General features: G+C 70.3%; 109 protein-coding genes (2 of these 109 only partly in view). 62 read left to right on the top strand and 47 right to left on the bottom strand.

Annotation, left to right across the window (positions count from 1 at the left end):
• From clpS to glmM, 8 genes are all read left to right on the top strand, one after another.
• Nucleotides 1-196, top strand: the 3' portion of a protein-coding gene (gene clpS, locus DLJ49_RS06805; RefSeq protein ID WP_369932499.1) for an ATP-dependent Clp protease adapter ClpS. It extends 86 nt beyond the left edge of the window; 196 of the gene's 282 nt are visible here — the last part of the coding sequence; its start codon lies off the left edge, out of view; the stop codon is at nt 194-196.
• A 106-nt stretch (nt 197-302) separates the two neighbouring features.
• Nucleotides 303-1,304: a methyltransferase gene (locus DLJ49_RS06800; RefSeq protein ID WP_115392774.1), complete on the top strand. Its 1,002-nt coding sequence runs from the start codon at nt 303-305 to the stop codon at nt 1,302-1,304.
• 43 nt (nt 1,305-1,347) lie between these two features.
• On the top strand, nt 1,348-2,181 hold the full coding sequence (locus DLJ49_RS06795) for an SDR family NAD(P)-dependent oxidoreductase (RefSeq protein ID WP_115392773.1): 834 nt from the start codon (nt 1,348-1,350) through the stop codon (nt 2,179-2,181).
• A 97-nt stretch (nt 2,182-2,278) separates the two neighbouring features.
• Nucleotides 2,279-4,867, top strand: a complete 2,589-nt coding sequence (locus tag DLJ49_RS06790) for a putative PEP-binding protein (RefSeq protein ID WP_199533315.1) — start codon at nt 2,279-2,281, stop codon at nt 4,865-4,867.
• A 178-nt stretch (nt 4,868-5,045) separates the two neighbouring features.
• Nucleotides 5,046-5,762 carry a cell wall hydrolase gene (locus DLJ49_RS06785; RefSeq protein ID WP_115392771.1) on the top strand — a complete coding sequence of 239 codons (717 nt, stop codon included), beginning with the start codon at nt 5,046-5,048 and terminating at the stop codon, nt 5,760-5,762.
• Between the two features lie 172 nt (nt 5,763-5,934).
• Entirely contained in the window at nt 5,935-6,855 is a 921-nt protein-coding gene (locus tag DLJ49_RS06780; RefSeq protein ID WP_115392770.1) for a dihydroneopterin aldolase, read from the top strand.
• A complete protein-coding gene (gene folP, locus DLJ49_RS06775; protein ID WP_115392769.1) occupies nt 6,852-7,871 on the top strand; it encodes a dihydropteroate synthase in 1,020 nt (339 codons plus the stop codon). The genes DLJ49_RS06780 and folP overlap by 4 nt, the downstream gene beginning before the upstream one ends.
• Nucleotides 7,868-9,211 carry a phosphoglucosamine mutase gene (gene glmM, locus DLJ49_RS06770; protein ID WP_115392768.1) on the top strand — a complete coding sequence of 448 codons (1,344 nt, stop codon included), beginning with the start codon at nt 7,868-7,870 and terminating at the stop codon, nt 9,209-9,211. Before folP ends, glmM begins: the two co-directional genes overlap by 4 nt.
• Nucleotides 9,212-9,305: 94 nt before the next feature.
• On the opposite strand, the gene hslU is transcribed toward glmM, so the two are convergent.
• From hslU to hslV, 3 genes are read right to left on the bottom strand one after another with little or no spacing between them, the layout of a single operon-like run.
• Nucleotides 9,306-10,607: an ATP-dependent protease ATPase subunit HslU gene (gene hslU / locus DLJ49_RS06765; RefSeq protein WP_115392767.1), complete on the bottom strand. Its 1,302-nt coding sequence runs from the start codon at nt 10,605-10,607 to the stop codon at nt 9,306-9,308.
• Nucleotides 10,604-11,683 carry a hypothetical protein gene (locus tag DLJ49_RS06760; protein ID WP_233488797.1) on the bottom strand — a complete coding sequence of 360 codons (1,080 nt, stop codon included), beginning with the start codon at nt 11,681-11,683 and terminating at the stop codon, nt 10,604-10,606. The genes hslU and DLJ49_RS06760 overlap by 4 nt, the downstream gene beginning before the upstream one ends.
• Nucleotides 11,680-12,246, bottom strand: coding sequence for an ATP-dependent protease subunit HslV (gene hslV, locus DLJ49_RS06755; protein WP_115392766.1), 567 nt, complete (start codon nt 12,244-12,246; stop codon nt 11,680-11,682). The genes DLJ49_RS06760 and hslV overlap by 4 nt, the downstream gene beginning before the upstream one ends.
• A gap of 189 nt (nt 12,247-12,435) precedes the next feature.
• On the opposite strand from hslV, the gene DLJ49_RS22730 reads away from it, so the two are divergent.
• The gene (locus DLJ49_RS22730; protein WP_255566568.1) at nt 12,436-12,561 is read left to right on the top strand and encodes a hypothetical protein; all 126 of its coding nucleotides are present in this window, start codon (nt 12,436-12,438) and stop codon (nt 12,559-12,561) included.
• A gap of 56 nt (nt 12,562-12,617) precedes the next feature.
• Here the strand turns inward: DLJ49_RS22730 and DLJ49_RS06750 are convergent, their stop codons facing one another.
• Nucleotides 12,618-14,570, bottom strand: coding sequence for a lytic transglycosylase domain-containing protein (locus DLJ49_RS06750; protein ID WP_115392765.1), 1,953 nt, complete (start codon nt 14,568-14,570; stop codon nt 12,618-12,620).
• 146 nt (nt 14,571-14,716) lie between these two features.
• Here DLJ49_RS06750 and dapA point away from each other — a divergent pair, with 146 nt between their 5' ends.
• The gene (gene dapA, locus DLJ49_RS06745; protein ID WP_115392764.1) at nt 14,717-15,598 is read left to right on the top strand and encodes a 4-hydroxy-tetrahydrodipicolinate synthase; all 882 of its coding nucleotides are present in this window, start codon (nt 14,717-14,719) and stop codon (nt 15,596-15,598) included.
• A 1-nt stretch (nt 15,599) separates the two neighbouring features.
• Here dapA and DLJ49_RS06740 read toward each other — a convergent pair whose 3' ends face one another.
• Genes DLJ49_RS06740 through DLJ49_RS06730 form a run of 3 tightly spaced genes read right to left on the bottom strand, consistent with a single transcriptional unit; the run spans nt 15,600 to nt 17,285 of the window.
• Entirely contained in the window at nt 15,600-16,262 is a 663-nt protein-coding gene (locus DLJ49_RS06740; RefSeq protein WP_115392763.1) for a hypothetical protein, read from the bottom strand.
• On the bottom strand, nt 16,259-16,807 hold the full coding sequence (locus DLJ49_RS06735; protein WP_115392762.1) for an NADPH-dependent FMN reductase: 549 nt from the start codon (nt 16,805-16,807) through the stop codon (nt 16,259-16,261). Before DLJ49_RS06735 ends, DLJ49_RS06740 begins: the two co-directional genes overlap by 4 nt.
• Before the next feature lie 58 nt (nt 16,808-16,865).
• Complete coding sequence (locus DLJ49_RS06730) at nt 16,866-17,285, bottom strand: I78 family peptidase inhibitor (protein ID WP_199533314.1); 420 nt, start codon at nt 17,283-17,285, stop codon at nt 16,866-16,868.
• Nucleotides 17,286-17,363: 78 nt separating this feature from the next.
• Here DLJ49_RS06730 and DLJ49_RS06725 point away from each other — a divergent pair, with 78 nt between their 5' ends.
• The 4 genes from DLJ49_RS06725 to DLJ49_RS06710 all read left to right on the top strand — a co-directional run bounded on the left by DLJ49_RS06725 (nt 17,364) and on the right by DLJ49_RS06710 (nt 21,798).
• Nucleotides 17,364-18,476, top strand: coding sequence for an S-(hydroxymethyl)glutathione dehydrogenase/class III alcohol dehydrogenase (locus DLJ49_RS06725; RefSeq protein WP_115392760.1), 1,113 nt, complete (start codon nt 17,364-17,366; stop codon nt 18,474-18,476).
• A gap of 123 nt (nt 18,477-18,599) precedes the next feature.
• Nucleotides 18,600-20,393 (top strand): gamma-glutamyltransferase, encoded by a 1,794-nt coding sequence (ggt, locus tag DLJ49_RS06720; RefSeq protein ID WP_115392759.1) that lies wholly within the window; start codon nt 18,600-18,602, stop codon nt 20,391-20,393.
• A 143-nt stretch (nt 20,394-20,536) separates the two neighbouring features.
• Nucleotides 20,537-21,043 (top strand): GNAT family N-acetyltransferase, encoded by a 507-nt coding sequence (locus DLJ49_RS06715; protein WP_115392758.1) that lies wholly within the window; start codon nt 20,537-20,539, stop codon nt 21,041-21,043.
• Complete coding sequence (locus DLJ49_RS06710; protein ID WP_115392757.1) at nt 21,043-21,798, top strand: NYN domain-containing protein; 756 nt, start codon at nt 21,043-21,045, stop codon at nt 21,796-21,798. Before DLJ49_RS06715 ends, DLJ49_RS06710 begins: the two co-directional genes overlap by 1 nt.
• A gap of 61 nt (nt 21,799-21,859) precedes the next feature.
• On the opposite strand, the gene DLJ49_RS21695 is transcribed toward DLJ49_RS06710, so the two are convergent.
• Nucleotides 21,860-22,012: a hypothetical protein gene (locus DLJ49_RS21695; protein WP_158547412.1), complete on the bottom strand. Its 153-nt coding sequence runs from the start codon at nt 22,010-22,012 to the stop codon at nt 21,860-21,862.
• A 163-nt stretch (nt 22,013-22,175) separates the two neighbouring features.
• Between DLJ49_RS21695 and DLJ49_RS06700 the strand changes: the two genes are divergently transcribed.
• Entirely contained in the window at nt 22,176-23,414 is a 1,239-nt protein-coding gene (locus DLJ49_RS06700; RefSeq protein ID WP_233488795.1) for an MFS transporter, read from the top strand.
• On the opposite strand, the gene DLJ49_RS06695 is transcribed toward DLJ49_RS06700, so the two are convergent.
• Nucleotides 23,377-24,021: a Smr/MutS family protein gene (locus DLJ49_RS06695; protein WP_115392755.1), complete on the bottom strand. Its 645-nt coding sequence runs from the start codon at nt 24,019-24,021 to the stop codon at nt 23,377-23,379. The two genes, DLJ49_RS06700 and DLJ49_RS06695, sit on opposite strands and share 38 nt — an antisense overlap.
• A gap of 349 nt (nt 24,022-24,370) precedes the next feature.
• Nucleotides 24,371-25,039, bottom strand: a complete 669-nt coding sequence (locus DLJ49_RS06690) for a Tim44/TimA family putative adaptor protein (RefSeq protein WP_115392754.1) — start codon at nt 25,037-25,039, stop codon at nt 24,371-24,373.
• 197 nt (nt 25,040-25,236) lie between these two features.
• Here DLJ49_RS06690 and DLJ49_RS06685 point away from each other — a divergent pair, with 197 nt between their 5' ends.
• Together DLJ49_RS06685 and secB are read left to right on the top strand one after the other, a co-directional pair.
• Nucleotides 25,237-25,794, top strand: coding sequence for an FxsA family protein (locus DLJ49_RS06685; protein ID WP_115392753.1), 558 nt, complete (start codon nt 25,237-25,239; stop codon nt 25,792-25,794).
• Between the two features lie 113 nt (nt 25,795-25,907).
• Nucleotides 25,908-26,465: a protein-export chaperone SecB gene (secB, locus tag DLJ49_RS06680; protein WP_115392752.1), complete on the top strand. Its 558-nt coding sequence runs from the start codon at nt 25,908-25,910 to the stop codon at nt 26,463-26,465.
• Nucleotides 26,466-26,481: 16 nt separating this feature from the next.
• Here secB and dnaQ read toward each other — a convergent pair whose 3' ends face one another.
• The 4 genes from dnaQ to DLJ49_RS06660 are packed head-to-tail and all read right to left on the bottom strand — an operon-like array spanning nt 26,482 to nt 29,204.
• Nucleotides 26,482-27,183 carry a DNA polymerase III subunit epsilon gene (gene dnaQ, locus DLJ49_RS06675; RefSeq protein ID WP_115392751.1) on the bottom strand — a complete coding sequence of 234 codons (702 nt, stop codon included), beginning with the start codon at nt 27,181-27,183 and terminating at the stop codon, nt 26,482-26,484.
• Nucleotides 27,176-27,769 (bottom strand): dephospho-CoA kinase, encoded by a 594-nt coding sequence (coaE, locus tag DLJ49_RS06670; RefSeq protein WP_115392750.1) that lies wholly within the window; start codon nt 27,767-27,769, stop codon nt 27,176-27,178. The genes dnaQ and coaE overlap by 8 nt, the downstream gene beginning before the upstream one ends.
• The gene (locus DLJ49_RS06665) at nt 27,766-28,608 is read right to left on the bottom strand and encodes a shikimate dehydrogenase (RefSeq protein WP_115392749.1); all 843 of its coding nucleotides are present in this window, start codon (nt 28,606-28,608) and stop codon (nt 27,766-27,768) included. The genes coaE and DLJ49_RS06665 overlap by 4 nt, the downstream gene beginning before the upstream one ends.
• Nucleotides 28,605-29,204 (bottom strand): Maf family protein, encoded by a 600-nt coding sequence (locus DLJ49_RS06660; protein WP_115392748.1) that lies wholly within the window; start codon nt 29,202-29,204, stop codon nt 28,605-28,607. Before DLJ49_RS06660 ends, DLJ49_RS06665 begins: the two co-directional genes overlap by 4 nt.
• Nucleotides 29,205-29,594: 390 nt before the next feature.
• On the opposite strand from DLJ49_RS06660, the gene hemJ reads away from it, so the two are divergent.
• From hemJ to DLJ49_RS06625, 7 genes are all read left to right on the top strand, one after another.
• Nucleotides 29,595-30,050 (top strand): protoporphyrinogen oxidase HemJ, encoded by a 456-nt coding sequence (gene hemJ, locus DLJ49_RS06655; RefSeq protein WP_369932498.1) that lies wholly within the window; start codon nt 29,595-29,597, stop codon nt 30,048-30,050.
• A gap of 162 nt (nt 30,051-30,212) precedes the next feature.
• On the top strand, nt 30,213-31,484 hold the full coding sequence (rho, locus tag DLJ49_RS06650; protein WP_115392747.1) for a transcription termination factor Rho: 1,272 nt from the start codon (nt 30,213-30,215) through the stop codon (nt 31,482-31,484).
• Nucleotides 31,485-31,512: 28 nt separating this feature from the next.
• Nucleotides 31,513-32,799, top strand: coding sequence for a tRNA uridine-5-carboxymethylaminomethyl(34) synthesis GTPase MnmE (mnmE, locus tag DLJ49_RS06645; protein ID WP_115392746.1), 1,287 nt, complete (start codon nt 31,513-31,515; stop codon nt 32,797-32,799).
• 2 nt (nt 32,800-32,801) lie between these two features.
• On the top strand, nt 32,802-34,676 hold the full coding sequence (gene mnmG, locus DLJ49_RS06640) for a tRNA uridine-5-carboxymethylaminomethyl(34) synthesis enzyme MnmG (RefSeq protein ID WP_115392745.1): 1,875 nt from the start codon (nt 32,802-32,804) through the stop codon (nt 34,674-34,676).
• Nucleotides 34,673-35,314, top strand: coding sequence for a 16S rRNA (guanine(527)-N(7))-methyltransferase RsmG (rsmG, locus tag DLJ49_RS06635; protein WP_115392744.1), 642 nt, complete (start codon nt 34,673-34,675; stop codon nt 35,312-35,314). The genes mnmG and rsmG overlap by 4 nt, the downstream gene beginning before the upstream one ends.
• Nucleotides 35,290-36,114 (top strand): ParA family protein, encoded by an 825-nt coding sequence (locus DLJ49_RS06630; protein ID WP_115392743.1) that lies wholly within the window; start codon nt 35,290-35,292, stop codon nt 36,112-36,114. Before rsmG ends, DLJ49_RS06630 begins: the two co-directional genes overlap by 25 nt.
• Before the next feature lie 52 nt (nt 36,115-36,166).
• The gene (locus tag DLJ49_RS06625; protein ID WP_233488791.1) at nt 36,167-37,018 is read left to right on the top strand and encodes a ParB/RepB/Spo0J family partition protein; all 852 of its coding nucleotides are present in this window, start codon (nt 36,167-36,169) and stop codon (nt 37,016-37,018) included.
• Here the strand turns inward: DLJ49_RS06625 and DLJ49_RS06620 are convergent.
• The 4 genes from DLJ49_RS06620 to rph are packed head-to-tail and all read right to left on the bottom strand — an operon-like array spanning nt 36,993 to nt 39,847.
• Nucleotides 36,993-37,346, bottom strand: a complete 354-nt coding sequence (locus tag DLJ49_RS06620) for a YbaN family protein (protein ID WP_115392741.1) — start codon at nt 37,344-37,346, stop codon at nt 36,993-36,995. The two genes, DLJ49_RS06625 and DLJ49_RS06620, sit on opposite strands and share 26 nt — an antisense overlap.
• A gap of 8 nt (nt 37,347-37,354) precedes the next feature.
• Nucleotides 37,355-38,518, bottom strand: coding sequence for a radical SAM family heme chaperone HemW (hemW, locus tag DLJ49_RS06615; RefSeq protein WP_115392740.1), 1,164 nt, complete (start codon nt 38,516-38,518; stop codon nt 37,355-37,357).
• Between the two features lie 4 nt (nt 38,519-38,522).
• Complete coding sequence (locus tag DLJ49_RS06610) at nt 38,523-39,137, bottom strand: non-canonical purine NTP pyrophosphatase (protein ID WP_115392739.1); 615 nt, start codon at nt 39,135-39,137, stop codon at nt 38,523-38,525.
• Nucleotides 39,134-39,847, bottom strand: coding sequence for a ribonuclease PH (gene rph / locus DLJ49_RS06605; RefSeq protein WP_115392738.1), 714 nt, complete (start codon nt 39,845-39,847; stop codon nt 39,134-39,136). The genes DLJ49_RS06610 and rph overlap by 4 nt, the downstream gene beginning before the upstream one ends.
• 176 nt (nt 39,848-40,023) lie before the next feature.
• Here rph and hrcA point away from each other — a divergent pair, with 176 nt between their 5' ends.
• On the top strand, nt 40,024-41,088 hold the full coding sequence (gene hrcA, locus DLJ49_RS06600) for a heat-inducible transcriptional repressor HrcA (protein ID WP_115392737.1): 1,065 nt from the start codon (nt 40,024-40,026) through the stop codon (nt 41,086-41,088).
• Between the two features lie 13 nt (nt 41,089-41,101).
• Entirely contained in the window at nt 41,102-41,701 is a 600-nt protein-coding gene (locus tag DLJ49_RS06595; protein ID WP_115392736.1) for a nucleotide exchange factor GrpE, read from the top strand.
• A gap of 103 nt (nt 41,702-41,804) precedes the next feature.
• On the opposite strand, the gene mutS is transcribed toward DLJ49_RS06595, so the two are convergent.
• Entirely contained in the window at nt 41,805-44,462 is a 2,658-nt protein-coding gene (mutS, locus tag DLJ49_RS06590) for a DNA mismatch repair protein MutS (RefSeq protein ID WP_115392812.1), read from the bottom strand.
• A gap of 170 nt (nt 44,463-44,632) precedes the next feature.
• Here mutS and DLJ49_RS06585 point away from each other — a divergent pair, with 170 nt between their 5' ends.
• Nucleotides 44,633-45,283, top strand: a complete 651-nt coding sequence (locus DLJ49_RS06585; RefSeq protein ID WP_115392735.1) for a YrbL family protein — start codon at nt 44,633-44,635, stop codon at nt 45,281-45,283.
• A gap of 20 nt (nt 45,284-45,303) precedes the next feature.
• Here the strand turns inward: DLJ49_RS06585 and msrA are convergent, their stop codons facing one another.
• The 3 genes from msrA to DLJ49_RS06570 form a co-directional block, all read right to left on the bottom strand.
• The gene (gene msrA, locus DLJ49_RS06580) at nt 45,304-45,975 is read right to left on the bottom strand and encodes a peptide-methionine (S)-S-oxide reductase MsrA (RefSeq protein WP_369932497.1); all 672 of its coding nucleotides are present in this window, start codon (nt 45,973-45,975) and stop codon (nt 45,304-45,306) included.
• Between the two features lie 267 nt (nt 45,976-46,242).
• The gene (locus DLJ49_RS06575; protein WP_115392734.1) at nt 46,243-47,466 is read right to left on the bottom strand and encodes an argininosuccinate synthase; all 1,224 of its coding nucleotides are present in this window, start codon (nt 47,464-47,466) and stop codon (nt 46,243-46,245) included.
• Between the two features lie 31 nt (nt 47,467-47,497).
• Nucleotides 47,498-48,286 carry an FkbM family methyltransferase gene (locus tag DLJ49_RS06570; RefSeq protein WP_115392733.1) on the bottom strand — a complete coding sequence of 263 codons (789 nt, stop codon included), beginning with the start codon at nt 48,284-48,286 and terminating at the stop codon, nt 47,498-47,500.
• A 79-nt stretch (nt 48,287-48,365) separates the two neighbouring features.
• On the opposite strand from DLJ49_RS06570, the gene ilvA reads away from it, so the two are divergent.
• Nucleotides 48,366-49,625, top strand: a complete 1,260-nt coding sequence (ilvA, locus tag DLJ49_RS06565) for a threonine ammonia-lyase IlvA (protein ID WP_115392732.1) — start codon at nt 48,366-48,368, stop codon at nt 49,623-49,625.
• Between the two features lie 33 nt (nt 49,626-49,658).
• Here the strand turns inward: ilvA and DLJ49_RS06560 are convergent, their stop codons facing one another.
• Nucleotides 49,659-50,039: an Hpt domain-containing protein gene (locus DLJ49_RS06560; RefSeq protein ID WP_115392731.1), complete on the bottom strand. Its 381-nt coding sequence runs from the start codon at nt 50,037-50,039 to the stop codon at nt 49,659-49,661.
• 164 nt (nt 50,040-50,203) lie between these two features.
• Here DLJ49_RS06560 and DLJ49_RS06555 point away from each other — a divergent pair, with 164 nt between their 5' ends.
• Nucleotides 50,204-51,541: a PP2C family protein-serine/threonine phosphatase gene (locus tag DLJ49_RS06555; RefSeq protein WP_233488789.1), complete on the top strand. Its 1,338-nt coding sequence runs from the start codon at nt 50,204-50,206 to the stop codon at nt 51,539-51,541.
• A gap of 2 nt (nt 51,542-51,543) precedes the next feature.
• On the opposite strand, the gene DLJ49_RS06550 is transcribed toward DLJ49_RS06555, so the two are convergent.
• Complete coding sequence (locus DLJ49_RS06550) at nt 51,544-51,981, bottom strand: NUDIX domain-containing protein (RefSeq protein ID WP_115392730.1); 438 nt, start codon at nt 51,979-51,981, stop codon at nt 51,544-51,546.
• Nucleotides 51,982-52,057: 76 nt separating this feature from the next.
• Here DLJ49_RS06550 and DLJ49_RS06545 point away from each other — a divergent pair, with 76 nt between their 5' ends.
• From DLJ49_RS06545 to DLJ49_RS06510, 8 genes are all read left to right on the top strand, one after another.
• Nucleotides 52,058-53,122, top strand: coding sequence for an Hsp33 family molecular chaperone HslO (locus DLJ49_RS06545; RefSeq protein ID WP_115392729.1), 1,065 nt, complete (start codon nt 52,058-52,060; stop codon nt 53,120-53,122).
• The gene (locus DLJ49_RS06540) at nt 53,119-53,739 is read left to right on the top strand and encodes a CoA pyrophosphatase (protein WP_115392809.1); all 621 of its coding nucleotides are present in this window, start codon (nt 53,119-53,121) and stop codon (nt 53,737-53,739) included. The genes DLJ49_RS06545 and DLJ49_RS06540 overlap by 4 nt, the downstream gene beginning before the upstream one ends.
• 13 nt (nt 53,740-53,752) lie before the next feature.
• Nucleotides 53,753-54,934, top strand: coding sequence for a CCA tRNA nucleotidyltransferase (locus tag DLJ49_RS06535; RefSeq protein WP_115392728.1), 1,182 nt, complete (start codon nt 53,753-53,755; stop codon nt 54,932-54,934).
• 92 nt (nt 54,935-55,026) lie between these two features.
• Nucleotides 55,027-56,886 carry an ABC transporter ATP-binding protein gene (locus DLJ49_RS06530; protein ID WP_115392727.1) on the top strand — a complete coding sequence of 620 codons (1,860 nt, stop codon included), beginning with the start codon at nt 55,027-55,029 and terminating at the stop codon, nt 56,884-56,886.
• Nucleotides 56,887-56,965: 79 nt separating this feature from the next.
• On the top strand, nt 56,966-58,810 hold the full coding sequence (locus DLJ49_RS06525; protein ID WP_115392726.1) for an ABC transporter ATP-binding protein: 1,845 nt from the start codon (nt 56,966-56,968) through the stop codon (nt 58,808-58,810).
• Between the two features lie 77 nt (nt 58,811-58,887).
• Nucleotides 58,888-60,192, top strand: coding sequence for a class I SAM-dependent RNA methyltransferase (locus DLJ49_RS06520; protein ID WP_115392725.1), 1,305 nt, complete (start codon nt 58,888-58,890; stop codon nt 60,190-60,192).
• Entirely contained in the window at nt 60,189-61,031 is an 843-nt protein-coding gene (locus DLJ49_RS06515; protein WP_115392724.1) for an ion transporter, read from the top strand. The genes DLJ49_RS06520 and DLJ49_RS06515 overlap by 4 nt, the downstream gene beginning before the upstream one ends.
• Before the next feature lie 107 nt (nt 61,032-61,138).
• A complete protein-coding gene (locus DLJ49_RS06510) occupies nt 61,139-61,636 on the top strand; it encodes a L,D-transpeptidase family protein (protein WP_115392723.1) in 498 nt (165 codons plus the stop codon).
• Between the two features lie 42 nt (nt 61,637-61,678).
• On the opposite strand, the gene DLJ49_RS06505 is transcribed toward DLJ49_RS06510, so the two are convergent.
• Nucleotides 61,679-62,176, bottom strand: coding sequence for a divisome-associated lipoprotein DalA (locus DLJ49_RS06505; RefSeq protein ID WP_115392722.1), 498 nt, complete (start codon nt 62,174-62,176; stop codon nt 61,679-61,681).
• Nucleotides 62,177-62,368: 192 nt separating this feature from the next.
• Between DLJ49_RS06505 and DLJ49_RS06500 the strand changes: the two genes are divergently transcribed.
• Together DLJ49_RS06500 and DLJ49_RS06495 are read left to right on the top strand one after the other, a co-directional pair.
• Nucleotides 62,369-62,956, top strand: a complete 588-nt coding sequence (locus tag DLJ49_RS06500) for a L,D-transpeptidase (RefSeq protein ID WP_115392721.1) — start codon at nt 62,369-62,371, stop codon at nt 62,954-62,956.
• A 144-nt stretch (nt 62,957-63,100) separates the two neighbouring features.
• Nucleotides 63,101-63,283 (top strand): hypothetical protein, encoded by a 183-nt coding sequence (locus DLJ49_RS06495; RefSeq protein ID WP_115392720.1) that lies wholly within the window; start codon nt 63,101-63,103, stop codon nt 63,281-63,283.
• Between the two features lie 111 nt (nt 63,284-63,394).
• Here DLJ49_RS06495 and hemH read toward each other — a convergent pair whose 3' ends face one another.
• Both hemH and DLJ49_RS06485 read right to left on the bottom strand, forming a co-directional pair.
• A complete protein-coding gene (gene hemH / locus DLJ49_RS06490; protein ID WP_115392719.1) occupies nt 63,395-64,501 on the bottom strand; it encodes a ferrochelatase in 1,107 nt (368 codons plus the stop codon).
• Between the two features lie 70 nt (nt 64,502-64,571).
• Nucleotides 64,572-65,438, bottom strand: coding sequence for a methyltransferase domain-containing protein (locus DLJ49_RS06485; RefSeq protein ID WP_115392718.1), 867 nt, complete (start codon nt 65,436-65,438; stop codon nt 64,572-64,574).
• On the opposite strand from DLJ49_RS06485, the gene DLJ49_RS06480 reads away from it, so the two are divergent.
• From DLJ49_RS06480 to DLJ49_RS06465, 4 genes are read left to right on the top strand one after another with little or no spacing between them, the layout of a single operon-like run.
• A complete protein-coding gene (locus DLJ49_RS06480; RefSeq protein WP_369932495.1) occupies nt 65,437-66,183 on the top strand; it encodes a ComF family protein in 747 nt (248 codons plus the stop codon). The genes DLJ49_RS06485 and DLJ49_RS06480 overlap by 2 nt on opposite strands.
• Nucleotides 66,184-66,213: 30 nt before the next feature.
• The gene (grxC, locus tag DLJ49_RS06475) at nt 66,214-66,474 is read left to right on the top strand and encodes a glutaredoxin 3 (RefSeq protein WP_115392716.1); all 261 of its coding nucleotides are present in this window, start codon (nt 66,214-66,216) and stop codon (nt 66,472-66,474) included.
• Nucleotides 66,475-66,477: 3 nt separating this feature from the next.
• Complete coding sequence (locus tag DLJ49_RS06470) at nt 66,478-67,344, top strand: carbon-nitrogen hydrolase family protein (protein ID WP_115392715.1); 867 nt, start codon at nt 66,478-66,480, stop codon at nt 67,342-67,344.
• Entirely contained in the window at nt 67,341-67,781 is a 441-nt protein-coding gene (locus DLJ49_RS06465; RefSeq protein ID WP_115392714.1) for a MarR family winged helix-turn-helix transcriptional regulator, read from the top strand. Before DLJ49_RS06470 ends, DLJ49_RS06465 begins: the two co-directional genes overlap by 4 nt.
• 176 nt (nt 67,782-67,957) lie before the next feature.
• On the opposite strand, the gene ubiG is transcribed toward DLJ49_RS06465, so the two are convergent.
• Nucleotides 67,958-68,698, bottom strand: coding sequence for a bifunctional 2-polyprenyl-6-hydroxyphenol methylase/3-demethylubiquinol 3-O-methyltransferase UbiG (gene ubiG / locus DLJ49_RS06460; RefSeq protein WP_115392713.1), 741 nt, complete (start codon nt 68,696-68,698; stop codon nt 67,958-67,960).
• Nucleotides 68,699-68,759: 61 nt separating this feature from the next.
• On the opposite strand from ubiG, the gene pip reads away from it, so the two are divergent.
• The 8 genes from pip (at nt 68,760) to infB (ending at nt 78,114) form a co-directional block, all read left to right on the top strand.
• Entirely contained in the window at nt 68,760-69,749 is a 990-nt protein-coding gene (gene pip / locus DLJ49_RS06455) for a prolyl aminopeptidase (protein ID WP_115392808.1), read from the top strand.
• 43 nt (nt 69,750-69,792) lie between these two features.
• A complete protein-coding gene (locus tag DLJ49_RS06450; protein ID WP_255566564.1) occupies nt 69,793-70,767 on the top strand; it encodes a glycosyltransferase family 2 protein in 975 nt (324 codons plus the stop codon).
• Between the two features lie 12 nt (nt 70,768-70,779).
• Nucleotides 70,780-71,598 carry a sulfotransferase family protein gene (locus DLJ49_RS06445; RefSeq protein ID WP_115392712.1) on the top strand — a complete coding sequence of 273 codons (819 nt, stop codon included), beginning with the start codon at nt 70,780-70,782 and terminating at the stop codon, nt 71,596-71,598.
• Nucleotides 71,595-72,560 (top strand): glycosyltransferase family 2 protein, encoded by a 966-nt coding sequence (locus DLJ49_RS06440; RefSeq protein WP_115392711.1) that lies wholly within the window; start codon nt 71,595-71,597, stop codon nt 72,558-72,560. The genes DLJ49_RS06445 and DLJ49_RS06440 overlap by 4 nt, the downstream gene beginning before the upstream one ends.
• 137 nt (nt 72,561-72,697) lie before the next feature.
• Nucleotides 72,698-73,336 (top strand): ribosome maturation factor RimP, encoded by a 639-nt coding sequence (gene rimP, locus DLJ49_RS06435; RefSeq protein ID WP_115392710.1) that lies wholly within the window; start codon nt 72,698-72,700, stop codon nt 73,334-73,336.
• Nucleotides 73,337-73,338: 2 nt separating this feature from the next.
• The gene (gene nusA, locus DLJ49_RS06430) at nt 73,339-74,970 is read left to right on the top strand and encodes a transcription termination factor NusA (RefSeq protein ID WP_115392709.1); all 1,632 of its coding nucleotides are present in this window, start codon (nt 73,339-73,341) and stop codon (nt 74,968-74,970) included.
• 20 nt (nt 74,971-74,990) lie between these two features.
• A complete protein-coding gene (locus DLJ49_RS06425) occupies nt 74,991-75,635 on the top strand; it encodes an RNA-binding protein (RefSeq protein WP_115392708.1) in 645 nt (214 codons plus the stop codon).
• Entirely contained in the window at nt 75,622-78,114 is a 2,493-nt protein-coding gene (gene infB / locus DLJ49_RS06420; protein ID WP_115392707.1) for a translation initiation factor IF-2, read from the top strand. Before DLJ49_RS06425 ends, infB begins: the two co-directional genes overlap by 14 nt.
• Before the next feature lie 75 nt (nt 78,115-78,189).
• Here infB and DLJ49_RS22035 read toward each other — a convergent pair whose 3' ends face one another.
• The 4 genes from DLJ49_RS22035 to DLJ49_RS06405 all read right to left on the bottom strand — a co-directional run bounded on the left by DLJ49_RS22035 (nt 78,190) and on the right by DLJ49_RS06405 (nt 81,022).
• Nucleotides 78,190-78,327: a hypothetical protein gene (locus DLJ49_RS22035; protein ID WP_199533313.1), complete on the bottom strand. Its 138-nt coding sequence runs from the start codon at nt 78,325-78,327 to the stop codon at nt 78,190-78,192.
• A 126-nt stretch (nt 78,328-78,453) separates the two neighbouring features.
• Nucleotides 78,454-78,852, bottom strand: a complete 399-nt coding sequence (mutT, locus tag DLJ49_RS06415) for an 8-oxo-dGTP diphosphatase MutT (protein ID WP_115392706.1) — start codon at nt 78,850-78,852, stop codon at nt 78,454-78,456.
• 103 nt (nt 78,853-78,955) lie between these two features.
• Complete coding sequence (gene argJ / locus DLJ49_RS06410) at nt 78,956-80,182, bottom strand: bifunctional glutamate N-acetyltransferase/amino-acid acetyltransferase ArgJ (protein WP_233488787.1); 1,227 nt, start codon at nt 80,180-80,182, stop codon at nt 78,956-78,958.
• A gap of 3 nt (nt 80,183-80,185) precedes the next feature.
• The gene (locus tag DLJ49_RS06405; protein ID WP_115392705.1) at nt 80,186-81,022 is read right to left on the bottom strand and encodes a peptidylprolyl isomerase; all 837 of its coding nucleotides are present in this window, start codon (nt 81,020-81,022) and stop codon (nt 80,186-80,188) included.
• 170 nt (nt 81,023-81,192) lie between these two features.
• On the opposite strand from DLJ49_RS06405, the gene secA reads away from it, so the two are divergent.
• On the top strand, nt 81,193-83,934 hold the full coding sequence (gene secA / locus DLJ49_RS06400; protein WP_115392704.1) for a preprotein translocase subunit SecA: 2,742 nt from the start codon (nt 81,193-81,195) through the stop codon (nt 83,932-83,934).
• Nucleotides 83,935-83,958: 24 nt separating this feature from the next.
• Here the strand turns inward: secA and radC are convergent, their stop codons facing one another.
• The 3 genes from radC to dnaK all read right to left on the bottom strand — a co-directional run bounded on the left by radC (nt 83,959) and on the right by dnaK (nt 88,095).
• Nucleotides 83,959-84,744 carry a RadC family protein gene (gene radC, locus DLJ49_RS06395; RefSeq protein WP_115392703.1) on the bottom strand — a complete coding sequence of 262 codons (786 nt, stop codon included), beginning with the start codon at nt 84,742-84,744 and terminating at the stop codon, nt 83,959-83,961.
• A 175-nt stretch (nt 84,745-84,919) separates the two neighbouring features.
• A complete protein-coding gene (gene dnaJ / locus DLJ49_RS06390; protein WP_115392702.1) occupies nt 84,920-86,086 on the bottom strand; it encodes a molecular chaperone DnaJ in 1,167 nt (388 codons plus the stop codon).
• 80 nt (nt 86,087-86,166) lie between these two features.
• Nucleotides 86,167-88,095, bottom strand: coding sequence for a molecular chaperone DnaK (gene dnaK, locus DLJ49_RS06385; protein ID WP_115392701.1), 1,929 nt, complete (start codon nt 88,093-88,095; stop codon nt 86,167-86,169).
• A 190-nt stretch (nt 88,096-88,285) separates the two neighbouring features.
• On the opposite strand from dnaK, the gene DLJ49_RS06380 reads away from it, so the two are divergent.
• Nucleotides 88,286-88,903, top strand: coding sequence for an alpha-ketoglutarate-dependent dioxygenase AlkB family protein (locus tag DLJ49_RS06380; RefSeq protein WP_115392700.1), 618 nt, complete (start codon nt 88,286-88,288; stop codon nt 88,901-88,903).
• A 21-nt stretch (nt 88,904-88,924) separates the two neighbouring features.
• Here DLJ49_RS06380 and DLJ49_RS06375 read toward each other — a convergent pair whose 3' ends face one another.
• From DLJ49_RS06375 to DLJ49_RS06365, 3 genes are all read right to left on the bottom strand, one after another.
• The gene (locus DLJ49_RS06375) at nt 88,925-89,680 is read right to left on the bottom strand and encodes a VPLPA-CTERM sorting domain-containing protein (protein WP_115392699.1); all 756 of its coding nucleotides are present in this window, start codon (nt 89,678-89,680) and stop codon (nt 88,925-88,927) included.
• 439 nt (nt 89,681-90,119) lie between these two features.
• Complete coding sequence (locus DLJ49_RS06370; RefSeq protein ID WP_158547411.1) at nt 90,120-90,728, bottom strand: COG3650 family protein; 609 nt, start codon at nt 90,726-90,728, stop codon at nt 90,120-90,122.
• The gene (locus DLJ49_RS06365; protein ID WP_115392698.1) at nt 90,725-91,582 is read right to left on the bottom strand and encodes an ABC transporter permease; all 858 of its coding nucleotides are present in this window, start codon (nt 91,580-91,582) and stop codon (nt 90,725-90,727) included. The genes DLJ49_RS06370 and DLJ49_RS06365 overlap by 4 nt, the downstream gene beginning before the upstream one ends.
• A gap of 127 nt (nt 91,583-91,709) precedes the next feature.
• On the opposite strand from DLJ49_RS06365, the gene cysQ reads away from it, so the two are divergent.
• The 8 genes from cysQ to DLJ49_RS06325 all read left to right on the top strand — a co-directional run bounded on the left by cysQ (nt 91,710) and on the right by DLJ49_RS06325 (nt 100,696).
• The gene (gene cysQ, locus DLJ49_RS06360) at nt 91,710-92,510 is read left to right on the top strand and encodes a 3'(2'),5'-bisphosphate nucleotidase CysQ (protein ID WP_115392697.1); all 801 of its coding nucleotides are present in this window, start codon (nt 91,710-91,712) and stop codon (nt 92,508-92,510) included.
• Nucleotides 92,511-93,311, top strand: a complete 801-nt coding sequence (locus DLJ49_RS06355) for a 3-deoxy-manno-octulosonate cytidylyltransferase family protein (RefSeq protein WP_115392696.1) — start codon at nt 92,511-92,513, stop codon at nt 93,309-93,311.
• A 130-nt stretch (nt 93,312-93,441) separates the two neighbouring features.
• Nucleotides 93,442-94,338, top strand: a complete 897-nt coding sequence (gene galU / locus DLJ49_RS06350; protein ID WP_115392695.1) for a UTP--glucose-1-phosphate uridylyltransferase GalU — start codon at nt 93,442-93,444, stop codon at nt 94,336-94,338.
• A gap of 21 nt (nt 94,339-94,359) precedes the next feature.
• Nucleotides 94,360-95,346: a UDP-glucose 4-epimerase GalE gene (gene galE, locus DLJ49_RS06345; RefSeq protein ID WP_115392694.1), complete on the top strand. Its 987-nt coding sequence runs from the start codon at nt 94,360-94,362 to the stop codon at nt 95,344-95,346.
• Complete coding sequence (locus DLJ49_RS06340) at nt 95,333-96,412, top strand: glycosyltransferase family 2 protein (RefSeq protein ID WP_233488785.1); 1,080 nt, start codon at nt 95,333-95,335, stop codon at nt 96,410-96,412. The genes galE and DLJ49_RS06340 overlap by 14 nt, the downstream gene beginning before the upstream one ends.
• 142 nt (nt 96,413-96,554) lie before the next feature.
• On the top strand, nt 96,555-97,565 hold the full coding sequence (locus DLJ49_RS06335; protein WP_115392692.1) for a glycosyltransferase family 2 protein: 1,011 nt from the start codon (nt 96,555-96,557) through the stop codon (nt 97,563-97,565).
• Entirely contained in the window at nt 97,562-99,274 is a 1,713-nt protein-coding gene (locus DLJ49_RS06330; protein ID WP_115392691.1) for a DUF5927 domain-containing protein, read from the top strand. Before DLJ49_RS06335 ends, DLJ49_RS06330 begins: the two co-directional genes overlap by 4 nt.
• Nucleotides 99,275-99,337: 63 nt before the next feature.
• Nucleotides 99,338-100,696: a nodulation protein NodH gene (locus DLJ49_RS06325; protein ID WP_369932500.1), complete on the top strand. Its 1,359-nt coding sequence runs from the start codon at nt 99,338-99,340 to the stop codon at nt 100,694-100,696.
• 10 nt (nt 100,697-100,706) lie between these two features.
• Here DLJ49_RS06325 and DLJ49_RS06320 read toward each other — a convergent pair whose 3' ends face one another.
• The 8 genes from DLJ49_RS06320 to DLJ49_RS06285 all read right to left on the bottom strand — a co-directional run bounded on the left by DLJ49_RS06320 (nt 100,707) and on the right by DLJ49_RS06285 (nt 106,869).
• The gene (locus DLJ49_RS06320) at nt 100,707-101,171 is read right to left on the bottom strand and encodes a PTS sugar transporter subunit IIA (RefSeq protein ID WP_115392689.1); all 465 of its coding nucleotides are present in this window, start codon (nt 101,169-101,171) and stop codon (nt 100,707-100,709) included.
• A 49-nt stretch (nt 101,172-101,220) separates the two neighbouring features.
• The gene (gene hpf / locus DLJ49_RS06315) at nt 101,221-101,796 is read right to left on the bottom strand and encodes a ribosome hibernation-promoting factor, HPF/YfiA family (RefSeq protein WP_115392688.1); all 576 of its coding nucleotides are present in this window, start codon (nt 101,794-101,796) and stop codon (nt 101,221-101,223) included.
• 85 nt (nt 101,797-101,881) lie between these two features.
• Nucleotides 101,882-103,222, bottom strand: a complete 1,341-nt coding sequence (locus DLJ49_RS06310; RefSeq protein WP_115392687.1) for an RNA polymerase factor sigma-54 — start codon at nt 103,220-103,222, stop codon at nt 101,882-101,884.
• Between the two features lie 3 nt (nt 103,223-103,225).
• Nucleotides 103,226-103,984 (bottom strand): LPS export ABC transporter ATP-binding protein, encoded by a 759-nt coding sequence (lptB, locus tag DLJ49_RS06305; protein WP_115392686.1) that lies wholly within the window; start codon nt 103,982-103,984, stop codon nt 103,226-103,228.
• Complete coding sequence (lptA, locus tag DLJ49_RS06300; RefSeq protein WP_115392685.1) at nt 103,981-104,499, bottom strand: lipopolysaccharide transport periplasmic protein LptA; 519 nt, start codon at nt 104,497-104,499, stop codon at nt 103,981-103,983. The genes lptB and lptA overlap by 4 nt, the downstream gene beginning before the upstream one ends.
• A gap of 8 nt (nt 104,500-104,507) precedes the next feature.
• On the bottom strand, nt 104,508-105,194 hold the full coding sequence (locus tag DLJ49_RS06295; RefSeq protein ID WP_115392684.1) for an LptA/OstA family protein: 687 nt from the start codon (nt 105,192-105,194) through the stop codon (nt 104,508-104,510).
• 7 nt (nt 105,195-105,201) lie between these two features.
• Nucleotides 105,202-106,236, bottom strand: coding sequence for a KpsF/GutQ family sugar-phosphate isomerase (locus DLJ49_RS06290; protein WP_115392683.1), 1,035 nt, complete (start codon nt 106,234-106,236; stop codon nt 105,202-105,204).
• Between the two features lie 21 nt (nt 106,237-106,257).
• Nucleotides 106,258-106,869: a ribonuclease D gene (locus tag DLJ49_RS06285; protein ID WP_115392804.1), complete on the bottom strand. Its 612-nt coding sequence runs from the start codon at nt 106,867-106,869 to the stop codon at nt 106,258-106,260.
• 142 nt (nt 106,870-107,011) lie between these two features.
• Here DLJ49_RS06285 and DLJ49_RS06280 point away from each other — a divergent pair, with 142 nt between their 5' ends.
• Nucleotides 107,012-108,013, top strand: coding sequence for an alpha/beta fold hydrolase (locus tag DLJ49_RS06280; RefSeq protein ID WP_115392682.1), 1,002 nt, complete (start codon nt 107,012-107,014; stop codon nt 108,011-108,013).
• A gap of 33 nt (nt 108,014-108,046) precedes the next feature.
• Here DLJ49_RS06280 and DLJ49_RS06275 read toward each other — a convergent pair whose 3' ends face one another.
• A protein-coding gene (locus tag DLJ49_RS06275; protein WP_115392681.1) for a calcium-binding protein crosses the window boundary here: on the bottom strand, nt 108,047-111,232 show its 3' portion. It continues 1,179 nt past the right edge of the window; the window shows 3,186 of its 4,365 coding nt (coding positions 1,180-4,365); its start codon lies off the right edge, out of view — the gene reads right to left on this strand; its stop codon occupies nt 108,047-108,049.

Raw genomic sequence — 111,232 nt, 5'->3', positions numbered from 1 at the left:
CGTCGTGCACGTGCTGGAGCGGTTCTTCGGCATGAGCCACGCGCAGGCGTTCGAACTCATGCTCGTCGTGCACAAGAAGGGAGTCGCGGTCGTCGGCGTGTTCAGCCACGAGGTGGCCGAGACCAAGGTCGCTCAGGTGATGGATTTCGCCCGCCGCCACCAGCATCCCCTCCAGTGCACGATGGAGAAGGAGTGAGCGCCGTCGACGGCCCCGGGGCGCAAAAGCCTTGAAGGAAGGCTTTTGCAAATTCCTTTCGGAAAGGAATTTGCACCCGGCCCCCGACAGGCGCTAGAGGGCGGCGATGACGTCCTCCCGGCTCTCCTTCGCGGTCGACATCGGCGCGGTGCACCTGCCCGCCGCCGGCGCGATCGCGGTGTACCGCCCCCCTGCCGGAACGGACCTGTCGGCCCTTCCCGCGTCGCGCCTGCGGATCGTCCACGGCTTCGCGCCGGATCACGCCTACTGGGCGGCGCTCGGGCATTCCGTCATGTTCGAGCCGCCCGAAGACGCGGCGGGGGCGGTCGTGATCGTCCCTCGGTCCAAGCCGCTGGCGCGCAGCCTCGTCGCCCAGGCGCTGGCCCATGGCGGTCCGGTGATCGTCGACGGGCGCAAGACCGACGGGATCGACTCGCTCCTCAAGGAGCTGCGCGCGCGGGTCGACGTCTCGGCCCCCGTCGCCAAGGGACACGGGAAATGCGCGATGATCTCGGGCCCGCCTCAGGCGCTGGCCGGCTGGCTGTTGCCCGAGCTCATCCGCACCGGGTCGGGCTGGGTGACGGCGCCCGGCGCCTTCTCGGCCGACGGGCCCGACCCGGGCAGCGTCAAGCTCGGCCGCGCGCTGCCTGACAAGCTCTCGGGCCGGGTGGCCGATCTGGGAGCCGGATGGGGCTACCTCGCCTTCCAGGCGCTGGAACGGCGGGGATTGACCGAGATCGCGCTGGTCGAGGCCGAGCACGCCGCGCTCGAGGCCGCCCGCGCCAACATCCGCGACGCGCGTGCCCATTTCCACTGGGCCGATGCGACGCGGTGGGAGGGGCAGGCGCCCTTCGACCACGTGATCTGCAACCCACCGTTCCACACCTCGCGGCAGGCCGATCCGGCGGTCGGCGCCGCCTTCATCGCCGCGGCCGCGCGCCTGTTGACGCCGTCGGGCACGCTGTGGCTCGTGGCCAACCGGCATCTGCCCTACGAGAAGGCGCTGGAGGGACATTTCGCCGAGCTGCGCCCGCTGGGCGAGGAGGCGGGCTACAAGCTGGTCGCCGCCTCCCGCCCGAGATTCAACCGATCTCGCCCCCGGCGCTGATCTGCGCTAGGGCTGAGACGCGAAGAGGTTGCACAGGGCGCCGATGTCGTTTTCCATCTCCGGCAAGACCGCCATCGTGACCGGCGCCGCAAACGGCGTCGGCCTCTCGATCGCGCGCACGTTTCTCGACGCGGGCGCCAAAGTCATGTTCGCCGACATGGACGAGCGGCGGCTCGACAAGGAGATGACCGACGCGGCCGAGGCCGCCGGCGCGCCCACCGAGGGCGAAGACGCCCGCGCGCGCGCCTTCGGCGGCGACCTGCGCGAGCGGCTGACCCAGGCCAACCTGCTCTCGGCCACGCTCGACGCCTTCGAGCGAATCGACATCCTCGTGAACGCCTCGCGCCAGATGGTGCCGTCGGACCCGCTCGACCCCGACGGCGACGCCGTGCAGACGCTCTGGCAGCAGAACGTGATGACATCGCTCCGCCTGTCGCAGCTCGTCGCCAAGCGGATGATCCGACAAGCCGAAGAGGACGGAAGCGAGGTTCCCTCGGTCGGTGCCATCGTCAACCTGTCGTCGATCGCCGCGCGTCGCACCCATCCGGCTCTGCTCGGCTACTCGGTCAGCTCGGCCGCGCTCGACCAGATGACGCGCTCTCTGGCGGTGGCGCTGGCACCGCACCGCATCCGCGTCAACGCGGTGGCGTTCGGATCGGTCCTGTCGGCCTCGCTGCAGGACACGTTGAAGGAAAACGTCGACTTCCGGGCCGACATCCGGGAACACACCCCGATGAACCGGATCGCCAAGTCCTCGGAGGTGGCCGAGGCGGTGCAGTTCCTCGCATCCGGTGCGGCCGGCTTCGTGACGGGGCAGATCCTGACCGTCGATGGGGGGCGCACCCTGCTCGACCCGGTGACCGCCCCCGCGCACTGAGGCACACGCGCACGCCCCGCCGGGCCGCGTCGATTCGTGGCGCTTGCGGCCGCGCCGCGCGGGCGTATGGTGCCGCTGGCCCCGGAGGTGCGCCGCGTTGCAGCAAATGCGCGATTTCAAGGACTTCACGCTGATCACGCCCGAGGGGCGGATCACGGTCGCGGCGCATGGCGGGCGGGCGAAGTGCCTGCAGAGGCTGGTGCGCCTCGGCGTGCCCGTGCCGCGCACCGTGGCACTCTCGTTCGACGAGGTCCTCCGCATCGCCGAGGGGCATCGCCCCGACACGGCGCGCCTGCTCGCCGCGTTCGGCCGCGCGCCGCTCGTCTCGGTGCGCCCCTCCTCCGGCGACCCCGACTGGGGCGGGCCGGGCGCGGTGCTCAACATCGGCATGTGCGATGCCAGGGCCGACTCACTGGCCGAGACGCTGGGGCGCGAGGCGGCGGACGCGCTCTACCTGCGCTTCGTGATGGCCTATGCCGAGGATGTCGCGCATCTCGACCCCGAGCCCTTCGAACAGGCGGCGGAACTCGGCGGCGGCGAGGCGGTGCGCGCCGCACTCGCCGCCTACGAGGACGAGACGGAGCAACCGTTTCCGCAGGATCCGGCCCGCCAGCTTGCCGAGGTGCTGCGCTCGATGGCGCGCGCCTGGGAGACGACGTCGGCACGCCTACTGCGGCAGGCGCGCGGGGCACCGGCCGACGCCGGGCTCGGCCTCGTCGTGCAGGCGATGGCGCTGGGGATGGGGCCGGGCGAGAGCGGCTCGGGCGTGATCCGCATGGTCGATGTCGTGACGGGGCAGCGGCAGGTCTCGGGCCGCTACCTCCGCCAGTCGATGGGGCGCGACGCCCTCGGCCGCAGCGAAGAGGCGATCTACCTCGCACAGGACGAGCGCGGCCCCTCCCTCGAGAGCGAGCAGCCCGGTATCTTCGACCAGCTGACCGAGATCGCGGAGCGGTGCCGCGCCCGCCTGCGCGAAGAGATGGAGATCGAGTTCACCGTGGTCGACGGCGCGCTGTCGGTGATCGACGCCGTCCGCGTTCCGCGCTCGGCGCGGGCCGACGTGCGCATCGCGGTCACGCTGGCCGAGGAGGGAATCATCACGCCCGACGACGCGGTGCTGCGCGTTCCGCCCAGGGCGCTGACCGAGCTGTTGCATCCGCAGGTCGATCCGGCGGCGCCGCGCGACGTGCTGCTCAAGGGCATGGCGGCGAGCCCCGGCGCGGCGGTGGGCAAGCTCGTGTTCAGCTCGGAGGCGGCGCAGACGGCGGCATCGCAGGGCGAGCCCTGCATCCTCGCCCGGCGCGAGACCACGCCCGAGGACATTCGCGGCATGCACGCGGCGAACGCGGTCATCACCGAGCGGGGCGGCATGACCAGCCATGCCGCGGTGATCGCCCGCGGCCTCGGCCTGCCGGCCATCGTCGGCGCGACGGGCCTGCGCCTCGACCCGCGCAGGCGACGGGCGATAACGGCCTCGGGCCGGGTGCTGAGCGAGGGCGACGTAGTGACGGTCGACGGCTCCACCGGCGAGGCGCTGAAGGGTGCGGCGCCGATGCTCGAGCCGGGGCTCGACGGCCCGTTCCGCAAGCTGCTCGCCTGGGCCGATGCCCGGCGCGACATCGGGGTGCGTGCCAACGCCGACACCCCCGCCGATGCCCGGATGGCGCAAGATTTCGCGGCCGAGGGGATCGGTCTCTGCCGCACCGAGCACATGTTCTTCGAGCCCGCGCGCCTGACGGTGATGCGCGAGATGATCTTCACCGACAATTCGACCGACCGCGCCGCCGCGCTCGAGCGGCTGCTGCCCATGCAGCGCGCCGATTTCGTCGAGCTGTTCGAGATCATGGCGGGCAAGCCCGTCTGCATCCGCCTGTTCGATCCGCCGCTGCACGAGTTCCTGCCCTCCGACCGCGAGGGATTGCGGGGCCTCGCCGAGGCGCTCGACCTGCCGCTGTCGGACGTCACGCACCGCGTCGAGGCGCTGTCGGAGTTCAACCCGATGCTCGGGTTGCGCGGCGTGCGCCTCGGGGTGACGCTGCCCGAGATCTACGACATGCAGGCGCGCGCCATCTTCGAGGCGACGGTCGAGGCCTCGCGGCGGGCCGGCGCCGCCGTGGTGCCCGAGATCATGATCCCGCTCGTCTCGGCAAAGCGCGAGGTGGAGTTGGTGCGCGGCCGGATCGACTCGGTGGCGGTGGCGGTCAAGACCGAGACGGGGCAGGAGTTCGACTATCGGCTCGGGGTGATGGTCGAGACGCCGCGCGCCGCCCTGCGCTCGGGCGAGATCGCCCAGCACTCGGCCTTCCTGTCGTTCGGCACCAACGACCTGACGCAGATGACGTATGGCCTGTCCCGCGACGACGCCGGCCGGTTCATGGGCACCTATGTCAGCCAGGAGGTGTTCCCGGAGGACCCGTTCCACACGCTCGACCGCGACGGGGTGGGCGAGCTGCTGCTGCTCGGGGCGGAACGGGGGCGGCGCACCCGGCCCGACGTGGTGCTGTCTGTCTGCGGCGAGCACGGCGGCGACCCCGACACGATCGCCTTCTGCCGGGAGGCGGGTTTCGACTACGTGTCGTGCTCGCCCTTCCGCGTGCCCATCGCCCGGCTCGCGGCCGCCCACCTCGCGCTGCGCGCGCGCGAATCGGTCGGGGCCGGGGCCGCCGACGATGGCCTGGAAGACTGAGGCGCCCCGGCCACAGCTTAGCGCTTTTTTGTCACACCCCCGCCCGAGAAGCGCCTTTTTTGTCGAATTGCGCGCAATTTGGGCAGGCAGTCTGACGTTTACACTCGTGGCCCGGCTGGTCTAGCCGGTCCTCCGGCCCGGGCGTGGGGGGAACCGCGTCGAAGCCCGAGAGAGTACGATGCTGCCTGCAAAGAGTGCCGCAGCGGCGCTGGCCGCTGCCTGTGTGACGTCGTTCGCGCTCCTGACCGCCTCTCCGGCGCGCGCCGACACGTTCCTTTCCACCTCGTCGGACCCGCGCGCGGTGGAGCGCGACGGTGCCGCACCGGGGGACGAGCGCCCCTTCGCCGCGCGGCTCGAGGAGATCGCCGGCCCCGGCGCCGAAGCCTTCCGGGCCAGCGCCGGGCTGCCCGCCCCGAGCCTGTTGCGCACCGACGAGACCGAGCGCCGCGCGATTCGCCACGAGATCGACTGGATCGACCGTCTGCCGCGGCCGGAAGGTGGCGCGCAGTGGCGCTGCCTCGCCGAGGCGATCTATTTCGAGGCGCGGAGCGAGCCGGTGCGCGGGCAGGTCGCGGTGGCCGAGGTGATCCTCAACCGCGTCGACAGCCGGACCTACCCCGACAGCGTCTGCGGCGTGGTGCACCAGGGCACCGGTCAGCGCTACCGCTGCCAGTTCACCTACACCTGCGACGGCGCGGCCGAAACGATCCGCGAAAAGCGGGCCTGGGCGCGGGCGGGCAAGATCGCGCGCCTGATGCTCGACGGCGCCCCGCGGGTGCTGACCGGCGGCGCCACGCACTATCACACGACCGCGGTGAACCCGCGCTGGGCGGCGGCGTTTCCCCACACCGCGACGATCGGGGTGCACCGCTTCTACCGGGCGCCGCGCTCCTGAAGCGCGACGGTCCGGAGCGCCTTCGGCGCCTTCCCATTCGTGGGCCCCGCAAGCGGGGCCGTGCCTCCGGCGGGGATATTTGCAGCAAGAAGAAGGGACGGGCCGGTTTCGGGCCGTGTCGCGTCGTTCGCCGGGCTGGAAGGGGCGCGGTGTCCATGGCAGGGAGCGCTGCATGACACGGGATCTCGCCACTGCATTCTCTCCGCTCGAGGCGCGCGCCGGCGCTCCGGGCGCCCCCTCGCGCGACCGTATCTCGCTGCGCGAACATGTCCGATCGGTGGAGATCGGCGCGTTCCAGGAGGAACGGGGCGCGCCGCAGCGGCTGCGCTTCGACGTGGTGGTGGAGGTAGGGCGGCCGCGGGGCGACCTGTCGGACGATGTCGACCGCATCCTGTCTTACGACACGCTGGTAGCGGCGATCGACCGGGCGCTGGGCGAGGAGCGGCTGAACCTCCTGGAGACGCTCGCCGAGCGGGTGGCGGCGCTGGTGCTGACCGAGCCGATGGCGCGGCGCGTCTTCGTGCGGATCGAGAAGCTCGACCGCGGCCCGCATGCGCTGGGCGTGGAGATCGAGCGGCGGGCCGAGGCGGAGGGGGCGGCCGCGCTGCCCGAGACGGTGATCGCGGGGGCCGAGGCACGGCCGCTGGTGGTGCACCTGTCGAACGCGGCGATCGGGGATGCGCGGCTGCCGCGCTGGCTCGATCAGCTCGAGGCGCAGGGCTGGCCGGTGGTGCTGACGGTGGGGCTGCCCGACCTGCCCCGGCCCCGCTCGGCCCATCCGATGCCGCAGGCGCGGATCGACCTTCTGGCGCTGGAGCAGAACGCCTGGGTGCTGGCCGGCCGCGACCGTCGCTGCGTGGTGGTCGAGACGCGCACCGAGATCGCTCACGCCATCGCCGGGGGGCGCATCGTGGTCTGGGCGCCCTCGAAGATCGTGCTCGACGCGGTCGAGGCGCCGGAGGCCGGGGCAGAGGACGCGCCGGCGATCGCCGCCTGGCTCGGGGGGCTGCTCGGCGCGGCACGCCTGCTGGGCCTCGGCGCGCCCGTGCCGGGGGGCGAGACGGTGGCGCTGGACGGGGAGCTGGCGCTGTGACGACCTATTGGCGGCCATTGCCGCAGGTAGGCCCCGCGCGACCCGACAATGCGCCGACGCTTGCCGGGGGCTGGGCCTGGTTTACCCATGTCGAGGTCCTGGAGCGGGGACAGGCGCCGCAGGTCGAGCCCGTCGAGGCGCTGCCCGGAGACTGGCGCGCGCGGCTGACCGCGCCCCGGCCGGCGCTGATGGGGCCCGGCTGGGACAGGCCCCGGCTGATGGGCATCCTCAACGTCACGCCCGACAGCTTTTCCGACGGGGGCGTGCACGCGGAGGCGGAGGTGGCGATCGCGGCCGGCCGGGCAATGGCAGACGACGTCGACCTGATCGACATCGGTGGCGAATCCACCCGCCCCGGCGCCCGCGAGGTGCCGGTGGAGGAAGAGATGGCGCGGGTTCTGCCCGTGATCCGGGGACTCGCGGGGGGGCCGCGGCCCCTCTCCATCGACACGCGGAAGGCGGGTGTGGCGCGGGCGGCGCTGGGGGCCGGGGCCGCCATGGTCAACGACGTCTCGGCACTGTCCTTCGATGCGGGCATGGCCGCGCTGGTGGCGGAGGCGGGCGTGCCCCTCTGCCTGATGCACGCGCAAGGCGGCCCCGAGACGATGCAGGACGACCCCCGCTACGACGACGTTCTGCTCGACATCTTCGACTGGCTCGCCGCGCGCGTGTCCGCGGCCGAGGCGGCGGGCATCGACCGCGAGCGCATCCTCGTCGACCCCGGCATCGGCTTCGGAAAGACGCTGGCGCACAACCTCGCGCTTCTGGGCCGCGTCTCGCTGTTCCACGGGCTGGGCTGCCCTGTCCTCGTGGGCGCCTCGCGCAAGCGCTTCATCGGCACGATCTCGGGCGCCGGCGGCGGCCGGCCGCGCGCACCCGGCTCGGTCGCCGTGGCGCTGGCCTGCGCGGCGCAGGGCGTGCAGGTTCTGCGCGTCCATGATACGAGCGAGACGGCACAGGCGCTGGCGCTCTGGCGGGCAGCGACGCAGGGGTCGTGGGACGAGGACAGGCCATGAACCGGACGCTTTTCGGCACCGACGGCGTGCGCGGACGCGCCAACACCCACCCGATGACCGCAGGGATGGCGCTGCGCCTCGGCGCGGCGGCCGGCCGCTACTTCCGCCAGGACGCGAGCGAGGAGCACCGCGTCGTGATCGGCAAGGACACGCGCCTGTCGGGCTACATGTTCGAGAACGCTCTGACGGCGGGGCTGACGAGCACGGGGATGAACGTGCTGCTGCTCGGGCCGGTGCCGACGCCGGCGGTAGGATACCTGACGCGGTCGATGCGGGCCGACCTCGGCATCATGATCTCGGCGAGCCACAACCCGCACCACGACAACGGCATCAAGTTCTTCGGGCCTGACGGCTACAAGCTGTCGGACGCCGCCGAGGCCGAGATCGAGGCGCTGGTCGACAGCGGGGTCGAGCCCGCGCAGGCGCAGAACATCGGGAGGGCGAAACGGATCGACGACGGGCGCTTCCGCTATGTCGAGCGGGCCAAGGCGAGCTTTCCGCCCGACCGGTCGCTCGCCGGCCTGCGGGTGGTGATCGACTGCGCCAACGGGGCAGCCTACCGCACCGCGCCGCAGGTGCTGTGGGAGCTGGGGGCGGAGCTGATCGAGATCGGCGTGTCGCCCGACGGGCTCAACATCAACGAAGGGTGCGGCTCGACCAATGTCGAGGCGGCGGCGAAGGCGGTGGTGCAGTATCGCGCCGATATCGGCCTGTGCCTCGACGGCGACGCCGACCGTCTGATGGTGCTCGATGAAACCGGCCGCGTGGCCGACGGCGACCAGATCATGGCGCTGCTCGCCGCGCGCTGGGCCCAGCAGCAGCGGCTGCGCGAGGGCACGCTCGTGGCCACGGTGATGTCGAACCTCGGGCTCGAGCGGTTCCTCGAGGGGCGCGGCCTGCGGCTGGAGCGGACGCCGGTCGGCGACCGCTACGTGGTGGAGCGGATGCGGGCGGGCGGCTGGAACCTCGGCGGCGAGCAGTCGGGCCACATCGTGATGACCGACTACGCCACCACGGGCGACGGGCTGATCGCGGCGCTGCAATTCCTCGCGGCGATGGTCGAGACGGGGCGGCGCGCCTCGGAACTGGCGTCGAATTTCGAGACGGTGCCGCAGATGCTGAGAAACGTGCGTTTCGCCCCCGGCGCGGCGCCGCTCGAGCAGGCTGCGGTGCAGGCCGCCATCGCGGATGCCGAGGCGCGGATGGGCGCGAAGGGGCGCCTTCTGATCCGCAAGTCGGGCACCGAGCCGCTGATTCGCGTCATGGGCGAGTGCGAGGACGAGGCGCTGCTGGGCGCCGTGCTGGGCGAGGTGGTCGCGGCGGTCGAAGCGGCGGCGTGAGGCGGCGATGGGCGCAGGGGGCGCTGCCCCCGTCGGCCCGTTCCGGGCCGCCTCCCCCGGAGTATTTCGGCCAAGATGATGGAGCCGCCGCCCCTCAGAGCACGTAGCGGCTGAGATCTGCCGACCTGGCCAACTCGCCGATATTCTGCTCGACGAAGGCGGCATCGACCTTGACCGTCTCTCCGGCGCGGTCGGGCGCGGTGAACGACAGCTCTTCGAAGACGCGCTCCATCACCGTGTAGAGGCGCCGCGCGCCGATGTTCTCGACCGACTGGTTCACCTCGGCCGCGATGCGGGCGAGCGCGGCGATGCCGTCTTCGGTGAACTCCACCGTCACGTCCTCGGCCTTCATCAGAGCGGCATACTGGCGGGTCAGGGCGTTGTCGGTCTCTTCGAGGATGCGCACGAAGTCGGCCTCGGTCAGGGCGCGCAACTCGACGCGAATGGGCAGGCGGCCCTGAAGCTCCGGCAGCAGGTCGGACGGCTTGGCGATGTGGAAGGCGCCCGAGGCGATGAACAGGATGTGGTCGGTCTTGACCGGGCCGTGCTTGGTGCTCACCGTCGTGCCCTCGATCAGGGGCAAGAGGTCGCGCTGCACCCCCTCGCGGCTCACCTCGCCGCCGCGCGTATCCTGACGGGTTGCCACCTTGTCGATCTCGTCGAGGAAGACGATACCGTTCTCCTGAACCGCGGTGAGCGCCGCCTGCTTGACCTGCTCGTCGTCGAGCAGCTTGTCGGCCTCTTCCTGGATCAGCACCTCGTAGCTGTCGCGCACGGTCAGCTTCTTGCGCACCGTCCGCTGGCCGAACGCCTTTCCGAAGAGGTCGCCGAGGTTCATGCCGCCCATGCCGGGCTGGCCCGGAATCTCCATCATCGGCATCGAAGGGGCGGATTCGGCAAGGTCGAGCTCGATCTCGTGGTCGTCGAGCTCGCCGCGCTTGAGCTTGGCGCGGAACATTTCGCGCGTCTGCTCGCGGGCGTTCTCGCCGGCGATGGCCTCGATCACGCGGTCCTCGGCGTTCTGGTGGGCGCGGGCCTTGACGTCTTCGCGCATGTGCTCGCGGGTCATGGCGATGGAGGCGTCGACGAGATCACGCACGATCTGCTCGACGTCGCGGCCGACATAGCCGACCTCGGTGAACTTGGTCGCCTCCACCTTGACGAAGGGCGCGCGGGCGAGCCTGGCGAGGCGGCGCGAGATCTCGGTCTTGCCGACGCCGGTGGGGCCGATCATCAGGATGTTCTTGGGGTAGACTTCTTCGCGCAGGGCGGGGTCGAGCTGCCGGCGGCGCCAGCGCGAGCGCAGGGCGACGGCGACGGCGCGCTTGGCCTCCTGCTGGCCGATGATGAAACGGTCGAGCTCCGAGACGATCTCTCGAGGGGTCAGGTCTGTCATGCGGGGGGTCTTTCGTCGAGAAGGGTCCAGGGCGGCAGGCGATCCTTGCCGGGAAAGCGGGGAAGCGCGCGCATCAGGCTGCCGCGCATCTGTTCCCACCCGGCCCCGAGCAGGACGAGGGCGAGCCCGAGAAGCAGGATGGCCAGCATCGCGCTGTCCTCGAGCACGCCGAGCGACAGCGCCACGACGTAGCCGACGCCTGCCACGATGAACGAGCGTCGGTCGATGACCAGCGCGAACAGCGCCATGGCCGCGAGGAAGGCCATGAGGGCCATCACCGCGCCGCGGCTTCCGTCCGTGAACAGGGTCAGCGCGACAGTGTTGACGATGGCGGGCGCGGCGACGACATGCAGCCAGAATCCGGTGGCGGAGCGGCGCGTCACGCGGTGCGGGTCGGACATGTCGAAGGCGAGCGCCACGGCGAGACCGATCAGGCCGAGCACGATGGTCAGCGCCGCGAAAGGCCCGTCTGCCGACAGCAGGAACAGCTCCTGCGGGCGGGGCAGGCCCGCGCCCTGCACGATCAGCGCCGCGCCCGCCGTGGCGAAGACACCGAGCGCCACCAGCGCCATCGAGAAGGGGATGCGGAACACGCCGTACCAGCCCAGCATCGCCATTGTGGCGAGGCCCGCGGTGAACACCGCCCGCTGCTGGAAGTTCAGCCCGACCTGCCAGCCGAGGCTCGCGCCCAGCTGCAGCGCGGCAAGGCCGAACATGACCGTCAATGCGATGGACGGCGCGACCATCCGGCGGCGGAGGGTGAAGTATCCGGCGAGGCCGGCCGAGACGGCCATGGTGATCGCGGCATAGATCGCGAAGCTCAGGCCCGTGGGGCCGAGCGACGTGGCGGCCGACAGGCCGGTGACGCCCATCCAGCCGGCGTAGAGAATGACGAGGCCCACGACGATGAAGATCTCGTTGAAGCCGCGGAACAGCTCGAACGGCTCGTCGCGCCCCTCCATCCGCTCGCGCACCCCGGCCCGCGCCTCGGACAGCGCAAGCACCGAGGCCGCCTGCGCCTCGGAGATCATGCCGGCGGCGACGGCTGCGCGCAAATCGTCGCGGGACAGGCTCACGCCGCGCCCCTGATCGTCTCCACCGTCAGGTTGCCGTTGGTGTAGACGCAGATGTCGGCGGCGATGGCCATGGCCTGACGCGCGATCTCCTCCGCCGAAAGATCGGTCTTTTCGGCCAGCCCGCGGGCGGCGGCGAGCGCGTAGTTGCCCCCCGATCCGATGGCGGCGACGTCGTGCTCGGGCTCGAGCACGTCGCCGGCGCCGGTGACGACATACATCTGCGCCCCGTCGGTGACGATGAGCATCGCCTCAAGCTTCTGCAGGTACTTGTCGGTGCGCCAGTCCTTCGCCAGCTCGACGCAGGCGCGCTGGAGCTGGCCGGGCGCGGACTCGAGCTTGGTCTCGAGACGCTCGAGCAGCGCGAAGGCGTCGGCGGTCGAGCCGGCGAAGCCCGCCACCACATCCGAGCCGCCGGGCGAGAGTCGGCGCACCTTGCGGGCGGTGCCCTTCATCACCGTGTCGCCCATGCTCACCTGCCCGTCGCCGGCAATCACGACCTCGCCGCCGCGGCGGACGCCGATGATCGTCGTGCCGTGCCAGCCGGGAAACTCGCGTCTGTCCATGCGCACCTCCATCCGGGCCGCTATATGGCCCTGCCCGGAGCGGCGCACAACCGGAGCGGCCCGTCGCCGATGCCGCGCGGCCGGTCGGCAGGTCTTCGCCGGCGCCCGGCCGGGCGTGGGAATTGCGCGGAACGGCGGCGTGGCGGTGACGTATGATCATGGGCGCTGTCCGGACAAGGAGACACGACGATGAAACGGTTGATCCTGGGCGTGTTCGTCATGCTCGCCCTCGCGGCGTGCAACGAGGAAGACGAGGCCGTGGGCGACGGCGGCGGCGAGACGACCACCGAGGAGGGCACGGCGGCCCCCGAGTGAGGGCGGTGGGACCGGCCCGCCTGCGGTCGCCCGACCCCTCGCCCGGCGATGTCGCGCTATCCGTTGCGCAGGTAGTCGAGCATCCGCACCGGGCCGGTCTCGCCCGACAGGCGGGCGCGGTAGACCATGACCGATTCGGTGACGCGCATGACGTAGTTGCGCGTCTCGCGGAACGGGATCAGCTCGATCCAGTCGACGAGATCGACGCTTTCGTCACGCGGGTCGCCGAAGGTCGCGCGCCAGTCGATCGCACGGCCCGGCCCCGCGTTGTAACCCACGGCGACGAGCACCGGCGCCGGCCCGAACGAGTCGATCAGCCCGGCGAGATAGGCGGTGCCGAGGCGCACGTTGTAGGCCGCGTCCTCCGTCAGGCCATCACGCGAATAGGAGAGGCCCAGCTCGCGGCTCACGTCGCTGGCCGTGCCGGGCATGAGCTGCATGATCCCGCGCGCCCCGGCCGGGCTGACAACCACGGGATCGAACTCGCTTTCGCGGCGGGCCACGGCGAGGGCGAGGGCGCGTTCGACCGGCAGATCGCCGTCGAACCCCTCGGCTATGGGGAAGTAGGCCGCATGCAGCACCCTTCCCTCCCCGGCCGCGGCCTTGGCCATGCGAAGCGCGATATGCGCCTCGCCCCGCCCGAGCAGCACGTCGGCGACGGCGCCCGCGGCCTCGCGCGGGAGGGTCCGGCCAAGGTGGCGGAGGAACTGCTCGGCCCGCCACGGCTCGCCCCCGGCGAGGAAGAGATCGGCCGCCTGCCACACGCTGTTGTCGGCCAGCCCGGCCTCGTCGAAGGTGGGAAACTCCTCTCCGCCGCTCAGCGCCGGATCAAGGTCCACGCCCGCGGCCTCGGCCGCGAGGAGCCCGTAAAAGCTCGTCTGGTGCTCGGCACCCGCGCGATAGGCCGTCTCGGCGTTCTCCTCCTCGCCCAGCGCCTCGTAGGCGCGGCCCCGCCAGTAGCCGGCGCGGCCCAGGCTGATCGGCGTCTCCACGGCCATGGCGAACCGGTCGAAGTGGAACAGCGCAAGCTCGGGGTCGTCGAGGAAGCGCAGCGCGAGAAAGCCCGAGAGCCACTCGAGATCGGCAAAATGCGCCCCCTCGACGAGAAAGTGCCGGCTCGCAAGGGTATAGGCCTCGAGCGCGGCCCCCTCGCGCATCAGCATCCGCGCGTAGATGCGCCGCCAGTTGGCCCAGCGCTCGGGCCGGCCCAGCGCCTCGGGGCCAGTGGAGCGCTCGAGCATCAGCGCGATGGCATCCTCGCGCCGCCCCTTGCGCGCCCGCCAGTTGAACCGCTCGTAGGCGAGGCCCGGGTGGTCCTGCAACGCGGCCGGAACCGCCTCGATCCGCGCGTCGACCCCGGGCGCCTGCGCATCGAGCGCCTGCCGCGCCTCGGCCAGCCGCAGCCAGCCCTCGTCGACCCGGCCGATCATGCGGCGCCACGCGCTCTCGTTGCCGGCCCACAGCATCGCGTCCATGCGCTGTTCGTGGAACGGCGCGAGTTCGTCGGCATAGCGTGACAGGAGCTCGGCCTCGGCCCCGGCGCCAAGCGGCAGGGTCAGCCACGCCTTCACGGCGGTCGCCATCGCATCGCCCGTGTGGCCCAGCGACTCGTGCGCCGAAACCAGCCGCACCACGCCCGAGCCCGTGGCGGGCTCGTGACCGGCGAAGAAGGCGAGCACCGCCTCGGGCCGCGTCTCGGGCCGGATCGCGCCCTCGGCGTTGCGGCGGATGGTCAGCAGGTCGGGCCAATCGGCGCGCCGCTCCAGGAAGGACAGGTAATCCTCGAAATCCCCCTCGCCGTCGCGCAGGCGATACCATTCCACGATGTCCCGCCCCACGGCACCCGCCGGCAGCGCGGCGACGTCGGCCGCGCGCCAGTCGTCGGCGCGCACCTTCTCGAAGGCCAGCCGCATCGCGTCGGCCAGCTCGGGCGCGGGTGCATCGGCCGCCGGCGCGGATCCGGCGAGGGCGAAGACGGCGACACACGAGGCGAGGGCGAAACGGCGCAATTCAACCTCCCGGTGCGGCGAGCGGACCCTACAGGCCGCATATCGCCATGCAACCGGGAAACAGTGCGGGTCACGAACTTGGCAAGGGCTGCGGCGACAGCTAGGGAACCGGGCGCGACTCGGGTGGCCGACAGGGGGAAGCCGGAATGGACAGACTGAAGGGATCGTTGCCCGCTCTGGTGACCCCGTTCAAGGATGGCGGCGTCGATTTCGCCACGCTCGACGCTCTGGTCGACTGGCACATCGACGAGGGCAGCCACGGGATCGTGCCCGTCGGCACCACGGGCGAGAGCCCCACGCTCAGCCACGAGGAGCACGAGCAGGTGATCGAGCGCGTGGTCGCGCGGGTCTCTGGCCGCATCCCCGTGGTCGCCGGCACCGGCTCGAACAACACGACGGAGGCGATCCGCTTCACTTGCCACGCCGAGGAGGTGGGCGCCGATGCCGCCCTCGTGGTGACGCCCTACTACAACAAGCCCACGCAGGCGGGGATGATCGCGCATTTCACCGCGCTGCACGACGCCACGAACATCCCGATCGTGATCTACAACATCCCCGGTCGCTCGGTCGTCGACATGACGCCCCAGACGATGGCCGAGCTCGCCCGCCTGCCCCGCATCGTCGGGGTGAAGGACGCGACGGGCGACCTGGCGCGCGTGTCGGAAACGCGGATGTATGTCGGCGCCGACTTCGTGCAGCTCTCGGGCGAGGACGCGACGGCGCTCGGTTTCAACGCCCATGGCGGGGTCGGCTGCATCTCGGTCACGGCCAACGTCGCGCCACGGCTTTGCGCGGAGTTCCAGGAGGCGACGCTGGCCGGCGACTACGCAAGGGCGCTCGAGTTGCAGGACAGGCTCATGCCCCTGCACGAGGCGATCTTCCTCGAGCCGGGCGTGGCCGGGGCCAAGCACGGGCTCGCGCTGCTCGGCAAGTGCTCCGACGAGGTGCGCCTGCCCCTTACGGGGGTCACCGCGCCGGTGCAGGCGCGCATCGCCGACGCGATGCGCCACGCGGGCGTGCTGAACTAGGCTAGTCCGCCGGCAGATCGCCGCCGTCTTCGACCAGCCGCAGCGAGCCGAGCGCGCGGCCGGCAAAGGTGTCGACCAGCTCTGAGTCGGAGCGCACGGGCATCCGCTCGGGGTCGATGTTGACGATGGCCACCAGCGCCTGCTCGCGGCCTTCCGCCATCAACCCCACATGGCGAAAGACCAGCGCACGCCCTTCGCCGGTCTCGAAGTTGCCGACCGTCTGCACGGCGCTCAGCCCGTCTTCCCGCGCCACGGGGCCGAAGGCGATCAGTCGGGCGCCGGGAAACTGCCGGGCGATCTCGGCGTAGCTGCGCAGCACCAGCAGGTTGGCCATGGCGAACTGGCGCACCACCGGCTCGGCCGGATCGATGCGCGCGACCGTCAGGGTCAGCGTCTCGACAACGGCGCCCTCGCCCGTGCGGAACTCCCACGCGGCGACGACGTCATCCTCGTTCTGCGGCACGTCGAGGCGCTCGGCCGTGACCTCGTCGGAGCTGGGCACCGAGATGGCGAAATCGGGGGCGCGCGGGTGCCGCACGGTCGCCTCCTCGCTGTCGAGCAGACCCATGGCGGCGAGCAGATTGGGCCGGGCGACGCTGGCGTCCTGCTGGGCCTGCGCCGCCGGGGCAAGGGCGACGGCCACGGCGAGGGCGAGCGCCCTCATGTGCGGCGTGCCTCGGCGGCGTGGCGAAGCTGCGCCATCAGCTCGTCCAGCGCGGTGGCGTAACGATCCGACGTGAGCCGCCCGGCGCCGTCGAATTCCTTCGCGGCGCCGGCCACCATCACCTCGGGCCCCGGGATCACCCAGGGGCGGAACGGGATCATCCAGAGCCGCAGCATGTATTGCGCCCGCGCCCCGCCCGCGCGGCCGGCCGCGGCCGACATCATCGCCACCGGCTTGTCGCGCCAGGGGCTGCCCTCGACCCGGCTGATCCAGTCGAGCGCGTTCTTCATGACGCCGGCCGGCGACTGGTTGTATTCCGGCGTCACCAGCAGCACCGCGTCGGCCACCTCCAGCTGGTCGGCCAGCCGGCGCACCTGCGGAGGAATGCCCTCGGCATCCTCCGAATCGCCATCGTAGAGCGGCAACCGCAGGTCGCCCGCGACGAATTCGGCCGCCCCGAACCGCCGCGCGGCGTCGTGCATCAGCTTGCGGTTCCACGAGCCGGCGCGGAGCGATCCGCACATCCCCAGCAGCTTCAGCGTCATTCCGCGCCCCCTTTGTCATCGGTGGGCAGGTAGGGCCGCAGGGTGCGCATGGCCACCCTTACCCGCACGAGATACGGGCGACGCGCCCGGCGCTGTCGGTGTAGAAGTTCACCCGCTGCGGGTCGTAGACTTGGCTCACGATCGAGTCTGGCGCGATGATCCGCACCGGGCGGTCGGTGACGGCGAACGACGCGGTCACTGCATCCTGACCGGCGTATTGCCGGTAGTTGTCGAGCTGGCACGTATCGGGCAGGCGCTCGACCAGCCCGCCCGGCCCCTGCGCGGTCACGACCCCCGAGCCGCCCTCGGTGTCGCCATCGCCCTCCAGCGGCGCGGCCGTCACGGGCTCGGCCGCGGGCAGGCTGGCCGAGGCGTCGGGCGTCATCACCTCCTCGAAGGGCGGCTGCTGCGGCCCGCACGCCGCAAGCCACAGGCACCCCGCCACCACGCTTCCTCGCACCGCCATCGCTCGCCGCATGCTGCTCCGCCTTCGCCCATTGAATCTTCGGCCTGCCTCGGCCACGGTCATGCGGCACCTTAACGGGAGGTTCGGGCAATGAAAACGCGCGCGGCGGTGGCTGTCGGGGCGGGCAAGCCGCTGGAGATCATGGACGTCAACCTCGAAGGCCCGCGCGCCGGCGAGGTGCTGGTGGAGATCAGGGCCACGGGCCTGTGCCACACCGACGACTTCACCCTGTCGGGGGCCGATCCGGAGGGGCTGTTTCCCGCCATTCTCGGCCACGAGGGCGCGGGCGTGGTGGTCGATGTCGGCCCCGGCGTGACTTCGGTGAAGAAGGGCGACCACGTGATCCCGCTCTACACGCCCGAATGCCGCGAATGCGAATACTGCCTGAACCCCAAGACCAATCTCTGCCAGGCGATCCGCACCACCCAGGGGCAGGGCCTGATGCCCGACGGAACGTCACGCTTCTCGACCGAGGATGGCGAGCCGATCCTGCACTACATGGGCACCTCGACCTTCTCGAACTACACGGTCCTGCCCGAGATCGCGGTGGCCAAGATCCGGCCCGACGCGCCGTTCGACAAGGTGTGCTACATCGGCTGCGGGGTGACGACGGGCATCGGGGCGGTCATCAACACCGCCAAGGTCGAGATCGGGTCGCGCTGCGTGGTGTTCGGCCTCGGCGGCATCGGGCTGAACGTGATCCAGGGGCTGCGTCTGGCCGGCGCCGACCAGATCGTGGGTGTCGACCTGAACCCGGCGAAAAAGGAGATGGCCGAGCGCTTCGGCATGACCGATTTCGTCAACCCCAGCGAGGTCGAGGGCGATCTGGTGCCCTACCTCGTCAACCTGACGAAGGGCGGCGCGGACTACTCCTTCGACGCCACCGGCAACGTCTCGGTGATGCGGGCGGCGCTGGAATGCGCGCACAAGGGCTGGGGCGAGTCGATCATCATCGGCGTGGCGCCCGCCGGCGCCGAAATCTCCACCCGGCCCTTCCAGCTGGTGACGGGGCGGGTCTGGAAGGGCACGGCCTTCGGCGGCGCGCGGGGCCGCACCGACGTGCCGAAGATCGTCGAGTGGTACATGGAGGGGAAGATCGAGATCGACCCGATGATCACCCACACCATGCCGCTGGACAAGATCAACGAGGGCTTCGACCTGATGCACTCGGGCCAGTCGATCCGCTCGGTCGTGGAATACTGAGGGCGTCGGCCGGTCTCTGCGCAAGCGGGCCGGCCGCCACGTCATCCCTCGCCCGGTCGGGTCCACCCGTGCCACCCTGCGGTTGAAGCGCCCCCCCGAGGGCAAAACCGCAGGGAGAAGACCATGCTCAGACGCACCGCCACAGCCCTTCTCGCGCTGGCCCTCGCCTGGCCGGCTGTCGCGCAGGAGGCCGCCGACGCCGTCACGCCCGAAGGGGCCGCCGATGTCGGCGCCGAGTTCGGCCCGCTCTCCGAGGCGGCCCGCACCGCGCTGGCGGCCAAGCAGGCCGGAGAGCCGACAGAGGCGCAGGGCTGGATGGTGGCCGCCGCCAACCCGCTGGCGGTCGAGGCCGGCGCACGGGTGCTGCGCGAGGGCGGCACGGCGGCCGACGCGATGGTGGCGGTGCAGGCGGTGCTGGGGCTGGTCGAGCCGCAGAGCTCGGGCCTCGGTGGCGGCGCCTTCCTCGTCTGGTACGACGCAGGCAGCGGCGAAGTGACCACGCTCGACGGGCGCGAGACCGCCCCGCTCGAGGCGACGCCGACGCTGTTCCAGAACGAGAACGGCGAGCCACTCGGCTTCTTCGATGCGGTGGTCGGCGGCCGCTCGGTCGGCACGCCGGGCACGCCCGCGCTGATGCAGGCGGCGCACGAGAAGTGGGGCCGCGCCGACTGGGCCTCGCTGTTCTCCGAGGCGATCGCGCTGGCCGAGGGCGGCTTCACCGTCTCGCCCCGCCTCGCCGACCTGGTCGCCGGCGACGCCGACCGCCTGCAACGCTTCCCCGCCACGGCCCGCTACTTCTTCCCCGGGGGCCAGCCCATCGCGGCGGGCGACACGCTGACCAACCCCGCCTATGCCGACACGGTCCGCCGCATCGCCGCCGAGGGGGCCGAGGCGTTCTACACCGGCGACATCGCGTCCGACATCGTGGCGACCGTCCGCACCGCCGCGGGCAATCCCGGCGTGCTGTCGCGCACCGATCTTGCGCTCTACGAGGCGGTGGAGCGTCCGGCCGTCTGCGCCGAATACCGCGAGCGCGACGTCTGCGGCATGGGTCCGCCCTCCTCCGGCGCGCTGACGATGGGTCAGATCCTCGGCATGCTCGACAGCTACGACCTCGCCGCGCTCGGCCCCGACAGCCCAGAGGCGTGGCGGCTGATCGGCGACGCCTCGCGCCTCGCCTTCGCCGACCGCGGCCTCTACATGGCCGATTCCGACTTCGTGCCGATGCCCACGCAGGGGCTGGTCGCGCCCGACTATCTTGCCGAGCGCGCCCGGCTTCTGCAGGGCGACGACGCCCTGCCCGAGGTGGCGCCCGGATCCCCCGAATGGGATCACGCGCAGCTCTGGGCGCCAGACGAGAGCATCGAGTTTCCCTCGACCTCGCACATCTCGATCGTCGATGCAGACGGCAACGCCCTGTCGATGACCACGACCATCGAGAACGGCTTCGGCTCGCGGCTGTTCGTGCGGGGCTTCCTGCTCAACAACGAGCTGACCGACTTCAGCTTCCGCAGCCATGCCGACGGCCGGCCCATCGCCAACCGTGTCGAGCCGGGCAAGCGGCCGCGCTCGTCGATGTCGCCCACCATCGTCCTGCATGAAGGGAAGCCGACGCTGGTGATCGGCTCGCCCGGCGGCAGCCGCATCATCGGCTACGTCGCGCAGGCCGTCATCGCCCATACCGACTGGGGGATGGATGTGCAGCAGGCCCTCGCCATGCCCCATGCGGTCAACCGCTTCGGTACCTACGATCTGGAAGCGGGGACCGACGCCGAAGCGCTGGCAGAGCCGCTGACGGCCATGGGCTACGAGGTGAACCTGCGCGACCTCACCTCGGGCCTGCACGCCATCGAGGTGGGTGAGACGCTGCGGGGCGGCGCCGACCCCCGCCGCGAGGGCATCGCGCTGGGCGAGTGAGCCAGGCCGTGTGACGGCGGCGGCGGCTTTCGCAGGTCGCCGCGGCCCGATCCGCGCGCCACTCCCGGTCGGTCAGCGATCGTGTCGCCCCTCGACCCCGAAGCGCGCTGGCACGGGCGGCCCGTCCGTGCCAGAGAGGCGCCATGCCGCACGACCTGACGATCCGGCCCGTCACCCGGGGCGACGACGAGGCGCTCTGGGCGCTGCTCGAGCCCGCCTTTCGCGCGGCCGACACCTATGCCATCGAGCCCGATATCGGCCGCGACGAGGCGCTGAACTACTGGACGGCACCGCCCAACGCCGCGTTCCTCGCCCACGCGGCCGGCGCACCGCTCGGCACCTGCTATCTGCGCCCCAACGCGCGGGGCGGCGGGGCGCATGTCGCCAATGCCGGCTTCGTCACCGCCGAGGCGGCACGCGGGCGGGGCCTGGCCCGGGCGATGCTCCGCCGGGTCGAGGGCGAGGCGCGGGCGCGGGGCTTTCTCGCCATGCAGTTCAATTTCGTGGTCGAGACCAACGCCGCCGCCCTCCACATCTGGCGGTCGGAGGGCTACGCTGAAGTCGGAAGGTTGCCCGGCGCCTTCCGCCACCCGCGACAGGGCCATGTCGACGCCCTGGTGATGTTCAAGCCGCTGGAAGGCCGCGCCTGATGCCAGACGACCGCCCGCTTCTCGCCATCCTGATCGACGCCGACAACACCTCGCCGCAATACACCAAGGCCATCTTCGACGAGATCGCGAGCTTGGGCGAAGCGAGCGTGCGACGCTGCTACGGCGACTTCTCGAGCCAGCAGATGCGCGGCTGGTCCAAGGTGACGGCCGAGTTCGGACTGGTGCCGCACCACCAGCCGGCCAACACGATCGGCAAGAACGCCTCGGACATCGCGCTGGTGATCGACGCGATGGACCTTTTGCACTCGAACCGCTTCGACGGCTTCGTGCTGGTGTCGTCCGACAGCGATTTCACCCGGTTGGCCAGCCGCATCCGCGAGCAGGGGCTCGACGTCTACGGGATCGGCCAGCGCAAGACGCCCGAGGCCTTCGTGCGCGCCTGCAAGCGGTTCATCTACCTCGAGAATATCGACGCCGGCCCGGCCCGCGAAGCCAAGAAGCAGCAGGCGAAGGGGGCCGCACCCGACGTTGCCACGCCCGAAGTTGCGCCCGAGAGCGCCCCGCGCTCGCTCAACGAGGCGCGCGACCTGATCCTCAAGGCGATGGACTCGATCGACCAGGACGACGAGTGGTATGCGCTGGGGCCGTTGGGGCAGTTCGTGGTCGCGGCGAACCCCGATTTCGACACGCGCAGCTACGGCAAGAAGAAGTTTTCCGACCTGGTGCAGTCGATCCGTATCTTCGAGACGAAGCGCGGCCCGACCAACCAGCTCCTCGTTCGCCGGCTTGACTAACGCGCCGCCGACGCGCCGTGACCGGCCCGGCCCGACGTGGCAAGTTCGGCCATGTCAGCGGTCAGGCGTCCCTGCCGCGCCCCTCGCCCCGTCTGCGCAAGCAGAAGAGGCCGCCCAGCGCCAGAGGCAGGAGCGCCAAGGCGGGCGGGAGGGGAATGACCGCGGGCTGCATGTAGGTCCGGAACACGAAGTCGGAGCTATCCTTATCGTCCATGTTCGGCTCGGTGAACGAGGACGATGTGTACCTGGAGGCGGGGGAGGCGACGGGCGCAGCACACATTTGCAGCCTCGGGCGCGCGCGCATCGCCGGGTGCGTCGGCGACGCGAACGTGGCGGCGCCCATTTCCCCTGCCCCGGAACGGGCGTAGGGGAGCGGCATGCCCGAGCGCCTGCCCGCAATGCTGCCCTTCCTGCGCGCCAACGCGGCGTTCCTTGCTGCCGGGGCGCTGCTGACCTTCACCTCGTCCTGGGGGCAGACCTTCTTCATCTCGGTTTTCGCCGGCGAGATCCGCGACGAGTTCGGCCTGTCGCATGGCGCCTGGGGCACGATCTACGCCGCGGGCACCTTCGCCTCCGCGGTCGCCATGATCTGGGCCGGGCAGGCGACCGACATCCTTCGGGTCCGGGCATTGTCGCTGATCGTGCTGCCTCTCTTCGCCGCGGCCTGCCTCGCCATGGCGGGTGCCAGCGCCGCGTGGATGCTGGTGCCGGTGGTGTTCCTGCTGCGGTTCTGCGGTCAGGGCATGACGAGCCACATCGCCACGGTGGCCATGGCGCGCTGGTTCGTCGCGACCCGCGGGCGGGCGCTGTCGGTCGCCTCGGTGGGGTTTGCGCTGGGAGAGGCGACCCTGCCGGTCACCTTCGTTGCGGCGATGGCGGTGGTCGACTGGCGGTGGCTGTGGGTGCTGGTGGCGCTGCTGATTCTCGCAACCCTGCCTGTGCTGGGGCGGCTCCTGGCGCTCGAACGGACGCCGCAGGCAGAGGCCGAGGAAAACCAGGCGCACGGCATGGACGGGCGGCACTGGCGGCGGGCCGAGGTGCTGCGTCACTGGCTGTTCTGGGCGATGGTCCCTTTCCTGCTGGGTCCGGCGGCCTTTTCGACGGCCTTCTTCTTTCACCAGGTGCATTTCGCCGAGACCAAGGCGCTGAGCCACCTAGGCCTCGTGGCGCTGTTCCCTGTCTTCACGGGGGCGGCCGTCGCCTCGATGCTCCTGTCTGGCTTCCTGATCGACCGGTTCGGAACGGCGCGGCTGATGCCCTTGGCGCAGGCCCCGATGGTGGCTGCCTTCCTGGTGTTGTCGCTCTCTTCCGGGGCGTGGGGCGTGGCGCTGGGGATGATCCTGATGGCGCTGACGGTCGGTGCCAATCACACCCTGCCCTCGGCCTTCTGGGCCGAGTTCTACGGCACGCGCCATATCGGCGCGGTCAAGGCGATGGCGGCGGCGGTGATGGTGTTCGGCACGGCGGTGGGCCCGATCCTGACCGGCACGCTGATCGACGCCGGACTCAGTTTCGACGAGCAGATGATCGGGATCGCCGGCTGGTTCCTGCTGGCCTGCGCCTGCACCGGGCTCGCGATCAGCCGCGCCGCCCCCCTGCTGCCGGTCCGCGCGTGAGACAGACATAATACGCGCCGCCGCCGCCGTGGCGGAGATGCGCGTCGCTCACCTGGAGCACGTAGGGGCGCAGGTCGGGCGAGTGCAGCCAGCCGGGCACCTGACGGCGGAGTACCCCGCGCGGCTGGGGAATGGGGCCACCCTCGTCGCGCCCCGTGCTGCCCTTGCCAGTGATGACCACAACAAGGCGTAGCCCGTCGGCATGGGCCTGCCGGACGAAGGCGCGCAACGCGGGGTGCGCCTGCGCCAGCGTCATGCCGTGGAGGTCGATCCGCCGCTCGGGCCGGAGCTTGCCGCGCTTCATGCGGGTGAAGACCTTGTGATCCATCCGCAGGGGCTGACGCTCGAGCTGGCCGCGGATCGTCGGGGTCAGATCATGTCCGCGGTCGGTCGCTCGGGCCTCGGACCCGATTCGGAAGGGTTCGATCGCGGTCTGCCGTTGGGGTCGGGCCCGCGTCGCCTTGTCGGGCACCTCGGAGCGGGGCTGCGCATCCTGACCGGGAGGTTTGCGGGGGCGGTCGCCGGGCAGCGGCGTCGCGGTGCGGGCAACCTGTCGCCACAGCGCCAGATCGTCGTCGCTCAGATGGCCCTTGCGGCGACGCGACATCGGCTTATGCCCACCGCGCCGTGGCTCGGTGGTACTGCATGTGCGTGACGAACCGCGCTCGGCCACGGCGGGCGCACCCTGTCGCACTAAGCATGTGCAGTGCAATGCAATGGGAACGCCTTGGGGCCATTGCCGCCGCCGGGCCACGCCCGAAGGCGCCCGGGGCCACGCACCTGACCGCGCCATCCGACCCGGCGCAGTCGGCGCGGACAGGCGCGCGCGCAATGAATGGCGCGCGGTCAGCCCGGCCGAGGGTCGCACCGCCACCGCATCGGCCTCGCCCGCTTGCGGAGTCGGGAAGCGCCCACGGCGCCGTGGCGCGGATGGGACCGGCCAGGCGCACGAGACCCTACTCCCCGGTGGCGACCAGCTGCCAGTTGGGGTCGCCTGTGCCCATCTGGCGGGCGAAGCTCCAGACATCGCGCTGGCGCTTGATTTCCTGCGGATCGCCCTCCACCACTTCGCCCGTGGCGTTGCGCACGACCGACGTGAGTTCGCCCACGAACCGCACGGTCACCTCGCCAGTCTGCGAATCACGGTCGAAGCTGGCATCGACCAGCTGCACGTCACGCAGACCGACGAAATTGGCGTCGATCGTCAGCCCCTGTTCCTCGCGCTGCCGGATCACGTCGGTGAAGGCCTCGTAGACATCATCGGCCACGAAGTCCTTCACCTGCTCCATGTCGCCCTGCTCGAAGGCCATGAGGATCATCTCGTAGGCCGCGCGGGCGCCCTGCAGGAACTCGCCCACGTTGAACCCGGGCTCGGCGATCTTCATGGCGGCGAGTGCCTTGGCGGCATCCGAGCCGTCATCTACGTGGTCCGTGATGTCGCGATCTATGCCCCCTTCGATCACCTCGAAGTCGCGACGCGGGCCGCGCACCCGCTCGTTGCCGCCGGTGGTCGAGACCGGGGGCTTCTCGAACCCCTCCCGCGTGCCGAGAACAGAGCGCAGCCGAAGGATGAGGAAGATTGCGATGCCGGCGAGGACCAGCAGCTGGATGACGGCGGAGCTCATGTCGTCCTCTCTCTGTGGGCGCCGGGGCGGCCATGTGGGCGGGGCGGCGGCGTGGCGCTGGCGCGGGTTCCGCTCCCGTGTCGACGCACCTATGTAAGCGGGGGGTTCGATCAAGTCCACCGATTGCGCGTCTGCAATGCCCCATTCGGCCCTGACTGGCCGGTCGGACGTGCTTCACAGCCCAGAGAAAGCGCTCGATGCCCCTTCTGCTGCTCTTTATCGCCGTTCCGCTCATCGAGATCGCCCTGTTCGTCCAGCTCGGTTCGGTGCTCGATCTCGGCTGGATCCTGCTGATCGTGGTGTTGACCGCGATCCTTGGCACATGGCTGGTGCGCCGGCAGGGGCGCGGCGTGCTGCAGCAGATCCAGGGCTCGCTCGAGACGCTGCGCGACCCGACCGAACCGCTCGCCCACGGGGCGATGATCCTCTTCTCGGGTGCCCTGCTGCTGACGCCGGGCTTCTTCACCGACGCGGTCGGCTTCCTGCTGCTGGTGCCCGCGGTGCGCGAGGCGGCATTCCGCTGGCTCCGAAAGCGTGTTGTCGTGCACGCGTCGGGGGTCGGCATGGGGGCCAGAGCAGGGGTGCATCCGCGTGCGCCGCACGGTCGGACGAGGCACGCTGCCCCCGGACGCCCCGACGTGATCGAGGGAGAATACGAGGAGCTCTCACCCGACGAGAGGGCGGATGAGCAGGGCGGGGAGCATCGCCGGCGCCGTCAAGGCGGCGACCGCCCTTCCGGCTGGACGCAGGAGTAGCGCGCGGCCCGTCCGCCGCGCTGCCGGTCGGCCCGCCGCCACGCGGCGGGGCTTTGACCTTCCGGCGGGGTTTGCTATGCGCCCGGCTGAACGAAAACGCGAGGAAGGCTTTCATGTCCGACACTCCCACCGACGGTGCCCCGGGCGGCACCCCCGAAGGCGCCAACGGCGCCGCCGCCGGCACCCAGCAGCCGCAGGTCAAGATGCAGGTTCTGGGCCAGTACATCCGCGACATGTCCTTCGAGAACGTGGTCGCGCAGAAGGGCGTGCAGGGCGAGGTGCAGCCCGACATCAAGGTGCAGGTCAACCTCGACGCCAAGAAGCGCTCGGCCGAGCATCAGTACGAGGTCATCACCAAGTTCACCGTCGAAAGCCGCAACAAGTCGGACGGTGCTGCGCTGTTCCTGATGGAACTGGAATACGGTGGCATCTTCCACGTCGAGAACGTGCCGGACAACCAGCTGCATCCGTTCCTGATGATCGAGTGTCCCCGGATGCTGTTCCCGTTCGTGCGGCGCATCGTGTCGGACGTCTCGCGCGACGGCGGCTTTCCCCCGCTCAACCTCGACAACGTCGATTTCCTGCAGATCTACCGGCAGGAGCTCGCCCGCCGCGCCGAAGCGCAGAAGCAGGGCGGCGCGGGAGCGGAGTCGGGCAGCACGGACGCCTGATCGGGCGCGCGGTCGGCTAGGCCTCGTAGCGGCGCCAGACCGCGCTTTCGCCCAGCCCTTCGACCATCTCGGAATGGGCCGCGCGCTCGGCCTCGGTCAGGCGCCCGGCCAGGGGCACCGGGCGGGGTCGTGGGCGCCATGTCTCGTCCGCGGAGGTTGCACCGCGCCGCCGCCCCTCGGCGGATGGCGCCAGCACGAGGCCGGGCTGCCGCCCCCCGATGAGCTCGAGATAGACCTCTGCCAGGATCTCGGAATCGAGCAGCGCTCCGTGATAGACGCGCCGCGAGTTGTCGATCTCGAAACGCTTGCACAGGGCATCGAGGGAGACCATCGCGCCGGGGAATTTCCGCCGCGCGATCGTCAACGTATCGACCGCCTGCGCATCGGCCAGGAGCCGCCGGCCGCACCAGCCAAGCTCGGCGTTCAGAAAGGCCATGTCGAAGGATGCGTTGTGAATCACCAGCCTCCCCTCGCCCACGAAATCGAGAAACGCGTCGGCGATCACCTCGAACGGCGGCTTGTCGGCGAGGAACTCGGCGCTGATGCCGTGGACGTTGAACGCCTCGATCGGCATGTCGCGACGCGGGTTGATGTACTCGTGAAATGTGCGCCCGGTGGGCATGTGGTTGGCAAGCTCGACCGCGCCGATCTCGACGATCCGGTGGCCCTCGTTCGGGTCGAGGCCGGTCGTCTCGGTATCCAGCACGATTTCACGCATCCCTACGCCCTCTCACGTGTCTCAGCACATCCTCCACACCGGCGCGGGCCATGTCGAGGGTGTCGCTGCGGATGACCATGTCGGCGCGGGCGCGCTTCTCGGCGTCGGGCATCTGCTTGCCGAGGATCGTGGCGAACTGCGCCTCCGTCATGCCCGGCCGGGCCATCACGCGGGCTTTCTGCGTCTCGGGGTCGGTGGAGACGACCACGGTCACGTCCATGGCGGCGTCTGCCCCCGTCTCGAACAGGAGCGGCACGTCGAACACGACGGCCGGCGCGTCGGCCCGGGCGAGGAACTGCGCCCGGTCGGCGGCGACGAGGGGATGCACGACCGCCTCGATCCGTGCCAGCGCGGTCGGGTCTTCGGCGATCCATCGCTTCAGGGCCTCGCGGTTGACGCCCTCGGGCCCGACCGCCTGCGGTCGGATCCGCGCGATCTCTGCCACGGCGGCACCGCCAGGGGCATAGAGACGGCGCACCGCGGCGTCGGCATCCCACACGGGCAGACCGGCCTCGGCGAACATTCGGGCCGTCGTTGTCTTGCCCATGCCGATGGAGCCGGTCAGGCCGATCTTCAGCGGCGTCACAGCAGCACGGCCTCGCGCAGCTCGTCATCGACCTCGGGCCGGCGCCCGAACCACCGCTCGAACCCGGGAACGGCCTGGTGCAGGAGCATCCCCAGACCGTCGACCGCGATGCAGCCGCGCCCGCAGGCCTGCGCGAGGAACTCGGTCTCGAGCGGCTGGTAGACCAGATCGTTGACCAGCGCGCCCGGCTCCAGCCGGTCGAGCGGCACGCGGAACTCCGTATGGCCCTGCATGCCGAGCGACGTTGTGTTGACCACGGTCGCGGCGCCCTCGAGCATCCCGGCGGCCTTGTTCCAGTCGATCACGGTAATCCGTGCGCCGAACTCCGAGCGCAAGGCATCGGCGCGGGGGCGCGAGCGGTTTGCGAGTCGGATCTCGGGTACGCCGGCCTCGAGCAAGGCGACGAGGACCGCCCGGCTCGCGCCACCGGCCCCGAACACGGCGGCCGGGCCGGCCTTGGGCTGCCATCCGGGCGCGGCCTGCCGGATGTTGGCCAGAAAGCCGTAACCATCTGTATTGTCACCATGAATCTTTCCGTCGTCGCGGAAGATGAGAGTATTGACAGCGCCGACCAGCGCGGCGCGGTCGGTCACCAGGTCGCACAGCCGCAGCGCGGTCTCCTTGTGCGGGATGGTGACGTTGGCCCCAACAAACCCCATACGGGGCATGGCGCGGAGCACTTCCTCCAGGTCATCCGACGCCACGTCGAGGGGCACGTAATGCCCCGGCAGACCATAGCGCCGGAGCCAGTGGCGATGTAGCCGGGGCGAGCGCGAATGCGCCACCGGGTGTCCGATGACGCCCGCGAGGGGAATTCGATCCGGCGATGAGTCGGTCATGTCTCGATCAACCCCCTGGTGGCGAGATAGGACAGAAGGGGGAGGAGCGGCAGCCCCTGCACGGCGAAATGGCACCCCTCGACGCGAGTGAAGAAGCGCGCGCCTTCCTCTTCGAGACGATATGCGCCGACGCTTCCCGCGATCTCGGGCCAGTTCCGGGCGATGTAGGCATCGATGTAGCTTGCGGACAGGGGGCGCATGTGCATCGTGACCGTCTCGACATGGCGCCAGACCGGGCGGCCCTCGTCGTAGAGCACCGCCGCGGCATGCAGTCTGTGACGCTGGCCTGCGAGCGCAGCAACCTGCGCGCGGGCGTCGTCTGGCGTACCGGGCTTGGTCAGCAAAGCGCCATCGAGCTCTGCCGTCTGGTCGGCCCCGAGCACCAGCCGGTCGGGAAATCGCCCGGCGATCTTGGCGGCCTTCGCCTCGGCGAGCGCATCGGCCATGTCCCGCGGCCTCAGACCCTCGGCCGAAAGGGCGTCCTGCAGGACCTCTTCGTCGACACGCGGCGCCACCGGCTCGATCTCGACACCCGCGGCGCGGAGAAGACGCGCACGGGTTTCGGAAGTCGAGGCGAGCGTGAGTGTGGCGGGCATGGGGGCGGATCTGTGGACAAGCGGGGGAGGAGCCTGTGCCCCCTTGTGGCCGTTTTGGCACGGCTTGGCCAGAGGGCCCGCGCCCTGTGGACGCGGCCCGCGTTCCGGGTCGTCTCCTCCCCGTGGACAGGGGTGGGGAAACGCCTGTGGAGGAGAGGTATCTTGCCCGCGCTGTCCACAGGAAAGCTCGGTGGAATTCGGCCTTAACCTTCTGGTAAGAAACATGAAAACAGTGTTCGGGGAGAGAGGGAACCTGGTGTTGCCCCGCGTGGGAGAGAGAGGGGAGAAGTCGGGAATCCACATGCCCACAGGGCTTACTATCACCCCATTCCTTCTTTCTTCTTTCTTGATTAGAGGGGGGTCATTCCGGTTTCGCGAGGCCCGACCTTCATGATCTCCGACTGGCTGGCCTATGCCTATCCCTGGACGAAGTCGCTCCACGTGATCTCGATGGTCGCGTGGATGGCAGGCATCTTCTATCTGCCACGTCTCTTCGTGCATCACACGGAGCAGAGCGTTCCGGGCGGCGAGACCGATCGGCTGTTCCGGATGATGGAGCGCAAGCTCTTCAAACTGATCATGAATCCCTCCCTCATCGCGACCTGGCTGTTCGGCCTGGCGCTGGTCTTTACCCCCGGCATAGTCGACTGGGGGGCGGTCTGGCCCTATGCCAAGGGGATAGGCGTGCTCGCGATGACATGGTTTCACATGTGGTGCGGAGCACGGCTGAAGGAGTTTGAGGCGGAGGGCAACTCGCGCTCGGGCCGCCAGTACCGGGTGATGAACGAGGTGCCGACGGTTCTGCTCGTCGTCATCGTGGTGGCGGTGATCGCGCGCCCCTTCTGACACGGACCGGACGGGGCGGGATTGACAGCACAGGGAGCCGTGGGTATCTGCCACGGTGCTGGCCGTCCGGCCGAGCACCCCCCCGTGACGCAAGACAACCGCGTTCGACCCGAACGCCCGACGACCAGACGCGCCCCTCGTGCGCGACCCAAGGGACATCCCATGACCTCGCAGACCGTGACGCTCGCCGAGCTGAAGGCGAAGACCCCGGCCGACCTCCTGTCGATCGCCGAGGACCTGGACATCGACAACGCCTCGACCATGCGGAAGGGCGACATGATGTTCCAGATCCTCAAGGAGCGCGCTGAGGAAGGCTGGGAGATCTCGGGCGACGGCGTGCTCGAGGTGATGCAGGACGGCTTCGGCTTTCTCCGGTCGCCCGAGGCCAACTACCTGCCCGGTCCCGACGACATCTACGTCTCGCCCGAGACGATCCGCCAGTTCGGCATGCGCACTGGTGACACGGTGGAAGGGCTGATGGCCGCCCCGCGCGAGAACGAGCGCTACTTCGCCATGACGAAGGTGACGCAGATCAACTTCGAGAAGCCGGAGCGCGCGCGGCACAAGGTGGCCTTCGACAACCTGACGCCGCTCTACCCCGACGAACGGCTGACGATGGAGATCGAGGATCCGACGCGGAAGGATCGGTCAGCGCGCATCATCGACCTCGTGGCGCCCATCGGCAAGGGCCAGCGCAGCCTGATCGTGGCGCCGCCGCGGACGGGCAAGACAGTGCTCTTGCAGAACATCGCGCACTCGATCGAGGTGAACCACCCCGAGTGTTACCTGATCGTGCTCTTGATCGACGAGCGGCCCGAGGAAGTCACCGACATGCAACGCTCGGTGAAGGGCGAAGTGATCTCGTCGACGTTCGACGAGCCGGCGTCGCGTCACGTGGCGGTATCGGAGATGGTGATCGAGAAGGCAAAGCGCCTGGTCGAGCACAAGCGCGACGTGGTGATCCTGCTCGATTCGATCACGCGCCTCGGCCGTGCCTACAACACGACCGTCCCGAGCTCTGGCAAGGTCCTGACCGGGGGCGTCGACGCCAACGCGCTGCAACGTCCCAAGCGCTTTTTCGGCGCGGCGCGGAACATCGAGGAAGGTGGCTCGCTCACCATCATCGCCACGGCCCTGATCGATACCGGCAGCCGGATGGACGAGGTGATCTTCGAGGAGTTCAAGGGCACCGGCAACTCCGAGATCGTGCTGGACCGCAAGGTGGCCGACAAGCGCGTCTTCCCGGCGATGGACATCCTCAAGTCCGGGACCCGGAAGGAAGAGCTGCTGGTCGAGAAGGGCGACCTGCAGAAGACGTTCGTGCTGCGGCGGATTCTCAACCCGATGGGCACGACGGATGCCATCGAGTTCCTGCTGTCGAAGCTCAAGCAGACCAAGTCGAATTCCGAGTTCTTCGACTCGATGAACACCTGACCCTGCCGAGACACGGGCGAGCGATCGGATGGACACGATCTTTGCGCGCTCGACGGCTCCGGGGAGGGCCGGGGTGGCGATCATCCGCGTCAGCGGGCCGCGCGCCTGGCAGGTGGTGCGCCAGCTGACACGGCGGGCGTTGCCTGTGCCGAGACAGGCCGTTGTGCGCAACATTTGGGGCCCTAACGATCTCCTCGACCAAGGAATGGTGCTGATCTTCGAGCCGGGGCGGAGTTTTACCGGGGAGGAGAGCGCCGAGTTTCATCTGCATGGCAGCGAGGCGGTGGTGCGTGCGGTTTTGTCCGTGCTGCGCGGGCTCGACGGACTTCGGGATGCGTCGGCTGGCGAATTCACGCGCCGGGCGCTCGAGAACGACCGGATGAACCTTGCCGAGGTCGAAGGGCTGGGCGCCCTGATCGATGCTGAGACCGAGGCGCAGCGCCGGCAGGCGATGGGGCTTGTCGGTGGCCAGTTACAGGCGATGGTGGCCGAATGGCGCGCGGGGCTGCTCGATGTGCTCGGGTCGTTAGAGGCGAGTGTCGACTTTGCCGACGAGGAGGTGCCAGAGGATATCGTGCATGGGCTGTCCTCCGCCCTGGCTTCGATCGCAGAGCGCATGAGGGGCGAGGCGCGGGGTGCGGTGGCGGCTTCGAGCATCGCGCGGGGTTTCGAGGTGGCGATCGTGGGGGAGCCGAACGCGGGGAAATCGACCCTCCTCAACAGGTTGGCGGGTCGTGATGCCGCCATAACCTCTGAGGTTGCAGGAACGACCCGAGATATTCTTGAGGTACGGATGGAGATCGGGGGGTATCTCGTGACTCTCCTCGATACGGCGGGTATCCGCTGCTCGGACGACGTGATCGAGCGGCTCGGGGTTGAGCGAGCGCGGCGGCGGGCCGGCGAGGCCGACCTCAGGGTGTTTCTCGATGCGGCCCCTGTCGGGATGGAAGTCTCTCCGGGTGACATCGTGGTAACCGGCAAGTCGGATGTCTGTGCTGTCCAGTCTGGTCAGCTTGGCGTGTCTGGGCTTACAGGCGAGGGAATCGATGAACTGCTCTCGATGATCGCGTCGGAGCTGGGGGGGCGTGTTGCGGGCGCCGGTCTCGCGACGACGGAGAGGCAAGCAGCGGCACTCGATCGGGCAGCAGCCGCTTTGGAGGAAGCGGCGACTGTGCTAGAGGGCCAGCCCGAGAGGGTGGAGGTGGCAAGCGAATGCGTGCGATCCGGGATTCTGGCCGTTGATGAAGTGATCGGGCGGATCGGAGTGGAAGACGTGTTGGGAGAGATCTTCTCTCGCTTCTGCATCGGCAAGTAGGGATGTTTCACGTGGAACACCATTCATACGACGTGGCCGTCATCGGGGCGGGCCATGCCGGCTGCGAAGCGGCGGCCGCAGCGGCGCGGATGGGAGCACGGGTTGCACTGGTGACTCTGCGCACGAGTGATATCGGGGTGATGTCGTGCAATCCGGCCATCGGAGGCTTGGGGAAGGGTCACCTCGTCTGCGAAATCGACGCTTTGGATGGCGTCATGGGACGAGCAGCGGACGCGGCCGGTATACAGTTTCGGCTTCTCAATCGGCGCAAGGGCCCTGCCGTCCGAGGCCCCCGAGCTCAGGCAGACCGGGCGCTGTATCGCGCCGCGATGCAGCGCCTTCTGCGCCAAACGCCAGGGCTCGACATCATCGCGGGCGAGGTGGTGGATCTGGCCGTGAGCGGGGATCGCGTTACCGGTGTCGTGCTCGCAGACGGACAGAAAGTGATGGCGCGCGCTATCGTCCTGACCAGCGGCACGTTCATGAATGGTGTGATACACGTCGGCGACCGATCGTTTTCCGGTGGCCGGATGGGCGCATCCGCCGTGACTCGCCTCGCCGAAAGGGTTCGAGGGTTCGGATTGTCGTTGGGGCGGCTGAAGACCGGCACGCCCCCGCGGCTCGATGGCCGCACGATCCGCTGGGAGGGGCTCGAGCGGCAACCGGGCGACGAAGAGCCCACTTTCTTCTCCACTATGACAACCGATCTGGCGGCGCGCCAGGTTGCGTGCGGGATCACGAGAACCACCGAACGCACGCATGACATCATCCGCGCCAACCTCGATCGATCGGCAATGTATTCGGGTCGTATCGGCGGCCCGGGGCCCCGGTACTGTCCGTCGATCGAGGACAAGGTGGTGCGTTTCGCCGACAAGGACAGCCATCAGATATTCCTGGAGCCGGAGGGAGTCGACGATCCGACGATCTATCCCAACGGCATTTCCACCTCGCTGCCCGAGGACGTGCAAGAGGACTATGTTCGATCGATCCCCGGCCTGGAGGACGTCGTCATTCTTCAACCGGGTTATGCCATCGAGTACGACTACGTCGATCCCAGGGCTCTGGCGCGGACCCTTGCGGTGGTCGACATCCCGGGCCTCTATCTGGCAGGTCAGATCAACGGGACAACAGGGTATGAGGAGGCGGCAGCGCAGGGGCTCATCGCTGGCGTGAATGCCGCCGCCGACGCCCTAGGTCGGGATCCGGTAATTCCGGGGCGGCGCAGTTCGTATATCGGTGTGATGATCGACGATCTGACGACGCACGGCGTGGCCGAACCTTACCGTATGTTCACCTCGCGGGCGGAATATCGCCTGTCTCTGCGGGCTGACAATGCCGATCAACGTCTGACACCGCTGGGTGTGACGGTCGGATTGGTGGGGGAAAGGCGTCGCCGGTCCTTTGACGCCAAGATGGAGCGGATAGCGAGAGCGCGACATGCCCTGTCCAGCGTCAGCATCAGTGCCGCGGAGTTGCATGCCAATGGTGTCCGGGTTGCCCCCGACGGGCGCCGCAGGACAGCGGAGGAAGCCCTGGCGCTGCCGGGGGCCGACATCGAGGTCCTGTCCACCCTCTGCCCGTCGATCGCCACGCTCGAACGATCGGCGCTGGCGCAAATCGCAAATGATGCACTCTATGCACATTATGTCCGGCGGCAGGACGATGACATTGCCCGGTTGCAGCGCGACGAGGCGATCGCACTGTCGCCCGCGCTTGACTATGGCGCCATCGACGGACTGTCAGCGGAACTGCGGGAGAAACTTCTCGTTGCCCGGCCCGAGACATTGGCCCAGGCCGGGCGCATCGAGGGCATGACCCCCGCTGCCCTGACTCTGATACTGGCGCGGGTGCGGCAACTGCAGAAGCGCTCGGCGTGAGCAGTCCGGGTGCCGATGCATCGGTTTGCGACCGCCTCCGCACTCTCGGCGTTTCACGTGAAACCAGGCGCGATCTTGCGCGCTTCGCAGAACTGCTGAGACACTGGACACGTCGTGTCAATCTCGTGGCCCCGTCGACGGTCGACCACCTGTGGGAACGGCATATCCTCGATTCGGCACAGCTCTGTGTCCTGTCACCCCGTACGGACGGGCTCTGGCTCGATATCGGTTCCGGCGCCGGACTGCCGGGCCTCGTCTGTGCCCTTGTCGCGCAAGACATCCGGCCAGAGACGCAATTCGCGCTTGTCGAGAGCGACCGGCGCAAATGCGCCTTCCTCTCGACCTGCGTGCGCGAATTCGGGCTGACTGCCAAGATCCATACGGCCCGCATCGAAGAGCTCCCCTCACAAAGCGCCACGGTCGTCTCCGCCCGTGCTCTCGCACCGCTCACACGTCTTATCGCCCTTGCGCAGCCGCATGCGCTTCCCGGCGCAACCTTTCTCTTTCCAAAAGGCGCGCGCTACATGTCCGAAATCGCTGAAGCACAGGCGAGCTGGCGCTTCACCGCGACGGCCCATCCGAGTATAACCGACCCGGCAGCCCGGATCCTCGAATGCCAACTGGCGGCTCGGGTCTGAGGCGGGAGGATCGAGCAGTGAAGATCATCGCCATCGCCAACCAGAAGGGCGGGGTCGGCAAGACGACGACCGCCATCAATCTCTGCGCAGCCTTGTCCGAGCGCGGTCTGCGTGTCCTGCTGATAGATCTTGATCCCCAGGGTAACGCCTCCACGGGCCTTGGCATCGAGCCGGGTACCCGAATCAAGACCACCTACGACATTCTTCTCTCCGAAACCCCGATATCCGACGCGATCCGCCCGACCAGCGTGACGGGCATCGACATCGTGCCCTCCAACACCGATCTCGCTTCCGCCGATATGGAGCTGCTCTCCAACGGGCGGCGATCCTTCCGCCTGCGCAACGCGCTGCGCCGGGCTGATGTCGAAGCCCTTGGCTATGATTTCGTGCTGATCGACTGTCCGCCGTCGCTCAACCTGCTTACCGTCAACGCGATGGTGGCTGCGCACTCCGTCCTCGTCCCGCTACAATCGGAGTTCTTTGCACTCGAGGGCCTGTCGCAGCTGATGCTGACCGTCCGCGAAGTCCGCCAGAGCGCCAACCAGAAATTGCGGATCGAGGGGGTCGTGCTGACAATGTTCGACATTCGCAATCGCCTCTCGCAACAGGTCGAGCAGGATGCCCGCGAGGCCCTCGGGGAACTCGTCTTCGAGACACGTATTCCCCGGAACGTCCGGATCAGCGAAGCGCCGAGCTTTGGCACGCCCGTTCTCAGCTACGACACGCATTCGCGTGGAGCGGCGGCCTACCGGGCGCTGGCCTCCGAGTTGCTCGACCGTGCACTGACCGTGGCTGCCTGACAGGAGAAAGCCTATGAAAAACAGAGGTTTAGGTCGAGGCCTCTCCGCCCTCATGGCCGACGTTCATCTCGACGAGCCCGCCACTGAGCGGCCGCATTCCGCAGATCGTACGCTCCCCATCGATGCCATTGCGCCCAATCCGGATCAGCCTCGCCGCAGCTTCGACGAGGCCGCGCTCGACGAGCTCGCCGCCTCGATCCGCGAGCGAGGCATCCTGCAACCCCTGATCGTTCGTCCTCGTCCGCGCGGCGATGCGACCCACGAACTGGTCGCTGGCGAGCGCCGGTGGCGCGCCGCTCAGCGCGCCCAGCTGCATGACGTGCCGGTCATCGTCTCCGACCTCGACGATACGGAAGCGCTCGAGATCGCCATCGTCGAGAATATCCAGCGGGCTGATCTTTCCCCGGTCGAGGAGGCGCGTGGCTACCGCCAGCTTATCGACCGATTCGGCCACACGCAGGAGCAGCTCGCCCGCTCCCTCGGCAAGTCGCGCAGCCACATCGCCAACCTGATGCGCCTGCTCGGCCTGCCCGACGAGGTGCTCGCCCATCTCGAGGCCGGGCGCCTGACCGCGGGACATGCCCGTGCCCTCGTTACCGCGACCGATCCCGCCGCACTCGCCCGCGAGGTTGTCGCCCGCGGCCTGTCCGTCCGCCAGGCCGAGGCACTCGCCCGCCAAAGCGCCGTCCCCGCCAAGGCACACAAGCCGCGCGCGACGCCCGAGAAAGACGCCGACACCCGCGCCATCGAGCAGGATCTCGCCGCGCATCTTCGCATGCGCGTCAGCATCGAGCACAAGGATATCGACGGTGCCGGCGAGCTCCGCGTCCGCTACCGCGATCTCGACCAGCTGGATCTGCTGTGTCAGATGCTTTCGGCTAGCTTGCCGGACGGGACCAGATAAAGGTCAGCACGCCGGCCAGCACAGCCGCCTGCACCCCGAGCACAGCCAGCGGCACCCCCAGCGCTAGCGACAGCGAAAAGACCGCCGTGATCGACACCGTCGCCGCGATCTTGCCCCGGCGCGAGATCGCGCCACGCTCCTGCCAGTCCATGATCGGAGGCCCGAATAGCGGGTGCGAGAGCAGCCAGTCGTGCAGTTGCGGCGACGATCGTGCGAAGCAGAATGCCGCCAGAAGCATGAAGGGCACCGTCGGCAACAATGGCAGAAACACCCCAAGCGCCCCGAAGCAGACACACAGCACGCCGCAGAATGCCCAGACGACGCGCATCGGTCAGCTCACCCCGCCAACTCCGCCACCAGCCGGTCGAGCAGCAGCCTGCCCCGTGGCGTCGCCCGCATCCGCCCCGACACTGCCTCGAGCAGCCCGACGTCCTTCAGCGCCTGCGCGCGCTCCCCGACCGAGGCTCCTGCATCCCCCAGGGCCGACAGCGCCGAGAGCGCGACGCCCTCGCGCTTGCGCAGTCCCATCAAGAGATACTCGACAACCTGATCGGAAACGGAAATCTCCTCCTCGCGCTCATGCGCCCGTTCGGCCGTCTCGACACCGGCAAGCCACGCGCCAGGGGCGCTCACCTGCTCTGTCGCCACCCGCCGGCCGTCCAGCGTCAGCCGCCCATGCGCGCCCGGTCCCACGCCCGCATAGTCGCCCCCTGACCAGTAAAGCAGGTTGTGCCGGCATTCGGCCCCCGGTCTCGCGAAGTTCGACACCTCGTAGAGCCGCAGACCCGCTGCCTCACACCGCTCCACCGTCATCTCGTACAGGTCCGCGCCAAGATCCTCGTCGGGCAGGCCCCGCAGCTTCCCAGCCTCCTGCCGCGCCGCAAAGGCGGTGCCCGGCTCGATCGTCAGCTGGTAGAGCGAGAGATGGTCCACCGCCATTGCCAGCGCCTCGTCCAGCTCTGCCGCCCAGGCCTCGCGCGTCTGGTCCTGCCGTGCGCAGATCAGGTCGAACGAAACCCGGTCGAACACCCTCCGCGCCACGTCGAAGGCCGCCCTTGCCTCGGCCGCGCTGTGCAATCGTCCGAGCCGCTTCAGGTCGGAATCGTTCAGCGCCTGCACCCCCAGCGACACCCGGTTGACGCCCGCGTCGCGATAGCCGCCGAACCTTCCCGCCTCCACCGAGGTGGGGTTCGCCTCCAGCGTCACCTCGAGATCGTTGGCGCAGACCCAGCCCGCACGCGCCGCGTCCATCACCGCGGCCACGGTCTCCGGTTCCATCAGGCTCGGCGTGCCTCCGCCGAAAAACACGCTGGTCAGGCGCCGTCCCCCGTGGCGCCCTCCCGTCCGCCCGGCCACGCGTGCCACATCGCCGGCCAGCGCCCGCGCCCAGCGCGCCTGGTCGACGCCCGTCACGACATGCGAGTTGAAGTCGCAATAGGGGCACTTCGCCTGGCAGAAGGGCCAGTGGACATACAGCCCGAACCCGGCGCCCTCCTCCATGACGCTATCCTCCGAAACAGCCCGCGACGAGCGCGGCGAAGGCGCGGGCCCGGTGGCTCATCGCGTGCTTCCGTGCCGGTTCCATCTCTCCGAAGGTCTCCCGCTCGCCCTCGGGCAGGAACATCGGGTCGTAGCCGAAGCCCCGTTCGCCGCGCGGTGGCCAGACGAGCGTTCCATGCACCTCGCCCTCGAAGACCGCGTCGGCCCCGTCGGGCCAGGCGAGGCACAGAGCGCAGGTGAAATGCGCGGCGAACGGCGGGTTGGCCGCCGTGTCCCCCAGGGCGGACCAGACCCGTTCCATCCCGACGCGAAAGTCACGCCCGCCCTCCGTCTCGGCCCAGTCCGCCGTACGCACGCCGGGGTCGCCCCCCAGGGCCGCGACCGACAGCCCGCTGTCGTCAGACAGGGCCGGAAGGCCTGCGCCCCGCGCCGCGGCATGCGCCTTGATCCGCGCATTGCCGGCGAAGGTCTCCTCCGTTTCCTCCGGCTCGCCGAGACCCAGCTCGCCGGCCGAGATCACCTTTGCCCCGAAAGGCGCCAGAAGGTCGCCGATCTCGCGCACCTTTCCCGCGTTGTGCGAGGCGATGACCAGCCGACCGCCGGCGAAGCGCCGGGTCATCCGGCCACCGCCGCCTTCTGTGCCGCGACCAGCGCCGACACCCCCGCCTCTGCCAGGTCCATCAGCCGTGCCAGTTCCTCGCGGGAAAAGGTCGCCCCCTCCGCGCTCGCCTGCAGTTCGATCAGATTCCCCGAGCCGGTCATCACGAAGTTGCCGTCGGTTCCCGCCTCGCTGTCCTCGGCATAGTCGAGGTCGAGCACCGGCTGGCCCGCGTAGATGCCGCACGAGACCGCCGCAACATGATCCACCAGCGGGTCCGACAGCACGTCACGCGCCTTTGCCAGCCGCTCCACCGCCAGCTTCAGCGCCACCCAGCCGCCGGTGATCGCCGCGCACCGGGTGCCCCCGTCGGCCTGGATCACGTCGCAATCCACCGTGATCTGCCGCTCGCCCAGCGCCCGCAGGTCGGTGCCGGCCCGCAGCGCGCGCCCGATCAGCCGCTGTATCTCCTGCGTCCGCCCCGATTGCCCGCGCTTGGCCTCGCGCTGGCCCCGCGTGTGGGTGGCACGCGGCAGCATCCCGTATTCAGCCGTCACCCAGCCCTGCCCCGAGTTCTTCAGGAAGGGCGGCACGCGCTCCTCCACGCTCGCCGTGCACAGCACATGCGTGTCGCCCATGCGGATCAGGCACGATCCTTCCGCGTGCCGCGTCACCCCCGTCTCGATGACGATCTCGCGCATCTGGTCGAGCGCCCGTCCCGATGGCCGCATGGCCCGTCTCCTGTGCTGTTCGCCTGCGGCCGCTCTTCCCAAGTCGCGGCCCCGGGCGCAAGGCCCACCCCGCGTGCCGATGCGCCCGCAGGTCCGCGGCGGGCGTCCGCCCGAGTTGACCGCCCCGCATGCCATGCATTTATATCCTGCATCCGCCCCGTCCCTTTCAGAGCGACATGACCGAGGCAACGCCGACCCTGAACGAACTCAACAACCGCTCCCGCGAGGTCTTTCGCCGGGTGGTCGAGGGCTATCTCGACAGCGGCGAGCCGGTGGGATCGCGCACCCTGACGCGCGACTTCTCCGAAAAGATCTCGGCCGCGACGATTCGGAACGTCATGCAGGATCTCGAGTATCTCGGACTGCTCGACTCGCCGCACGTTTCCGCCGGCCGCGTGCCTACCGAGCTGGGCCTGCGCATGTTCGTCGACGGCCTTCTCGAGGTGCGCGACCTCGACGCCACGGACCGGGCCCGCATCGATGCCACCCTGGGCGAGAACGAGTCGGACATCGTCCACCTCATGGGCAAGGTCGGGGCTGCGCTGACCGGGGCCACGCAAGTGGCCAGTCTCGTGCTGACGCCGAAGCACGAGGCCCCGATCCGGCATATCGAGTTCGTGCATCTCGGCCATGACCGTGCGCTCGTCGTGCTGGTCTTCGCCGACGGGCACGTGGAGAACCGTGTCTTCACCCCGCCGCCGGGCCAGACCCCCGCCTCGATGCGAGAGGCTGCCAATTTCGTCAACGCCCTGGCAGAGGGCAAGACGCTGTCCCAGCTTCGCGCCTCGATGCGCGCCGAGGTCGCCCGCCGCCGACAGGAGCTCGATTCGCTCGCGCGTGGCCTCGTCGAGCAGGGGCTCGCCGTCTGGGCCGACGAGGGCGAGCCGACCGAGCGACTGATTGTCCGCGGCACGGCACATCTGCTCGACGAGCAGACCCGCGCCGAGGATCTCGAGCGGATCCGCCTGCTGTTCGACGATCTCGAGCGCAAACGCGACATCGCCGAGTTTCTCGAACTGACCGAGGAGGGCGAAGGCGTGCGGATTTTTATCGGCTCCGAGACGAAACTCTTCTCGCTTTCGGGTTCCTCTCTGGTGGTCTCTCCATATATGAACGCGGATCGTAAGATCGTCGGCGCGGTCGGGGTGATCGGGCCGACGAGGCTGAATTACGGCCGCATCGTCCCCATTGTGGACTACACCGCGCAGCTCGTGGGGCGATTGCTGACCGAACGGACCTGACCGAGAGGACTCTATGGGCGAACCGAAAAAGGACGACGTCGATCTCTCCGCACAGGATCGCTGGGACGCGACCGGCGCCGAGCCCGTCGACACGGCGGATCAGGCAGAAAGCGCGACCGGCGAGGGTGCCGCTGCGCCGGGCTCCGAGGCGATGATCGCGGAGCTCACCGCCGAGCGCGACGCCTACAAGGATCGGTTCCTTCGCGCGCTCGCCGACGCCGAAAACGCGCGCAAGCGCAGCGACCGCGATCGCCGCGAGGCCGAGAACTATGGCGGTTCCCGCCTTGCGCGCGACCTGCTGCCCGTCTGGGACAATCTCAACCGCGCCCTCGCCGCCGCGACCGACGAACAGCGTCAGGCCGACGCTGCGCTGATCGAGGGCGTCGAGCTGACGCTGCGCGAACTGGGCAAGGTCTTCGAGAAGCACGGTATCCACATGATCCGCCCGGAGCTGGGCGAGCCCTTCGACCCCCAGTTGCACGAGGCGATGTTCGAGGCTCCCGTGCCCGAAACAAGGGCGGGCGACATCATTCAGGTCATGGCCGACGGCTTCCTGTTGCACGATCGTCTGTTGCGCCCAGCGCAGGTAGGCGTCTCCTCGACGCCCGGCTGATCCCCCAGAGCGGGGCCAAGGCGTTTGCAAACGCCTTCAGCGCGCGCACGCGCGCTGAACGCCCTTGCAAGGGCGTTCTCTCCGGCCTGCGGGCGGCCGCCGATCACCTGCCATCCAGCAGAAGGGCCTTCAGCGCGTAGAGTGTCTCCAGCGCCTCGCGCGGGGACAGGTCGTCTGGCGAGAGGTTTCGCAAGTGTTCGAGTGCCGGGCTCTCCGGCGGCGGGTCGGGCTCGGCCTGCGGCGGTCGAGCCGCGGCGAAGAGGGGCAAGTCGTCGATAACTGCCTTCGCGCCCCGCCCACCCTCGCGCTCGCCCGTCTCCAGGGCATCGAGCACGGTGCGCGCCCGGGCGATGACTGCCCGCGGCAGCCCCGCCAGCCGCGCGACCTGCACGCCGTAGCTGCGATCTGCGGCGCCGGGGCGCACCTCGTGCAGGAACACCACGTCGTCCTGCCATTCCTTCACCGCGACTGTCGCGTTCTCCACCCCCTCGAGCCGTTGCGCGAGTGCCGTCAACTCGTGGTAATGGGTGGCAAAAAGCGCGCGGCAGCGGTTGACGTCGTGCAGGTGTTCCAGCACCGCCCACGCGATCGAGAGGCCATCGTAGGTCGCCGTGCCCCGCCCGATCTCGTCGAGAATTACCAGCGCCCGGGCGTCGGCCCGGTTCAGGATCGCCGCCGTCTCGACCATTTCGACCATGAAGGTCGAGCGCCCCCGCGCCAGGTCGTCCGATGCGCCCACGCGGCTGAACAGGGCCGAGACCAGACCGATCCGCGCCCGGGAGGCGGGCACGAAGCTTCCCGCCTGTGCCAGAAGCGCGATCAGTGCGTTCTGCCGCAGGTAGGTCGACTTGCCCGCCATGTTGGGGCCGGTCAGCAGGCGGATATGGGCCGCGTCCCCCTCTGCCGACAGGTCGCAGTCGTTGGCCACGAAGGCGGGCCCCGCCTGCCGTCGCAGCGCCTGCTCGACCACCGGGTGCCGCCCGCCCTCGATCGCGAAGGCGCGGCTCTCGTCCACCTCGGGCCGGCACCATCCCTCGCCACGGGCGAGGTCCGCGAGCGCGGTTGCCACGTCCACCTCCGCCAGTGCGCGCGCTGCCGCCGCCACCCGCGGGGCGCCATCGAGCACCAGCGCGCGCAACGCGCCGAAGAGGCGCTTTTCGATCTCCAGCGCCCGCGCGCCCGCGTTCAGGATCCGGCTCTCAAGATCGCTTAGCTCCTCGGTGGTGAAGCGCAGGGCGTTCGCCGTCGTCTGCCGGTGGCGGAACGTCTCCGACAGGGGCGGCGCAAGCATCCGCTCGGCATGGGTGGCCGTCGTCTCGACGAAATAGCCCAGTACGTTGTTATGCTTGACCTTCAGCGAGGCGATCCCCGTCTGATCGGCGTATCGGGCCTGGAGCGAGGCGATCACGCCGCGCCCCTCGTCGCGGAGCCGCCGCGCCTCGTCGAGCTCGGCGTCGTGCCCCGGCGCGATGAAGCCGCCATCCCGCGCCAGATGCGGCGGGTCGGCCACCAGCGCGGCGTCGAGCGCGCCCAGCAGCCCCTCCTGGCCCCGCAGGTCCGCCGCCGCCTCTGCCAGCGCCTCGGGCAGTCCTGTGTCCAGCTGGCCGGCCACCTGCTCGGCCCCCGCTAGCCCGTTGCGGATCGCGGCGAGATCGCGCGGCCCACCCCGATCCAGCCCGAGCCGCGACAGCGCCCGGTCCATATCGGGCACGCTGCGCAGGCAGGCGCGCAGCCTCTCGGCCTGCCCTGTCTCCTCCACGAAATGCGCCACATTCGCCAGCCGCGCCTGCACCGTCGACAGCCGTCGCGCGGGTGCCGAGATGCGCCGCGCTAGCAGACGCGCGCCCGGCGCCGTTACCGTCCGGTCGACCGCCCCGAGGAGAGAGCCCGCGCGCCCGCCCGACAGCGACTCGGTCAGCTCGAGGTTCCGCCGCGTGGCCGCGTCGATCGCTACCGCGTCGCCGTCGGCCTCCCATACCGGCGGGCGCAGCAGAGGCATCCGCCCCTTCTGCGTCAGGTCGAGATACCCCGCGAGCGCCCCCATCGCCGACAGTTCGGCCCGCCCGAACCCCCCGAACGCATCCAGCGAGGTCACCCCGAACGCCTCCGCCAGCCGCCGCGCCCCCGACGCGCTGTCGAACATCCCCCGCTCGAGGGCCGTCAGTGCCGCGCCGGCCTCCTCCACGACCGCGCCCAGCCTCCCTTCCAACGCTTCCGGCAACAGCACCTCCCGTGGGGCGAGGCGCGCAAGGTCTGGCCCCAACCGCACCTCCGGGCACCCGGCCACCCGCAACTCGCCCGTCGAGATGTCGACCCAGGCCAGCGCCCCCTCGCCGGCTAGGTTCGCGTAGGCCGCGAGAAAGTTGTTCGCCCGCGCCTCGAGCAGCGTGTCCTCGGTCAGCGTGCCCGGCGTGACCAGCCGCACCACCTCGCGCCGCACCACGGCCTTGTGGCCGCGCTTCTTCGCCTCGGCAGGGTCCTCCATCTGCTCGCAGACGGCCACGCGAAAGCCCTTTCGGATCAGCGTCAGCAGATAGCTCTCGGCCGCATGCACCGGCACCCCGCACATCGGGATGTCCTCGCCCGCATGGCTGCCTCGCTTGGTCAAGGCGATGTCGAGCGCCTCGGCCGCCGCCACCGCGTCGTCGAAGAACATCTCGTAGAAATCGCCCATACGGTAGAACAGGAGCGCCCCCGGATGACCGGCCTTGATCTCCAGGTACTGGGCCATCATCGGCGTGACGGCTCCCGTCTTCGGCATCGTCTCGGTCAAGCGGCGCGTCCCCTCGCGTGGCCGCGCCCGAGTGCTCGCCCGAGCGCTGCCGGCAGCCTATCGCTGGCGATCCGCCGATTGAAGAGCGTCGGTGTCCGTGCCGGTGTCGGTGTCGGTGCGGTTCCCTCCATGTAACGGTCTTGTTAAGGATTAATGACATGGATACGTCGTTCCCGCCGCCGCAGGGCCTGTCCCTGCCGCGCCTCGCCCCGGAGGAGGCCCTCGCCCGCGGCTCCGAACGCGCGGTGTTCGACTGGCCTGACCAGCCCGGCCTGCTGATCAAGGTGATGCATCCGCATGCCCTGCGGCGCGACGCCCGTGGCGGTGTCAGAGACCCGGTCGGCCAGCGCGAACGTCGCGCCTGGCAGGCTGCCCTTGCCTATGCCACCCGCACGCGGCGTCCGCCGCCGGTGGCCGAGGTGATCGCCTGCCTTCCATGGGGGAGCGGCACGGCGCATATCGTGCGCAAGGTGGCCGATGCCGACGGCCGGATGGGCCCGACGCTCGCCCTGCTCGCCGATCAAGGACGGCTCGGAGACGCCGAAATCGAAATGCTCAACGATCTCGTGGCCGATCTGCAGGCGGCCGGCATCGTCGTCCACGACGCGCGCCCCGCCAACTTCGTGCTGGAGACGTCGCGCCACGGCGCCTCCCGCTTCGTCCTGGTCGACGGGTTCGGCGATCGCGCGCTCGTGCCGCTGCGGTCCTGGCTGCCCGTCCTGGCCCGCCGCCGACTCGCGACAGCGCTTTATCGCACCGCCCGCGAGACGGGGCTGCACTGGGACGGGAGACGCCTTTCGAGGCCCTGACCCCGTGGCCGGCGTCTGGTTCAGCCTCCCGCGAACGGCGCGTCGGCGCCCCAGATCTCGCGCACCCGCGCGTCGCGGCCGCAGGCGTCGCGGTACCGCTTGTAGGCGTCGGCCTTGTCGATCCAGCCGAAGCGGGTCAGCACGCGCTCGTCGCTGCGGTAGTAGTCCTGGTGATACGCCTCGGCCGGCCAGAACTCCGCCGGCCCGCGCACCGGCGTCACGATCTCCCGCCCGAGCTCCCGCTCCGCCTGCGCGATGGCCGCTTGGGCCGCCTGCCGCTGTGCCTCGGTCCGGGCGAAGATCGCGGTCGTGTAGCTCTGGCCCCGGTCGCAGAACTGGCCGCCCGCGTCGAACGGGTCGATCGAGCGCAGAAACAGGTCGAGGATCTGGCGGTACCCGATCCGGTCGGGGTCGTAGCGGATCTGCGCGACCTCGAGATGGCCGGTGCCGCCCCCGGTCACCTGCCTGTAGGTCGGGTTGGCCACGTCGCCACCGGCAAAGCCCGACACCACCTCCTCGACGCCCTGCACCCGCTCGAAATCGGCTTCGACACACCCGAAACAACCGCCGGCGACAAGCGCGGTCTCGGTGCCGCCGTCCTGAGCGCGGGCCGTGTGGCACTGGGCGAGCAACCCGACCCCGATGGCCAGGGCCAGCACGACGGGCTTGATCGAGGCAAACGTCATCGACATGGCAGATCTCCGGTGACCGAGGGTCACAGCCTCGCCTCGCGGGACTGTCCGCTCAAGTCACCCCGGCGTGACCTCACGCGGTCCTGACGATTGTTTCGCCTCCTTGCCCAGCGGCGGCGGGTAGCAGTGTCGGCGCCCGGGGGGCCAGATCACCGCCCGACATGCCTCCCCCACATGCCTCGGAGCGCCCGCGACGACCGCAGGATCGCGCAGCTCGATCCCAGGCTTCTTCTTGCCGCAAATATCCTCGCCGAAGGCCGCCCGCCGTCAGCCACCCACGCGACGATTGCGCTGGGCGATCAGCTTCAGCCGCAGGGCGTTGAGCTGGATGAAGCCCTGCGCGTCCGACTGGTCGTAGGCGCCGGCGTCGTCCTCGAACGTCACGTGCTCCATCGAGTACAGCGTGTGATCCGACCAGCGCCCGACGGTGCGCACCGAGCCCTTGTAGAGCCGCACGCGCACCGTGCCGGTGACATGCTCCTGCGAGCGGTCGATGGCGGCCTGCAGCATCTCGCGCTCGGGGCTGAACCAGTAGCCGTTGTAGATCAGTTCGGCATAGCGCGGCATCAGCTCGTCCTTGAGATGCATCGCGCCGCGGTCGAGGGTGATCTGCTCGATCCCGCGGTGCGCCTCGAGCAGGATCGTGCCACCGGGCGTCTCGTAGATCCCGCGCGACTTCATGCCGACATAGCGCCCCTCCACGAGGTCGAGCCGCCCGATCCCGTGCCTGCCCCCCAGCTCGTTGAGCCGCGTCAGCAGCGCGGCGGGCGACAGCCGCTCGCCGTCGATCGACACCGCGTCGCCCCGCTCGAAGCCGATCTCGACATGCTGGGCCTCGTCCGGCGCGTCCTCGGGGTCGACCGTGCGCTGGTAGACGTAGTCGGGCGCCATCTCGGCCGGGTCCTCCAGCACCTTGCCTTCCGACGAGGTGTGCAACAGGTTCGCGTCGACCGAGAAGGGCGCCTCGCCCCGCTTGTCCTTGGCGATGGGGATCTGGTGCTGCTCGGCGAACTCGATCAGCCGTGTCCGCGAGGTGAGCGACCAGGTCCGCCACGGTGCCACCACCTTGATCTGCGGGTTCAGCGCATAGGCCGCCAGCTCGAAGCGCACCTGGTCGTTGCCCTTGCCCGTCGCGCCATGAGAGATCGCGTCGGCCCCCGTTTCCTCGGCGATCTCCACCAGCCGCTTCGAGATCAGTGGCCGCGCGATCGACGTGCCCAGCAGGTAGAGGCCCTCGTAAACGGCATTCGCCCGGAACATCGGGAAGACGTAGTCGCGCACGAACTCTTCCCGCAGGTCCTCGACGAACACCTCGCGCACCCCGAGCATCTCGGCCTTCTGGCGGGCGGGCTCCAGCTCTTCGCCCTGGCCGAGATCGGCCGTGAAGGTGACGACCTCGCAGCCGTATTCCACCTGCAGCCACTTGAGGATGATCGAGGTGTCGAGCCCGCCGGAATAGGCGAGGACGACCTTCTTGGGCGCGTCGGACATGGGGCACTCCGCTTCGGACTGACGGCGCCCTCTACCCCGCGCCCCGGGCAGGGACAAGCGTCGCCCCGTCTTGCACGGCATAGACGTCGCCCGAATTGGCGGCGTCCGGCAGTGCGGCGATCCGCTGTGCTATCGTCTCCGCCCCCACCCACTCGTCCGGCAGGTCGAACCCCTCGCCAAGCGACAGCGCGAAGCGGTAGGGGCCGAGCGCGGCCACCTGCGCCAGCGCGCCGAGCGCCGCGCCACGGTGGATCGTCGTCACCTCGAACGACAGGGCCGGCACGGCGCGCGACAGGCCCGCCAGCGCCACGTCCTCCATCCCCTCGACATCGACCTTGACGAAGTCGGGTGCTCCATGCGCCGCGATCAGCGCGTCGAGCGTGGTGAGGGGCACATCCGCCACCCTGTCCCACCGCTGGCCCTGCCAACCCTCGGCGCCCGCCGCCGCGGCCACGAACCCCTCCGACAGGGTCGAGACGGTCGGGTTGGCGACGTTCACGCGCAGGGCCGCGCGCCCGTCCGCGGCGCCGACGGCCGCGCCCGCCAGCGTGACGCCCGCATCCCGGCCGTGGATCAGCCGCAGGGCGCGCAGGGCCGCCGGCTGCGGCTCCACCGCCACCACCCGGGCGCCGAGGCGGCGAAAGCAGGCTGTCCGGTCGCCCACATGCGCGCCCACGTCGAAGGCCAGCGCGCCCGGCCGCAGGAAGCGCGCATACAGCGCGTCCATGCGCGCCGCCCGACCCGAATCGCCGTAATAGATCCGCAGCGATCGCCCGATGCCGGCGGCCAGCGGCGCCCTGCCTGACATCCCGTCTTCCATCGTCGATCAGATGGCGCGCCATGCCCCTCGGGCAAGCGTCCGCTTGCCTTGGCGCCGCCGATGGCCCACACCGCCGCCCATGACCAGCTTCGCCCAGGACGCCCGCTCCGCAGAGGAGCGGCTGCGCACCCTCTTCCCGCCGACGCCACTGCAGCGCAACGACCACCTGTCGGAGCGTTACGGCGCCGACATCTGGCTCAAGCGCGAGGATCTGGCGCCCGTCCGTTCCTACAAGCTGCGCGGCGCCTTCAACGCCATGCGCAAGGTGCTCGAGCGCGACCCCGCGCAGCAGCTCTTCGTCGCCGCCTCGGCGGGCAACCACGCGCAGGGCATGGCCTATGTCTGCCGCCACTTCGGGGTACGTGGCGTGATCTTCATGCCGGTGACCACGCCCGAGCAGAAGATCATGAAGACGCGCACCTTCGGCGGCGCGCAGGTCGAGATCCGGCTGACCGGCGACTACGTCGACGACACGCTGGCCGAGGCGAAGGCGTGGTGCGCCGAGCAGGGCGCGCACTTTCTCGCCCCCTTCGACGATCCCGACGTGATCGAGGGGCAGGCCTCGGTCGCCGTCGAACTGCTCGCGCAGGCCGGGGCGCAGGGCATGGGGCAACCCGACCTCGTGGTGATGCCGGTGGGCGGCGGGGGCCTGTCGGCCGGCATGACAGGCTATTTCCGCGCGGCGGCGCCGGGCATCGCCTGCCGCTATGTCGAGCCCGAAGGGGGCGCCAGCCTCGCCGCTGCGCTGGCCGAGGGGGCGCCGGTCACGCTGAACAAGGTCGACACCTTCGTCGATGGGGCGGCGGTGGCCCGGATCGGCGGGCATACCTTCGACATGCTCAAGGGCGTCGACCCCGCGCATCTGATCGCCGCGCCAGAGAACCGCATCTGCGGCACCATCCTCGAGATGCTGAACGTCGAGGGCATCGTGCTGGAACCTGCGGGCGCGCTGTCGGTCGACGTGCTGCCAGGGCTGGCGGACGAGATCAGGGGCAAGCGCGTGGTCTGCGTCACCTCGGGCGGCAATTTCGACTTCGAGCGGCTGCCGGAGGTGAAGGAGCGCAGCATGCGCTACACCGGCAAGAAGAAATACGTCATCCTCCGCCTGCCCCAGCGCCCCGGCGCCCTGCGCGACTTTCTCGAGATGCTCGGGCCTGAAGACGACATCGCGCGCTTCGAATACCTCAAGAAATCCGCGCGCAACTTCGGCTCAGTGCTGCTCGGGATCGAGACGGCCCGGGCCGAGAACTTCGGCGCGCTGTTCGACCGGCTCGAGGCGCACGGCTTCGTCTATACCGACATCACCGCAGACGAGCTCATCGGCGAATTCGTGCTCTGACCGCCTGGCGGCGCGCATCTTCGCGCCGCGATGTCAGCCCCCGCCCTTGCCGGCCTGCAGGCCCGATACCAGGGCGGCGCGCGCCGCCGCATATCCGGTCAGAACCAGCGCGATCTGCACCTCCTCGGCGCGGCCCTCGGCCGCCAGCCGCTCGCCCTGCCGGCAGATCTCGGCCAGCCCCGACAACCCCATGTTGAGCGCGGCGCCCTTGAGCGAGTGCAGCGCCTCCTCGTAGGCCGAGGGCGGCTGCCCGGCGAGCGCCTCCACCATCTCGTCGGAATCGGTGAGGAACAGCTCCAGCACCTCGACGAATTCGTCGTCGCCGATCTCGACGCGCAAGTCGGCCACGCGCGGCCAGTCGATCGCCGACGGATCGGGCGGGGAAGGATCGGGCGCTCCTGCACCGTCGGACATGCGCTGCCTCCAGACCTGCGCAGCCTGCCTAGCGTGCGCGGGTTAAGCCTCTCTTTCCCCCGCCGGTTCACGGCCCCTTAAGCGCGCTGGTCTAAGCCTGCCGACGGGTCGCTCCCCGCGACGGCCCGCGCCTGTCCAGTTCCGTCCGCTCGTCCAGGGGTTCCGTGTCGCGCCAGTTCACCACCGAGCGAGAGCTCCCGCTGCCGGAGCGTAGGTCGCGCCCGCTGACGCGCCCGCTCGATCCGGCCGAAGGCGGCGTGGCGCCGGGCCGGTCGTATTCCGTGCTCGTGGTCGACGACAGCCGCATGCAGCGGCGGATCATCTGCGCCCAGCTCCGCACGCTCGGCTACTCCGTGCGCGAGGCCGAAAGCGGCGACGAGGCGCTCGCGGCGTGCGCGGCCCACCCGCCCGACTTCGTCATCTCCGACTGGATGATGCCGGGCATGGACGGCCCCGAGTTCTGCCGCCGCTTCCGCCAGATGGAGCGGGAGAGCTACGGGTATTTCCTGCTGCTGACCGCCAAGTCCGACCGGGGCGAGATTGCTGCCGGCTTCGATTCGGGGGCCGACGACTTTCTCACGAAGCCTGTCCAGAGCGAGGAGCTGCGCGCCCGGCTGGCCGCCGGCGCCCGCGTCCTGCGGATGGAGGCCGAGCTCGTCGAGAAGAACGCCCTGCTGCTCGGCACGCTGGCCGAGCTGCAGGAGGTCTACGAGGCCGTCGACAAGGATCTGATCGAGGCCCGCAAGCTGCAGCAATCGCTGGTGAAGGAGCGGTTCCGCCAGTTCGGTGCCAGCCAGGTCTCGCTGCTGCTGCGGCCTTCGGGGCATGTGGGCGGCGATCTCGTCGGTTTCTTTCCCGTGGGCGACGACCGCCTCGCGATCTATGCCATCGACGTCTCCGGTCATGGCGTTGCCTCGGCGCTCATGACGGCGCGGCTCTCCTCCTACTTCGCCTCCAGCATGCCCGACCGCAACGTGGCCCTCGGCCAGGGCGACGACGGCCTCATCGCGTGTCACCCCCCCGCGGAGGTCGCCCGGCGGCTCAACCTGATCTCGCTCGCCGAGATGGCGACCGACACATATTTCACCATGCTCTTCGCCGAGATCGACCTGGCGAGCGGCGCGGTGCGGATGGTGCAGGCAGGCCACCCCCACCCGCTGATCCAGCGCAAGGGCGGCCGGATAGAGCGGCTGGGCGAGGGTGGCCCGCCCGTCGGCCTGATCGAGGAGGCGCCGTTCGCCGATCTCTCCGTTACGCTCGCCCCCGGCGACCGGCTGCTGTTCATCTCCGACGGGATCACCGAGTGCGAGAACCCGTCGGGCCAGATGCTCGAGGAGGCCGGTCTCGAGCGGCTCGTGCGCCGCAATGCCGGCCTGACGGGGCAGGGCTTTCTCGAGGCGCTCACCTGGGATCTCGCCACCTACGCCGACGGCGAGGAATTCGGCGACGACATCTCCGCGGTCCTGTTCGAGTACGGCGGGCCGCGCGCGGCCAAGGGGTGAGGTCAGCGCATCAGGCGGCGAAGGAACATCCGGTCGCCGTCGTTGCCGACCATCTCGACCGCGAGCGGCAGCGGCACGAGGTGCGCCGTGTGCCCCTCCTCCACCGGCGGGCCGAGCCGTCGCACGGCTTGGCCCAGGTAGACGGTGCACACCTTCTCGGCCCAGAGGTCGTATTCGGGCATGTAGGTGAAGCGGCGAAAGGCCCCGAGGCGGCGCTTCAGCGCCATCTTCCACCCCGTCTCTTCCCATACCTCGCGGTGCAGCGCGGCAATCGGGTGTTCGCCGGGATCGACCCCGCCGCCCGGCAGCTGGAACTCGGGCGCGGGCGCGTCCTGGTGGGTCAGCAGCACGTCTCGGCCCCGCAGCAGCACCGCGTAGGCCCCGGGCCGGCTTGTATAGGCCTGCCCCGCCCGCACCCGCTCTCCCACCCGTGGGATCATTCGCCCTCCCTTTGCGCGCGCCGTTGTCGCCCCTACATGGCTGCGGTATGCCAACCGCCGGCACCCAAGGAAACCCATGACTCTCGGTTCTCAAATCGCGTGGGACGATACCGTCCTGCCCTTCCAGCTCGACCGCGCCGACATCCGCGGCCGCGTCGCGCGGCTCGACGACACGCTCGACCGCGTGCTCGAACAGCACGACTATCCCCCCGCCATCGAGGCGCTGGTGGCCGAGATGGCGCTGCTGACCGCGCTCATCGGCCAGACGATCAAGCTGCGCTGGAAGCTGTCGCTGCAGGTGCGCGGCGACGGCCCCGCCCGCCTGATCGCGACGGATTACTTTGGCCCCAGCGAAGACGGCGCGCCCGCGCGCATCCGCGCCTACGCCAGCTTCGACCCCGAGAAACGGCTGACGGGCCGCCCCTTCGACCTGATCGGCAAGGGCTATTTCGCCATCCTGATCGACCAGGGGGCCGGCATGGCCCCCTACCAGGGGATCACGCCGCTCGATGGCGGCAGCCTCGCCGCCTGCGCCGAGACCTACTTCGCCCAGTCCGAGCAGCTGCCCACGCGCTTCGCCCTGACCCACGGCCGGGCGAAGCGGCCCGGCGGCCCGGAACACTGGCGCGCGGGCGGCGTGATGATCCAGCACATGCCCGAGGTCGGCGAGCACGTCGCGCAGGGCGGCGGCTCGGGTGCGGGCGGCCTGCTGCGCGCGGCCGACATCGTCGATGGCGACGGCGCGGAGGACTGGTCGCGCGTCAACATGCTGCTCGACACGGTCGAGGCGATGGAACTCGTCGGCCCCGACGTGCAGCCGACCGACCTGCTGGTGCGCCTCTTCCACGAGGAGGCGCCGCGCGTCTTCGACGCCCAGCCGGTCGCCTTCGGCTGCTCGTGCTCGCCGGCCAAGGTGCGGCAGTCGCTGTCGATCTACTCGGCCAAGGACATCGCGACTATGACCACCGACGAGGGGATCGTCACCGCCGACTGCCAGTTCTGCGGCGCGCATTACGAGTTCGACCCGGCGACGCTCGGCTTCGAGGCGACGCGCGAGGCGCCGGAGGGAGAGCGGCCCGAAGACCGGCCAGCAACGGGTCGCGGCGGGTGGACCGCGACCGGCCGCGGCGGCCGCGCATGAGCCCTGCCGCGGCCACGCTGGCGAGCGAGGGGCTGCGCGCCCGCCTCGCTCGCGCCGTGGCCGTGCGGGGCGGCCCCACCGCCGACCACGATCTCAACCCCGGTCTGACGCTGCCGCCCGGCCGCACGTTGCGGGATGCCGGCGTGCTCGTTCCGGTCATCGAGGGCCCCGGCGGCCCAAGCCTGCTGCTCACCAAGCGGTCCTCGCGGCTCAAGCACCACCCCGGGCAGGTCGCCTTTCCCGGCGGCCGGGTCGACCCCGGCGATGCCGACGCGACCGCCGCCGCCCTGCGCGAGGCGCACGAAGAGGTGGGGCTCGATCCCGCGACGGCAGACGTGCTCGGCACCCTTCCGGAGCACGAGACGGTCACGGGCTTTTCCGTCACCCCGGTCGTCGCCCTCGTGCCCGCCTTCGCGCCGGTGCCCGAGGCGGGCGAGGTGGCCGAGGTCTTCACCCTCCCCTTTTTCCATGTCGCGGACCCCGCCAATTACGCCGTCGAGCAGCGGCGCTGGCGCGGCACCTGGCGGCGCTACTACGTGCTGCCCTACGGCCCCTATTATGTCTGGGGTGCCACCGCGCGGATGCTGCGGGGTCTGGCCGACCGCCTCTCGGCGTGAGACAGGGCTGCACATGACCGAGACGATCGACGCCGACTGGCTCTCTGGCGAGGATGCCCGCGCCGTCACCACCGCTCTCGAGGGTGCCGGACATCAGGCGCTGTTTGTCGGGGGCTGCGTGCGCAACGCGCTTCTCGGTGTGCCGGTCACGGATCTCGACCTGTCGACCGACGCCCGCCCCGAGCGGGTGATCGCGCTGGCCGAGGCGGCCGGGCTCAAGGCCGTGCCCACCGGCATCGACCACGGCACCGTTACCGTCGTCCACCGCCACCACCCGGTCGAGGTGACGACCTTCCGCGCCGACATCGAGACGCACGGCCGCCACGCCACGGTGCGGTTTTCGGGCGACGTGGCCGAAGATGCCGCGCGCCGGGACTTCACGATGAACGCCCTCTATTGCGATCCGCGCGGCCGTATCGTCGACCCGCTGGGCGGCCTGCCCGACCTGCGGGCGCGGCGGCTGCGCTTCGTGGGCGATGCCACCGCGCGGGTGCACGAGGATTACCTGCGCATCCTGCGCTTTTTCCGCTTCCACGCCTGGTATGCCGACCCCGAGGGCGGGTTCGACCCCGAGGGGCTGGCGGCCTGCGCCGAAGGGGCCGACGGGCTCGCCCGCATCTCGGCCGAGCGGATCGGCGGCGAGATCAAGAAGCTGCTCGCCGCGCCCGACCCCTCGCGCGCGCTGGCCGCGATGGAGCGCACCGGGATCCTGCACCGCGTGCTGCCCGGGGCCGACGCGATGGCGGTCGCCCGCCTGACGGCGCTCGAGCCGGCGCAGAGCCGCGCGCCAGGGTCGACGCCCGACGCCATCGCCCGCCTCGCCGCCCTCGGCGGAGAAGAGGTGGCCGACCGCTTGCGCCTGTCGAAGGCAGAGGCGCGCCGCGTCGAGCGTCTGCGCGCCGCGGCCACGGGCGAGGCCCGCGCGGCCGAGCTCGGGTGGCGGCTGGGCGCGGAAGACGCCCACGCCGCGCTTGCAATTCGCGCCGCTCTCTCCGCCCAGGGCTTGCCCGCCGGCATGGCCGCCGCCGTCGCGCGGGGCGCCGCCGCCGAGTTCCCGGTGAAGCCGGCCGACCTGATGCCTGCCTACGAGGGTGCGGCCCTCGGCGCGCGGCTGAAGCAACTCGAAGCGGCGTGGATCGAGTCCGGTCTGACCCTCGGCAAGGACGCGCTTCTCGCGCGCCCCGACGACGGCTGACCTCGGCACCGTTTCCGCCGCCGCGGTTTTCCTGTAACGGGGACGGGCTACGTCCCCCGCGATCGCAGCCCCCGTGCCGGACCCCGACGCCGATGTTCCGCCGTTTCGAGAATCTGGTCGACCCCTATGTCGACTACGAAGAGACCGACGCGCCGCCGCGCCGGTTGTGGCCGTTCGTGTGGAGCTACTCGCAGCCGTTCCGGGCCATGTTCGGCTGGGCGACGCTGCTCTCCGTGGTCGTGGCGGCCATCGAGGTCGGCCTGATCTTCTACATGGGCCGGGTCGTCGACATCCTGAGCGGTACGTCGCCCGCCGAGGTGTGGCGGGCGCACGGGCTGGAGCTGCTGCTCGCGGCGGCCTTCATCCTGCTGCTGCGGCCGGCGGTGCAGGCGCTCGACGTGCTGATCCTCAACAACACGCTCCTGCCCAATTACGGCACCCTGTTCCGCTGGCGGGCGCATCGGCACGTCCTTCGCCAGTCGGTCGGCTGGTTCGAGAACGATTTCGCCGGACGCATTGCCAACCGCATCATGCAGACGCCCCCTGCCGCGGGCGAGGCGATGTTCCAGGTGTTCGACGCGATCACCTTCGCCCTCGCCTACGCGGTGGGCGCCGCCATCCTGCTGTGGGGGTCCGACCCGCGGCTGGTGGTGCCGCTGCTGGTCTGGTTCGCCCTCTACGGCCTGCTCGTGGCGTGGACGATCCGCCATGTCGGCCCCGCCTCGAAGGCGGCGTCGGACGCGCGCTCGGCGGTCACGGGCCGCGTGGTGGACAGCTACACGAACATCCACGCGGTCAAGATGTTCGCCCACCACGACCGCGAACTCGACTACGCGAAGGAGGCGATCGACCACGCCCGCCGCACCTTCCAGAAAGAGATGCGGATCTACACGATCATGGACGTGACGCTGGTCACGCTGAACGGCCTGTTGATCGTCGGTGTCGTCGGCTGGGCCATCGCGCTCTGGGCCGGCGGCACGGCGAGCGTCGGCGTCGTGGCCGCCGCCACCGCCCTGACGCTGCGGCTGAACGCCATGACCGGGTGGATCATGTGGGCGGTGTCGAACTTCTTCCGCCAGCTCGGCGTCGTGGCCGAGGGGATGGAGACGATTGCCCAGCCCATCACCCTGACCGACAGGCCCGGCGCCCCCGCCCTGCAGATGAGCGACGCGCGGATCGACTTCCGCGGCGTGTCGCACCATTACGGGCGCGGCGCCGGCGGGCTCGACCGGCTGTCGCTGACCATCGAGCCCGGCGAGAAGGTCGGCCTGATCGGCCGCTCGGGCGCCGGCAAGTCGACGCTCGTCAAGCTGCTGCTGCGCTTCTACGACGCCGAGGCGGGGCGCATCGAGATCGACGGGCAGGACATCGCGCGCGTCACGCAGGACTCCTTGCGCCGCCAGATCGGCATGGTCCAGCAGGACTCGGCCCTGTTGCATCGCTCGATCGCCGACAACATCCTGTACGGCCGCCCCGAGGCGACGTGGGACGAGATGGTGGCCGCCGCCCGCCGCGCCGCCGCGCACGATTTCATCGAGGCGCTGTCCGATGCCGAGGGCAACTCGGGCTACCACTCGCTGGTGGGCGAGCGCGGGGTGAAGCTGTCGGGTGGCCAGCGCCAGCGCATCGCGCTCGCCCGCGTGATCCTGAAGGACGCGCCGATCCTCGTGCTCGACGAGGCGACGAGCGCCCTCGATTCCGAGGTCGAGGCCGCGATCCAGGACACGCTCTACGGCGTGATGGAGGGAAAGACGGTGATCGCCATCGCCCACCGCCTGTCGACCATCGCGCGGATGGATCGGATTCTGGTGCTCGATGCGGGCCGCATCGTCGAGGAAGGCCCGCATGCCGACCTGCTGGCGAAGGGCGGCCTCTACGCCCGCTTCTGGGAGCGGCAGTCCGGCGGCTTCATCGGCGCCGACGCGCCCCCCGCCCCGGAGGCTGCCGAATGACCGCCACGCGGCAAAATCCTCCAGAAGATCTTGCGGGCGCCGAACTTTCTAGAAGGTCCGGCTGTCCGAAGGATTCCGCATGATCCGAATTTCCCATCCCGGCCGCCTGATCGACGCCTTCGCTCCGGCCGACGGGCCGCCGCCACACACGCTGACGGCCTTCCTCGTCTGGTGCCTGCGCGGCTCGTTCCCCGTGCTGCTCGTCGCCGGCATCCTCTCGGCCCTTGTCGGCACGCTCGAGGTGATCTCGGCCTTCGTGCTCGGGCGGCTGATCGACACGGCGCTGGCCTCGGGGGCGCAGGCGTTCTGGGTGGAGCACCTGCCGCTGATCATCTTCGCGGCGGCCTTCTTCGTGCTGATCCGACCGGTGACGTTCGGCCTGTCGGCGGCGGCCAACGGCATCGCCGTGCAGCCCAACGTGAACCCCCTGGTGCTCTCGCGTCTGCACCGCTGGACGATGGGGCAGGCGATCCCGTTCTTCGACAACGATTTCGCCGGGCGCATTGCCCAGAAGCAGATGCAGACCTCGCGCGCCGTGACCGACGTCGTTTCGGAGATCATCAACGTCGTCTTCTTCGCGCTGGCGTCGCTGATCGGGGCGGCGGTCATGCTCACCTCGATCGATCCGCGCATCGCCGCCGTGCTGACGCTGTGGCTGATCGGCTACCTCGCGCTGATCCGCTTCTTCCTGCCCCGCATCCGCACCCGCTCCAAGGCGCGGGCGGGGGCGCGGGCGATGGTGTCGGGGCAGGTCGTCGACACGATCACCAACATCAAGACGGTCAAGCTCTTCGCCCATACCTCCCACGAGGATCGGGCCGCGCTGAACGCGATGGGCACCTTCCGCGAGCGCGCCATCGAGTTCGGCGTCATGTCGGCGTGGTTCCGCTTCACGCTGATGACCGTGGCGGGCGCGCTGCCCGTGCTGCTGATCGGCGGCACCCTGATGCTCTGGAGCGCCGGCACCGCAACGGCGGGCGACATCGCCGCGGCTGGCGCCATCTCGATCCGCATCGCGCAGATGACCGGCTGGGTGTCGTTCACCCTGATGGGCATCTACGCCAATGTCGGCGAGATCGAGGACGGGATGCGCACCCTCACGCCGCCTCACGGCCTGACCGACGCCGCCACCGCCGAGCCGCTGCCGGCCGCGGAGGGCCTCGTGGAGTTCGACCGCGTCACCTTCACCTATGGGCGTGGCACGGGCGGGATCCACGACATCACGCTCACGCTGCATCCGGGCGAAAAGCTCGGGCTGGTCGGCGCGTCGGGCGCGGGCAAGTCGACGCTCGTCTCGCTGCTGCTGCGGCTCTACGACACCGAGGGTGGCGCGATCCGCGTCGAGGGGCGCGACGTGCGCGACATCACGCAGGAGAGCCTGCGGCGCCAGATCGGCATGGTCACGCAGGAGACGGCCATGTTCAACCGCTCTGCGCGCGACAACATCCTCTACGGCCGTCCCGGTGCCACCGAGGGCGAGATGATCGAGGCCGCGAAAAAGGCCGAGGCGCACGACTTCATCCTCGGCCTGCAGGATCACGCCGGCCGCACCGGCTACGACGCCCATCTGGGTGAACGCGGCGTGCGCCTGTCGGGCGGCCAGCGCCAGCGCATCGCGCTGGCCCGTGCCATCCTCAAGGACGCGCCGATCCTCGTGCTCGACGAGGCGACGAGCGCGCTCGATTCCGAGGTCGAGGCGCAGATCCAGACCGCGCTCGAGCGGGTGATGGAGGGCAAGACCGTGCTCGCCATCGCGCACCGCCTCTCGACCATCGCCCACATGGACCGGATCGTGGTGATCGACGGCGGCCGCATCGCCGAGGAGGGCACCCACCGCGAGTTGATGCGCGCCCGCGGCCTCTATGCCACCTTCTGGGACAGGCAGTCGGGCGGCTTCCTCGGCCATGCCGACGCGGCCGAGTAGGCGCCGCGTCTTCCACTGCCGGGCGCCCCGTGGCATGCGGCAGGAATGGATCGCCCGACTTCACCCGCTGCCAGGCGATGGCGTGCCCGGCCGCTCCGGCCCGGTGCTGCGGTGCGGTGAGCGGCGCCGTCACCATCGACCGGCTCGGTCACCGGGGCGACGGTATCGCCCGTGACGGCGGCGCGGTGCTCTATGCGCCCCGCACCCTGCCGGGCGAGGTGATCGACGGCCCGCGCGAGGGCGACCGCATCGCGCGCCCGCGCATCCTGACACCTGTCGCCGAGCGCGTGCGCGCCCCCTGCCCGCATTACGCCGCCTGCGGCGGCTGCGCGCTGCAGCATGCCGCCGATGGCTTCGTCGCCGCATGGAAGCAGGAGGTGGTGGCGCAGGCGCTCGCCGCGCAGGGGCTGGAGGCGCCATTCCGGCCCATGCACTCCTCGCCCGCCTTTGCCCGTCGCCGCGCCACCTTCGCTCTGAGGCGCAACAAGGGCGGTGCCACGGTCGGATTTCACGCGCCGGCGAGCCACACGGTGACCGACGTGCCCGAGTGCCGGCTGATCCATCCCGCGCTAGCCGCGGCACGCCCCGCGCTGGCCGGGATCGCGGCGATGGGCGGCAGCCGCAAGGGCACGCTCTCGGCCACCGTCACACGGCTGGATGCCGGGCTCGACGTGGCGGTGACCGGCGGCAAGCCCGCCGATACCCACCTTGCCGCCGATCTCGCCGCGCTCTGCGCGCGCCACGGCATCCTGCGGCTGGCGTGGGACGGCGAGGTGATCGCCCAGGTCGAGCGCCCGCGCCTCACCCTCGGCGGCATCACGCTCACGCCGCCGCCCGGTGCCTTCCTTCAGGCGACGGCGGACGGCGAGGCCGCCCTGCGTGCTGCCGTCACAGAGGCGACCGCCGGTGCGGCGCGAATCGTCGACCTGTTCGCCGGGCTCGGCACCTTCGCCCTGCCGCTCGCCCGCCGGGCCGAGGTGCATGCCGTCGAGGGCGACGCCGCGATGGTTCGGGCGCTTGAAGAGGGGTGGCGCGGCGCGACCGGCGTCAGGCATGTCTCCGCCGAGGCGCGCGATCTCTTCCGCCGCCCGCTCGAGCCCGACGAACTGGCGCGCTTCGACGCCGCGGTGATCGACCCGCCCCGCGCCGGCGCGGAGGCGCAGGCAAGACGCCTCGCCGCCAGCACCGTGGCCCGGATCGCCGCCGTTTCGTGCAATCCCGTCAGCTTCGCTCGTGATGCCCGCGTGCTCGTCGAGGGCGGATACCGCCTGTGCTGGGTGCAGGTGGTGGACCAGTTCCGCTGGTCGCCGCATGTCGAGCTTGCGGCCCTGTTCGCCCGCGACCATATCGCGCCGGGGGCGACAAAGGGACAGAGCGGATGAGAGACAGGCTGCGGCACTGGCTGAGCGACCCGCGCACCGGCAACTTCATCGTCGGGGTGATCGTGTTTAACGCCATCATCCTCGGGCTCGAGACCTACCCCGCGGTGATGGACAGGGCCGGCCCCCTCCTGCTGACGCTCGATTCGCTCTGCCTCGCGATCTTCACGGTCGAGATTGCGGCCAAGCTCTACGTCGATCGGCTGCGGTTCTTCCGGTCGGGCTGGAACGTGTTCGACTTCGTGATCGTCGCCATCGCGCTGGTGCCCAGCGCCGGGGCGCTGTCGGTGCTGCGGGCGCTGCGCATCCTGCGGGTGCTGCGTGTCGTGTCGGTGCTGCCGCGCCTGCGGCGCGTGGTCGAGGGGTTCGTCACCGCGCTGCCGGGGATGGGCTCGGTCTTCCTGCTGATGGGCCTCGTCTTCTACATCGGGGCGGTTATGGCGACCAAGCTGTTCGGCGGGGCCTTCCCCGACTGGTTCGGCTCGCTGGGGGCGTCGGCCTACTCGCTGTTCCAGATCATGACGCTGGAGAGCTGGTCGATGGGCATCGTCCGCCCGGTGATGGAGGTCTACCCCCATGCGTGGGCCTTCTTCGTGCCGTTCATCCTTCTCACGACCTTCGCTGTGGTGAACCTGCTGGTGGGCCTCATCGTCAACTCGATGCAGGATGCCCACGCCGAAGAGGCCAACACCGCGACCGACGCCTACCGCGAGCAGGTGCTGGAGCGCCTCGCCGCCATCGAGGCGCGGCTTTCCGAGGCCAAGAGCGAGGGCGGGGGGGACAAGCCCGGCAACGCCCGCGCGGCGGCGGCCGACGAGCAGGCGCGCAGCGCGGGAGAGTAGCGCGCCGTCCAGAATTTCGGCGCGTGATGCCACGCCGCAACTTCTCCGACATTGTTGCGTGCCTTATAGTGGCGTCGCAATCATCCGGGCACGGGCAGGACGCATCGATGATCAACAGACGAGCGGCGATGGCGGGGGGCGCGGCCCTGGCCCTGGCGGGGTGCGGCAGCAAGTTTCGCACGTATGACGGGCCGGAGGTGACTCGCCTGCAGGTCTACAAGGAACGGCGCCGCCTGTATCTTTTCCACTTTTCCGAGGTGCTCGAGGAATACCGCGTGCATCTCGGCTTTCAGGCAGAGGGCCCCAAGCGCTTCAGGGGCGACGGGCGCACGCCCGAGGGCTTCTACTTCATCGATCGTCGCAACCCGCAGTCGAGCTTTCACCTCTCGCTCGGCATCTCGTATCCCAACGACGAGGACCGCGCCTACGCCGCGGCCCACGGCAAGGACCCGGGCGGCGACATCTTCATCCACGGCGGCCGCCGCCGCGGCAAGGACCCGCGCGGCCCCGACTGGACGGCCGGCTGCATCGCTGTCAGCGACCGGCAGATGGAAGACGTCTACGCGATGGTGCGCACGGGCACGCCGATCGACATCTTCGCCTGAGCGACCGCGCATCTCGCGCGCAGTGAAGGTCGGGGCCGATGCTCATGTTCCGGTGACGAGGGTCCACCAGATCTTGCCGGATTGCTCCTGGTGCCAGGCGAAGCCGAGGCTGCGCGCCCGCGGGTCGAGAATGATCGCGCGGGTGTCGGGCTGGTCCATCCACGCCGCCAGAGTCTCGAGCTCGGTCTCGTAGGTCTCCGAGATCGTCTCGCCCAGGAACTGTCCGGCAAATCCCGTGCGCTGCACCCGCTGGAGCGGAGACGATCCGTCGGAGCCGAAATGCCACGGCCGGTTCTGCACCGACATGTCGCGTGCATGGGTGGCGGCCGCGGCCGTCAGCTGCGGGTTGAGCGCGACGGGCGACGCGCCGGCGGCGGCGCGCAGGCTGTTGACCGACTCCACCACGCGGTCGGGGATCTGCCGTGCCTCGGAGGCGGAGATCCGATAGACGCTCGGCCCCCCCGGCGCCGTGACGGCGGACGGACCGCACGCGGCCAGGAGCACGGCCATGGCCGCGAAAAGGAAGATCTGCAGCTTCATCGCCTGTCACCCACCGGAATCCTCTCCTGATTAGCCGCGTCCGCGCGGGTGGGCAAACCGTTCCCGCGGCGGGGCGCCACGCTGACGGGCCTTTGAATTGTCGCTGCGGCTTTCTCGCACTAACGTGAGACTGCCGCGGCGGAAAGGGGGTCGCCGCGGCGACTCGAGAGCCGGAAAAGCGGAGAGACTGCCATGACCCGGAAAGACCGCCTGCACCTGTCGCGCCGCTCGCTTCTGGGCCTCGGCGCCTCGTTCATCGCTGCGCCCGGCGTCGCCCAGGAGGTATTCGCGCCCGAGCCCGACAACGATCCGGCGATCCGCCGCAACATCTCGAGTTTCCGCGCGCAGGATTGGCGCCCCTACTTTTCGTCGACGCGGAACGGTGCGATCCTCGTCGATACTGCGTCTCGCGCGCTGCACTTCTGGTCGGCAGACCAGTCGATCTATCGCCTCTACCCGACCTCGGTGCCCCTGTCGGAGGATCTCACGCGGCGCGGTCGCACCAGCGTCGTGCAAAAGGTCGAGGGGCCGAGCTGGGCGCCCACGCCCGCCATGAAGCGGCGGAACCCCGAATGGCCCGACTTCATTCCTCCGGGCCCCGACAATCCGATGGGCACGCACGCATTGTATCTGAGCTGGCGCTACTACCGCATCCACGGCACTCACGACACGCGCAAGATCGGGCGGCGCTCGTCGAACGGCTGCATCGGCCTCTACAACGAGCATATTGCCGAGCTTTTCTCGCTCGTGGAGCCCGGGGCACAGGTGTTGCTTATTTGACGAAATCGCCCGGTGCGGCGCCGTGGCGGCATGCTGGCCGATTGAAAACGCACCGACGCTCTGCAAAGGATGCGGTCACGAGGAACTGCTTGGATGCGCAGGCGTCCTCAATAATCGCGCCTGTGCTCTTACTGGAGGTTGAACATGAAGAAAGTTGCCCTCGCCGCCGCCGTCTCGCTCGCCGCGACGTCCGCCTTCGCCGGCGGCCTCGACGAGCCGATCGTGGAGCCCGAGATCATCGTGGAAGACACCGGCACCGCCGGTGGCTGGCTCGTGCCGGTCCTTCTGCTGGTCCTGCTCGGTGCTGCCGTGGCGGCTGCCGACTGATCCGCACCCGGATTCTACCACAGGCGAAGGCGGTGCCATGGGCGCCGCCTTTTCCTTTTGCGGGTGACACTGCCATTGGCGACACGCCTGGCCGGCGGTCGGCAGTGCCCTTCAGTCGATCCAGCCCTTGAGATTGTCGTCGATCACCTTCGACAGCGCCGCGATATGGGCGTCGTCGTCATTGAGGCAGGGGATGTAGGTAAACTCCTCTCCGCCCGCCTCTTCGAAACTCTCCCGGATCTCCTCGTTGATCTCCTCGAGCGTCTCGATGCAGTCGGCCGAGAAGGCCGGTGCGATCACGGCGATCCGCTTCTTGCCCGCCTCGGCCAGGCGCGCCACCTCTTCCACCGTATAGGGCTTCAGCCATTCCTCGGGGCCGAATCGGCTCTGGAAGGTGGTGACGATCCGGTCGTCGGCCCAGCCCAGCCGCTCCTTCAGCAGGCGCGTCGTCTTCTGGCACTGGCAGTGGTAGGGGTCGCCCTCCATCAGGTAGCGCTTGGGCACGCCGTGGTAGGAGCACACCAGCACGTCGGGCTCGTGGTCGAGCCCGGCATAGGCGCGCTCCACCGACTCGGCGAGGGCGTCGATATACATCGGCTCGGCGAAGTAGGGATCGACGATGCGTGCCGTCGGCTGCCACTTCTCCTGCATCAGCGCGCGAAAGAACTGGTCGTTCGCGGTGGCCGAGGTCGCGCCCGCATAATGCGGATAGAGCGGAAAGAACAAGATCTTGTGGCACCCGGCCTCGACCATTTCCCGCACCTTGGACCGCGTCGAGGGGTTGCCGTAGCGCATGCAGAAATCGACGCGCACCTCGCCGCCGTGCCGCTTTTCCATCTCGGCGCGGATCTTGGCGGTCTGGTCCTTGGTGATGGTCATAAGCGGGCTCTCGCCCGCCTCCTCGTTCCAGATCGACTTGTAGGCAGCCCCGGAGGAGAACGGCCGCTTCGACAGGATCACGAGTTGCAGCAGCGGCTGCCAGATCCAGGCCGAGTAGTCGATCACCCGCTTGTCGCTGAGAAACTCGTTCAGGTAGCGCCGCATCGACCAGTAGTCGTAGCCGTCCGGCGTTCCCAGGTTGGCCAGCAGGATGCCGATCTTGGCCGGCTTGACCGGCGGGTGATCGACCGGAAGGGGCGACGCTGCCCGGTCGGCGTCCGGGGCGGCCGTGTCCTTCGTCTCGGGCGACGGCTTGGGCGTGGCGTTCGCATCCAGCATGGCGGCGTCCCGGTCCTGTCCAGTTCTTCTTTCGCTTCGGAGTAGGGACATAACGGCTCATCCCCGCCGGTCAATCCCGCGTCCGGCCGTTCCCGCTGTCGGCTTCGCCATCGGCCGGGCCTGGCAGCGGCTCCTCGCGCGTGCCCAGCGCGTCCGAGAGGCGACGGGTGGCCGAGCCCGGGCGCAGCGGTTTCGGCTGGCTGGCGTCGGGGGCCCACCCGGTCAGCGTGACCACCTCGAAGGTCGCGCCGACGCGCCCGTCGGCCCGCCCTTCGGCCTGCTCGTAGAGCTCAGCCGCCCGCAGGAACATGGCCCGCGGCGGCGGCGCGCGGTGGCGGTCGGCCAGCGCGTTGGTCTCGCCCATCGCGCGCAGGTCGGCCCAGAGCCGGAAGGCGTTTTCGTAGCTCACGTCGTAGGGCATCGTGTCGGCCACCGGCAGGGCAAAGCCCGCCCGTTGCAACAGCGCGCCGAGGTCGCGCACCTCGCCCATCGGTGCCACGCGCGGCGACAGGCCCCCTGTCACCTCGGACTCGGCCTGCGCCAGCGCCTGCCGCAGCCCGCGCAGCGTGTCGCCCCCGAATGTCGCGCAGATCAGCAGACCGTCGGGCGCGAGCGCCCGCCGGCACTGCACAAGCTGGCCTACGGGGTCGTCGGCCCAGTGGAGCGCCAGAGCGTGGATCACCAGATCGTGCGCGCCCGCGTTCAGGTCGAGGGTTTCGGTGTCGGTCACCTGCCGCGCGCGGGGAACCAGATTTTCCCACAGACGAGGGAACCCAGAGACCACGGCCGGCGTTGTGAAGTGCCGGTTCACGACGCTGAGCCGTTCCTCGATCTCGTCCGCCACCGCCCGGTGCAGGAAGTCGGCCAGCCCGCTCCGCGCCGCACGAGCGCGGTGTGCCTCGAGGGCGGCACGGTCAGTGAGCGTCGGTCGGTCCATGCCGCGAGAGGTAGGCCACATGGGCGCGCTGCAAAACCTGATCGAGGCGATCTATCCGCCGCACTGTCTCGCCTGCGCCGAGCCGGTGGGCAGCGACGGCGCGCTCTGCCCCGCCTGCTGGCGCGAGGCGCAATTCCTCGGTGGCACGCTCTGCGATACCTGCGGTGCGCCCCTGCCGGGCGAGCCCGATGGCGGGCCGCTCTCGTGCGACGAGTGTCTCGCCACGCCGCGCCCCTGGTCGGTCGGCCGCGCCGCCCTGGCCTACACGGGCACCGGCCGGCGTCTCGCGCTTTCGCTCAAGACCGCCGATCGCACCGATCTTCCAGGGGCCGCCGCCCTCTGGATGGCGCGCGCCGGACGCGGCCTGCTGGCCGGCGACCCGCTCGTGGCGCCCGTGCCGCTTCACTGGATCCGCCTGTTCCGCCGCCGCTACAACCAGTCGGCCCTGCTCTCGGCCGCGCTCGCCCGCGCCGAGGGGCTGGAGCACTGCCCCGACCTGCTGACCCGCCGCCGCGCCACCCCCAGCCAGGACGGGCGCGCCCGCGACGCCCGCTTCGCCAATGTCGACGGTGCCATCACGGTCGGCCCGCGGCGCCGTGCGCGGGTCTCGGGCCGCGCCGTGCTGCTGATCGACGACGTGATGACGTCGGGCGCCACGCTGGCCGCCGCCGCCGAGGCGTGCCGCGCGGCAGGGGCGTCTGACGTCAGGGTGCTGGCACTGGCCCGCGTGCTCAAGAACGACTAGGTTTCCTGCCGCGATGCAGCGGAGGACCGGATGCAACCCGTCGAGATCTACACCACCCCGCTCTGCGGCTTCTGCCACGCCGCGAAGCGACTCCTGACCAGCAAGGGCGTGACGTTTTCCGAGATCGACCTGACGCGCGAGCCGGCCCGCCGGGCCGAGATGCTCGACCGCGCCGGCGGAAAGCACACCGTGCCGCAGATCTTCGTGGGCCAGACCCATGTGGGTGGCTGCGACGAGCTTTACGCGCTCGAGCGGGCGGGCAGGCTCGACCCCCTGCTGCAGGGCGGCTGAGCCATGGCTTCGGGGGCGCCGACGGTCCGCACAGCGCTCGTCCAGCTCACCGCGTCGGACGATCCCGCGGCCAACCTGCCGGTCACCCGCGACGCGATCACTCGGGCCGCGCTGGAGGGCGCGCGCCTCGTCGCCACGCCCGAGGTGACCAATTGCGTCTCGGCCTCGCGCACGCGGCAGCGCGACGTGCTGCGGCACGAGGATGACGACCCGACGCTGGCGGCACTCCGCGACGATGCCGCGCGGCATGGCATCTGGCTGCTGGTCGGCTCGCTCGCGCTCAAGACGGAGGAAGAGCGATTCGCCAACCGCTCGTTCCTGATCTCGCCGGCAGGCGAGATCGAGGCGCGTTACGACAAGATCCACATGTTCGACGTGGCGATCTCCGAGAGCGAGACCTACCGCGAATCCGAGGGCTTCCGCCCCGGCGACCGCGCGGTGCTGGCCGAGACGCCCTTCGCCCGGATCGGCCTGACGATCTGCTACGACGTGCGCTTCCCCCATCTCTACCGCGCGCTCGCGCAGGCGGGTGCCGAGGTGCTGACCGTGCCTGCCGCCTTCTCGCCCGTTTCGGGCGCGGCTCACTGGCACGCGCTGCTGCGCGCGCGCGCCATCGAATGCGGCGCGTGGGTGTTGGCCCCCGCGCAGACCGGCACCCATTCGGCAGCGCGCGGGAAGGAGCGGCAGACATACGGCCACGCGCTGGCGGTGTCGCCCTGGGGCGAGGTGGTGGCCGAGGCGGGCGAGGCGCCCGGCGTGCTCGCCTTCGACATGGACATGGGCGCGGTCGCCGAGGCGCGTCGGCGCATCCCCTCGCTCTCGCACGATCGCCCCTATGCCGGACCGCAACCGGGGTCGGGAACGGCATGAGCCAACAGACCGACAGTCTCGCCGTCGCGCTGTTCTCGGAGATCTTCACCGCCGACCAGCTCGCGCGGAACCGGCTGTCGAAGGCGCTTCCCAAGGGGATGGAGCTGAGTCACCTCGCCGTGCTCAACCACCTCGCCCGGATCAACGCCGAGCGGACGGCGGCGCAGCTCGCCTCGGCCTTTCACCTCACGCGCGGGGCGATGTCGAACACGCTCGCTCGGCTGGAGCGGGCCGGGCACATCCATGTCCGCCCGGACTGGGACGACGCGCGGCGCAAGTTCGTCTCCATCAGCCCGTCGGGCCGGCGCGCCCGCGACGAGGCCATCGCCGCCGTCTCGCCGATCATCGCGCAGGTGGTGGAAGAGATCGGGCCCGACCGCGTGCGCGCCGCCCTGCCGGTGCTGCGCGAGTTGCGCGAGCGGCTCGGGGCGGGGTAACCGCCCCGCCCGGCCTGCCCCTGCCCCTGCCCCGCGGGCAGTGAAAGGCCCATGCCCGGCACCGCAGCGACGGCACGAGAGCGACCGCGCCGCGCCCGGCCAGACGGCAGATCGCCGCCATGCCCCTGCGGCATGATCTGGCGTGGGCCTTTCGCGGCCGATCCGGCGGGCGGGTCTCACCCCGGCCTGACCGCCGCGGCGACGTAGTTCACCGACAGATCCCGCTCCGACAGCGCCCAGTCGCCCGAGAGCGGGTCGAAGACCATCCCCTTGCGGTCGACCACCTCGAGGCCCGCCTCGCGCAGCATCTCGGCGAGTTCCTTGGGAGAGAGGAACTTCGACCAGTCATGCGTGCCCGCCGGCAGCCATCGCATCACCCGCTCCGCTCCGAACACGGCGAGGGCCCAGGCCTTCGCCGTCCGGTTCAGGGTCGAGCAGATCATCAGGCCACCGGGCCGCAAGAGCCCCGCGCAGGTGGCGAGAAAGGCGCGCGGGTCGGCCACATGCTCGACGATCTCCATCGCCAGGAGCACGTCGAAGCTCTCGCCCGCCGCCGCCAGCGCCTCGGCCGTGGTCGCGCGGTAGTCAATCGTGAGACCGGCCGCCGCGGCGTGGGCGCGGGCGACGCCGATGTTCTCGGCGCCGGCGTCGGCGCCGACCACCTCGGCACCGAGTCGCGCCATCGGCTCCGACAGCAGGCCCCCGCCGCAGCCGATATCGGCCACGCGAAGCCCTGCGAAGGGCCTGGGCGCGGCCCGGTCGCGGTCGAACTCCGCGGCGATCTGACGCGCGATGTAGTCGAGGCGGCACGGGTTCATCCGGTGCAGGGGCGCCGCCGTGCCGCGCTCGTCCCACCATTCGGCGGCCATCGCCTCGAACTTGGCCACCTCTCCGGCATCGACGCTCGTCCCGCTCATCGCCTGCTTCCTTCCGGTTTTCCGCGTGGCGCCGTTCTTCGCGCCGCTATATACAGCCTGCATGGACAGAAACGCATCCCACAAGAGCGCGGTTCAGTATCTCTACCCGCCGGTCGATCCTTTCGACCAGCGGGTGATGGAGGTGCCGGGGGGCCACCGCATCTACGTGGAGCAATGCGGCGACCCGGGCGGTATTCCGGTGATCGTGCTGCATGGCGGCCCCGGCGGCGGCTGTTCGCCCGCCATGCGCCGCTACTTCGACCCGGCCGAATACCGCATCGTCCTGTTCGACCAGCGCGGCTGCGGCCGTTCGCGCCCCCATGCCGGCGTCGAGGGCAACACGACCTGGGATCTGGTCGCCGACATCGAGCGGATTCGCGCAGAGCTGGGCATCGAGCGGTGGATGGTGTTCGGCGGCTCGTGGGGTGCGACGCTCGCGCTGATCTACGCCCAGGCGCATCCGGAGCGCGCCGCCTATCTCGCGCTGCGCGGGGTGTTCCTGATGACGCAGGCCGAGCTGCAATGGTTCTACGGCGGCGGCGCGGCGCAGTTCTTCCCCGACCAGTGGGAGAGGTTCTCCGCGCTCATCCCCGCCGACGAGCGCGGCGACATGATCGGTGCCTATCACCGTCGGCTGTTCTCGGGCGACAGCGCGCTCGAGACCCGATACGCCCGCGCCTGGACGGCGTGGGAAAACGCGCTCGCCTCGATCAGCCACGAGGGGCCGGGGGGCGACAGCCCGGCCGACTATGCCCGCGCCTTCGCCCGGCTCGAGAGCCACTACTTCGCCAATGCCGGCTTCCTCGAGGAAGACGGTCAGATCCTGCGCGACACGGGCCTGATCTCGCACATCCCCGGCACCGTCGTGCAGGGCCGCTACGACATGATCTGCCCCCCCGCCTCGGCCTGGGCCCTCTCGGAACGCTGGTCGCGCGGCGAGCTCAAGCTGATCGGCATGGCCGGCCACGCCCTGTCAGAGCCCGGCATCTCGGCCGAACTCGTCCGCACCACCAAGGCCGTCGCCCGCCAGGCCGAGCGCCTGGGGTTCTGACAGGCATGCGCATCCAAACGCAACGGACCGGAAGGTAGCCTCAGTGTCGGCTGTAACGATCTCGATCATCAACTACCGCACATGCAAGATGACCATCGCGTGCATCGAGAGCGTGCTGGCCGATCTCGCTGGCGGCGACGGGTGGCCATCTACTGCAGGCGAGGTGATCGTGGTCGACAACGCCTCGGGCGACGGCTCGGCTGAAGAGCTCGCGCGCTGGATCGCCGCGCGCCCCGACGCGCCCATTCGCCTCATCCGGGCGGAGCGCAACGGCGGCTTCTCGGCCGGTCACAATATTGCCATCGCTGCATCCCGCTCCGAGTACGTGCTTCTGCTCAACTCAGACGCGCTGCTGCGCACCGGGTGCTTGTCGGGCCTGCTGGCCGAGGCCGAGGCCCATCCGCGGATCGGGCTGGTCGGCGCGCGGCTGGAAGACGAGGCAGGGGCGCCGCAAACAAGCTGCTTCCGCTGCCATACCGCGATGAGCGAGCTTATCCGCGGCGCCAATTCCGGCCTCGTCACATCGGCGCTCCGCAGGTGGGAGGTGCCGCTCGGCCCAGACCCGGCGCCGGGCGACATTGACTGGGCATCGTTCGCCTGCATCCTAGTGCGACGCGCCCTCATAGACCGGATCGGCCCGCTCGATGAGGGCTATTTCCTTTATTTCGAGGATGCCGAGTATTGCCGCCGCGCACGCAGCGACGGATGGAGCGTCGCCTACGCGCCGCAGGCAAGGGCCGTACACCATCGCGGCGGCTCCGGACCGGTGAAGGCGCGCGCGGCGGCTCGGGAGCGCCTTCCGGCCTATTACTATGCGTCGCGCACCCGGTATTTCTACCAGAGCGGCGGGCGCCTCGGCCTGCTCGCGGCGAACCTCTGCTGGTTGGCCGGACGGGGGATCGCCCATGCAAGACGGCTTGCCGGCCGAAGCGTGCCCCCCGCGAGCGAATGCGAGGCGCGCGACCTGTGGATCAACGCGCTCTCGCCGCCCGGCCCGCGCCGGGCGCCGGGCGAGTGAGCGGAGCCACCGGTGGCGCTCCCCGATTTCATAATCATCGGCGCGATGAAGTGCGGCACCTCCACCCTGCAGGCACAGCTTATGGCGCAGGATGACGTATTCATGACCACACCGAAGGAGCCCAACTACTTCTCCGACGATGCGATCTACGGCCGCGGGACCGCGTGGTACGAAAGCCTGTTCGAGGCGGCCGCGCCGGGCGATCTGCGGGGGGAGGCGAGCACGCACTACACCAAGCTGCCCACCTACCCCGCCACTGTGCAGCGCATGGCCGCCACTCTTGAGCGGCCGCGTTTCATATATCTGGTGCGGGATTCCGTGGACCGCGCAATCTCGCACTATTTGCATGAGTGGACCGTCGGTGCGGTGGGCGATGATATAGCCGCCGCCTTCGCTGCGCGTCCGGACTTTGTGGAATACGGCCGCTACGCGATGCAGATCGCGCCGTATGTCGAGCAGTTCGGAGCCGGGTCCGTCCTTGTGGTGCGTGCCGAGCGGATGCGGGCGGATCCGCAGGGCACCCTCGAGCGAATCGGTGCGTTTCTCGGACGCAACGGCTTCCGCTGGCGGCCGGACCTCGCCGCGCGGAACGTCTCCGCCGAGCGCAGCCGGCCACTGCCACTGCATGGCGTCCTAGTCGATAATCCAGTGGCGGCGACCATCCGGCGGGCCTTCGTGCCCAAGCGGGTGCGCACCTGGATCCGGCAGAGCCGCATGCCGCGGCAGCGTCCCGCGCTGCCAGACGACCTCGAGCGACCGCTGCGCTCCGTGTTCGACGCCGACGCGACCGCGCTCGCAGCCCTTCTGCCCCCGTCGCAGATCGTAGAATGACCGCGCGAGCCTCCGTCGCCGCCGTTGTCATCGGGCGCAACGAAGGTGCGCGGCTGCTCGCGTGCCTCGACAGCCTCGCGGGACGGGTCGCGCGCGTCGTCTACGTCGATTCGGGTTCGAGCGACGGCTCCGTTGCGGCGGCGGCGGCGCGCGGGGCCGAGGTGGTGGCGCTCGACCTCTCGCGCCCCTTCACCGCGGCCCGCGCCCGCAACGAGGGTGCCGCGCGCCTCGCCGCGGAGGGGATGCCGCGCTTCATCCAGTTCCTCGACGGCGACTGCACCCTCGCCCCGGGATGGATAGACGCAGCCCGTGCCGCGCTGCTCGCCGATCCCGGCCTCGCGCTGGTCTGCGGGCGGCGGCGCGAGCGGGACCCCGGCGCGAGCCTCTGGAACCGCCTGATCGACCGGGAATGGGACAGGCCGCCGGGAGAGACGAAGGCGTGCGGCGGCGATTTCCTCATCCGGTCGGAGGCGTTCGCGCGGGTTGGCGGCTTCGACGCCCGCGTGATCGCCGGGGAGGAGCCCGAGATGTGCGTGCGCCTGCGCAGGGCCGGCTGGCGCATCCATCGCCTCGACGCCGAGATGACGGTGCACGACGCCGCGATGACCCGGGTCTCGCAATGGTGGCGGCGGGCGCGTCGGGCGGGCTACGCCTACGCCCTCGGCGCGTCGCTCCACGGCGCTCCGCCCGAGCGCCATTACGTGCCCCAGCTGCGCCGCGCGCTCCTCTGGGGGGCTGCCCTTCCCCTGCTCGCGGTCTCCCTTGCGCTCGCGGTTTCGCCGTGGGCGCTGGCCCTGCTCGCCGCCTACCCCGCGCAGGCTGCCCGCATCGCGGCGCGCGACGGCGACCGGGCCCACGCCGCCTTCACCGTGCTCGCCAAGATCCCCGAGGCGCTCGGCGCCGCCGCCTTCGCCGTCGACCGCGCCCGCGGACGCACGCCCGAGATCATCGAATACAAGTAGGCTTGCAGCCGCCGCCTGCCGTCGCTATATGCCGGTCAACAGCGGACCGTCGGGCCCCGGCCAGACGATCCACCGGATGATCGACGGGCCGCTCGGCCCGTTTTTTGCATCCATGGCTCTCCGAGAGACCGATCGCTGTGACAGACCTCGTCGCCAAGACCAGCATCGACCAGCGGCTCGCCGCCATCCTCACCCCTGTCGTCGAGGGGATGGGCTTCGAGCTCGTGCGCGTGCGGCTGATGTCGGGCAAGCACAAGACGCTCCAGATCATGGCCGATCGCCCCGAGGGCGGCATCGGCGTCGACGAGTGCGGCGAGATATCGACTGCCGTCTCGGCCACGCTCGACGTGGAAGACCCGATCGACGACGCCTACACGCTCGAGGTGTCGTCGCCCGGCATCGACCGCCCCCTGACCCGACTCAAGGATTTCGAGGCGTGGGAGGGCTACGAGGCCAAGATCGAGACGACTGAGCTGATCGACGGCCGCCGCCGCTTCCGCGGCACGCTGCAGGGCGTCGAGGATGGCGAGGTGCTGATCGAGGTCGAGGCCGAGGGGCAGGGCCGCGTCACCATCGGCCTGCCCTTCGACTGGCTGACCGACGCCAAGCTGATGCTGACCGACGACCTTATCCGCGACGTGCTCAAGGCGCGCAAGGACGCGGGCGTGATCGACGAGACCCAGTTCGACGAGGTGCAGACCTACCTCGGAGACGACGATCCAGACCAACAGAGCGGGCCGGCCATGAACGGCACCGCGCCGCAAGAGGACCGATAACCATGGCCATCACCTCCGCCAACCAGCTGGAGCTTCTGCAGACGGCCGAGGCCGTCGCCCGCGAGAAGATGATCGACCCGGGCCTCGTGGTGGAAGCCATGGAGGAGAGCCTCGCGCGGGCCGCCAAGAGCCGCTACGGCGCCGATCTCGACATCCGCGTGTCGATCGACCGCAAGACGGGCCGTGCCACCTTTACCCGGGTCCGCACCGTGGTGCCCGACGAGGAGCTCGAGAACTATCACGCGGAGCTGACCGTCGAGCAGGCGAAGGAGTTCCTCGACGACCCGCAGATCGGCGACGAGATCCGCGACGAGGTGCCCCCCGTCGAGATGGGCCGCATCGCCGCGCAATCGGCCAAGCAGGTGATTCTGCAGAAGGTCCGCGAGGCCGAGCGCGACCGCCAGTACGAGGAATTCAAGGATCGCGCGGGCACGATCATCAACGGTGTCGTCAAGCGCGAGGAATACGGCAACGTCATCGTCGATATCGGCCGGGGCGAGGGCATCCTGCGCCGCAACGAGAAGATCGGCCGCGAGAGCTATCGCACAGGCGATCGAATCCGCTGCTACATCAAGGACGTCCGCCGCGAGGCGCGGGGGCCGCAGATCTTCCTCAGCCGCACCGACCCGCAGTTCATGGTCGAGCTGTTCCGCATGGAGGTGCCCGAGATCTACGACGGCATCATCGAGATCAAGGCGGTGGCGCGCGACCCCGGCAGCCGCGCGAAGATCGCCGTCATCTCCTACGATTCGTCGATCGACCCGGTGGGCGCCTGCGTCGGCATGCGCGGCAGCCGCGTGCAGGCCGTGGTCAACGAACTTCAGGGCGAGAAGATCGACATCATCCCCTGGAACGAGGATCAGCCGACCTTCCTCGTCAATGCGCTGCAGCCCGCCGAAGTCAGCAAGGTCGTGCTCGACGAGGAGGCCGAGCGCATCGAGGTGGTGGTGCCCGAAGAACAGCTGTCGCTCGCCATCGGCCGCCGTGGCCAGAACGTGCGCCTCGCCAGCCAGCTTACCGGCCTCGACATCGACATCATGACCGAGGAGGAGGAGAGCGCCCGACGCCAGGCCGAGTTCGAGGAGCGCACCAAGCTCTTCGTCGACACGCTCGATCTCGACGAGTTCTTCGCGCAGCTCCTGGTCTCCGAGGGCTTCACGAGCCTCGAGGAAGTGGCCTATGTCGAGCTCGACGAGCTGCTGGTGATCGAGGGCGTCGACGAGGATACCGCGCAGGAGCTTCAGGCGCGCGCCCGCGACCACCTCGAAGAGTTGAATCGCAAGGCGCTCGAACGGGCGAAGGAGCTCGGCGTCGAGCAGAGCCTTATTGATTTCGAGGGCCTGACGCCCCAGATGATCGAGGCACTGGCAGAGGACGGCGTGAAATCGCTCGAGGATTTCGCCACCTGCGCCGATTGGGAGCTTGCGGGCGGCTGGACGACCGTCGATGGCGAGCGCGTCAAGGACGAGGGCCTGCTCGAGAAGTTCGACGTATCGCTCGCCGAAGCGCAGGACATGGTCATGACCGCCCGCGTCGCGCTCGGCTGGGTCGATCCCGAAGACCTTGTCGCCGACGCCGCCGAGGCTGCGGACGGTGCCGAGCCGGGCGAGACCGACGAGGAGGTGCAGGCCTGAGCGACGCGGCGGAGGGCGCCATGACGCGAGGCGGCCGGAAACGCGAGCGCGACGAGCCGATCCGCCGCTGCATCGCCACCGGGGCGGAACTGCCGAAGGTGCGGCTGATCCGCTTCGTGGTCGGGCCCGAGGGGCAGGTCGTGCCCGACCTCGCCGGCAAGCTGCCGGGCCGTGGCATCTGGGTGTCTGCCGACCGGGCGGCAGTCCAGAAGGCGGCGAAGAAGAATCTCTTTGCCCGCTCCGCCAGGCAGGGCGTCACTGTGCCCGAGGGGCTCGCCGACCAGGTCGAGGCGGGCCTGGCGGCGAGGGTCGTGGAGCTGGTTTCGCTGGCACGAAAGGCCGGCGATGCGGTGACCGGCTACGAAAAGGTCAAGGCGTGGGTCGATTCGGGCCGCGCCGCCGCCCTGATCCAGGCCGCCGACGGCTCTGAGCGGGGCAAGACGAAGATCAACCTCCCGCCCGACGAGGGGCCGACCATCGGCTGCCTCACGAGCGGGGAATTGGGTTTGTCCTTCGGTCGGGTGCGTGCAATACACGCGGCGCTCGGCGGTGGCGGACTCACGACACGTATAGTAGAAGACGCGAGCCGGCTGGCCGGCCTGCGCGCCAGCAGCATCGGGGCACCGGCCCCGGAAAGGACGAAGAACTCGCATGAGCGACAGTGACGGCAAGAAGACCCTCGGCCTGAAATCCGGCCCGCGCTCCGGCCAGGTGAAGCAGAGCTTCTCCCACGGGCGGACGAAGAACGTCGTGGTCGAGACCAAGCGCAAGCGGGTCGTCAAGCCGCAGACCGGCGCGGCCGGAAAGGCTGGCGGGGCCGCGCCCTCGGGCGGCGATCCCTCGCGCCGGCCACAGGGCATTTCCGACGCCGAGATGGAGCGCCGGATGAAGGCGCTCGCCGCTGCCAAGGCGCGCGAGGCCGACGACGCGAAGGCCCGTGAGGAAGAGGAGCGGCGCCGCGAGGAAGAGCGCCAGCGCCGCCGCGAGGAGATCGAGGCGAAGGAGCGCGAGGAGCGCGAGCGCGAGGAGGCGCTCAAGGCCAAGGCCGAGGAGGAGGAGCGCAAGAAGCGCGAGGCCGACGAGGCCGCACGCCGCGAAAAGGAGGCGCCCGCCGCCGCCGCGCAGCCCGCCCCCGATGCCGGCGCCCGCCCCGGCGGCAAGCCCTCGACCGCGCCCAAGAAGGAGCGCGAAGAGCCTCGCCGCGACAAGGATACCCGCAGCAAGGGCAAGGGCGACGGTGGCCGCCGCTCGGGCAAGCTGACGCTCAACCAGGCTCTCGCCGGGGGCGAAGGCGGTCGTCAGCGCTCCATGGCCGCGATGAAGCGGCAGCAGGAGCGTGCGCGGCAAAAGGCGATGGGTGGCCGCGAGAGCCGCGAGAAGGTCGTGCGCGATGTGCAGCTGCCCGAGGTCATCCAGGTCTCTGAACTGGCCAACCGGATGGCCGAGCGCGTCGGCGACGTGGTCAAGGCGCTCATGCAGAACGGCATGATGGTCACGCAGAACCAGTCGATCGACGCCGATACCGCCGAGCTCATCATCGAGGAGTTCGGGCACCGCGTCGTCCGTGTCTCCGACGCCGACGTCGAAGACGTCATCACCGGGGTCGAGGACAAGGCAGACGATCTCAAGCCGCGCGCCCCCGTCGTCACCATCATGGGCCATGTCGATCACGGCAAGACGTCGCTGCTCGACGCGATCCGCAATGCCAAGGTCGTGGCCGGCGAAGCGGGTGGCATCACGCAGCATATCGGCGCCTACCAGGTCCAGACCGACTCGGGTGCCACGCTGACGTTCCTCGACACGCCGGGCCACGCCGCCTTCACGTCGATGCGCGCCCGCGGCGCGCAGGTGACCGACATCGTGGTGCTGGTCGTGGCCGCCGACGACGCGGTCATGCCGCAGACGGTCGAGGCGATCAATCACGCCCGCGCCGCCGGGGTGCCGATGATCGTGGCGATCAACAAGGTCGACAAGCCCGAGGCCGATCCCGACAAGGTGCGCACCGGCCTGCTTCAGCACGAGGTCATCGTCGAGAAGATGTCGGGTGATGTGCAGGACGTCGAGGTGTCGGCCATCTCTGGCCAGGGCCTCGACGAGCTGCTCGAGGCCATCGCGCTGCAATCGGAGATCCTCGAGCTCAAGGCCAACCCCGACCGGGTGGCCGAGGGCGCGGTCATCGAGGCCCAGCTCGACGTGGGCCGCGGCCCGGTGGCCACGGTGCTGGTGCAGAAGGGCACGCTCAAGCGCGGCGACATCTTCGTCGTGGGCGAGCAATGGGGCAAGGTGCGCGCGCTCATCAACGACAAGGGCGAGCGCGTCGACGAGGCCGGCCCCTCGGTGCCCGTCGAGGTGCTGGGCCTGAATGGCACGCCCGAAGCGGGCGACGTGCTCAACGTCGTCGAGACAGAGGCCCAGGCCCGCGAGATCGCCGAGTACCGCGAGCAGAAATCGAAGGAACGGCGCGCCGCCGCTGGCGCCGCCACGTCGCTCGAACAGCTTCTGGCCAACGCCAAGGCCGACGAGAACGTCAAGGAACTGCCCGTGCTGGTGAAGGCCGACGTGCAGGGCTCGTCGGAGGCGATCACGCAGGCGCTCGAGAAGATCGGCAACGAGGAGGTGCGCGTGCGCATGCTTCACGCCGGTGTCGGCGCCATCACCGAGACCGATGTCGGCCTCGCCGAGGCGTCGGGCGCTCCGGTGATCGGCTTCAACGTGCGGGCCAACGCGCCGGCGCGGAACGCCGCCAACCAGAAGGGCGTCGAGATCCGCTACTACTCGGTGATCTACGACCTGGTCGACGACGTGAAGGCTGCGGCATCGGGCCTGCTCGGTGCGGAAGTGCGGGAAAAGTTCATCGGCTACGCCGAGATCAAGCAGGTCTTCAAGGTGTCGAACGTCGGCAAGGTCGCCGGCTGCCTCGTCACCGAGGGGGTCGCCCGCCGCTCGGCCGGCGTGCGCCTGCTGCGCGACAACGTCGTCATCCACGAGGGCACGCTGAAGACGCTCAAGCGCTTCAAGGACGAGGTGGCCGAGGTCCAGTCGGGGCAGGAATGCGGCATGGCCTTCGAGAACTACGAAGACATCCGCGAGGGCGACGTCATCGAGATCTTCGAGCGCGAGGAGGTCGAGCGCACGCTCGCCTGACCGCCGCCGGTTCCAAACGGCGAAAAGGGCGCCCACCGGGCGCCCTTTCTGCGTCTTGCGATGCGCTTGCCGGTGTCAGGCGGTGCCGAGGCCGACCGGCGTGCCCGCATAGAGCCGCTCGCCGACGCGCACGATGATCCGCCCGCCCGGCAGGCTCTTGACGAACAGGCCCTGCACCGAGACGCAGCTGCCCATGACGATGGTGCGGAGCATGACCCCTCTCCCTTTCAGCAAACCTCGACCGACTATAGTCACCCGTCGTTCACCTTTCACCTGTAAATCCGTCGCATACCCGGTGATTGCGCACAAATTTGTGGCATTTCATGAAGGTGTGGCAGGTCAGAGCCAGTCGCGAAGGTGCGGGATCAGGGGCAGGTCGGCCGGCGGCATCGGGTAGTCGCGCAACCGCGCCGGCACGGCCCAGGCAAGGCGCTGGCCCTCGCGGGCCTCGGGCGTGCCCTGCCACTTCCGGCAGGCGAAGAGCGGCATGAGCAGGTGGAAATCGGCGTAGGAATGACTTGCGAAGGTGAGGGGCGCCAGGCAGCTCTCCCACGTCTCGATGCCGAGCTCTTCGTGCAGCTCGCGCATGAGGGCGGCCTCCGGGGTCTCGCCCGGCTCTACCTTCCCGCCGGGGAACTCCCAGAGCCCGGCCATGCTCTTTCCCTCGGGTCGCTGGGCGAGCAGCACCCGCCCGTCGGCGTCGACCAGCGCCACCGCCGCCACGAGGACAACCTTCATCCGACGCGCTCCGGGCCCGGCGCTCGCGCGAGGGGCGGCGGCGGAAGCCTCCGGCGGGGATATTTGCAGCAAGAAGAAGCAGGGGGGCGGGGCATGGGCCGGCTCAGGAGCGGTAATCGGCGTTGATGCGGATGTACTGCTCGGTCAGGTCGCAGGTCCACATCAAGCTCTCGTGGGGGCCGAGGCCGAGGTCGACCGCGATGACCAGCTCGGCGTTCTTCATGTAGGCGGCGCCGTCTTCCTCGCGGTAGCTCTCGGCGACCCAGCCTTTCTCGGCCACGAGAATGTCGCCGAAACGGATCGCCAGGCGATCTCGGTCGGCCTCGGCGCCGGACTTGCCCACCGCCATCACGACGCGGCCCCAGTTGGGGTCTTCGCCGGCGATCGCGGTCTTGACCAGCGGCGACTCCGCGATGGCGCGGGCCACGCGGCGGGCGTCGTCGGCCGAGGCGGCGCCGGTCACGCGCACCTCGACAAATTTGGTGGCACCCTCGCCGTCGCGCACGATCTGGCGGGCGAGGTCGGCCATCACCGCCTCGAGCGCGGCGGCGAAGGGCGCGCTCTCGCTGACGTCGATGGCGGAGGCGCCGGTGGCGGCCACGAGCACGGTGTCGGAGGTCGAGGTGTCGCCGTCGACCGTGACGCGGTTGAAGCTGGCATTCGCCGCGCGCTCGGTCAGCCGCTGGAGGGCGCCGAACGGGCAGGCGGCATCGGTGTAGAGGAAGGCGAGCATCGTGGCCATGTCGGGCGCGATCATGCCCGAGCCCTTGGCGATGCCGGCGACGGTGACGGGGCCTTGCGGTGTCTCGACGACCCGCACCGCGCCCTTGGGGAACGTGTCGGTCGTCATGATGGCGCGGGCGGCCTCCGCCAGTCCGCCGGGCGCTGCGCCGGCCACGAGCCCGTCGACCGCCGCGGCGATCCGGTCATGCGGCAGGCGCTCGCCGATCACGCCGGTCGAGGCGGTGAAGACGCGCCCCTCGGGCACGCCGGCCGCTCGCGCCACGGCGGCGCAGAGGGCCGAGACCGACGCATCGCCGGCCTGCCCGGTGAAGGCGTTGGAATTGCCCGAGTTGACGAGGAAGGCCGCGCCGCCGGGCACGCCCGCCCGCAGCTTTGCCTCGCAGTCGCGCACGGGGGCGGAGCGGGTCGACGAGCGGGTGAAGACGCCCGCCACCGTCGTGCCGGGGTCGAGCAGGGCGAGCGTCACATCGACCCTGCCGGGAGTGCGCACGCCCGCCTCTGCGGAGGCGAAGCGCGCGCCTGCGATCCCGGGCAGATCGGGGAACCGCTCGGGCGCGAGCGGCGAGACGGGCAGGGCGCCGCCCACCGCTTACTCGGCGACGAGCGAGAGGTCGGACAGGATCGCGGGATCGACGTCGATCTCGGCGCGCGTGATGTCGGCCTGCTCGACCACCTCGGCGATGCGGGCCTCGACCGCCTGCTGCCGCAGCTCTTCCGCGATCTCGGCGCGCACCTCCTCCAGCGGCGGGGCGTCAGCCATGCGCGTCTCGTTCAGCTTGACCACGTGCCAGCCGAACTGGGTCTGGACGGGGGGCGAGACCTCTCCCGCCTCGAGCGCCATCACCGCCTCCTCGAACTCGGGGACCATCATGCCCGCGCCGAACCAGCCCAGCGCGCCGCCGTCGGGGCCGGAGGGGCCGGTCGAGTGCTCGCGGGCGAGCTCGGCGAAGTCGGCCCCCTCGTCGATCTGGCCGATCAGCGATTGCGCCTCCTCCTCGGTCTCCACGAGAATGTGCGAGGCGTTGTACTCGGTCGACGGCTCGGCCTCTGCGTAGCGGTCCTCGTAGGCGGTCTCGATCGCCTCCTCGGTCACCGCATCCTGCCCGGCCATGCCCAGCGCCTCGCCCGCGAGAAGGCCGGTGCGCTGGTTCTCGATGGTGAGCTGCGTGGCCTTCGTCGGATCCTCGAGCGACTGCGCCAGCGCGTTCTGCTGGATCAGCTGGTCGAGCAGGCCGGGAAACAGCACCTCGTCGGGCAGCTGCTGGTACTGGCGCGGAAGGGTCTGCCGGGCGACGATCATGTGACCGATCGTGATCTCGGTGCCGCCCACCGTGGCGACCACGGTATCGGCGTCCTGCGCGGCCAGAGGCGTGGCGGCGAGGCCGAGGGCGAACGCCCCCGCGAGTGCGACGAGGCGGGGCTGCATGCGCGATGCTCCTTTCGTGCCGCGAGGGGGCGGCGTTGACTCCGAAAGAGCGGCCTCTTACATCGCCTCAGGTCCGAGGGCCGGGCCGCTCGCGTCACGCGCTTCGTAACGCCGCGAGGGAGGGTCGGCAACCGCCCTCGCCCCCGAACGAGCGCACGAAAGCGAGAGACATGCTGGGTTTCAAGACCGTCGCACGAAAGGTCTTCGGCACGCCGAACGACCGCAAGATCAAGGCCACCCGCCCGACGGTGGAGCGGATCACCGCGCTCGAGCCCGATTTCCACAAGCTGTCCGACGAGGGCCTGATCGCCAAGACCGAAGAGCTGCGCAAGCGCGTGGCCGAGGGCGAGAGCCTCGACGAGGTGCTGCCCGAGGCGTTCGCCAATTGCCGCGAGGCGGCCCGCCGGGCGCTGGGCCTTCATGCCTTCGAGGTGCAGCTGATGGGCGGCATCTTCCTTCATCAGGGCAACATCGCCGAGATGAAGACGGGCGAGGGCAAGACGCTGGTCGCCACCTTCCCGGCCTATCTCAATGCGCTCTCGGGCGACCCGGTGCACATCGTGACGGTCAACGACTACCTTGCCCGACGAGACGCCGAGTGGATGGGCAAGGTCTTTGCCGCGCTCGGCATGACGACCGGCGTGGTCGTGCCCCAGCAGCCCGACGCCGAGAAGAAGGCGGCCTACAAGGCCGACATCACCTACGCCACGAACAACGAGCTCGGCTTCGACTACCTGCGCGACAACATGAAGTCGGAACTGTCGGAGATGAGCCAGCGGGGCCACGGCTTCGCCATCGTCGACGAGGTCGACTCGATCCTGATCGACGAGGCGCGCACGCCGCTGATCATCTCGGGCCCAAGCCAGGACCGCTCGGAACTCTACCAGGCCGTCGACAAGCTCGCCCCCGAGCTGACCGAGGAGCACTATTCGCTCGACGAAAAGCAGCGCAACGTGACCTTCACCGACGAGGGCAACGAGTTTCTCGAGCAGCGGCTGCACGAGATGGGCCTGCTGCCCGAGGATCAGCCGCTCTACGACCCCGAGAGCACCACGATCGTTCACCACGTGAACCAGGCGCTCAAGGCGCACGTGATGTTCAACAAGGACAAGGACTACATCGTCCGCAACGGCGAGGTCGTGCTGATCGACGAGTTCACCGGCCGCATGATGGCCGGCCGCCGCCTGTCCGACGGCCTGCACCAGGCGATCGAGGCGAAGGAGGGCTGCAAGATCCAGCCCGAGAACGTGACGCTCGCCTCGGTGACGTTCCAGAACTACTTCCGGCTCTACGACAAGTTGTCGGGCATGACCGGCACGGCCGCCACCGAGGCCGAGGAATTCATGACGATCTACGGCCTCGGCGTGGTCGAGGTGCCCACGAACGTGCCGATCGCACGCGCCGACGAGGACGATCAGGTCTTCCGTACCGCGAAAGAGAAATTCGATGCCATCGTCGCGGCGATCCGCGAGGCGCACGAACGCGGGCAGCCCGTGCTTGTCGGCACGACCAGCATCGAGAAGTCGGAGATGCTGTCGAGGTTCCTCGAAACGGCGCAGATCCCGCACAACGTGCTCAACGCCCGCCACCACGAGCAGGAGGCGCAGATCATCGCCGATGCAGGCAAGGTGGGGGCCGTCACGATCGCCACGAACATGGCCGGCCGCGGCACCGACATCAAGCTGGGTGGCAATGTCGAGTTCAAGGTGATGGAGGCCATCGCCGCCGAGCCCGAGACCGACCCCGAAGAGATCCGCAAGCGCGTCGAGGCCCAGCACGCGGCCGAGGAGCAGAAGGTTAAGGACGCGGGCGGCCTCTTCGTGCTGGCCACCGAGCGCCACGAGAGCCGCCGCATCGACAACCAGCTGCGCGGCCGCTCGGGCCGGCAGGGCGACCCGGGGCGCTCGCAATTCTACCTCTCGCTCGAGGACGACCTGATGCGCATCTTCGGGTCGGAGCGGCTCGACAAGATGCTGACCCGCCTGGGGATGAAGGAGGGCGAGGCCATCGTTCACCCTTGGGTCAACAAGTCGCTCGAAAAGGCGCAGGCGAAGGTCGAGGGGCGCAACTTCGACATCCGCAAGCAGCTGCTGAAGTTCGACGACGTGATGAACGACCAGCGCAAGGTGATCTTCGGCCAGAGGCGCGAGATCATGGAGGCGGAAGAGGTCGGCGAGATCGTCCGCGACATGCGCCACCAGGTGATCGACGACCTGGTCGACACCTACATGCCGAAAAAGGCCTATGCCGACCAGTGGGAGACCGAGGCGCTCGCCGCCGAGGCGCGCGACAAGCTGGGGCTCGACGTGCCCGTCGAGCAGTGGGCGGCCGAAGAGGGCGTCGACGACGACGACATCCGCGAACGGCTCTACAAGGCGTCCGACGAGTTCATGGCGCAGAAGGCGGCCGCGTTCGGCCCCGAGACCATGCGCAACATCGAGAAGCAGGTGCTGCTGCAGACGATCGACCAAAAATGGCGGGATCACCTGCTCAGGCTCGAGCATCTGCGATCGGTCATCGGCTTCCGCGGCTACGCGCAGCGCGACCCGCTGAACGAGTACAAGACCGAAGCCTTTCAGCTCTTCTCCGGCCTTCTCGATGGGCTGCGGGGCGACGTCGTGCAGAAGCTGTCGCAGATCCGTCCGCTGAGCGAGGACGAGCAGAAGCAGATGATGGAGCAGCTGCTCGCCCAGCAACGGCAGATGCAGGCCCCAGCCGAGGCGCCGCAGGCCGCCCGGCAACCCGAGCCCGCGGGTGTCAATGGAGGTGGCGCGGCCGTGGCCGAGGCGGCCGAGGCGCCGCGCCCCGGTTTCGTCGAATCCGATCCGGCCACGTGGGGCAACCCGGGCCGCAACGAGCCCTGCCCCTGCGGCTCAGGCAAGAAGTTCAAGCACTGCCACGGCAGCCTGTAGGGCTGCGCGGACGCGGCAGGCTCGTCAGAGGTAGCCGGCGCCGCGCAGGCTGACCTCGCGGCTCTTGCCGACGATGATGTGGTCGTGCAGCGTCACGCCCAGAACCTGCCCCGCGGCCTCGATCTGCGCCGTCATGTCGATGTCGGCCCGGCTCGGCGTGGGGTCTCCCGAGGGGTGGTTGTGCACGAGGATCAGCGCCGAGGCGCCAAGCTCCAGGGCGCGCTTCATCACCTCGCGCGGATAGACCGGCACATGGTCGACCGTGCCTGTGCCCTGCGCCTCGTCGGCGATCAGCACGTTCTTTCGATCGAGGTAGAGGACGCGAAAGCGCTCGGTCTCGAGATGCGACATGGCGGTGCGCACGTAGTCGATCACGGCGTCCCAGCTGGAAATCACGGGGCGCTGGATGACGCGGGCGCGGGCCAGCCGGTGCGCGGCGGCCTCGACCACCTTGAGCTCGCAGATCACGGCCTCGCCCACACCGTCGATCTCGCGCAGGCGCGCGGGCGGAGCGGAGAGTACGCGGGCAAAATCGCCGAACGAGTCGAGCAGGCAGCGGGCGAGCGGCTTGACGTCGGCCCGCGGGATCGCGCGGAACAGCACCAGCTCCAGCATCTCGTAATCCGGCAGGGCCTCGGCGCCGCCGTCGAGGAAGCGCGCGCGCAGGCGCTGCCGGTGATCCTTGATGTAGGAGGGCGGCTCGGGTACCCGCCCGTGCCGCTTGCCGCGCGGCGGCAGGGCAACGGGCACGGCCTCGTCGCCGCCGAAGAGCGGCATGGGGGCCTCGGAAAAGGACGGGTCGGAGCGCATCGCCCGACCGTCGCGCGATTCTGGTGAACGATGGGTTAAGGGCGGGAGAGGAAAGCGAGCAGGGAGAGATAGCCCGGCATCTGGCGCGAGCGGCCAACGGCGGCCTGCGCCGTGCGGCCCGGGGGCGTCGCGGCCGTCCATGCTCTGCCCGGCGGCCGTTCCGTCCGGGCCTCGGTCACCCCTTCATCCCGTCCCAGAAGCTCTTGACCTGGTCGAAGAAGCTTGACCGATGGGGGTTGTTGTCTTCGGACAGCTTCTCGAACTCGCGCAAGAGTTCCTTCTGGCGCCCGGTCAGGTTGACCGGCGTCTCGACGGCCAGCTCGATGAACATGTCGCCCAGCGCCTGCCCCCGCAGCGCCGGCATCCCCTTGCCGCGCAGGCGCAGCTGCTTGCCGGTCTGGCTGCCGGCGGGCACCTTCACGCGGGCGCGGCCGCCGTCGATCGTGGGCACCTCGATATCGCCGCCGAGGGCGGCAGCCGTGATGCTCACGGGCACGCGGCAATAGAGGTTCACCCCGTCGCGCTGGAAGATCTCGTGCTCGGTCACCTCGATGAAGATGTAGAGGTCGCCCGGCGGCCCGCCGCGCAGGCCCGCGTCGCCCTCGCCGGCGAGGCGGATGCGCGTGCCCGTCTCGACCCCGGCGGGGATGTTGACCGACAGCGCGCGCTCCTTCTCGACGCGACCGGCGCCGCCGCAGGCGGTGCAGGGGTTCTTGATGATCTGGCCGAGGCCCGAGCAGGTCGGGCAGGTCCGCTCGACGGTGAAGAATCCCTGCTGCGCGCGCACCTTGCCCATGCCGGCGCAGGTCGGGCACGCGACGGGCTCGGCGCCGCCCTCGGCCCCGGTGCCGGAACATTCGGCGCAGGTGACCGACGAGGGCACCTTGATCGTCTTCTGCAGGCCAGAATACGCCTCTTCCAGCGTGATCCGCAGGTTGTAGCGCAGATCTGCCCCGCGCGAGGCGCGGCTCCGGCCCCCCGCACCGGCACGTCCGCCCATGAAGTCGCCGAACAGGTCGTCGAACACGTCGGAAAAGGCCGAGGCGAAGTCGCCCTGCCCGCCGGCACCGAAGCCGCCCGGGCCGCCGGGGCGCCGCCCGGCGCCGCCCATCCCGCCGTCGAAGGCGGCATGGCCGAACCGATCGTAGGCGGCTTTCTTGTCGGGATCCTTGAGCGCCTCGTAGGCCTCGTTCACTTCCTTGAACTGGGCCTCGGCCTCGGGATTGTCCGCGTTGCGGTCGGGGTGAAGCTCTTTCGCCTTCTTGCGATAGGCCTTCTTGATCTCGTCGTCCGACGCGCCGCGGGCAACGCCGAGCACCTCGTAGAAATCACGTTTCGCCATGGGGTGTCGTCCCTCCCCTCGAACGACGCAGCCGGCCCGGGATCATCCGGACCGGCCGCGCGCGAGGCCAAGATTGGGCCTCAGCCGGCACGCTTGTTGTCGTCCTCGCCGAGATCCTCGAAGTCGGCGTCAACGATGTCCTCGTCGACGCTCGACGGGCCGTCATCGCCATCGGCCGTGTCGCCGCCGCCCGACTTCTCCTGTTCGGCCTTGTAGATCGCCTCGCCGAGCTTCATCGCGGCCTCGGTCAGGTTCTGGATCCCCGACTTGATCTTGCCGGCATCGTCGCCCTGCAGCGCCTCTTCGAGCGGCTGCATGGCGAGCTCGATCGCCTCGACCGTCGACTGATCGACCTTGTCGCCGTGCTCTTCGAGCGACTTCTTCGTCGAATGCACGAGGCTTTCGCCCTGGTTCTTGGTCTCGACCAGCTCGCGCCGCTTCTTATCGTCCTCGGCGTGGCTCTCGGCCTCCTTGACCATGCGCTCGATCTCGTCCTCGTCGAGGCCGCCCGAGGCCTGGATGGTGATCTTCTGCTCCTTGTTCGTGCCCTTGTCCTTGGCGGACACCGACACGATGCCGTTGGCGTCGATGTCGAAGGTCACCTCGATCTGCGGCATGCCGCGCGGCGCGGGCGGAATGTCTTCCAGGTTGAACTGGCCGAGCAGCTTGTTGTCGGCCGCCATCTCGCGCTCGCCCTGGAAGACGCGGATCGTCACCGCGTTCTGGTTGTCCTCGGCCGTCGAGAAGATCTGGCTCTTCTTGGTGGGGATCGTGGTGTTGCGGTCGATCAGGCGGGTGAACACGCCGCCCAGCGTCTCGATGCCGAGCGACAGCGGCGTGACGTCGAGCAGCACCACGTCCTTGACGTCGCCCTGCAGCACGCCGGCCTGGATCGCGGCGCCGGCGGCGACCACTTCATCCGGGTTGACGCCCTTGTGCGGCTCCTTGCCGAAGAACTTGGTCACTTCCTCGACGACCTTGGGCATCCGCGTCATGCCGCCCACCAGCACGACCTCGTCGATGTCGCCCGCCGACACGCCGGCATCCTTCAGCGCGGCCTTGCAGGGGTCGATCGACTTCTTGATCAGGTCGGCCACCAGGCTTTCCAGCTTGGCGCGGGTCAGCTTCATCACCATGTGCAGCGGCTGGCCGCCGTTGGGGTCCATCGAGATGAAGGGCTGGTTGATCTCGGTCTGGCTCGACGAGGACAGCTCGATCTTGGCCTTCTCGGCCGCCTCCTTGAGGCGCTGAAGGGCCATCTTGTCCTTCCGCAGGTCGACGCCGTGCTCCTTCTTGAACTCGTCGGCGAGGTAGCTGACGATCCGCATGTCGAAGTCTTCGCCGCCGAGGAACGTGTCGCCGTTGGTCGACTTCACCTCGAACAGGCCGTCGTCGATCTCGAGGATCGTGATGTCGAAGGTGCCGCCGCCAAGGTCGTAGACGGCGATGGTCTTGCTGTCCTTCTTGTCGAGCCCGTAGGCCAGTGCGGCGGCCGTCGGCTCGTTGATGATGCGCAGCACCTCGAGGCCGGCGATCTTGCCGGCATCCTTGGTGGCCTGGCGCTGCTGGTCGTTGAAGTAGGCCGGCACGGTGATGACCGCCTGGTCGACCTCTTCGCCGAGATAGGACTCGGCCGTCTCCTTCATCTTCTGCAGGATGAAGGCGGAAATCTGGCTGGGGCTGTATTTCTCGCCCTTCACCTCGACCCAGGCGTCGCCCTGCCCGCCGTCGACGATCTTGTAGGGCACGAGGCCCTTGTCCTTTTCCACCTCGGCGTCGCCCATGCGGCGGCCGATCAGGCGCTTGACGGCGAAGATGGTGTTTTCGGAATTGGTGACGGCCTGGCGCTTGGCCGACTGGCCGACCAGCCGCTCGTTGTCGGTGAAGGCGACGATCGAGGGCGTGGTGCGCGCGCCCTCGGCATTCTCGATCACGCGGGGCTGCGACCCGTCCATGATGGCGACGCAGCTGTTCGTCGTGCCGAGGTCGATCCCGATGACTTTGCCCATTGCGTAGTACCTCTTTCTGGCGATGTGCTGGGGCGCGGGCCCGTTCCGGCCCCCGAGCCCCGATCCCACGGGGTTGGCTTCGGTTGTGGCGTGTGGGACGGGCGGGATTGGCGGCCCGCCGCCCCGATCCGGGCTGATATAGGAGCGCGGTTTCGGCCCTGCAAGCGAGGCCCTCACGGGAAGGAGAGCAATGTCGGAGCCACGGGAGCCTGCCCTGAACGTGCGCGGCGTGGCCGTGTATCCCGGCCTGCTCGACCGCCCCGCGCAGGAGGCGATGGTGCAGGCGGTGCGCCGCGTGGTCGAGGCCGCGCCGCTGTTTCGCCCGGTCACGGCGCGCGGGCGCGAGATGTCGGTGCGGATGACATCGGCAGGCCGCGTCGGCTGGGTATCCGACCGCCGGGGATATCGCTACGAGCCCCGCCACCCCTCGGGCGCCCCGTGGCCGCCGATCCCGCCGGAGGCGCTGGCGGTCTGGCGAGCCGTCTCGGGCGATTCGGCCGACCCCGATTGCTGTATCGTCAACTTCTACGACGCGGGCGCGAAGATGGGGATGCACCAGGATCGCGACGAGGCCGATTTCGCGCATCCCGTCGTGTCGATCTCGCTGGGCGACGACGCGCTCTTCCGCATCGGCAACCGCGAGCGCGGCGGAAAGACCGAGTCGCTCTGGCTGCGCTCGGGCGACGTGCTGGTGATGGGCGGCAAGGCGCGTCTCCTGCACCACGGAATCGACCGGGTGAAGCCCGGCACCTCGACGCTTCTGCGCGAGGGCGGCCGCCTCAACCTGACGCTGCGCGTCGCGCTGTGAGCGCGCCGCAAGGGGTGCGCATCATGCCTCGGCCGGCCGCGCCTGGCGCCGTCGTGCCAGAGTCGCAAGCCCACCGATGGCAGCGAGCAATGTCCAGACGCTCGCGGGAAGAGGGATGATCGGAGGCCCCGAGACCACTTCCAGATCCTCGGAGCGAAAGAGGATACCCGATCCGCCGTCCGGCCCGAGGTCGATCTGCCCTATGAAGGTCTCGAACGCACCGAACCGGGCGAGGGCGCCGCCGAAGGAGTCGTTCGGTATCACGTTCGGCGGGTCCCGGCCGATGATCTGGAAGCCCCCGGCGAAGGCCGATACGGGACGAGAGATCGGCGAGCCGTCCGACCTCCGGGTGCTCGCGATCGTCGTACTGGACGTAGAGATGCCGGTCTCGACGAATTGGCTGATCGACAGCGTATCGTTGCCCCCATGGGTCGTGTCGTCGACGACGCCGGCCCTCGGGATCGCGCTGTCGAATTCGAAGGTCGTTCCATTCAGGACGATCCGCACGAGGTAGTCGATTCCACGAGTGGCGTCGTGCCTGTAGTCGGTTCTGTTCGGAAAAGCGTTCTGAAGCTCAAATGACGCAGGGTCAAATTTGACGGTCATGGCGAACGGGTCGCCAATGTCGGCAAAGGCGGAGACGGACGCACGGTCGTAGGTTTCCGACCGTTCGTCGAAGCGGATCCCCGTCACCGTCCCCGCGAAACCCCATTCGATGGGCGCCGCCGGCGCGGAGAGTGGAAAGATCATGGCAAGAACCGCAAGGAACCGCTGCATCGGTCACCTCCTGCTCGGCATACTGAACGCACCATGATTGCATACCATAAAATGCCCTAGGGTAAAACTCTAGGACCGCACTGCGGGTCGGGCGAGTCCGTGCGCACGGGGAACGCCCGATTCGCGCGGCGCCGCTATACCCCGCTCCCGACGCGTCCCTGCGGGACCGGCCGCCGGGCCGGCGCGCCTGTAGCCCAGCCGGCCACCGGCCCTCTCGCGAGGGCGGTCCGACAGGCCGATGTACCGCGAGAGTACCGATAATGACCGACGGTCCGGGGCCGCGCGCCCCGGGCAACCCGGATCCGGCCAGCGACGGCGCCGTCCCTGCGGCTATCCAGATGCACGGCCCGGCCCCCGCCACGACGGCGCGGGCGGGAGCGAAAGAGAGCGGCGACGAGGCAGCGACCCCGTGGGCGCACCCGCCCGTCTCGCCATGCCGCTATTGCGACGACAGCGTGCAGCAGCCCGAGAGCAGCTCGACCTCGCCGCCCGTGCGCCGCACGATGCCCGCGACCCAGCCCCACGGGCGGTCGCTCATCCCGTCGGAGCACGAGGCGGCGACGACGGAACCCGACAGCGTTGCGCCTGCGCCCGTCTCGGCCCAGCCGTAGACACGGGCGTCCGACGAGGGCGCCGAGCGGTCGGCCGCCACCCCGAACGACCGCTCCTCGCCGGGCGACGACCATGTCGCGCCGCCCTCGCCGAAGGTCACCGACCAGAACGGCTCGGTGCCGATACAGCGCATGCCGGGCGCCATGCCCGCCTCGCCGAGGTAGCGTCGCTCGAGAAAGGCGAGCGACACCCAGCCCTCGCCCTCGGGCAGGCCGATCCGGCCCCAGTTCGCGCCGTCGTCGAGCCCGATCACCTCGACCCGCCGCCGGTCGGGCGGCAGCGTCGCCACCACTTCGGCCGAGGCCGAGGGCGCGGCGCGCACGTTCAGCACGTCGCCCTCTGCCACCCCCGCGACATCGTAGAGCCGGGGCACGAACTCCTGCGCGGGGGCCGGCCCGGCGGCGAGGATGAGGGCAAACAGTGCCGCACGTCTCACCGCTTCGCCTCCCAGCTGATCGAGGCGGTGCGCCGGGTGTAGAACTCGCCCATCAGGCCGAGGAACATCAGCCCGACGGACAGGTAGAGCGGGTAGCTCACCGACGAGAAATGCGGGTTGTAGTTCAGGAAGATGTAGCCGCGTGCCTGGTCGATCGTGTGGAACAGCGGGTTCCAGGTGAAGAAGACGAGGATGTATCCCGGCATCGCGTTGGCAACGAACATCTTGCCCGACGCGATCATGTTGGCCCGCGAATAGACCTGGGAGACCACTTTCACCACATCGGGGATCCACGGCTTGAGCGCGTAGAAGACCATGCCGATGGCCGCGCCCGAGAACCACGCGAGCAGCACCATGCCCATCGCGCCCACGGGGTCGTGGATGGTGATGGGCACGAAGGCCGCGTGGTACACCCACAGCACGACCACCATGGAGAGCACCTGGATGTAGAGCGACGACAGCGCCGCCGCAGAGACCGCCACGATCGGGTTCATCGGCGCGTGCTTCATCATCGGGCTCGAGGGCCCCTCGGCCCCCACCACGGCCGACATCGCCTTGGTATGGGTCATGAACAGGAACACGCCCGACATGATGTAGAGCAGGAAGTCGCCCCGGATCGCCGAGCCGCGCAGCCCCAGAAGCGAGAACATGAAGAAGAAGGCCATCACGAAGACGACCGTCTGCATGATGTTGAGCAGGATCCCGATCACCGCGTTGCCGTGGTCGCGCCGCAGGTGGCGCACCGTGGCATGGTAGATCAGGTCGGCCAGCTGCAGGGCCGAGCGCGCCCGCTCCCCGCGCGACGAGGCGCTGTCGCCCGCGAGAGGCCGTGCATGGCGGGTCGCATCTGACATTCGCGCTCCCTATGGGGGTATTCGGGCAGGACTTTGGCAGCGTGCCCTTGCCCCGCGGTTACCGGCGAGGATAAGCCGCAGGGATCGCACCCGGCAATGTCGCCGTCGCGGCAGGAAGGAGCCCGCCTTGGACCATGACCGTCTCGCCCTGACCCTGCGCCGCCTCGCGCTCGAGGCCGGGGCGACGATCATGCAGATCTACGAGGCCCGCGACTTCGAGGTGCGCGCCAAGGCCGACGCGAGCCCCGTGACCGAGGCAGACGAGGCCGCCGATGCGCTGATCGCCGCGGGCCTCGCCGCGGCGTTTCCCGGTGTTCTGGTGGTGACCGAGGAGCAGGCCGCGACCCATGCCGAGCACGCCGACACCTTCCTCATCGTCGATCCGCTGGACGGCACGAAGGAGTTCGTGCAGCGGCGCGGCGACTTCACCGTCAACATCGCCTATGTCGAAGGCGGGGTGCCGATCCGCGGCGTCGTCTACGCCCCCGCCCGCGGCCGCCTGTTCTACACCGATGCCGCGGGCCGCTCGGTCGAGGAGGCGGGCCCGCACGACCCCGACACGCCCGGCGAGATCCGGCCTCTCTTTGTCGCCAAGCCGGACAACGCCGCGCTGCGGGTGGTCGCCTCGAAATCGCACCGCGACCAGGCCACCGACGACTACATCGCGCGCTACGACGTGGCCGAGTTCGCCTCGGCCGGCTCGTCGCTCAAGTTCTGCCTCGTCGCCTCGGGCGAGGCCGACCTCTATCCGCGCCTCGGCCGCACGATGGAGTGGGATACCGCCGCCGCCGACGCGGTGCTGCGCGGCGCGGGTGGACGGATGCTGCGCTTCGACGATCACGGCCCCTTCACCTACGGCAAGCCGGGTTACGAGAACCCGTTCTTCATCGCCTGCGCGCCGGGCGTCGAGTTGCAGCCGGCGGGCTGAGTGCGGGCGCTCATCGTCATCCCCGCGCGCTATGCTTCGCAGCGCTATCCGGGCAAGCCGCTGGTGGGGCTGCGGGGAGCCACCGGCACCGTCAAGCCGCTGATCCAGCGCAGCTGGGAGGCGGCGTGCGCGGTGCCGGGCGGGCACCGGGTGGTGGTGGCGACCGACGATTCGCGGATCGCGGGCGTGGCCGAGGCGTTCGGCGCCGAGGTGGTGATGACGTCGGAGCAGGCGCGCAACGGCACCGAGCGCTGCGCCGAGGCCCACGCCGCGCTTGGCGGCGGCCATGACGTGATCGTCAATCTTCAGGGCGACGCCCCGCTTACCCCGCCGTGGTTCGTGCCCGCGTTGCTCGACGGGCTGGCGGCCGACGCGGGCGCCGCGATGGCCACGCCCGTGCTCCGCTGCACCGGCGCGCAGCGCGCGGCCCTGATCGCCGACCGCGCCGCCGGGCGCGTGGGAGGCACCACGGCCGTCTTCGGCGAGGGCGGCCGTGCGCTCTACTTCTCCAAGGAGGTGCTTCCCTTTTCGGCCGCCACCTACGGCGATGCCGAGCCGACGCCGGTCTTTCACCATGTCGGCCTCTACGCCTACAGGGCCGAGGCGCTCGCGGCCTATCCGGCCCTGCCCGAGGGGCGTCTCGAACGGCTCGAGGGGCTCGAGCAGCTCCGGTTCCTGGAGGCGGGTCTGCCGGTGGCCTGCGTTGACGTGGATGCGCGAGAGCGGCCATTCTGGGAGTTGAACAACCCCTCGGACGTCTCCGTGATCGAGGGGATGCTGGGCGAAGCCGGTCTCGAATGAGGCACCGCTGCGAATCGGCGCGGCGGATGTCAGGTTTAACCCGGATTAACCGTGCTTCAACGCCCGGCGACCTATATGAAGGCAGCACGGGCAGGGCGGCACAGACGACAGCGACCAGAAGGGACGACGCATGCAACGCAAGGTGACCAAGGCAATCTTTCCCGTGGCCGGGCTCGGGACGAGGTTCCTGCCGGCCACCAAGTCCATCCCGAAGGAGATCATGACCCTCGTCGACCGGCCGCTGATCCAGTACGCCATCGACGAGGCCCGCGCCGCCGGCATCACCGATTTCATCTTCGTCACCTCGCGCGGCAAGTCGGCGCTGGAAGACTATTTCGACAGCGCGCCGGAACTCGAGGCGACCCTGAAGGAGAAAGGCAAGGACGGCCTGCTGCGCATGCTCAACGAGACGACCATGCCCTCGGGCGCCATCGCCTATGTCCGCCAGCAGCAGCCCCGCGGCCTCGGTCACGCGGTCTGGTGCGGCCGGCGCCTGGTCGGCGACGAGCCCTTCGCCGTCATCCTGCCCGACGACGTGATCGCCTCCGAAAAGCCGTGCCTGCAGCAGATGGTCGAGGCCTACGAGGCGGCGGGGTCGACCGGCTGCATGGTCGCCGCGATGGAGGTGCCGCACGACAAGACCTCGGCCTACGGCATCCTCGACGTGGGCGACGATGCCGGTCCCGTGGTCGGCGTGCGCAAGATGGTGGAAAAGCCGAGGCCGGAAGACGCGCCGTCCAACCTCGCCGTCATCGGGCGCTACATCCTGCCGCCCTCGGTGATGGACACGCTCAACGAGGTCGATCCCGGCGCGGGCGGCGAGATCCAGCTGACCGACGCCATCGCCCGGGAGATCGACGGCTCCGGCGTCTGGGGCTACCGTTTCAACGGCCAGCGCTTCGATTGCGGGTCGAAGGCCGGCTTCCTCCAGGCGACCGTGGCCTTCGGTCTCGCGCGCGACGACCTGAACGGCGAGTTCGCGGACTACCTGTCGGAGCTGTCGGCGGTGCGCGACGCCGCGCAGTAGGGGCTTGCAGCGAGGGGCCAGATGACGACCATCCTCGTCACCGGCGGTGCCGGCTACGTCGGCGCGCATGCCTGCAAGGCGCTGGCGCTCGCGGGGTATACCCCCGTCGCCTTCGACAACCTGTCGACCGGGTGGGAGCAGTCGGTCAGGTTCGGCCCCCTGGAGCGCGGCGACCTGACCGACCGCGAGAGCGTCGACCGCGCCTTTGCGCGGCACCGCCCCGCCGCCGTCATGCACTTCGCCGCGCTGAGCCAGGTCGGCGAGTCGATGGCCGATCCCGGCCGCTACTGGCGCGAGAACGTGCTCGGCGCGGTCAACCTTGCCGAGGCCGCGGTGGCCGCCGGCTGCGATCGCTTCGTCTTTTCCTCGACCTGCGCCACCTATGGCGACCAGGACGGCGTCGTGCTGACCGAAGAGACGCCGCAGCACCCGATCAACGCCTACGGCGCCTCGAAGCGCGCCATCGAGGAGATTTTGCGCACCTTCGAGGCCGCCCACGGCCTGCGCCACGTGATCTTCCGCTACTTCAACGTGGCCGGCGCCGATCCCGAGGGCGAGGTGGGCGAGGATCACGACCCCGAGACGCACCTGATCCCGCTGATGCTCGACGCCATCGCCGGGCTGCGGCCGGCACTGACGCTCCACGGCACCGATTACGACACGCCCGACGGCACCTGCATCCGCGATTTCGTGCATGTCTCCGATCTCGTCGACGCGCATGTGCTGGGGTTGCACTGGCTCGAGGCGGGCAAACCCTCGCGCGTCTTCAACCTCGGCACCGGCAAGGGCTTTTCGGTACGCGAGGTGGTCGAGCAGTCGCGCGCCGTCACCAATCGCGAGGTGCCGGTGGTCGAGGGGCCGCGGCGCCCGGGCGACGCGGTGCGCCTCGTCTCCGGCTCGACCCGCGCGATCGAGGAGCTGGGGTGGCGCCCCGCCCGTTCGACCCTGCCGCAGATGATCGCCGACGCCTGGCGCTGGCACCAGTCGCCCCGGAATGGACGGGCCTGACGCGCCGGCCGGGCGCCGCGAGACCATGACGGCGCCGGAGGACATCCCCGGCCCCCTGACCCGTGCGGCGCAAGCCTACCGCATGCGGTGGAAGCGCCGCCGCCTGCTCTTCCGCGCCTGGCGCAAGCGGGGCGAGCTGGCGTGCGTCACCCCGCTCCGGCCCGTGTCGAAGGCCGCCGTGCTCTGCCTCGCCACCGTTCGGAACGAGGCCGCGCGCCTGCCCTTCTGGCTCGCCCATCACCGTCGGATCGGCGTCGACCGGTTCCTCGTCGTCGACAACGCCAGTGATGACGGCACGCGCGACCTGCTCGCGGCCCAGCCCGACGTGGCCCTGTGGGAGACGCGGGCGAGCTATCGCGCCGCCCGCTTCGGCGTCGACTGGCTGGGCTGGCTCGCCCGCCGCCACGCCGCCGGCCACTGGGTGCTGACGCTCGATGCCGACGAGCTGTTCGTCTATCCCCACTGGGAAGAGCGCCCGATCACGGCGCTGGCGGCCGAGCTCGACCGCCGCCGCCAGCCCGCGCTCGGCGCGCTCATGGTCGAGCTCTACCCCGAGGGCCGCCTGTCGGGCACGCCCTACCGCCCCGGCGACGACCCCGTGCAGGCGCTCCCCTGGTTCGATGCCGGCCCCTACCGCGCCCGCCGCCAGCGGCCCGCGCGCAACCTCTGGGTGCAGGGCGGCCCGCGCGAGCGTGTCTTTTTCGGAGACGATCCGCGCCGCGCCCCCACATTGAACAAGCTTCCGCTGGTCAGGTGGCGCGGCACCCACGCCTATCTCAACTCGTGCCACGCGCTGCTGCCGCCCCGCCTCAACCTCGCGTGGGAGGGGCCCGGCGACCCGCGGCTGTCGGGCGCGCTGCTTCACACCAAGTTCCTGAATACCATCGTGCAACGCTCGGCCGACCCCGATCATCGGGCCGAGCATTTCGGCGACCCGGCCCGCTTCGGCGCCTACCACGACGCGCTCGCCGCCGACCCGGTGCTCTGGCACGACAGGGCCACCCGCTACGAGGGCTGGCGGCAGCTCGAGCGGCTGGGGCTGATGTCGTCGGGCGGATGGACGTGAGCGAAGGCTTCGCGTAGCCTTTCGCGTGCGTGGGGGCGCGCGCCTGCCGCCGCATGAAAGGCGGTCAGGGAAAACGGAGGGTTAACCTCTGATGGGCAGGATCGCGCACGTGACGCGAGGGGCAAGCAGGCAGGGCTGACGGCTGGGCTGGATCCACTCATATCGCCTGCGCTGGCGCCGTCGCGGGCTCTTGTGGCGCTCGCTGCGGCGGCGCGGCCAGCTCACCGCCGTGGCCGACCGAACGGGCGCGACCGGCGCGCGCGACGTGCTGCTCTTCGCCTGCCTGCGCAACGAGCGCATCCGCCTGCCGTATTTCCTCGACTATTACCGCCGCCTCGGCGTCGGCCATTTCCTCGTGGTCGACAACGGCTCGATCGACGGCTCGGCCGAGTTTCTCGCGGGCCACGACGACGTGTCGCTCTGGCGGGCCGACGGCAGTTATGCCGCCGCCCGCTTCGGGATGGACTGGGTGGGCGCGCTGCTGTTCCGCCACGGTCACGGGCACTGGTGCCTGACCGTCGATGCCGACGAGTTCTTCGTCTATCCGTTCTGCGACACGCGCCCCCTGCCCGCCCTCACCGACTGGCTCGACGATTGCGGGCTGCGGTCGTTCTCGGCGATGTTGATCGATATGTATCCGAAGGGGCCGGTGGACGAGACCCCCTACGCCGAGGGGCAGGATCCTTTCGAGATCGCGCAATGGTTCGACGGGTCGAACTACACGATCCAGCGGAACCCCGACCTGCGCAACCTGTGGATCCAGGGCGGCCCGCGCGCCCGCGCCTTCTTTGCCGACCGGCCGGCGGCGGCACCCGCGCTCAACAAGATTCCGCTGGTGAAATGGCGGCGGCGCTATGCCTACGTCCATTCCACCCACATGCTGCTGCCGCGCGGCCTCAACCTCACCTACGACCAGTCGGGGGGCGAGGCGGCATCGGGCGCGCTCTTGCACGCCAAGTTCCTGCACACGATCCGCGACAAGGCGGCGGAAGAGGCCGAGCGCGGCGAGCATTACGACGGCGGGCGCGAATACGCCGCCTACCGCGCCGGGCTCGAGCACTCGCCCGACCTGTGGACCGAGTGGTCGGAGCGATACATCAACTGGCGTCAGCTCGAGATCCTCGGCCTCATGTCCAAGGGGAACTGGGCGTGAGCGTCGGCTTCGTCATGCTGGTTCACACCGCGCTCGACCGGGCGGCACAGGTCGCGCGCCACCTCGCCGCCTCGGGCTGCCCCGTCGTGATCCATGCCGATCGCAAGGTGCCGCGGTCCGCGTTCGAGCCGTTCGCGCAGGGGCTGGCGGGCGTGCGCGGCATCGCCTTCGCCAGCCGCCGCCACCGTTGCGAATGGGGCATGTGGGGCATCGTCGGTGCCACGCTCGACGCCTGCGGCGACCTGCTGACGGCCCACCCGGGCCTGCGCCATGTCTACCTCTGCTCGGGATCGTGCCTGCCGTTGCGGCCCCTGCCCGAACTGCAAGCCTACCTCGCCGCCCGACCCGAGACCGACTTCATCGAAAGCGTCACGATCGACGACGTGGTCTGGACGAAGGGCGGCTTCGACCGTGACCGCTTCGCCCTGCGCTTTCCGGTACCGTTCCGCCGGCACCGGCGGCTGTTCGATGCGGTGACGGGCGCACAGAAGCGGCTCGGGCTGACCCGCCCGCTGCCGGAGGGGATCGCGCCGCATCTCGGCTCGCAATGGTGGTGCCTGTCGCGGCCCACGCTCGAGGCGATCCTGCACGACCCGCGCCGGCGCGAGCTCGACCGCTTCTTCCGCTCCGTCTGGATCCCCGACGAGAGCTATTTCCAGACGCTGGTGCGCCTGCATGCGCGCCGGGTGGAGAGCCGGTCGCTCACGCTGTCGAAGTTCGACCATTTCGGGCGCCCGCATTCGTTCTATGACGACCATCTGCAACTGCTGCGCCGGTCCGACTGCTTCTTCGCGCGCAAGATCTGGCCGTGGGCCGACCTGCTCTATGCCTCTTTCCTGTCGAACGACCCCAAGGTGACCAGGAACGCCGAGCCGAACCCGGGCAAGATCGACCGGCTGTTTTCCCGCGCGACCGACCGGCGGGTGCAGGGGCGGCCCGGCCTCATCATGCAGAGCCGCTTTCCCGCCCGCCGCCTCGACGCCGCGCGCACCGCCGCGCCCTACTCCGTCTTTGCCGGCTTCGCCGAGACGTTTCCCGGCTTCGAGGCGTGGCTGGGCAAGACTACGGGGCTACGCGTGCACGGTCACCTCTTTGCGCCGGGGCGGGTGGCGTTCGCGGGCGGCGCGCAGGTGCATAACGGCTGCCTGTCGGACAGTGCCGCGCTCCGCGACTACAACCCCGAGGCGTTCCTCGCCAACCTCGTCTGGGCCACGCGGGGTGAGCGCCAGTGCTTCATGTTCGGCCCGGCCGACGCGCAGGAGGTCATGCGCTTCGTCGCCGGCGACCCCAACGCGCAGGTCTCGATCGTCGCGGGCGCCTGGGCGCTCACGCTCTTCGCCCGCGAGCAGGCGGGCGAGCTGACCGGCAGCGCCCTGCGCAAGGAGGCCGCGCGCCTGCAGAAGGTCGAGCTCGCGTATCTTGCGCTGATGCGGTCGGGCTGGGTCAAGGCGCGCGTCCGGGCATGGGGCCTCGCCGAGTTCCTCGAGGCCCCGATGGAGAATCTCGCCCCCATCCTCGACGAGATCGCCCCCCGCGCCCCGCGCCGGCCGACCGAGGCGCCGGTGCTGGCGTCGCTCGACGGGTTCGGTGCCTTCCTGCAGCGGCTCAGGAACGACGGGATGAACCTGCACCTGCCGGGCGACTTTCCCGTCGGCCATGCCCCGACGCCGCCCGGCGACGCGCGACCGCGCCCCTATCTCGTGCGGTAGCCGATGGCGGGCCGGTTCGACCTGTTCGTGGTGATCGCCGGGATGCGCACCGGCTCGAACGCGCTGGAAGAGGCGATCAACCTCTATCCGGGCCTTGCCTGCCACGGCGAGGCGTTCAACCCGGCCTTCGTCGGCCACCAGGGCGAAGCAGAGATGTTCGGCGTTGATCTCGCCGGCCGCGAGGCCGATCCGATGGCGCTGATCCGCGCGATGCAGGCGGGCACCGAGGGCCTTGCCGGTTTCCGCTTCTTCCACGACCACGATCCGCGCGTGCTCGACGCGGTGCTGCCCGACCCCCGGGTGGCCAAGGTGGTGCTGACGCGCGACGCGCTGGACAGCTACGTGTCGCTCAAGATCGCCGAGCGCACGGGCCAGTGGAAGCTGACCGACGCGAAAGACCGCAGGGTGGCCAGGGCCCGCTTCGATGCCGCCGAGTTCGAGGCGTTCCAAACGGCTCAGGAGGGGTTTCGCGCCCGCGTGCGGCGCGTGCTGCAGGAGACGGGCCAAGCGCCCTTTGCCATCGACCATGCCGAGCTCGGCGAGGTGGCGGTGCTCAACGGGCTCGCCCGCTTCCTCGGGGCGGATCACAAGCTGGAGAGGCTCACCGGCAAGCTCAAGCGGCAGAACCCGGAGCCGCTGGAGCAGAAGGTGGAAAACCCCGGCGAGATGGCGGCGGCGCTGGGCGCCCGCGCCGCGCCGGCTGCGGCCCTCGAGCCGTCACGGGGGCCGGGCGTGCGGGGCTGGGTGGCGGCCGTGTCGGCGCCGCTTCTCCACATCCCCTGCCCCGGTGGGCCGGAGCGGCGCGTCGAGGGGTGGCTCGCCGGGTTCGGTGGCGGAGTGGAGCGCGACTTCACCCAGAAGACGCTGCGCCAGTGGAAGAATCGCAACAAGGACGGCCGTGCCTTCGCCGTCGTCACCCACCCGCTGGAGCGGATGCACCGGGTGTTCTGCCGCCACCTGCTGCCCGCGGGCGAGGGGCCGTTCGCCGCTGCCCGCACCGCGATGCGCGAGCGCTACGGCGTGCCGCTGCCCGAGCACGGCCCCGGCCCGGGCTGGGATGCGGCCGCGCATCGGGCAGCGTTCATGGGCTTTCTCGAGGTGGCGCGTGCGACCAATGCCGGCCAGACCAGCCTGCGCGCCGACCCGGCCTGGGCCAGCCAGCATGCCCTGCTGGCAGGCGCGGCCGACCTGGTCGTGCCGGACGTCGTGCTGCGCGAGGCAAGGCTGGACGAGGGGCTGACCTGGCTCGCCCGGCAAGCGGGCTGTGCCGCGCCGCCGCCCGTACCCGATGAGCAGGAGGCATCGCCCGTGCCGCTGGCCGCGATCCACGACGAGGCGCTGGAGCGCGCAGTGCGCGACTTGCACAACCGCGACTACATGGCGTTCGGTTTCCGCCCCTGGGGCAAGGGCGGTCAGGGCTAGGCCCCCTGGGTCAGGCGGCGGCCGAGGACTGACCCTCGGTCAGCACCGTGTGCAGCGTGTCCGCGAGGCCGTTGGCGCGCAGCTTTCCGCAGATCGCGGGGTCGCGCATGGTGCGCGAGACGAGCGCCAGCGCCTTGAGGTGCTGCACGCCCGCCTCGGACGGCGCGATCAGCGCGAACACCAGGTCGACCGGCTGCCGGTCGACCGCATCGAACTCGATCGGGTGCTCGAGCTTGAAGAACAGCCCGCGCACCTCGTCGACGCCGGCCAGCCGGGCATGCGGCAGGGCGATGCCGTGGCCGACGCCCGTCGGCCCCAGCGCCTCGCGCTCGATCAGCGCCTCGGCGCAGCCCGCGCCCGCGCAGCCGTAGACGTCATGCGCGACGTCGCCGATCTTCTGGAACAGGCGCTTCTTGCTCATCGTCTCGGAGACGACCCTGACCGCCTCCGGCTTGAGGATGTCCGAAAGGTTCATTGCCTGCCCTCGTTCCTCGCCCGGCGCCTCTCTCTGCCGGGCGCCTCTCTCAGGTGGCCTGTGGGTCGATCCAGCCGATATTACCGTCGTCGCGCCGATACACGACATTCACGCCGTTATGCCCCTCGTTGCGGAAAACAAGGATCGGGGCGCCTGCCAGTTCCATCTGCATGACCGCTTCGCCGACCGAGAGCGCGGGCACCCGCGTCTCCATCTCGGCGATGATCATGGGCTGCAGGCTCTCCGGCTCGTTCGCCTCGTCCTCCTCCTCGGATCGGGCGAGGATATACGAAGGTGCCGCCAATACTTCAACCGGCTCCTTCCGGGTGCGGTGATGATCCTTCAACCTGCGCTTGTAGCGTCGCAGCTGCTTTTCCATCTTCGACGCGCAGGCGTCGAAGGCGGCGTAGATCTCGGTGGCATGCGCCTTGGCCTGCGCCGTCAGCCCGGTCGAGAGGTGCACCACCGCCTCGCAGACATACTCGTGAGCGTTGCGCGAGAAGATCACGGTCGCGTCGGTCGGGCGCTCTGCATACTTGGCCACGACCGCGTTGAGCTCGGTCTCGACATGGGTCTGCAGGGCGTCGCCGATGTCGATCTGGTGTCCGCTGATCTGGTAGCGCATGGGGTCTCCTCCGGTTGTCTCCCGGCCGGCGGTCGCGGGCCGGGTCATGCGCGCCTCCCGGCGCCGTGCGGGTGCGCGCCGTCGCTCACTCCCTGACCCCGGCCGCGCCCAGACGGGCACGACGGGCGAGGCGGCGGCGGCGGTCCGACGAGTTCGGGATGGACAGGCATTTGCGATACTTGGCGACAGTTCTCCGGGCGATGTCAACGCCGCCCTCCCGGAGGTAGTGTGCGATATCGTCGTCGCTCAAGACCGTATCGACCGTCTCGGCCGACACGATGTCGCGCATCCGCGCCTGGATCTCGGCAGAAGAGATGCCCCCCTCTCCTGCGCCGGTCTCGCCGCTGCCCGCCTCCAGCGCGGCGGGGAAGTAATCCGAAAGCGGCCGCGTGCGCCCCTCGAACAGGAGCGCCCGACCCCTGACCGCACGTCCCACGGTGGACGGGTGCAGACCGAGGCGCGCGGCAACCGCAGCGCGCGACAACGGCCCCGGTGCCCGCGCCCGGCCGAGGAAGTGCGCCGATTGCGCCTCGACGATGGCCTCGCCCACCGCGCGCAGGGTGTGCGCGCGGAACCTTGCGGCGGAGCAGACGCGCCGCGCGGCGGCGAGCTGGGCAGCGACGAAGTCGCGCGTCGCGGCATCGCCCGTGGCGCGGGCGCGGCCGGCCAGCCCCTCGTCGAGGCGCAGGCGCGCGGCGGGGTCGTCGAGCAGAGTCACGACGAGGCGCCCGCCCGCCTCGCGGGTGACCAGAAGCTCGGGCGCCATCGGGGCAGCGCCGCCGGCGTCGAAGGCCGCGGCCGGATCGGGGTTGAGCCGGGCGATCCGGGCGGCGAGCGCGCGCGCCTCCGCCTCCGACTCCCCCAGCGCGCGGGCGGCAGCGGCGAAGCGCCCCTCGGCCAGGGCGGGCAGGGCGGCGTGGATGCTGGCGGCGCGGGCGGCGCTCTCGCCCTCCTCGATCAGTTGCAGGCAGATGCATTCGCCGAGGTCTCGCGCGCCCACTCCGGTGGGGTCGCAGGCCTGCAGCGCGGCGCGGGCCGCGGCCACCGTTTCGGCGTCGGCGGCCGTCTCGGCGGCGAGTTCGTCGTCGCTCTCGGTCAGCAGGCCGCGGCCGTCGAGCGCGGTGGCGAGATAGGCGGCGAGCGTGGCCACGGGCTCGGGAAGGCCCATGCAGGCGATCTGCTCCTGCAGGTGGCGAACAAGGCTGACGGGCTGCGCGACGTCCGACAGGTAGGGGTCACCCTGGCCCGCGCCGCCCGGCGCGGGGGCGGGTTCGAGCACGAGGAACGCGTTCTCGATCGCCAGTCGCTCGAGATCGGCACGCAGGTCGGCCGCGGGCATCGCCAGCAACTCTACCCCCGTCCGCGGACCCGCCGAGAGCGACGGGCGGATCGTCGTGCGCAGGTACAGCCGCGGCTTCTGGCCCATCGCCTACATGATCCGGAAGTTCTGCCCCAGATAGACGCGGCGCACGTTCTCGTCGCGCACCACCTCTTCGGGCGTGCCCGCCATGATGACCGCGCCGTCGTGCAGGATGTAGGCGCGGTCGACGAGGCCCAGCGTCTCCTGCACGTTGTGATCGGTGATGAGCACGCCGATCCCGCGGGTGGCGAGATCGGTGACCATCTGCCGGATGTCGCCGACCGAGATCGGATCGACGCCGGCGAAGGGCTCGTCGAGCAGCAGGTACTTGGGCTCGGCGGCGAGGCAGCGCGCGATCTCGACCCGCCGCCGCTCGCCGCCCGAGAGGGCCAGCGCCGGCGCCCGGCGCAGGTGCTCGATGCCGAACTCGGCGAGCAGCGCCTCGAGCCGTTCGCGCCGCTTGTGGCGGTCGCGCACGGCGATCTCGAGGATGGCGGTGATGTTCTCCTCGACCGTCAGGCCGCGGAAGATCGACACCTCCTGCGGCAGGTAGCCGATGCCGAGGCGGGCGCGGCGATACATCGGCAGCGTCGTCACGGTGCGGCCGTCGATCTCGACCAGCCCCGATTCGGGCATGACGAGGCCCGCCACGGCGTAGAAGCACGTCGTCTTGCCCGAGCCGTTGGGGCCGAGCAGCGCCACCACCTCTCCCCGTGCCAGCGAGAGCGACACGTCGCGGATCACGGGCCGGCGGCGAAAGCTCTTGCGCAGCCGCTCGACCCTCAGGCCCTGCCCGCCGGGGGCCACGGTGAGGCGCGGGCCGCTCACTCGCCGTCGCCTTCTTCAGGTGTGAAGACGACGCTCACGCGCCCCTCCATCACGCCGGTTGCGTCATCGACGTTGACGGTCAGCCGCTCGCCGGTGATCGCGCTGTCGGGGCGCGTGAGCAGCACGTCGCCCGTCATCACCACCATCCCGTCGGCCAGGGTGTAGACGGCGCGCTCGCCCTCGGCGGCATCCTCGCCGTTGACGAGCACGACGTTGCCGGTGGCCTCGACGCGGCGCACCTCGGTCTCGCCGGCCTCGTTGTCACCATAGGATACGTCGACCCGCTCGGCCGTCAGGCGCAACGCCCCCTGCACGATGCGCACGCTGCCGGTGAACAGCGCGGTGCCGTCCTGCTGGTCGAATTCGAGCTGGTCCGACGTCACCTCGACGGGCTGGCCCGAGGTATCCTGCCCGTCGCCGAACTGCACCTGCGTGCCCTGCGCGAGCGCGGCGCCGGCGAGGGCGACCGACACGAGGGCGAGGGTGAGCGCGCGAAACAGGGGGGGCAAGGGCATCTCCGGGGTCAGTCGGCGGCGGCAGGCGGGCCGGCGTCGGCACCGGCTTCCGTCGGGTCGTATACCAGCCGCACGCCACCGGTGAAAGTGACGTGGCCCGCGGGCGGCCCGTCTTCGGGGGTGATGGCGCGCATCGTGCCGGCGTCCAGCCTCAGGCCCGGCCCGACGATCCGCACCGGCACGGGGCTCACCGCGCGGGAGCCATCGAGCGCCGCCTCGAGCCGCTCGGTGCGCAGCACCCAGCCCTCCGATGTCACCACCCGCACATCGCCGGTGAAAGTGCCCTCCTGCGCCCGGCGGTCGACCAGCCCGCCCGCGGCGGCAAGCGTGGTGCGCACGCCATCGGCCGCATCGAGGGCCACGGCAAGGTCGGTCACGTCGAACAGGTCGGGGTCGGCGGCACGTGGGGTGGCCGTCTCGGCCGTCACGGTCAGCGCGCCGCCATCGTCGGTGACCGACGTGTAGGTGGGGGCGCGCAGCAACCGTTTCTGCAACATTGCGCGCAGCTCGTCGGCGTCGAGCGCCTCGGTCACGTCACGCCCCGAATCGCCGGGAAAGAGGAAGAGCGTCGAGAGCAGCGTCAGCGCCGCCAGCGGCAGCGCCACCTTCACCCAGGCGACGAAGCGCGAGTAGCGGTTGTCGGCGCGCGGCGGGGCCGGGGGAGGTGCGGGCGCGGAATCGGGCGGTCGGGCCATGCCCCGCTCATACCACGCCGGCGCGCAGGCAGTCGTGGATGTGAATCATGCCCTCGGGCCGCCCGTCGCCGCCCGGGGCGACGGCGAAGAGACAGGTGATCTTGCGGGCGTTCATCTGCGCCACGGCCTCCTCGGCCAGCGCCTGCGGCGAGATGGTGCGGGGTGCGCGCGTCATCACTTCGGCGGCGGTGCACTCGAGCAGCCCGTCGAGGTGCCGCCTGAGGTCGCCGTCGGTGACGATGCCGGTCAGTCGCCCCTCGGGGTCGGTCACGCCCACCACGCCGAAGCCTTTGGCCGACATCTGCACAAGGGCCTCGCCCATCGCGGTATCCTCGGTCACCAGCGGCAGCGCCTGCCCCGTATGCATCAGGTCGGCCACGCGCGCGAGCCGCGCGCCGAGGCGCCCGCCGGGGTGGTAGTCGCGGAACATCTCGGGGGTGAAGCGGCGGTGCTCCATCAGCGCCACCGCCAGCGCGTCGCCCAGCGCAAGCGTCATGGTGGTCGATGTGGTGGGCACGACGCCGGTGCCGCAGGCCTCCTCGACCGTGGGCAGCAGGAGCGCCACGTCGGCCCGCGTCAGCAGGGTCGAGCCCGCGCGCCCCGCGACACCGATCAGCGGGATGCCGAAGCGCCGGGTGTAGGCGATCATGTCGGCCAGTTCCGGCGTCTCGCCGGAATTGGACAGCAGCAGCGCCACGTCGCCCCGCGTCATCATGCCGAGGTCGCCGTGGCTCGCCTCGGCGGGGTGGACGAAATGGGCGGGCGTGCCCGTGGAGGCGAGCGTGGCGGCCACCTTGCGCGCGATGTGGCCCGACTTGCCCATGCCCGAGACGATCACGCGGCCCCGTTCGGCGAGGATCAGCCGCGCGGCCTCGACGAAGGCGCCCCCGAGCGATGGCCCGAGCGATGGCCCGAGCGTTTCCCCGAGCGCCTCTCCGAGCGCGGTCAGCGCCGTCGCCTCGCGCTGCACCACCCGCCGGCCGGTAGCGAGCAGGGTGGCCGGGTCGGGCTGCTCTGCGTGGGGGGGCTCGGGCGTGTCCATCGGCGTCGGCGCTCGCTCGCGTCAGTGCGAGAAGATGTCGGTCTCTGGCCAGCCTGCGAGGTCGAGCCGGGCGCGCGTCGGCAGGAACTCGAAGCAGGCCTGAGCCAGATCCGTCCGCCCCTCGCGGGCGAGCCGTTTGTCGAGTTCCTCGCGCAGACGGTGCAGGTAGAGGACATCGGAGGCGGCATAGGCCTGCTGCGCCTCGCTCAGCGTGTCGGCGCCCCAGTCGGAGGTCTGCTGCTGCTTGCTGAGGTCGATGTCGAGCAACTCATGGCAGAGGTTCTTCAGCCCGTGCCGGTCGGTGTAGGTGCGCACCAGCTTCGAGGCGATCTTGGTGCAGTAGACGGGTGCGGCGAGCGCGCCGAGCGCCTGGTAGAGCAGCGCGATGTCGAAGCGTCCGTAATGGAACAGCTTGAGCCGCTCGCGGTCGGTCAGCAGGCGGGCGAGGTTGGGCGCTGCCGTCTGGCCGCGCACGATCTGCACGAGATGGGCATCGCCGTCGCCGGCCGAAAGCTGGACGAGGCACAGGCGGTCGCGGTGAGGGATCAGCCCCATCGCCTCGGTGTCGATCGCCACGACCGGGCCGAGGTCGAGCCCCTCGGGCAGGTCGCGCTGGTGGAGGTGAATCGTCACGTGCGCGCTTCCCTTGTCGCGCGCCCGGGGGCGGCCGCGGCCGGCCGCGGCGCGCCATGGGCGCGCTTCGTGCAACCCGTTTCGGCCGCCGGTGTCAACCGTGTCGCGGGAACAGGCCGTTGTCCGGCACGTTGAACACGGCATGGAATATGAATGCGGAGACGAGACCGGCGCGCGGGCCACGCCCTCCGATGCCCCTGCGCCTGTCGTCTTTCTGCACGGCCTGTTCGAGAGTCCAGCGATCTGGGAGCCGGCACGCCGCGCCCTGCGTGCCCAGGGTATCGAGACCTTCGCGCCCCCGCTGCCTGGCCACCGGTCCGACGCGGTGCGCCGCCCGGCCTCGCTGGGGATGCATGCCCGCGACGCGCCCGCGCGCCACATGGCCGAGGTGCTGCGGCTGGTCTCGGGCGGGCGCCGGGTGCGCCTGGTGGGCCACTCGCTCGGCGGTCTGATCGCGCTGATGATCGCACGCGACCACCCCGACATGGTGCAGGACGCGATGGTGATCGGCGCGCCGCATGCGGGCGACGCGGGCCGCGCGGCGGGGCTGGCCACGCGGCTCTTTACCGAAGTGCCGCTGATCGGGCCGATCTCGGCGCGATTGCTGCATCAGCACTGGCTGTCGGATGCCGAGCGTTTCCAGTTGTGGTTCTCGCGCTCGCTGGCGCCGGGAGAGTGCATCACCGGCCTGCCCGCGCGGGTGCGCGACGAGTTGCGCAGTGGCTGCCCCGAGACGATGCGCGACATGGCGGTGTGGATCAGGGCGCAGGCGACGCTCGAGAGCTTCGCCGCGCTGCAGGTGCCGGTGACGGTGACGGTTACGGCGCGCGACCCGGTGGTGACCGCCGAACACCAGCTCGCCCTCGCGCGGCGTCTGCCGGGGGCGCTGGCGCAGGTGATCGACAGCGGCCACCTGCCGATGGTGGCGGCGCCGGCGCTGTTCCAGCGCACCGTCGCCGCGTGGGCCGCGCACCCGCGTCCAAGGCTCGAGCCGCCGGTGGCGAAGACGGCCGATCTGCCCTCCGAGACGCGGCAGGAAGCGGTGCGGATGGGCGCGGCCTCGCCCGAACGGCGGGCCGCCGGCAGCCCGGCGCCGCCCCTGCCCGGTCCGGCGGCGCCCGAGCCGGGGCTGCCCGCGGGCTAGCCGCGCGCCCGCCCGTCCCTGCCCCGCCCGTCGCTAGCCCGCCCATGCCTCGCCCAGCAGCAGGCCGCCGCCGGACAGGCCGACATAGCCGACCGTCTCGGCGACATGCCCGAGCTCGGCGTCGGCGCTCTGATCCTCCTGCACCGTGAAGCGCGCACCGCTTTCGTCGAGGCCCTCGACGCGGGTGACCGCGGGGTCGGGCCCGGCAAACCCGACCATCTGCGACAGAAGCAGCGGCGGCGCGGCGAAGTCGGCGTCGAAGGCGTGATCGGCACCGGCATCGGTCACCACCGGCCCGGTCGTGCCGGCCTCGAAGGTGATCAGGCCATCCTGCCCCTCCCACAGGCCGGTGCCGGGGTCGATCGCCATCCAGCCTACCTCCTGCGGGGGCTGGGGCAGGCCGTTGCGCGCCTCCTCGGCCTCGAGCGTGACGCGGAAGCCCGTGGCGCTCGCTCCCGTCTGCCGCGTGTCGAGAAAGTCGATGCCCGGCACTTCCTGCACCTGCGCCAGCGTCAGCGGTACCCCGTCGAAAGGGGCGGCGAACGTCACGTCGGTCATCCCCGCGCCGCCCCGGGCCGAGACGGTGGTGGTGCCGACCTCGAGGCGCGTGCCGTCGGCCAGCTGCCAGGCCCCGGCCTCGACCACCATCCACGACACCTGCTCGGCCGCATGCGTGCCGTCGAGCGATAGCGGCTCCTGCATGGCGAGGGTCAGGCTGTCGGACGTGAGCGCGGCGATGCGCACGGTGGCGGGCTGCCAGCCGTTGGTCGTGGTGGCGGCAGCGAAGACGACCGGATTGGCAAAGGCGTGCGACAGCGCGATGGTCACCGGCTGATCGCTGACCGCGGCCGTGCCCGCCTCGGCGACCACCGGGGCGCGGGTGAAGCCCTGTAGCGTGCCCGAGGTCTCGAAGGCGAGGTAGTCGAGCCGCTCGGCGAGGTGCCCTGTCTCGGTATCGAGGCTCTGTTCCTCCTGCGCCCAGCCGGTGAAGCCCGCGGCGTCGACCCCCGAGAGGCGCGGCATGGCCGGATCGAGGCCGAAGGACGTGGCGAGATTGGCGACGATGCCGGGCGCCGTGTCGAAGGCGGTGGCGAAGTCGTGCCGCGCGCCCGCAGACGAGACGCCCGTCGCGGTGCCGGCCAGCCAGTCTATCCCCGACCAGGTGCCGCCGCCGGCCTCGATCGCCATCCAGCCCACCTGCTCGACCGCGTGACCGCCCCCGTTCAGCGCTTCCTCCTCCTGCAGGGCGATGGAAAAGCCCGCCTCGGTGACATCCTTGTGCCGCGTGACCACCCAGTCGGGGCCGTTGCGCGTCATCACCGTCGAGAGGAGCACCGGCGGCGCGTCGAAGCCCGCGCCGAAGCGCACCGCGTCGAAGCCAGCGGTGCTGAGGCGGCCGGTGGAGTGCAGGCCGGCCTGGATCACCGTGCCGTCGGCCAGTTCGTGGCGCCCCGCTTCCATCACCACCAGCGTCACGTCCTCGGCGGCGTGACCGCCGTCGAGGTAGTTCGGCTCCTGCAGGCGCAGGCGGGCGCTCGTGCCGGTCACGTCGGAGAACCGCACCGTGACGGGGTCGGGCCCGGCAAAGCCCGCGCCCTGCGCCACGATCACCGGGGTGTCGTAGGTGTGGGTGAAGGCGACGATCTGCTCCATGTTCGACACCGACAGCCGGTGCACCTCGCCGATGGGCGCGCGCGCGACCCCGCCGGTGGCTGCCACCTGCCCGGCGGGCAGGCCGAGGGCCAGGTAATCGACCGTCTCGGGGGCGTGACCGGTCTCGAGGTCAAGGCTCCGATCCTCCTGCGCGCGGGCGGTGAAGCCGGCGGCGTCGCGCACCGGCAGGCGCAGAACGGCCGGATCTGGCCCGGCGAAGGACGAGAGCGCCGCGACGAGGCCCGGCGGGCCGTCGAAGGCGGCCGCGTAGTCGTGCCGGGCCGCGGCCTCGCCCGCCAGCGGGCCGGTGCGCCCGGCCTCGAAGGACGCGGGCGCGTCGCCCGGGGCGAGGGCGGTGCCCCGACCGGACTCGACGGCGAGCCAACCCACCGTCTCGGACCCCCGTGGCGTGAGGAGCTCGGTCTCGACCGCTTGCAGCGCGACGCCGAGGCCTCCCTCGTCGGCGCCCGACTGGCGGGTGAAGACATAGTCGGGGTCGTTTCCCGTCTGAACCTGGGTGAGCGCGGCAGGCGCCGTGTCGAAGCGCTCGGCATAGTCGATGCGCTCGAAGCCCTGGGGCGTCGTCCGGTCGGTGTCGAGCGTGCCGGCCTGCACCAGCGTGCCGTCGGGCAGGCGGTGGGCGCCCGCCTCGACGACGATGAGCGTCACCTCTTCGGGCGTGGGTGGCGCGCCCAGATAGGCGGGCCGGTCGAGCGAGAGTGTGACGGTCGTCTGCGTGACCTCGTGGATGCGCACGGCGACGGGTGCGGTCCCCGCCTCGCCCGGCGCGCCGGCGAAGGCCACGGGCGCGTCGAAGCGCCAGCCATGCGAGACTGTGAGGGGGTCGGCGCCCAGCGTCACCCGTTGCGCGACCCACACCGCGCCCTCGCGGGTCTCCGGCGCGAGCACGGCATCGGCGGTGCCGATGTCGCCCTGCGTCAGCCCGTCGAACGCGACCGTGACCCCGCCGGGAAGCGAAAGAGCGGCCTGTCCGCTGCCGGTGGCCGAGAGGGCAGCGAGCGCGTCGGCCCTGTCGAAGGCGGTGAGGTCGAGCCGGTCGGTGCCGGGCACGAAGTCTGCCACCGTGACGGCGCCGGCGTCGCGGCCGATCGCGAAGGTGTCCGCGCCGTCGCCGCCGGCGAGCGTGTCGTCGCCCGCGCCGCCCGACAGGGTGTCGTCGCCCGCGAGGCCATAGAGCACCTCTGACGCCGCGCTGCCCGTGACCGCCTCCGCCCCGGCGGTGCCGAAAACGATGGGGGGCGGCAGCGTCACGGCCTCGAAGCTGCCGGCGACGGCCCCCTGCGCCGAGAGCGGGTCGATCCGCCCGGCCGCGGTCAGCGGCACGGTGATGTCGATCAGCGCCTCGCCGGTTTCCCATGGGCCGCTGAACTCCGCGGTCAGGTCGAGCACTTCGACCGGGCCGACCCGTTCGCCGCCAATCGTGATGGTGCCGGCGCGCGTCAGGTCGATCACTCGCGTTCCGATGCCCGTGGCCGACAGGGCGAGGTCGAGATCGACCGGGCCGGCGGCGAAGGCCGGCCCGTCGTTGACGAGCGACAGGACAAC

It is taken from the genome of Rhodovulum sp. 12E13, from assembly GCF_003340565.1.
Lineage (GTDB): Bacteria > Pseudomonadota > Alphaproteobacteria > Rhodobacterales > Rhodobacteraceae > HLUCCA09.
Note: the sequence above shows the minus strand (reverse complement) of the source record. Positions and strands in the feature narration are given on the sequence as shown.

Coding starts and splice junctions, on each gene's coding strand:
- DLJ49_RS06365 (WP_115392698.1), bottom strand. CDS start 91,582: ATGTCAGATGCGACCCGCCATGCACGGCCTCTCGCGGGCGACAGCGCC.
- DLJ49_RS06785 (WP_115392771.1), top strand. CDS start 5,046: ATGCTGCCTGCAAAGAGTGCCGCAGCGGCGCTGGCCGCTGCCTGTGTG.
- DLJ49_RS06500 (WP_115392721.1), top strand. CDS start 62,369: ATGACCCGGAAAGACCGCCTGCACCTGTCGCGCCGCTCGCTTCTGGGC.
- rph (WP_115392738.1), bottom strand. CDS start 39,847: ATGCGGCCATCGGGACGGGCGCTCGACCAGATGCGCGAGATCGTCATC.
- secA (WP_115392704.1), top strand. CDS start 81,193: ATGCTGGGTTTCAAGACCGTCGCACGAAAGGTCTTCGGCACGCCGAAC.
- hemH (WP_115392719.1), bottom strand. CDS start 64,501: ATGCTGGATGCGAACGCCACGCCCAAGCCGTCGCCCGAGACGAAGGAC.
- DLJ49_RS06525 (WP_115392726.1), top strand. CDS start 56,966: ATGATCCGAATTTCCCATCCCGGCCGCCTGATCGACGCCTTCGCTCCG.
- radC (WP_115392703.1), bottom strand. CDS start 84,744: ATGCGCTCCGACCCGTCCTTTTCCGAGGCCCCCATGCCGCTCTTCGGC.
- DLJ49_RS06540 (WP_115392809.1), top strand. CDS start 53,119: ATGAGCCCTGCCGCGGCCACGCTGGCGAGCGAGGGGCTGCGCGCCCGC.
- infB (WP_115392707.1), top strand. CDS start 75,622: ATGAGCGACAGTGACGGCAAGAAGACCCTCGGCCTGAAATCCGGCCCG.
- DLJ49_RS06710 (WP_115392757.1), top strand. CDS start 21,043: ATGCCAGACGACCGCCCGCTTCTCGCCATCCTGATCGACGCCGACAAC.
- hslU (WP_115392767.1), bottom strand. CDS start 10,607: ATGACAGACCTGACCCCTCGAGAGATCGTCTCGGAGCTCGACCGTTTC.
- hpf (WP_115392688.1), bottom strand. CDS start 101,796: ATGCGCTACCAGATCAGCGGACACCAGATCGACATCGGCGACGCCCTG.
- DLJ49_RS06725 (WP_115392760.1), top strand. CDS start 17,364: ATGAAAACGCGCGCGGCGGTGGCTGTCGGGGCGGGCAAGCCGCTGGAG.
- galE (WP_115392694.1), top strand. CDS start 94,360: ATGACGACCATCCTCGTCACCGGCGGTGCCGGCTACGTCGGCGCGCAT.
- DLJ49_RS06570 (WP_115392733.1), bottom strand. CDS start 48,286: ATGGAAGACGGGATGTCAGGCAGGGCGCCGCTGGCCGCCGGCATCGGG.
- hrcA (WP_115392737.1), top strand. CDS start 40,024: ATGACCGAGGCAACGCCGACCCTGAACGAACTCAACAACCGCTCCCGC.
- DLJ49_RS06560 (WP_115392731.1), bottom strand. CDS start 50,039: ATGTCCGACGGTGCAGGAGCGCCCGATCCTTCCCCGCCCGATCCGTCG.
- DLJ49_RS06470 (WP_115392715.1), top strand. CDS start 66,478: ATGGCTTCGGGGGCGCCGACGGTCCGCACAGCGCTCGTCCAGCTCACC.
- DLJ49_RS06660 (WP_115392748.1), bottom strand. CDS start 29,204: ATGCCCGCCACACTCACGCTCGCCTCGACTTCCGAAACCCGTGCGCGT.
- DLJ49_RS06535 (WP_115392728.1), top strand. CDS start 53,753: ATGACCGAGACGATCGACGCCGACTGGCTCTCTGGCGAGGATGCCCGC.
- glmM (WP_115392768.1), top strand. CDS start 7,868: ATGAACCGGACGCTTTTCGGCACCGACGGCGTGCGCGGACGCGCCAAC.
- DLJ49_RS06690 (WP_115392754.1), bottom strand. CDS start 25,039: ATGAGCTCCGCCGTCATCCAGCTGCTGGTCCTCGCCGGCATCGCAATC.
- DLJ49_RS06585 (WP_115392735.1), top strand. CDS start 44,633: ATGGATACGTCGTTCCCGCCGCCGCAGGGCCTGTCCCTGCCGCGCCTC.
- ilvA (WP_115392732.1), top strand. CDS start 48,366: ATGACCAGCTTCGCCCAGGACGCCCGCTCCGCAGAGGAGCGGCTGCGC.
- galU (WP_115392695.1), top strand. CDS start 93,442: ATGCAACGCAAGGTGACCAAGGCAATCTTTCCCGTGGCCGGGCTCGGG.
- DLJ49_RS06295 (WP_115392684.1), bottom strand. CDS start 105,194: ATGGCCCGACCGCCCGATTCCGCGCCCGCACCTCCCCCGGCCCCGCCG.
- mnmG (WP_115392745.1), top strand. CDS start 32,802: ATGTTTCACGTGGAACACCATTCATACGACGTGGCCGTCATCGGGGCG.
- DLJ49_RS06530 (WP_115392727.1), top strand. CDS start 55,027: ATGTTCCGCCGTTTCGAGAATCTGGTCGACCCCTATGTCGACTACGAA.
- DLJ49_RS06795 (WP_115392773.1), top strand. CDS start 1,348: ATGTCGTTTTCCATCTCCGGCAAGACCGCCATCGTGACCGGCGCCGCA.
- DLJ49_RS06685 (WP_115392753.1), top strand. CDS start 25,237: ATGCCCCTTCTGCTGCTCTTTATCGCCGTTCCGCTCATCGAGATCGCC.
- mutS (WP_115392812.1), bottom strand. CDS start 44,462: ATGCCGAAGACGGGAGCCGTCACGCCGATGATGGCCCAGTACCTGGAG.
- DLJ49_RS06320 (WP_115392689.1), bottom strand. CDS start 101,171: ATGAACCTTTCGGACATCCTCAAGCCGGAGGCGGTCAGGGTCGTCTCC.
- DLJ49_RS06480 (WP_369932495.1), top strand. CDS start 65,437: ATGCCGCGAGAGGTAGGCCACATGGGCGCGCTGCAAAACCTGATCGAG.
- mnmE (WP_115392746.1), top strand. CDS start 31,513: ATGGACACGATCTTTGCGCGCTCGACGGCTCCGGGGAGGGCCGGGGTG.
- DLJ49_RS06465 (WP_115392714.1), top strand. CDS start 67,341: ATGAGCCAACAGACCGACAGTCTCGCCGTCGCGCTGTTCTCGGAGATC.
- DLJ49_RS06780 (WP_115392770.1), top strand. CDS start 5,935: ATGACACGGGATCTCGCCACTGCATTCTCTCCGCTCGAGGCGCGCGCC.
- DLJ49_RS06375 (WP_115392699.1), bottom strand. CDS start 89,680: ATGCAGCGGTTCCTTGCGGTTCTTGCCATGATCTTTCCACTCTCCGCG.
- DLJ49_RS22730 (WP_255566568.1), top strand. CDS start 12,436: ATGAAACGGTTGATCCTGGGCGTGTTCGTCATGCTCGCCCTCGCGGCG.
- DLJ49_RS06620 (WP_115392741.1), bottom strand. CDS start 37,346: ATGCGCGTCGTCTGGGCATTCTGCGGCGTGCTGTGTGTCTGCTTCGGG.
- DLJ49_RS06405 (WP_115392705.1), bottom strand. CDS start 81,022: ATGCAGCCCCGCCTCGTCGCACTCGCGGGGGCGTTCGCCCTCGGCCTC.
- hemW (WP_115392740.1), bottom strand. CDS start 38,518: ATGGAGGAGGGCGCCGGGTTCGGGCTGTATGTCCACTGGCCCTTCTGC.
- DLJ49_RS06380 (WP_115392700.1), top strand. CDS start 88,286: ATGTCGGAGCCACGGGAGCCTGCCCTGAACGTGCGCGGCGTGGCCGTG.
- dnaQ (WP_115392751.1), bottom strand. CDS start 27,183: ATGCGTGAAATCGTGCTGGATACCGAGACGACCGGCCTCGACCCGAAC.
- DLJ49_RS06280 (WP_115392682.1), top strand. CDS start 107,012: ATGGAATATGAATGCGGAGACGAGACCGGCGCGCGGGCCACGCCCTCC.
- DLJ49_RS06510 (WP_115392723.1), top strand. CDS start 61,139: ATGATCAACAGACGAGCGGCGATGGCGGGGGGCGCGGCCCTGGCCCTG.
- DLJ49_RS06595 (WP_115392736.1), top strand. CDS start 41,102: ATGGGCGAACCGAAAAAGGACGACGTCGATCTCTCCGCACAGGATCGC.
- DLJ49_RS06515 (WP_115392724.1), top strand. CDS start 60,189: ATGAGAGACAGGCTGCGGCACTGGCTGAGCGACCCGCGCACCGGCAAC.
- secB (WP_115392752.1), top strand. CDS start 25,908: ATGTCCGACACTCCCACCGACGGTGCCCCGGGCGGCACCCCCGAAGGC.
- rho (WP_115392747.1), top strand. CDS start 30,213: ATGACCTCGCAGACCGTGACGCTCGCCGAGCTGAAGGCGAAGACCCCG.
- mutT (WP_115392706.1), bottom strand. CDS start 78,852: ATGAAGGTTGTCCTCGTGGCGGCGGTGGCGCTGGTCGACGCCGACGGG.
- DLJ49_RS06700 (WP_233488795.1), top strand. CDS start 22,176: ATGCCCGAGCGCCTGCCCGCAATGCTGCCCTTCCTGCGCGCCAACGCG.
- DLJ49_RS06485 (WP_115392718.1), bottom strand. CDS start 65,438: ATGGACCGACCGACGCTCACTGACCGTGCCGCCCTCGAGGCACACCGC.
- grxC (WP_115392716.1), top strand. CDS start 66,214: ATGCAACCCGTCGAGATCTACACCACCCCGCTCTGCGGCTTCTGCCAC.
- DLJ49_RS06695 (WP_115392755.1), bottom strand. CDS start 24,021: ATGTCGCGTCGCCGCAAGGGCCATCTGAGCGACGACGATCTGGCGCTG.
- ggt (WP_115392759.1), top strand. CDS start 18,600: ATGCTCAGACGCACCGCCACAGCCCTTCTCGCGCTGGCCCTCGCCTGG.
- hemJ (WP_369932498.1), top strand. CDS start 29,595: ATGATCTCCGACTGGCTGGCCTATGCCTATCCCTGGACGAAGTCGCTC.
- DLJ49_RS06575 (WP_115392734.1), bottom strand. CDS start 47,466: ATGTCCGACGCGCCCAAGAAGGTCGTCCTCGCCTATTCCGGCGGGCTC.
- DLJ49_RS06730 (WP_199533314.1), bottom strand. CDS start 17,285: ATGCGGCGAGCGATGGCGGTGCGAGGAAGCGTGGTGGCGGGGTGCCTG.
- DLJ49_RS06310 (WP_115392687.1), bottom strand. CDS start 103,222: ATGGGCCAGAAGCCGCGGCTGTACCTGCGCACGACGATCCGCCCGTCG.
- dnaK (WP_115392701.1), bottom strand. CDS start 88,095: ATGGGCAAAGTCATCGGGATCGACCTCGGCACGACGAACAGCTGCGTC.
- DLJ49_RS06740 (WP_115392763.1), bottom strand. CDS start 16,262: ATGAGGGCGCTCGCCCTCGCCGTGGCCGTCGCCCTTGCCCCGGCGGCG.
- DLJ49_RS06440 (WP_115392711.1), top strand. CDS start 71,595: ATGACCGCGCGAGCCTCCGTCGCCGCCGTTGTCATCGGGCGCAACGAA.
- msrA (WP_369932497.1), bottom strand. CDS start 45,975: ATGTCGATGACGTTTGCCTCGATCAAGCCCGTCGTGCTGGCCCTGGCC.
- DLJ49_RS06545 (WP_115392729.1), top strand. CDS start 52,058: ATGACTCTCGGTTCTCAAATCGCGTGGGACGATACCGTCCTGCCCTTC.
- DLJ49_RS06625 (WP_233488791.1), top strand. CDS start 36,167: ATGGCCGACGTTCATCTCGACGAGCCCGCCACTGAGCGGCCGCATTCC.
- DLJ49_RS06800 (WP_115392774.1), top strand. CDS start 303: ATGACGTCCTCCCGGCTCTCCTTCGCGGTCGACATCGGCGCGGTGCAC.
- DLJ49_RS06610 (WP_115392739.1), bottom strand. CDS start 39,137: ATGACCCGGCGCTTCGCCGGCGGTCGGCTGGTCATCGCCTCGCACAAC.
- DLJ49_RS06550 (WP_115392730.1), bottom strand. CDS start 51,981: ATGATCCCACGGGTGGGAGAGCGGGTGCGGGCGGGGCAGGCCTATACA.
- DLJ49_RS06505 (WP_115392722.1), bottom strand. CDS start 62,176: ATGAAGCTGCAGATCTTCCTTTTCGCGGCCATGGCCGTGCTCCTGGCC.
- lptA (WP_115392685.1), bottom strand. CDS start 104,499: ATGCCCTTGCCCCCCCTGTTTCGCGCGCTCACCCTCGCCCTCGTGTCG.
- dnaJ (WP_115392702.1), bottom strand. CDS start 86,086: ATGGCGAAACGTGATTTCTACGAGGTGCTCGGCGTTGCCCGCGGCGCG.
- DLJ49_RS22035 (WP_199533313.1), bottom strand. CDS start 78,327: ATGCTCCGCACCATCGTCATGGGCAGCTGCGTCTCGGTGCAGGGCCTG.
- dapA (WP_115392764.1), top strand. CDS start 14,717: ATGGACAGACTGAAGGGATCGTTGCCCGCTCTGGTGACCCCGTTCAAG.
- DLJ49_RS06735 (WP_115392762.1), bottom strand. CDS start 16,807: ATGACGCTGAAGCTGCTGGGGATGTGCGGATCGCTCCGCGCCGGCTCG.
- DLJ49_RS06665 (WP_115392749.1), bottom strand. CDS start 28,608: ATGACCGACTCATCGCCGGATCGAATTCCCCTCGCGGGCGTCATCGGA.
- DLJ49_RS06495 (WP_115392720.1), top strand. CDS start 63,101: ATGAAGAAAGTTGCCCTCGCCGCCGCCGTCTCGCTCGCCGCGACGTCC.
- DLJ49_RS21695 (WP_158547412.1), bottom strand. CDS start 22,012: ATGGACGATAAGGATAGCTCCGACTTCGTGTTCCGGACCTACATGCAG.
- DLJ49_RS06715 (WP_115392758.1), top strand. CDS start 20,537: ATGCCGCACGACCTGACGATCCGGCCCGTCACCCGGGGCGACGACGAG.
- pip (WP_115392808.1), top strand. CDS start 68,760: ATGGACAGAAACGCATCCCACAAGAGCGCGGTTCAGTATCTCTACCCG.
- hslV (WP_115392766.1), bottom strand. CDS start 12,246: ATGGACAGACGCGAGTTTCCCGGCTGGCACGGCACGACGATCATCGGC.
- nusA (WP_115392709.1), top strand. CDS start 73,339: ATGGCCATCACCTCCGCCAACCAGCTGGAGCTTCTGCAGACGGCCGAG.
- DLJ49_RS06630 (WP_115392743.1), top strand. CDS start 35,290: ATGCCAACTGGCGGCTCGGGTCTGAGGCGGGAGGATCGAGCAGTGAAG.
- DLJ49_RS06290 (WP_115392683.1), bottom strand. CDS start 106,236: ATGGACACGCCCGAGCCCCCCCACGCAGAGCAGCCCGACCCGGCCACC.
- DLJ49_RS06425 (WP_115392708.1), top strand. CDS start 74,991: ATGACGCGAGGCGGCCGGAAACGCGAGCGCGACGAGCCGATCCGCCGC.
- DLJ49_RS06340 (WP_233488785.1), top strand. CDS start 95,333: ATGGACGGGCCTGACGCGCCGGCCGGGCGCCGCGAGACCATGACGGCG.
- ubiG (WP_115392713.1), bottom strand. CDS start 68,698: ATGAGCGGGACGAGCGTCGATGCCGGAGAGGTGGCCAAGTTCGAGGCG.
- DLJ49_RS06520 (WP_115392725.1), top strand. CDS start 58,888: ATGGCGTGCCCGGCCGCTCCGGCCCGGTGCTGCGGTGCGGTGAGCGGC.